The organism is Granulicella sp. L60, assembly GCF_009765825.1.
Taxonomy (GTDB): Bacteria; Acidobacteriota; Terriglobia; order Terriglobales; family Acidobacteriaceae; genus Edaphobacter.
This window is the reverse complement of the sequence record NZ_LMUR01000022.1, coordinates 590,320-692,301: the sequence shown is the minus strand read 5'-3', so window position 1 is coordinate 692,301 and position 101,982 is coordinate 590,320. Positions and strand designations below refer to the sequence as shown.

Sequence of the window (101,982 nt, the reverse complement as noted above, 5' to 3'; positions counted from 1 at the left end):
CCCCCCCCCCCCCCCCCCCCCCCCCCCCCCCCCCCCCCCCCCCCCCCCGCCCCCCCCCCCCCCCCCCCCCAAATTTTAACCCCCCCCCAGTCCCTACCCTCTTCCCGCCACTCATCGCATCGCCTCATCCCCAGCCAGAATCTCCGCCAGATGCACCGTCTTCACACCCGTCTTCTGCCGATGCAACCCACCCTGAATATGCATCAGACAGCTGTTGTCGCAAGCCGTACAAGCCTCCGCCTTCGTACTCAGAATCGCCGCCATCTTCTCCTCCAGCATCGCACCCGACACACCGGCATTCTTCACCGCAAACGTCCCACCAAACCCACAGCACTGCTCCAACCCCTGCAACTCCACAAGCTCGATCCCCCGCACCGCCCTCAGCAACCGCATCGGCCCATCACCCAGCTCCAGATTCCTCAACCCATGGCAACTCGCGTGGTACGTCACCCGATGCGGATAGTACGCCCCCACATCCTCCAGCCCCAGCCGCTTCGTCAAAAACTCCGAAAACTCAAACACCCGCGGCAACAACTCCTCCACCTCGCGCTGAAGCCCCTCATCCTTCATCGCCACCGCCATCTTCGGATAGTGATCCCGCATCATCGCCACGCACGACGACGACGGCACCACCACCGCCTCCGCCCCCTTGAACTGCCCGACAAACCGCTCCAGCAGAGGCATCGCCTCCGCCTGATACCCAGTGTTGTAGTGCATCTGTCCACAGCAAGTCTGACCCGCCGGAAACTCCACCGTATGCCCCAGCCGCTCCAGCACCCGCACCACCGCCTTACCCGTCTCCGGAAACAGCGTGTCGTTATAGCACGTGATAAACAACGAGACTCGCAAGACAACCTCCACAGCGGCAACGATGAAAATTCAACAAACTATCAACCATAAAACAGCGCGAACGATAAGAGCACTTATAAAAAACCACTCTCATCCCTCAAACGCCACACCAGATTACCTCGTTTCTCAACCCCATAGCCCAACCCGCAAGACCCCTCACCAAGAAACCCAGCATAGTCCCACCAGAGATCGTCTCCACTTCACCTCACCAAATCCCTCCGTCCTCCTCCAATACAATGGATAAGACCATGCCAACCGACGCCCGCACCGCCCTCCTCAATCTCATCGCCACCCACTCCTTCAAGCTCGGCGACTTCACCCTCGCCAGCGGTCAGAAGTCCGACTACTACATCGACTGCCGCATCACAACCCTCCACGCCGAAGGCGGCCGTCTCTCCGGCATCGTTCTCTACGATCTCATTCGCGATCACATCCCCAACGCAGACAAGATCGAAGCCGTAGGCGGCCTCACCATGGGCGCCGACCCGCTCGTCTCGAACACCGCCTCCGCTAGCGCCTGGGCCTTGGCCGACTACAACGAGATCGCCGAACTCTCCACCACCCTCGAGCTCGAACCCGACGAAGACCCCGGCCCCGCTCCCACCCTCATCCACGGCTTCCTCGTCCGCAAGGCCGAAAAGGCCCACGGCACCGGCCGCCGCATCGAAGGCTTCCTCAAACCCGGAGCCCGCGTCGTCATCGTCGACGATGTCTGCACCACCGGCGGCAGCACGATCACCGCCATCGAGGCCACCCGCGAAGCCGGCATGACCGTCGCCGCCGTCCTCTGCCTCGTCGATCGCGAACAAGGCGGCCGCCCCAACATCGAAGCCGCGATCCCCGGCGTCCCATTCCTCTCCGTCTTCACCGCCGACGACGTCCGCGAGGCCCACATCGCACTGCAAAAAAGAACATAAGCCCGAGAGCGCCGGCCCGTTTCGGGCACAAGCCTGCGAATCGTTCAATCGCCACTCTGAACCCTAATCTTCCGACCGTCGCAGCCGATGAACCGCTCATGTTCTGCGACGGAAAGATCTGCCCCCACTGCTTCACAGCTTCCCTTCACCGCTCGCACCGTCGCGGACGAGACTGGATCCTCAGCCTCTTCCAGTTCCGTCCCTTGCGCTGCAGCCATTGTTCTCAACGTTTCTACGCTCTGCGCAGCGCAATCGAGGAGCATAGATGGGCCTGAATCGTCTAAACTGGAGTAGACATGATTCCTACCCTAGAATGGCTCCCCACCGGCGTTAACTTCCTCGATCAGACCAAACTCCCCCTCGAGGAGACGTACGTTCTCGCGACCGATTACAAACAGGTCGCCACCGTCATCCGCGACATGATCGTTCGTGGCGCTCCCGCCATCGGCGTCTCCGGAGCCATGGGCGTAGCCATCGGCATCGACCGCAGCACGGCAACCAGCCTCGCCGCCCTCACCGCCGAAGTCGCCATCATCTCCCAGACTCTCGCCGAGACCCGTCCTACCGCCGTCAATCTCTTCTGGGGCATCAACGAGATCCGCAGCCTCTACAACCAGCTCGCCGCCAAAAACACCCCAATCCCCGAGATCAAAGCAACCGTCGTCGCTAGGGCACGCCAGATGTACGACGAAGACATCGCCGCCTGCAAGCAGATGGGAGCCCACGGCGCATCCCTCCTCCCGCTCGAAGGCACCGTTCTCACCCACTGCAACGCCGGCGCCCTCGCCACCTGCGGCTACGGCACCGCCCTCGGCGTCATCCGCGCTGCCATCGAACGCGGCCACAAGATCGACGTCTTCGCCGACGAGACCCGTCCCTTCCTCCAGGGCGCACGCCTCACCGCCTGGGAACTCATGAAGGACAACATCCCCACCACCGTCCTCTGCGACAACATGGCCGCCACCCTCATGAAGCAGGGCCGCATCCAGGCTGTCATCGTCGGGGCCGACCGCATCGCCGCCAACGGCGATACCGCCAACAAGATCGGTACATATGGCGTCTCCATCCTCGCCAAAGAGCACGGCATCCCCTTCTTCGTCGCTGCGCCCTGGTCCACCCTCGATCTCGCGACCTCCCACGGCGATCTCATTCCCATCGAGCAGCGAGCCGCCAGAGAGGTCACCCACTCCAACGGCAAGCAGATGACTCCCCACGGCGTCTCCATCGAAAATCCGGCCTTCGACGTCACCCCAGCCAAATACATCACCGCGATTATCACCGAACGTGGTGTCCTCACCGCACCCTTCGAGCAATCCATCCGGAAGATGGCGAAACAGGACAGTCGCGAACTGGAACTCGCAACCTCTTGATCCGCAGCATCCGCTCCAAAAAGTAATGAGGTTGCGATCCCCTCGCAACCTCATTACTTTTGATCGCTGTCATCGAATATCAAGCCCCACCCTATCGACCGCAACTGACAGCGAGCCACTCACGCGCATATCCTTGAAGTGTAGATAGTAGCCAGTGTGAAATCATCCCTCCTCAATCCGCGTAAGCGCTCCCTGTTACGCGGCAGTCTCCTCGTTCTCCTCAGCCTCGCAATCGCTCTCCTGCTCTCGGACTTTCCCCACAATCGCGCCAATCCCTTCCTCATTCTGCCCGCCATCGCCGCCATCTTCGGCACCGCAGACACCGTCCGTTGCATGCAGCGCCGCTGGAGCTTCTACCACGGTGGCGTCCTGCTCTGCATCTACATGGACCTCATGGCGCTCTGCATGATCCTCTTCTTCCTCCTCTACCCCTACACCCACTGGATCACCTCGTCCCAGTAGCCCGCACTCAACCCTTTTCATCTCATCAAGCATCCGCACCACAATCTAAAATCCTCTGCGATATACTCGCCCCATCGGAACGAGCAGCGACGCAACGGTTCCTGCAAGATCGACCCTCTAGGAGACTGACCCATGTTCAAAGGATTCCGCGACTTTATTCTGCGTGGCAACGTAATCGATCTTGCCGTCGCCGTCATCATCGGAGCCGCATTCACAGCCATCGTCACCTCGCTCACCGAGAAGATCATCAACCCGCTCCTCGGAGCCATCATCGGCAAACCGAACTTCGGCTACCTCGTCGGCCACGTCAATGGCGGCGAGATCCGCTACGGTGACTTCTTGACCGCGATCATTAACTTCCTGCTTATCGCCGGGGTCGTCTACTTCTTCCTTGTCATCCCTACCCAGTACCTTCTGAAAAAATTCCATCCCGCCGTCGCAACGCCCCCAGCTACCAAGCCCTGCCCCCAGTGCTTGGGAGACATCCCCCTCGCCGCCACACGCTGCAAGTTCTGCACCCAGCCCGTAAGCGCCTAACCCTTATCCGAAAAATAATCCCCACATAAACGGCTCACAGTCTCATCGTGAGCCGTTTGTGTGATCACGTCTTCAAACCAGTCTTCTGATCAGCCACCCACCGCCGAGATCTTCCCGCACGCGTCAAAGAACATCCACTAAACCCCTTCACGCGCAATTCCGGGTTATCCTGTCTCTTCTACACAAAAATGCACGGGAGTCGCCTTGTCACCACACCGCAGCCCCATCGCCTCTGTCCTGCTCTCCGCCCTCCTCACCTCCAGCCTCCTCGCACAGTCTCCCACCCCAGCGGTCTTCGGCTATCGTGACTTCACCCAGCAGGCCAAGTGGGACACCGCCTTCATGGCCATCCCCGACGCCAAACTAGCCGGCCAACATCTCAAAACCCTCACCTCCGCTCCCCACTGGGCCAGCTCGCCAGAGGACTATACCACCGCCGTCTACGTCGCAGACAAGTTCAAAGCCGCCGGCCTTGAGACCCAGATCGTCCCCTATAAAGTCCTCCTGAACAAGCCCGTCAAAATCGTCATCGAAGCCTTCGATGCCAGCGGCAAACGCCTCATGTCCGGCCCAACGCCTGAACACGTCGATCCCAAAAAGTTCGGCGGTGATCCCTTCCAGGACGACCCGCGCATCCTCCCCGCCTTCAACGGCTCTTCTCCCTCCGGCGACGTCACCGCCGAGGCCGTCTACGCCAACTACGGCACCCTCGCCGACTTTCAGCAGCTAGCCAAGCTCGGCGTCAGCGTCAAAGGCAAGATCGTCATCGTCCGCTACGGCGAAAACTTCCGCGGCGTCAAAGCCTACATCGCCCAGCAATACGGAGCCGTCGGCATCCTCATCTACTCCGACCCCGCCGACGACGGCTACTTCCGCGGCGACGTCTACCCCGAAGGTCCATATCGTCCCGAAAGCGCCGTCCAGCGCGGCTCCATCCAGTTCCTTCCGATCTATCCCGGCGACCCTACCACCCCCGGCATCGCCTCCACGCCCGATCTCCCCGACTCGCGCCGCATCCCGCTCGACAAACTCCAGAATAATCAGGCCACCATCCCCTCCAATCCCCTCTCCTATAAAGACGCCGCACCGATCCTCGAAGCTCTCGGTGGAGCCGAATCTCCTCGCGACTGGCAGGGAGCGCTTCCCTTCACCTACCATCTCGGCGCAGGCCAGGGAACCGGAACCAAGAGCAAAATCACCGTCCACATGCATCTTGAGCAGGACATCGCTCTCCGCACCATCTGGGACGTCATCGGCACCATCGAAGGAACCAGCCCGAGTGAGAAGGACGACTGGGTCGTCGCCGGCAACCATCGCGACGCCTGGGTCTACGGCGCCGTCGATCCCAACAGCGGCACCGCCGCCATGCTCGAAGCCGTTCACGGCCTCGGTGACCTCCGCAAACAAGGTTGGAAGCCGAAACGCCGCATCGTCATCGCCTCTTGGGACGCCGAAGAAGAAGGCCTCATCGGCTCAACCGAGTGGGCCGAGCAGAACGCCAGTCACCTCGCGCACGCCGTCGCCTACCTCAACACCGACGTAGGTGTCTCCGGCCCCAGCTTCAACGCCTCCGCTGTCCCCTCCCTCAAGCAGTTTGTACGCGAGGTCACGAAGGAGGTCTCCAGCCCCAAGGGGGGCACCGTCTACGACCAGTGGAAGACCGACCAGCAGACCTCCGCCAGCACCCGGCATCGCCAGCATCCGTCCGAGTCAGATGCTGACGTCCGCATTGGCACCCTTGGCTCAGGCTCCGACTACACCCCATTCATCCAGCACCTCGGCGTTCCCTCCACCGACATCGGCTCCGATGGCCCCTACGGCGTCTACCACTCCGCCTTCGACGACTACGCCTGGTTCACCAAGTTCGCCGATCCCACCTTCGTCTACGAGCAGCAGCAGGCCCGCGTCTTCGGCCTCGAAGTGCTCCACATGGCCGACGCCGATGTCCTCCCCTACGACTACCAGCTCTACGCCAAAGAGATCCTCGGCTATCTCAACGCCGCGCAGAAGCGCACCACCACCGAGGGTCTCAACGTCGACTTCGCCCCCGCCCTCGCCGCCGCCCAGCGCCTCGTCTCCGCTGGCACCGCCATCCGCACCATCCAGGCCACCCCGCCCTCAGACCCTACCGCCCTGAACCACGCCCTTCGCCTCGCCGAGGGAGCCCTCCTCAACCCAGCCGGTCTTCCCCGCCGCTCCTGGTACAAACACACCATCTACGCGCCAGGCGAGTTCACCGGCTATGCCGCCGTTGTCATCCCCGGCGTCAACGAGGCCATCGACGTCCCCGACACCACCCGCGCCCAGACCCAGCTAGCCGCCCTCACCGAAGCCCTCAACCGCTCCTCCGCCATTCTGGAAGCGGCCGCCAAATAACCCGGAATACCCACTCACCCCACTCATCCGCGCCTCAGTCTCCGTAGTCCCTATTTCCTATATTCCTTTTTTGGGACATACAACTTTCGGTCTATCCGGCTGTCCCGAAGTGGGATGTTTCCTATAAGTCACCCATTGGATTATTACCTTCAGACGGCCAGAGCCGTCCTTAAGGAGACCTCCCAATGGTTCACGATCTTGTATTAGCCTTGGCTTTTCTCGCAATGATCATTACCCCTGCACTCCTTGCCATGCGTTCAGATAAAGAGGAACGAGACCAACTCTAGCTCACCATGTTGGCGTTCTGCAGAGAACTTCATCTTCGGCCAAATCCCACCGCACCTGCATGATCCTGTGGAAATCGAACCCTGGCGATAGCACTGCCCAGTTCGATTGGTTAATCGAACCTGGCTCAAAACACTCTGTCGAGCCCCCAACGCTCTACTTCGCATATGGCAAGCGCAGTCCAAATCAGTCCAGCAAAACAATCCTGTCCTGAAAGAAATGGGCCGCATCCCACCAAAGGATGCGGCCCATTTCTTTCAGAATTTAAGACCTATCCCCGCAAGGCCATCTGCTCAGTGACAATCTGCGTTAGATCTTGCTTGTGCAGACCATGCTCCTTCGCATTGAACTCATCGACCTTGCTCGACCAGTTCATGCTGCAGAACTTCGGCCCGCACATGCTGCAGAACGCCGCTTCCTTGTAGTAGTCATCCGGCAGCGTCTCATCGTGCATCCCTCGCGCCGTCTCCGGATCGAGCGACAACGCAAACTGCTTATCCCAGTCGAACGTGTACCGCGCATGCGAGATCGCATCGTCTCTGTCTCTTGCGCCGGGACGATGACGAGCCACATCCGCCGCATGAGCCGCAATCTTGTAAGCGATAATCCCGTCCTTCACATCCTTCTCATTCGGCAGCCCAAGGTGCTCCTTCGGAGTCACATAGCAAAGCATCGCCGCACCATGCCAACCAATCATCGCCGCGCCAATCGCACTCGTAATGTGGTCGTAACCCGGAGCGATATCGGTCACCAGCGGCCCAAGCACGTAGAACGGAGCCCCATCGCACAGCTCAACCTCTTTATCCACCTGCAGCTTGATCTGGTCCATCGGAATATGCCCCGGACCCTCGATCATCACCTGCACATCGCTCTTCCAGGCCTGCCGCGTCAACTCACCCAGCGTCTTCAGCTCTGCAAACTGAGCCTCATCGCTCGCGTCCGCCAGGCATCCCGGCCGCAGCCCATCGCCCAACGAGTAGCTCACGTCATACTTCGCCATGATCTTCGTAATCCGGTCGAAGTTCTCATACAAAAAGTTCTGCTTATGATTCGAAGTCATCCACTGCGCCAGAATTGCACCACCGCGACTCACAATGCCCGTGATCCGCTTCGCCACCAGCGGCACATACTCGATCAGCACGCCCGCATGAATCGTAAAGTAATCGACACCCTGCTGCGCCTGCTCCTCAATCACCTCAAGGTAAAGATCGATATTCAGATCCTCCACCCGCTTCACCCGCGAGAGCGCCTCATAAAGCGGCACTGTACCAATCGGCACCGGACTATGCCGCAGAATCTTCTCCCGAATCATCGGAATGTCGCCGCCGGTCGAAAGATCCATCACGGTATCTGCGCCAAAGTGGACCGCCGTATGCAGCTTCCGTAGCTCCTCATCCACATTCGACACCAGCGCCGAGTTCCCGATATTCGCATTGATCTTGCACAGCGACTCCACCCCAATCGCCATCGGCTCCAGCTCCGGGTGGTTGGTGTTCGCGGGAATAATCATCGTTCCCTTCGCCACCTCGCTACGCACCAGCTCCGCCGAGATCTTCTCGCGCTGCGCCACAAAGGCCATCTCTTCCGTAACCATGCCCTTACGTGCAAAGTGCATCTGCGACATATTCGTATCGCCCGTACGCTCCGCCTCGGCCTTGCGTTTTACGATCCACTCCGCCCGACCCGTCGGCACCCTGTAGTCGTTGCCGTGCGTATGCGTCCCATTGCCGTTCGAAGCTGCGCCGTTTCCGTTTTCGGTCATCTGATCCCCGCCTTTGCCACCATGCTATCTGGTAAGTAAGTATACGATGCCACAGCCGCTCATCTCGACGCAGGCAACATCACGCCAACACTCTGTCACGCGGTGGCAAGATCCCTATATTTCGCTCCTCTACCCACTGCCTATTCCCCGGCGAGAAAGAAAACTCAGCTTCGCTCGTCCAGCGAAACTTTTCTCCGTCGTTGCATCGGAATAATGATGAAGACGCTCACCAACAGCGGAACAAATGCAGAAATCAAAGCCGCGCCGGGCAATGGCTTAGCGGCAAACCAGATATAGAGTCCCTCTGAAACGCCTACGGTCAGAAGGATTGCAGCAAATCGCAAAAAGAATGACATACTCTTCCTCCCGTGACAACCTCTCACATTCCCTTCAAAATCGACCCCACAATGCCCCCGACCACGCCACCTTCAACCGCCTGTTCCCCGCGCTCCTTCGGCAGATACTCCTGGATCTGATGCGCCAGCCTCGAGATAGGTAGCGTCTGCAGCCACACCCGCCCCGGCCCCGTAAGCGCAGCCAGAAAAACACCATCGCCCCCAAACACCAGGTTCTTAATCCCCGGCACCCTTTGTATCTGAAATGCGACCGAAGATTGAAACGCCCCCACATGCCCTGGGTGCACCCGCAGCGTCTCCCCCGCCGCAAGATCCTTGATCACCACCTCGCCCGAAAGCTCAAGCCACGCAATCCCCTGCCCGCTGATCTTCTGCAACAGAAATCCGTCGCCGCCAAAGATCCCCGCGCCCAGCGATTGTTGAAAGCCGACGCCAAGTTCGATATTCGCCGTAGCGCAGAGAAATCCATGCCGATGTACAAGATATTCATGCCCCGGCCCAACCTCGACCGGCACAATATGCCCAGGCACCCGCGTCGCAAACGCCACCTCGCCCGGCGCTCCCACGGCCCGGTACTCCGTCATAAACAGCGAACCACCACCCGCCACACGCTTGATCGCGCCGAAGAACCCACCACCGCCAGCGTGCTGCGTATGCGTCGTCATCTGCACAGAAGCCGACATCCACGACAACTCCCCAGCCTCCGAAATAACGGCATCGTCAGGTCCAAGCGCGAACTCAAGTACAGGCATCGTCGTGCCGAGAATGCGATTCTGCATAATCAAAACTCCCTCAAACTACAAATAGCCAACAAACAATCGACCTGGAAAGTATATTCGCCGCGCTATCGCTCTTCCCCCAAACGATCAACACCTACTCTCCCGGCGCCGCCAAGCCCAACCCGAAAGAGCACCTCAAAAATCCGTATCGCAGCCTTCGCACTAGCCCTCACATCGCCCGAGACCTTGCTCGTCCCCCCGATCCGCCTGCGATAATCAACCGCGATCTCCTGCACCCGCAGCCCATGCTTAATCGCCTTGATCTGCATCTCAAGATTCCAACCATAGGTCAGCTCGCTCATCCGCAACTCTTCAAACGAAGCTCTACGAATCGCACGAAACGGCCCCATATCCGTATACCGAACCTTCTTCCGCGCCCCCACCTGAAAGATATTCAAAAGAGCACTCACCATATGCCCAGCAAACACCTGTGAACCAAGCATGGACCCAGCCTCACGTCGCCCTCGAAGCCGCGATCCAATCAAAAAGTCCGCCGCCCCACTCGCAATCGGACCAACCAACCGCGGCAGATCGGCGATCACATCCGAACCATCGCCATCCATATAAACAAGAATGTCAGACCCCACCACGGCAGCCTGCGAGCCCGCAAGACATGCCGCCCCATAGCCACGCCGCGAAGAGATCACCCTTGCCCCAGCGGCCGCAGCAATCGCACCCGTCCCATCCGTACTGCCGTTATCGACGACGATGCACTCCGCAATCAGATCCCAAGGCATCTCCGAGACCACATGTCCAATAGACTCCGCCTCATTCAACGCCGGAATAATGATCGAGATCGTCGGAGACATACCTATCCTTCACTACATAAATCTGCGAGAAGCCGCACCACACACCTCGCGCTAGCGAAGTCCGACATACACATCGATCTGCGAGTTCTCCGGATCGGCAGCACGCTGATCGTACACCTCATAGTCGGTAAGATAGGCACGCGTACCCCCCAACTCCTCAGGAGACATCGACCAGATACGTCTCCAAACCTCCGGCACAACTTCAGTCACCAGCCCCCTCTTCGACGTGACCACCTTGTACCGGCCCGCTAAAACATGTTTCACCGCAAGGTTCGGGGTCAGCCTCAACGACGATGCGACTGGAAGCCCAAGCAGATAGCCGTAGTGACCCGTATGGTCGCTCTCGTAGTCGCTATACACAGCAATAAGATCGACCCCACGCTTATCCGGAATCTTCGCTGCCAGATTCTGACTCAGAAAGTCATTCCAGATCTTTGCGATCCTGCTGTTCTCCGTACTTTCAATGGAGTTCTGCGTGCGAGTCGCCATGCCGACAACATCGAAGCCCGTATGGTGCTGGATATGCATCGATTCTTTCTACGGGAACCCGCAGCTTTAAGCAACATATCCAAAAGCAAAAAGCCGTCGCTACAAACTCCAGCGAAGCCCGCAGTTCGTACACGCCGCCGGCGGAGCGCTCGTCAACAGACCCTCTCGAAACTGTTGATACTCCGCGCCGTTCCATATCTCACGAAGCGAACTCTGCGTCGCGTCACCAAGCGTAAAAGCCCTATATCCCTTCATGCTGAATGGCGCAATGCAGCACGGCAGCACCCGCCCATTCGCGGTGATATACATCAGCGACCACGGACGCCTGCATAGCGACCACGGGCTATCCGAACGCTGCATCTTGATCGACTCGCCCGGATCGACCGCACCCGAGGCCGAGAACATCACACCAAGCTCCTGCGCCACCGCCTCGGCCTCGCGAATCAACCCCTCCTCGCGCTCCGTCGTATGCTCAAACAACGCCGACTCAGCCCGTGCAAGCGAGTGTTCACTCATCGGATCGTCGAAGAACACCAGCCGCTGCAGATAGACCTCCGTAACCCCGATCGAATGCGCCAGCCGCACAAACCCGGGCAGCTGGTCCACCGTCTCCCGTAGCCCCGTAAGCCACAGGCTGACGCGAGGCTTCGGCGCGTTCAACTCCCGCTGCATCCGCGTAAAGTTCTTCACATTCGCCACAATCTTGTCGAAGAAGTCCTTCCCGCGCACCATCTGAAACACCTCAGACTCGGCTGCATCCAGCGACACCCGCAACTCATCCAGCCCAGCTTCAATCAGCGCCCGTCCATTCGCCTCCGTCAGCAACGTTCCATTCGTATTGAAGAGCACATAGATATTCCGCTCCTTCAAATACCTCACGCGCTCCGCAATATCCTTCACCAACATCGGTTCGCCGATACCGTGCAGCACCACCCGCGCCACATTCGGATACTGCCCTACGAGCGAAGTAAACAGATCCCACGACATATCCGCCTCAGGCTCCAACTCCTCATAGGTCCGCGGACACGTCGTACACAATAAATTACAGCGGTTCGTCGTCTCCAGATAAAGACACACCGGCTCCTGCTCCGCGACAGACCCAAGCTGTGTCTCAGGCTTCTCGAAGTAGCGACGCATGCGGTTCTTCTCTTCCTCAGCCTGCTGCGCCGCAGGACTCAGCTTGTCCGCACTCTCAAGAAGATCGTCTGGAGGAAGAATAGGAAGAAGTGTGCTCATAAAGTCTCGCTCGCTGTTACAGGTTGGACGAATAAAGTGCGATGAAGAGGCCAGCGATCAAACATCAGCTGGAGAAGGAACGCCATCAAAACCAAGCCATAAAGAATCTCATTGGCAAGAAACATCTTCGGCCCCGGTTCAGCCAGCGCCGTCGTATACAGATAAAAAAATCCCGTCAGATAAGCCAGAATCGGAAGATTCGGCATTAGTACAAAGAACGGCACCAGCCATACGATGTACCACGCATAGTGTGGCGAAAACAGAAACATCAGCGCCGCAGCCAGCGCGAACGCCGGCCGCAAAAACGCAGCATCGCTAACATCTGCGCCATCGCCCTGTCGACAGACACTACTCCAGCACCACCACATCAGAGCTGCAAACACAGCCCCGCAGAAAGCAAAGTAAGCCGCCGTCGAAAGATCATGTAAGCCCGAAACCCGCTGTGCCAGCTCAAGCAGAAAATACCTTGCCCCGGTCGCCATGCCCTCTTCTTTCACATAGCCGCCGAGAAAACCAAACACCAGCATCCCCACGCTCGAATAAGCCGCATAACCAACAGCGATCACCGCAGCCATCGTCACAGGCATCTTCCAATCCCCGCGACGATAGAGCGCCGGAAACAGCACCAGCGGATAAAGCTTCAACAGAATCGCAATCCCAAGAAACAGCCCCGTCAGAACCCCTTGCCTGCGATACCGCGCAAGCAGCGCAAGCGTGATAAACGCCATGGCAGCAGAGTCAAGATGGCCAGACCCTGCAATCTCCCAGATCAGAATCGGACACCACGCATACAGCAGCGTCTGCTCTCGACGAACGCCCACAGAACGCAGCAGCGTCACCAGCCCATACATCGTGACGCCTTCAAAAAGGACCATCACCGTCTTCATGAAAGTGACCGTAGGCGAGATCCATGTAACCAAATAAAACAGTGCCTGCGCCGCTGGCGGGTAGATCGTATGCGCATAGTCTCGCCGATTAATATGGTCGAACACCGCCTGATGCGGCGCACGCAGAAAGGCCAGCACAGGGTCGCCAGGCACATAGCGATACGGGCTGACATGCGCATGCTGCACCACGCCATCCCACACATAGCGGTAGATATCGCTCGAAAGAAACGGCGCCGGAAACAGTGCGATCAGACGACACGCCACCGCGACGACAAGAATAATCGGAAACGTAAATCGGTTCACCGGCTGCGTCAGAACAAGAAACACCGCGCCAAGATAAAGAATCACCGACCAGCCCGACACTCCCGAAAATCCAATGGTGAACTGGTGATACTCGCTGATCAACTGACGAGTCAGAAAAAACAACCCCATCCCAATCAATACCAGCGCAACATTGGTCTGCCACGCCCGCGCAACCGACCAGTGCGAACGGCCCAGCCCCGCAGCCATCGCACTCCGTGAAACCCTTACCGGATTTGCCGTGGAGCTCATCTGCTCTCGCCCCCTCGTCCACCCAAAGCCTCGAGAAATCCCCGCGTGTGCCCCGCCGAATACCCCCGCACAGACGCAAACGCCGGCGGCGTATCCCTCAGCAGCTCCGCAGTCAGCACATCGAGCGTAGCCCCATCGTCCACGTCATACCAAAGCGGCAGTTCCACCACCTCGATCCCCGCCGCACTCGCAGCCGCCATCGTCTCCGCATACACGCTCGTCGTGCTCCACGTGATATCAGCAAACAACTCGCGGTGCGCCCTCTTCACACCGATCAGATAGTACCCGCCATCATCCGAAGGCCCAATCACCACCCGATCCTCAGGTCGCCGCAACTCCTCCACCGCCTGCTCGAAAGCCGCGGCCGGTACCGTAGGCGAATCCGAATCGATCAAACAGACGCTTCCATACCCGCACGCCAAAAGATCCTCCACCGTTCCCAGCAGTCGCTCTCCAAACCCGTCGCCACGCTGCGGAACCAGCACAAAACCCGCAGGCAGCAGATTGTCGAACAGCGCCTCATCCCCAACCGGCGTATAAGAGATCACACCCGCCGCAGCCGCTCCGTCACCGCCACACACCGCAGCAAGATTCTCCGTCGTGTCCCGCAGAAAACAGATATTAATCGCAGCCGCCTCTTCAAGACTCAGCGGAGGAGCAAGCCGAGTCTTCACCCTCCCCGGACGCGGCGCCTTCGCCATCACCGCCAGCGCACACTGGCCAGCTCGCATCGCAACCGAAACGGCAGGATCAAGCACGGGATACGACATTGCAGAAGAAGACATCGAATTACACCTCACTCCACTCAGCGATCTCCAGCTGAGGCGACGATTCGCCCGCCACCCCACTCAGCGCCCCGACTGGCTTCTCGCACACCCCATACTGATACCAGCCATCGTATTGCAGCTCCGCAATCCCCCACGGCTGCGAGCGAATCAATGCCGCAAAATCGGTCGCCGTCATTACATCCGCCTGCCGTGGCTCCCTGTACTTCCCCGCCGGACTGCTCGTCAGTTTGGACAACAGCCACATGCAGCTCAGCGGTATCCGCGTCCGAAACCCCGAAGTAGGCTCGGCGATAAAACATCGTCCACCCGGCTTCAGCACGCGATAGATCTCGCTCAACACAGCCTCGCGGTTCGGCACAATCAAAAACAGCCGCGACACCACCACCGCATCGATGGAGTTAGAAGCATCCACCAGCGCATGCGCATCGCCCTGTTCGAACCTGCAGTTCTGCAGGCTGCGGCTAGCCGCCCTCGACTGCGCCCTCGCAATCAAACGCCGTGACAGGTCCACCCCCGTCGTATGAATCTGCGGATACTCCTGCGACAGCCGGCACGCATAGAACCCCGGCCCACACCCAAGCTCAAGAAGATGGGTCCCAGCCACCGGGCCGCCCACCGGAAACAATGCCTGCACAATCTCCTGCGTGTGGTCGCGAAACAGATACTCGCGGCAGAGCGCATAGAACCACGGACAACTTTCGAACAGACTGTCAGGCGGATGCGCCGGGGCGCGTACAAGAGTTGTTCCAGATACTTTACAGTCGCTAGGTTGCATTCGTGGCCTTATCGAGGTTGAAACGTTCGGTTCTGTCGACGTAATCCTACGCTTGCCGGAATGAAAAGATGATAGACGTTCCTCATCCGCTCGTCGAAAAACATTTCGCTTCAGCCGTTTGATGCGGATTAGTCCAGAAGGTTACGCACCGGCCGCGCAAGCAGATTCCATCCCACGCACCATGGGACCAACCCTCAACGTGGAAAAAAGAAACGCCGCCCGAACCAAACCCGAGCGGCGCCACAAAGAGGAACAATCCCACACATCCACACGGACGAACCAACGACTACGCCACATCGCTCCAGTCAAGAATCACCTTGCCCGAGTTCCCCGTACGCATCGCCTCAAACCCGTCCTCATAGTCCCGCCAGTTCATCCTGTGCGTAATTACCCCGGAGATATCCAGCCCACTCTCCAGCATCACCGTCATCTTGTACCAGGTCTCGTACATCTCGCGCCCATAGATCCCCCGAATCGTCAGTTGATTGAACACCACCTGGTTCCAGTTGATCGAGATGTCCTCCGACGGAATGCCCAGCATCGCAATCTTCGCGCCATGGCTCATATTGCTCAGCATCTCGCGAAAGGCGTTCGGGTTGCCGGACATCTCCAACCCCACGTCGAACCCCTCCTGCATATGCAACTGCGTCTGAATCTCCTTCAGCGGAGTAGCCCGCGGATCGACCGCCAGCGTCACCCCCACCTTCTCCGCCAGCTTCCGCCTGTACTCATTCGGGTCCGAGATCACCACGTGCCGCGCACCCGCATGCCGAGCCACCGCCGCAGCCATAATCCCAATCGGCCCCGCGCCCGTCACCAGCACATCCTCACCCAGCACCGGAAACGCCAGCGCTGTATGCACCGCATTGCCCAGCGGATCGAAGATCGCCGCAATCTCACGCGGCACGCCTGCGCTGTGGATCCAGATATTCGACATCGGCAGCACAATATATTCCGCGAACGCGCCGTTCCGGTTCACCCCTACCCCCAGCGTATGCGCGCACAGATGCCGACGCCCCGCCAGGCAGTTCCGGCAGCGTCCGCACACCACATGCCCCTCCCCGCTCACCAGTTGGCCGATCGGTATGTCGGTCACGTTCGAACCCACCGCAACCACCTCGCCCACAAACTCATGCCCGATCGTCAAACCCTTCTTGATCGTCGATCGCGCCCACGCGTCCCACTCGTAGATGTGCAGATCCGTCCCGCAGATGCCGGTCGCCAGCACGCGAATCTTGACGTCGTTGATGCCCATCTCCGGTTCGGGAACATCCTCCAGCCATAGACCGCGCTCTTCGCGGCTCTTTACTAAAGCTTTCACTTGAGAGTTACCTTTCCTGTCGCTAACTAGAAGCCACATCGCACCCTAAAATCAATCGAGGGCGCACAAATCCATCTTAGTCGGTCACCCTATCACTGCCTATCGCAGTCCGCCCGACACCCGCAATCCCGTCGCCCGCTTCCTTTCGCGGCCATAAGCACCCTTCACCCACGAACACCGAAACGAACTACGCCTCACCTCACCGAAGAACCAAGCGCCGAACCTGATCACAGCGAAACCTCCCTTGACGCCCAGACAAATCATTGACAAAGCCGCGTCCGTGCCATAGAAAGGGTGCTGGGTAAACGATTTCTCAAACCTCGGACATACTCCCGAACAGCCGAAATCAGACAAAAAGCATCACCCCGAAGGAGCAAAGCGTGGCAATCGTAGCAGGAGTCGACTTCGGAACACTCAGCGTTCGCGTAACCCTCCTCGACAGCGAGCGTGGACGCCTCGGCACCTCCTCCGCTGAATACCCCCTCGCGCGCCGCCGCGAAGACCCCGACTACGCCACCCAGTCCCATCAGGACCAGATGAACGCGCTCGCCCAGGCCACCCGCAATGTCCTCGAGCAAGCCCACGTCAACGGCCAGGACATCGCCGCCATCGCACTCGACACCACCGGCTCCAGCGTCATCCCCGTCGACGCCAATCTCCAGCCACTCGACGATTACTACCTCTGGTGCGATCATCGCGCCCACGAAGAGGCCCGCCAGATCACCGAACTCGCCCTCGCCGAGAACCTCGAAGCCATCCACTGGTGCGGCGACGTTTACTCGCACGAGTGGGGCTTCGCCAAACTCCTGCACTGGCTCCGTCACAACCCCGACAAGCGCCAGAGATTCGCCACCGCCCTCGAACACTGCGACATGGTCGCCGCCACCCTCGCAGGCATCACCGACCCCGCCAAGGTCAAACGCAGCATCTGCGCCATGGGCCACAAGTGGATGTGGAACCCCAAGTGGGACGGTCTTCCCCCACAATCCTTCCTCTCCAAGGTCGATCCCCTCTTCGACGGCATCCGCGAAAAACTCAACGGCGAATACCTCACCTCCAACGCCATCGCCGGAACCCTCTCGGAAAAGTGGGCCGCCGAGATGGGCCTCAAACCCGGTATCCCCATCCCCGTCGGAGCCTTCGACGCCCACTGGGACGCCATCGGCGCAGGCTGCCGCGAGGGCGACGTCGTCAACGTCGTCGGCACCTCCACCTGCATCATCGCCATGGCAAAAAAAACCGAGCTCGTCCCCGGTGTCTGCGGCGTCGTCCCCGGCAGCGTTCACCCCGGCTACACCGGCATCGAAGCCGGCCTCTCCGCCACCGGAGACATCTTCGAAGCCATCGCCCGCCGCGCCGGAACTAAAGTCCGCGACCTCGCCCAGGGCCTCGATCAATACCGCGCCGGACAAACCGGCCTCCTCCGCCTCAGCTGGGACAACGGCGACCGCACCGTCCTCGTCAACCCCGAACTCGGCGGCGTCACCTTCGGCTGGAACCTCCTCCACACCGCCCAGGACGAGCTCTTCGCCGCCATCGAAGGCACCGCCTTCCACACCCGCATCATCCTCGAACGCATGGCCGAACACGGCGTCCCCGTAGCCCGCGTCATCAACGCCGGAGGCATCCCGCAAAACAACGCCGTCCTCAACCAGATCTACGCCGACGTCCTCAACAAACCCGTCCTCGTCCCCGACGGCGCCCCCACCAGCCTCGGCTCCGGCATCTTCGCCCTCCTCGCCGCCGGAGCCTTCCACACCATCGAAGAAGCCCAGCAAGCCATCTGCCTCCCCTATCGCACCTACACCCCGCAGCCGCACGCCGTCGCCGTCTACAACGAGCTCTACCCCCTCTACCGCAGCGCCTACTTCGCTCTCGGTCAACCAACAGCCGCATCCGCATCCCTCGGTACCATCCTTCCCGAGCTGCGAAGAATCGCCGCCGCAGCCCGTATCCAGAAAACCAGTAGCAAGGAGGCCGAAAATACCATCACCGCACCGGATCATCTGATCCAATAAGCTAAGCTGTATCCGCACCTCTGGAAGACGAGAAGACAAAACCACTCATGGCCGAGAAGAAACCTAAAACGACGAGGGCCGCACGCAAGACCTCGGAACGCATGGACATCCGCACCATCGCCACCGCGGCCAATGTATCCATCGCCACCGTCTCGCGCACCATCAACCGCGTCCCCACCGTCAACCCCAAGATCGCCAAGCGCGTGTGGGAGGTCATCGACCGCCTCGACTACTTCCCCAACACCCAGGCCCGCGCCCTCGTCTCCGGACGCAGCCGTATCTTCGGCCTCATCGTCTCCGAGATCACCAACCCCTTCTTCCCCGAGCTCATCCAGGGCTTCGAAGACATCGCCGTCGAGCACGGCTACGAGATCCTCGTCAGCTCCACCAACTACGATCCCCAGCGCATGACCCACTGCATCCGCCGCATGCTCGAGCGCAAAGTCGAAGGCGTCGCCATCATGACCTTCGGCATCGAAGAGCCCCTCCTCGAGCAGCTCGCCAGCCGCAACGTCCCCCTCGTCTTCATCGACGTAGGCCCCGAGCGCCCCGGCATCAGCATCCTCAAAGTCGACTATCAGCACGGCATCCGCCAGGGCGTGCAGCACCTCGCCGCCCTCGGCCACCGCCGCATCTCCTTCATCAGCGGCCCCAAGCGCCTCCACTCCGCCCAATCCCGCGCCGCCGCCTTCTCCGCAGCCCTGCAGGAGTGCGGCATCGCCGTCGACGCCTCCACCATCATCGAAGGCGACCACACCATGGAGGGCGGCATCGCCGCAACCGAAAAGCTCCTCGCCGCCAAAAACCGTCCCACCGCCGTCATGTGCTCCAACGACATGACCGCCATCGGCGTCCTCCACAAGCTCTACCGCGCCGGCCTCCGCGTCCCCGATGATCTCTCCGTCATCGGCTTCGACGACATCCACATCGCCCAGGTCACCATCCCGCCCCTCACCACCATCCAGATGTCCCGCTTCGACATCGCCCGCGCCGCCGTCACCGCCCTCCGCAACCACGTAGCCCACTCCAGCGACTCCCACCCGCAGCGCGAGTACAACATCGAGACCAGCCTCATCGTCAGAGAGTCCACCGGCTTCCCCCACGGCGCCATGACCGACCTGCGCAAGACCAGGCCCAAACCCGCCATCAAGCGCTGACCCACCCACCTCCGCAACCTTCTATTCACTCCCACGCTATAAGATGGTTGAGTCGCGAATCTTCCAGATATCACCACGCGCCCGCATCTCAATTTATCCGACGAGACCTATGCTCTATCCCACCGATGACCTTCGCATCACCTGGACCAAAGTCGTCCTCCCGCCCGTAGTCCTCGAAGACGAGCTCCCCCTCACCGAAGCCTCCTCCGCCACCGTCTTCAAGGCGCGCAACGAGATCATCGACATCCTCAACGGCCGCGACCACCGCCTCATCGTCATAGTCGGCCCCTGCTCCATCCACGACACCGAAGCCGCCCGCGCCTACGCCGAGCTCCTCAAATCCGCCATCGCCGAGCACTCCCGCGAGCTCTGCCTCATCATGCGCGTCTACTTCGAAAAGCCCCGCACCACCCTCGGCTGGAAGGGCCTCATCAACGATCCCTACCTCGACGAGTCCTTCAAGATTAACGACGGCCTCCGCAAAGCCCGCCACCTCCTCCTCGACCTCGCCGACATGGGCGTCCCCGCCGGCACCGAGTTCCTCGACATGATCTCCCCCCAGTACGTCGCCAACCTCGTCTCCTGGGGGGCCATCGGCGCCCGCACCACCGAGAGCCAGGTCCACCGCGAACTCGTCTCCGGCCTCTCCTGCCCCGTCGGCTTCAAAAACGGCACCTCCGGGAACGTCCAGATCGCCATCGAGGCCATCCTCTCCGCCAACCAGCCCCACAACTTCCTCGGCCACACCAAGCACGGCCAGACCGCCATCTTCGTCACCAAGGGAAATCCCGACTGCCACATCATCCTCCGCGGCGGACGCAACACCACCAACTACGACGCCGCAGCCGTCGAAGACACCTGCAACCAGATGATCAAAGCCGGCATCCGCCCTCAGGTCATGATCGACTGCAGCCACGCCAACAGCCACAAGGATCACACCCAGCAATCAGCCGTATGCCGCAACGTCGCCGCTCAGGTCGCAGGCGGCGACAAGCGCATCATCGGCGTCATGCTCGAGAGCAACCTCGTCGCCGGAGCCCAGAAACTCATCCCCGGCCAACCCCTCACCTACGGCCAATCCATCACCGACGCCTGCATCGACTGGCCCGAGACCAAAATCGCCCTCGCCCACCTCGCCGCCGCCGTCCGCACCGCCCGCAGCACCTAATACCGCCGAAACTTTATCGTTCTTTGGGACCGCCAAAATCACCGAATCGGACTGCTGCTGGGAAGCACGCGAATAATAGCCATCATTCCGCTATCTTCATGCCCCAGAATATGACAGTGATATACAAAGTCGCCGATGTCGGGCCCGCGGAAGTCCATCCTTAGTTTCACGCTGGGATATGGTCCGCTCCCCTTCCAGTAGGGAACGTTGATCATGTCGCGATACTGCCCTTCCACCGTCTTGCCATCACGCTCGAGCACCAGAAAATGAATCTGGTGAATGTGGAACTCGTGGTTTTCAAGAGCCCGGTTTTCAATAGTCCAGTCTTCTACGGATCCCTGCGTGGTAACGATCGCAGGCGGATTATCGGGATCGAACAGCGTCGGCTTCGCTCCATCCACGGTGATGTAAAAGTTAGTTGGGCTGTTAGGGTCCGTCGGATCCGAAAGCACCTCAGAGAAGTAGAGCTTCCTCTGCGTAACAGGCTTAGCCTTCGCCAATCCCTCAAAACGCATGTGCAGAGGCGGTGGTGCCGAGACGTTCGCAACGGTAAGCGATGGATTAGCCGCGCCTTCATTGACCTTTAGCGTCGCCAGTGGACGTTGCGGATCATTATCTCCGTCCGGACCTGTGTCTACATTCAAGGTCAGCAACATAGCGCTTTTCACACTCTTCGGCGGCGCTCTAAGGATGAACTCCACTCGAGCCGCTGGAGCGAGAAGAAAGTGTTTTTTGGATAACGTCCTTCCCTCGAACTCCCCATCCTTCGACCCGGTCGGAACACCGTCAATCGCGACTACCTGCAGATCTTGCGCTACCCCGTCATACTGAACCTGCAAGTCGAGGATCGTGTCTGCCGCGGCGTTTACGACACGCCAGAACTGCTTCTGCAAAGGCCTGACTGGAATCACCACAGGCTTGTACTCCGGATAAGCCACCGGGCTATAGTTGAGCGAAAGATCCCATGCCGGCACATCGTCCCCATTAGGAGCTCCGGGGACCAGGTTGTCCCGAATAATCAGCGTCCGCTCAGACAGCCCCGCTACGTCGTGATTAATATTTTCAACTCCTTCCACGACGATGGCACCTGAGGCGCCTCCTTGAACCGCTGCCTCAGAGATTCCGTGAATATGCGGATGGTACCAGTAGAGTCCTGGCGGCTCATCAAGGGGAAAATGCACGTCGTATTGAAAGGTCTCACCTGCATTGATGAGCGTCTTAATCACTTCATCCTGATGGCAGGTCGGCGGCGTATTCGTCCCGTGATAGTGAAGATTCGTGGACGTGTCGGTCATGACCATCCCACCGCAGTTCGGAGACGCTTCATGAGACTGCCCTGAGATGCTGAACTCCGGCAGAGCACCCATGCCCGGCATCGCATGCTTCTGGAAAGACGGTGTCGTAGAAGATGGCAGCGCGTTCGTCAGCTTCACCATCAGTTCGTCGCCAGGGTAAACATGCAGCGTAGGCGACTGGCTTCCATCTTCACTCATGTAACAGTACAAAGTATTTCCATACTGATCGACGCGAGTCTCATAAGTGAAGCTCACCTGCAGAACTCCATGACTGCTAAAAAGGTCTTTGGGCTCAACCAAAATACTGCCTGCTTCATAACGAGGACACGGAGTGCGATCCGGGGACTTGAACGCGGCGGCATAACCCTCCCTCGTCGAAAAAGCAGATACGAAACACACTAACGCTAAAGCCACGAATAGGATCTTTCGCTTCATGGTCGTCCTCCTGAGCGATTAATTTTGGCCGGAAGGGTGCCCTGCGATCAGCGATCGTTATCAGCGGACACTTGAATAAGTTCATGTTCGGTTGAATCCTGGCCGCGAAGAGGAGTGAGCCGGCAGGCTCTCATGCAGAGGAGGGTCTGCCGGCGCATAAAACATCTCAAAGGAGCTGATCTATAAAGCGAGCCGACGTCTCACCGCCTCACAGAAACCCGCCAGACCTGTTCCAAGCAAAACAAACGTGCTCGGTTCAGGTACGGCAGAGGGAGGACCGACCACCACCTGAGAAGGTACAAGCGCTTCTTCCAGGGAGAAGTACGTGTTCCCTCCGCCAGCAGCAAGCGGCGTAACGAAATCGACCGTCCCCATCGAGAAGGTAGGGTCAATGTTTGTGAAGAAACTGTCAGGACCGCCGTAGCCACTGGTATCGCTTGCATTACCAGGAGCTCCAAAAGTATTGATGCCATCGCCGTCGAAACCGAAGATGTCAGTGTTTGAACTAAGGTTAATCATGCTTAAAGCGCTGCTAGAGTTGTTGATGATTCCAATGAGCGTGTCATCAGAGCCATCGTAGGTTCCACCGCCAAGCGAAAAGCTCGGTCCGGCCGCTACCGAAGTTCCGCTATTCGTAACGGTGATGACCAGATCGCATCCGGCGGTTGCATAGCCAAATGCAGGGCATAGAGGTGCTGCATGAAGGGCGCAGGGGACTAAAAGCCCAAGCGCAGCAGCAGCTGCGATGTGCAATATCTTCATCTTGATTCTCCTGTTTGCAATTTTTAAGCGGGGCCTGCGTGCTTCGACAATGGGCCTACGAGCATCGAGACAAATGGATAGGGGCCGAAAGGAGCTTACGTGGCGAAAAGGAAGGATTCGTCGAGCTTAATTTCTCGCTACCCACGTAGCCATGCAAATCAATTGCCAAACAGTTTCGCTCAAAATAAAAGAGATAATGCACAGCAATTCTGCGAACATGCAGAACATTGCGTTTCTCTATAGCGACCCTTCGCGTTTATGGGAAGCATATTACTTAAACTCGCACACCGAGGAGACTCCGTTTAAGTAGCTAAAGCTCAGCGTGAAGCAGAAGATGACTGCGTTCGAAGGCGAGGGAGTCAATAGTCGAAGGAGTAATTCGATCGCCGCTTTTATCGATCTGTCGCGTCGACCGATCCAGCTGAGTTGCACGGCGGAGATGCGCGGCGTCCAGCGTCGACAAGCAGTGGAGAGCTTGTAGAAAGGAAGAATCCGCATCTTGCTCTCCGGACGAGCGAAGCGACGTCGACCTCCTCAGCCGCAACCCCATAATCCTGCTAGCATTAAGCCTTGGCTTTTATGACGAATCCCTCCATCACCACCGATACCCCCATCCGCGTCCGCATCGCCCCCTCCCCCACCGGCGACCCCCACGTCGGCACCGCCTATATCGGCCTCATCAACTTCCTCTACGCCCGCCAGCGCGACGGCAAGTTCGTCCTCCGCATCGAAGACACCGACCGCACCCGCTTCGTCGCCACCAGCGAGCAGGAGATCTTCAACTCCCTCCGCTGGCTCGGCCTCACCTGGGACGAAGGCCCAGACGTCGGCGGCCCCTACGGCCCCTATCGCCAGTCCGAGCGCACCGACATCTACCGCCAGCACGTCCAGCTCCTGCTCGACAACGGCACCGCCTACCGCGCCTTCGAAAATCCCGAAGAGCTCGAAGACCTCCGCAAGCGCCAGCTCGCCGCCAAGCTCCCCCCGCGCTACGACGGAGCCCACCGCGAACTGTCACAGGCACAAATAGACACCTATCTCGCCGAAGGCCGTCCCTTCGTCATTCGCCTCAAAGTCCCCGCCGGCCAAACCACCTTCCGCGACGAGCTCCGCGACGACATCACCTTCGACCACAACAACGTCGACGACCAGGTCCTCATGAAGTCCGACGGCTTCCCCACCTACCACCTCGCCAACGTCGTCGACGACCACCTCATGCGCATCACCGACGTCATCCGCGCCGAAGAATGGATCTCCTCCACCCCCAAACACGTCCTCCTCTACAACGCCTTCGGCTGGGCTCTCCCCCGCTTCTGGCACATGCCCCTCCTGCGCAACCTCGACAAGTCCAAAATCTCGAAACGCAAAAATCCCGTCTCCCTCATCTACTACCGCCAGGCCGGCTTCCTCCCCGAAGCCATGATCAACTTCCTCGGCCTCATGGGCGGCGGCATGCCCGCACCAAACACCAGCGCACCCACAGACGACGCGGCGAAGCCAGCGTCCAGCGCCCCAACAAAATCCAGCGAGACCGACATCTTCTCCCTCGCCGACATGGTCGCTCGCTTCCAGGTAGAAAACATCCGTCTCGGCGGCCCCGTCTTCGACCTCACCAAACTCAAGTGGCTCAACGGCGAGTACATCCGCGCCCTCACCCCCGAAGCCTTCTACAAATCCCTCCGCGACACCATCCTCTCCGACGCCTACCTCCAGCAGATCGCCCCCCTCGTCCAGACCCGCATCGAGACCCTCGGCGAGTTCGGCAACCTCACCCACTTCCTCTTCGCCGACGACATCATGCCCCCCGCCGACGTCTTCATCCCCAAAAAGCGCACCCTCGAAGACACCCTCGCCTTCGCCGCCGAACAGCTCGCCGTCCTCGAAGCCACCGACTGGACCCACGACGCCCTCGAGCCCGCCCTCAAGCAACTCGGCGAAGCCCATCAGTGGTCCGTCAAAGAAAACTTCATGCTCCTCCGCGCCATCCTCACCGGCAGCACCATGTCCCCGCCGCTGCTCGAAAGCATGGTCGTCTTCGGCAAATCCCGCACCCTCGACCGCGTCCGCCGCTTCCTCGACACCCAGAAGAAGCTGTCTCAGGCAAGAAAGCCGTAATTGCCACATCAGCCAATAAATCGCCTGCCCCGACTATCTCTCTCAACGAGAACTCCCAACGTAGCGGCTGAAACCATACGCCAATATTGGCGTCAAACAGCCAAGACGAATCTCGTCCCCAAATTACGCTGGAAGAAAGACCTTTACCTTGTCGTCGATTGCAACCTCCTCCCCCTCTGAGACGTATCTGCCCGTCGGCACCAATGAAGAACTCGCTGGACCTCCACACATCGTCTCCCCCATCAGGCGCACTGAACGCATCTCCAGCATCGACACCCTGCGGGGATTCGCCCTGCTCGGCATCCTCGTCCTCAACATGGACAGCTTCGGCGGCCCAGAGTTCTTTCACGACATCCCCATCGGTCTGCCGAAACCGGCGTTCACCGGCCCTCACGCGCACCTCAACCTCATCGTCCTGTTCATCAAATGGATCTTCTTTGAGGGAAAGATGCGCTTCCTCTTCTCCATGCTCTTCGGTGCAGGTGTCGTGCTCTTGACCGAACGCGCGGAGCGACGCGGAGCCGCCGATCAATCGGCAGATATCTTCCTTCGCCGTAACATGTGGCTCGTTGTCTTCGGCCTGATTCACGGCACCTTCATCTGGTCCGGAGACATCCTCATGCAGTACGGCTTGACCGCGATCCTCTGCCTCTATCCCTGCCGTAGGCTCAGGCCCAAAACTCTTTTTACTGTCGGCACCTTTCTTTTACTCGTTGTCTCAACCTATGGCCTCCTGCAATACACAGGCACGACAGCAAGCATCCTTCTGAGCAGAAAACACGCCGACGTAATCGCCAGCCAAAAGGCCGGAAATCCTCTTACTCCAGAACAGAAGAAGATCGAACAGCAGTGGGCCGAGGATGTGAAAGAACATGAAGTAACGCAGCAAGGCATCGACCAGAAAATGGCAGACGCCCGAACCGGCTACATCGATCACCTGCTCGACAGAGGCGTCAACTTCGAGAAGGGCTTCGCCTCGCGGCCTCCGACTCACTCCTTTGGAGAAAGCGCGGGCATCATGCTCATCGGCATGGGCCTCTACAAAACCGGCTTCTTTGCCGCGGAGCTCTCGTTCGGCACCTATCTCTGGACAGCACTGCTCGGCTTCCTGATCTCAACCCCCCTCTACGTCATCGGACTCCTGAGGTCGTATCAAAGCGGGTTTGACTTCGCGACAGTAGAAAAATGGCTCTACCTCCCCTACAGGCTGGCAGAGTGGGCTGGAGGTCTAGCCATCGCGGCGGCCCTCCTGGCCATCATCAAAAGCGGCATCCTCCGGAAACTGCTGCGCCCCGTCGCGGCTGTAGGTCAGACAGCCTTCAGCAACTACATCCTCACCTCTCTCATCTGCCAGTTCGTCTTTTTCTGGGGTCCGTGGAAGCTCTACGGCAGAATGGAGTACTACCAGACCGCCTATGTCATCTTCGGCGTCTGGGCCGTCAACCTCATCCTCAGCCCACTCTGGCTACAGGCCTTCGAGTTCGGTCCCCTCGAATGGCTCTGGCGCTCCGCCACCTACTGGAAGCTTCAGCCGATGTGGAAAAGAATAGCCCCCAGATAAACGGCAGGCAGCCCTAAGTTCTCTATACGCGATTCGAATCGCAATAGAACTCCGTCGGGGCAGCTCTTTGCTGCTCTAAAAACTACTCCCCAACCATCCGGAATAAGTCTCCGAGACAGGTGTTTCGTCACTAATGAAAATTTTGATCGCTTCTACCTCTGTTCCAGGCCACCTGAACCCCCTGCTTGCCATTGCCAATATTCTGATGAAACACAACCATGAAGTCGTCATGCAGACAGCACCCAGTCTCAGGCCGATGGTGGAAGCTGCCGGAGTAACATTTATCCCGACTCTTTCCGTAGGTGGTGGTGATATCGGCCAGTTCCTCGCCGAGTTTCCTGAAAGGCAGCAGCAGACGCCTGGACTCGAGATGTTTTGCTTCGACATGAAATATTTCTTTGCGAGACATATCCCCGCACAGGCCGCGGGACTAGAGCTGGCCCTGCGCGACTTTCCTGCGGATATCATCCTCGCCGACTCGTTCTTCTTCGGAACCTTGCCCATGCTTCTGGATGCACCTGAGAAGCGCCCTTCGATCGTCCATCTTGGCATCACCGTACTCAACCTCGGCAGCGGAAGGAACGTCCCTCCGAGACCCGGAGCTTCGCTGGAAGAGCAACATGCAGAGCACGAGAAGCGAGAACTTCTTCTTCTGAAACCTGTTCAAGCGGCCTTTAACGCCATCCTCACAGATATGGGCTGCGGCCCGCTGCCCTGTTCTGCCACAGAGGTCATGTCGAACCTGCCCGATCTTTATCTCCATCCCGGAGTTCAAAGCTTCGAGTATCCAGAGGAGTCACCCTCCTCCTCGCCGGTACGATACATCGGCCCTCTGCCTCTGCCCCCAGGGCAGGCTTCGCTTCCGGACTGGTGGCATGAACTCGACCAGACCAAGCGCCTCGTACTTGTCACCCAGGGAACTGTCGCCAACCATGACCTTGGACAACTCGTAGGCCCCGCGTTGACCGGTCTGGCTAATGAAAAAGACCTGATCGTTCTCATCACGACAGGAGGCAAGCCGACCGAGTCCATCCCCGTCGAAATCCCGGCAAATGCTCGCGTGGCAAACTTCCTTCCCTATGAGCTGATCATGCCGAAGGTCGATCTGCTCATCACCAACGGAGGCTACGGCACCGTCAACATGGCACTCGCGCATGGCATCCCCATCATCTCCGCCGGACTCACGGAAGATAAGGAAGAGGTATCGGCGCATGTCCAGTGGGCCGGCGTCGGAATCGACCTCCGCACCAATCAGGCCACACCGGAGACAGTGCATGCAGCCGCGAGAAAGATTCTCGACACTCCCGGCTATCGAAATCAGGCGAAGAAGCTCGCACAGGAGTTCGCCAGCCACGACACAGAGAAGGAGCTGCTCACCAAAATCGAAGCCTGTCTGGAGCTCCGTTCCTCGCTGCTTCTTGCGAGATGAATAGGCTCCAATATACCGGGTGCCCCATCTCCGCGACGGCAGTGTAGTCGCGAAGGTGGGCATTCGCGTTCGGCGCGAACCGCCTTTCCTGCCCGGCTATATTCAGTGAGGAATGGCCGAAACATCCTCACCCTTCCGCACACTCGCGTGTCGTGGAGATATCTCGGGAGGTGGGCACTCCGCCCCATCCAGTCTGCTCACTCCTAAGACTCTCCACACACCCTGAACTACGACAAACCACTGCAGGTTTCTTGTGACGTAAGCATGTCGTCCACATCAGCAAAGCGCTTCTGTACTCCAGGGAAGGTCAACGGTTCCCAGCGCCTCACGGTCTCTCCGCGAGCGTTACTCACTTCGATAATCAGATTCCCACCATGTTGCTTCATCACCTCGCGCCACGCGACAAGTTCCGCTAAATCCTCCTGCTCGGACGCTGTTGCATACAAACTCACAAATGGAGTCTGAGCGAGCGCGTCGTACACCGTTGCAGCCTGCCCAAACCCAAGCGGACGCCCCCCGCGAAAATAGGTAGCCGCTGCGGCCGATGAGGCCAGCTGTGGCACCATGCTGTGTGGGCTCGTCCAGATCCCCTGAATCACTCGGCTATGAGGAGCCGACGTGATACTGCAACTTCTGTCTACGACATGCGTGGACTCATGCAGCAGCACGTACGTTAGAGCATCCGTGCCTATCCCCTTGACTGCGACTGTGAGTCCGGAACCATCAGCCGTAAACACCCTGCGCTCTTTCGTCGTCAAAAAGGTAGAGAGCGACTCGTCCAAAAGGCTGGCGCGAAGCGTGATGTCATAAAGCCCCGTCTTTGCAGACTCTGAAGTAAGCCCCGTGCCTTCACCTGGAACTCCGTCGACGAATGCAAGGGTGTGCAGCTTTTTCTCGAGCACATGCCTCGTCAAGTCTGGAAGCGAAGCCAACACAGCCTCCATCTTCGCTCGCTCCGAAGCAGTCAGGGTATGTGGCCTGATCTCTTCCATCCCCGCTTTTTTGAAATCATCGAGAGCCACGTCCGATGGCGGTCCGACACGGGCCATCAACTCCTGAACTCCTGCTGCTTCGCTCTGCGGAGAATCCCGCTGCGCAGCATACGCGAGCGGTACCAGTGCGATGCCCAGTGTTGCCGACATAACCCGCAAACGCATCCATCGGCGTCGCTTCAGACCCGTGGGTACATCCTTGACCTTCGAAATCTTCAGTGGTGTGACGAGCATCTGTTAATCCTTATCTTTGAACACAAGTTGCCCTCGTAATCAGGGTGTATCGACATATTGTGCGTGGCTAGGCGGTTGATTGTTATGAGAAGTGGCATCCTGAGCGGAGGCTCTTGCAGTTTATCGCGAGAGGCCAGTCGAAGGACCTGTGTTTGTCTCGCGCAGCCTATCCTCGACACCTCCACGACACAGCAAAAGCCAATGGGTCGGTACACTCTTGGATGAACTTGCATGGAGAAGATCATGACGACAGCAGATCACCTCAAGCACCTCGAAGAACGACTCGTCGCCCCATCCGTCCGCCGCGACCCCACACAAGTAGCCCCACTCCTCGCAGACGACTTCAGAGAGTTCGGCAGCTCCGGCCGCGTCTTCGACAAAGCTACCATCCTGGAAGACCTCCAGAACGAGCTCACCCGCCCCGCCTCTCTCCTAAGCGACTTCGCAAGCCGCGAGATCTCCCCCACCACTGTCCTCCTGACCTACAAAGCCACCCGCCGAAGCTCCTCCGGCGAGACCATCGGCCAATCCTGGCGCAGCTCCCTCTGGGTCTGCCTCGACGGCGCCTGGCAGATCATCTTCCACCAGGGCACCCCCATCCCGCAGGAAGCGCTCCCTCCCAAAAAATAAATCAAAAAAAACTGTCGTACTTTCCCGCCCCCGAAAGGCGACCGCGAAGCCACCACGTTCACCACACCAACCACCACAATCTCACCAGCGAAAAACCACGCCCAGCACCACGCATATCCCAAAACACCCTAAAAAACGCCCACAAAACAACAAAAATGCCCCGGCCACCACCGGAGCATTTTTTCTACAAAACTACCGCTCAACTCGCCTTGAACATCTGCTTGATCCCCCGCAGCGCCTGCCGTGTCCGCTCCTCGTTTTCAATCAGCGAAAACCGCACATGCCCATCCCCATGCTCGCCAAACCCAATCCCCGGCGACACCGCCACCTTCGCCTCCAGCAGCAGCTTCTTCGAAAACTCAACCGACCCTAACCCCTTATACTGCTCAGGGATACGAGCCCAAGCAAACATCGTCGCCTTCGGCAGATCCACCGCCCAACCCAGCTTGTTCAGCCCCGGAACCAGTACATCCCTCCGGCACTTATACGTCTCCACAATCTCCGCCACACACTCCTGCGGCCCCTCCAGCGCAGCGATCGAAGCCACCTGAATCGGCGTAAACGTCCCATAATCAAAGTAACTTTTGATCCGCCCCAGCGCCGAAACCAGCTGCTTGTTACCCACCATGAAACCCACCCGCCATCCCGGCATGTTGTAGCTCTTCGACAGCGTAAAGAACTCCACCGCAACCTCTTTAGCACCAGCAACTTCCAGGATGCTCGGAGCCCGATACCCATCGAACACCAGATCCGCATACGCGAGATCGTGGATGATAAAGATCCCCAGCTCCCTGCACAATGCAACGATCCGCTCAAAAAAAGAAAGCTCCACGCACTGCGCCGTAGGATTCGAAGGGAAGTTCAGAATCAACAACTTAGGCCGAGGCTCCATACGCGGCAACTGATACTCCAGCTGCTCCAGCAACGAGTCCGCCGTTCCATCTTGCATCGGAATGCTCTGCACCTTCGACCCAGCGATCACAGGCCCAAAGATATGAATAGGATAGCTCGGATTCGGCACCGCAACCGTATCCTCGTCATCCAGAACCGCCAGGCAAAGATGCGCAATCCCTTCCTTCGATCCGATGGTGACAATCGCCTCCGTCTCTGGGTCCAGATCCACGTTATATCTCGTTTTATACCAGTTACATATCGACCGCCGCAGACGCGGAATCCCACGCGACAAAGAGTACCGATGCGTAGCCGTCTTCTGCGCCGCCTCAATCAATTTATCGACGATATGCTTCGGCGTAGCGCCATCAGGATTCCCCATCCCGAAGTCGATAATGTCCTCGCCCCGCTTCCGTGCCGCGGCCTTCAGCTCGCTGGTGATGTTGAATACATACGCCGGCAACCGTGTCAGCCTTCGAAACTCTTCCATCGCGTCTGCGTGCTCCTGTCCGTTTCTGTTGTATCCATGATGCCACTACACGCGCTGCCAGCACCCGCAGACGTACCGAAGCTACCAACAGAAATCCTCAGAAAAGACAGGAAAGAGACCTACTTCGCCGTAAAGATCACCTGCACCGGCAGACTCTTTGGCGGATAGCACGCCGCATGATCGCAGGCCTGATACCTCAGCGAACCCTCGATCGTATGCGCCCCGGCAGTCGCCACTACCGGCACCTTCACCGTAAACGCCCCCGAGTAAACATCCAGCTTCTCCGTCGGATCGAAGCTGAAGCTGTACGACGTCCCCGCCGGATACTCCACCGCATCCGCCTTCACTCCCGGAGCCTGTTGCAGCGCGATCTGCGTAGGAATCAGCAACTCCGACTTGGGCGTGTGCGAGTTCACATGAAACCCATCTACCACGCGGAAGTGCAGCTCCAACACACTCCGCTTCCCTGCCGCCACGCTCTGTTCCTCAGACGCATACAGCACATACGACTTCGGCTTCACAGCCGGCGCATCCAGGCTTCCCACTTGCTGAGCCAGCATCACCGGTGCAGCCAGTAACAGCCCCGCAAACGCAATCCCCAGCCGCATCACTGTCCACCCACAGCCGTAGCTGGCGCACCCGAAGCGATCATCTTCTTGATATGCGCTTCAATCTCGTCCTTGCTCCCCAAACCCGCCGTCTCTTCCACGATTACGCCACTCTTGTCGACGTAGAACGACATCGGCAGATAATCCAACCCGCCATACGCCGTCTGCACCTTTCCATCGGTCAGCAGGATAGGATAGGTAACGCCCGTCTTCTGCGCCACCTTGGCAATCGCATCTTTGCCTGCGTCAACATCATCGGCCAACCCAAGAATCTCTAGCCCCTGAGCCGCATACTGCTTATGAAACTCCTCGAACCACGGCATCTCCACCTTGCACGGTCCACACCAGGTCGCCCAGAAGTTCACCAGAACCGGCCGTCCCTTGTAGTCGCTCAGCGAGACCTTCTTGCCATCCAGCGTCATCAGGCTGAATCCCGGAGCCACCTTCCCCCGCATCGTCGGAGCTTCGCTCTCAGGCGCACCCGAGTCCGCTTTCCCCGTATGATCGCCCTTGTCCGGCACCAAAACCACATGGTTCTCCTGAGCCTGCTGCATCGCCGCACGGCGCGCTCTGAGGTTGTGCCATCCCGCCCAAAGCAGCAGAGCGATCCCCACCACCATCACTCCAAAAACCAATCCACTCCGTCTCACGTAGGAACATCCTTCCCGCACATTCGCGATACATCAATTCTATAGAAATTAGACTCAAATCCGTTTCAAACGATACAACAACCGCATCCGGCGCTCTTACTCAACCAATCCATGAAGATCCGCAGCTCTGCGATACCCCTATCGAAGCCCTCCTCTGCTAGCATCGACATGGTTCGGCCAACATGTCCAACGAAGCCATAAGTCCTTCAGATCTCCTAAGCCCGTCCGAGTTTGTTCGCATCGAAGCTGCCGCCCTCACCGAGCTGGCTCTGCGTCTCGACGGCGTCATGGCCGCTCCGTTCACCCAGGCGATCGATCTGCTCCTCCAGTCCGCCACCAACCAGCGCCGCATCATCGTCACCGGTATCGGCAAGAGCGGCATCATTGCCCGCAAGATCGCCGCCACCCTCCGCTCTACCGGTACACCGGCCCACTTCCTTCACGCAGCCGAGGCCGTCCACGGTGACCTCGGCATGATCGCATCTGGCGACATCGTTCTCGCCCTCTCCTACAGCGGCGAAACCGAGGAACTTCTCCGTCTTTTACCCACGCTCAAACGCCTCGGCTCTTCGCTGATCACGATCAGCGGCTGCAGCACATCCTCTCTCGCCCAGGCCAGCGAGATCTTCCTCGATGCCAGCGTCTCCGTCGAAGCCTGCTCGCTCAATCTCGCTCCCACCGCCTCCACCACCGTCATGCTCGCCCTCGGCGATGCCCTCGCCCTCGAACTAAGCCGCCGCCGCGGCTGGCGCGCCGAAGACTTCGCCGATCTCCACCCCGGCGGCCGCATCGGCAAACGCCTCTCGCGGGTCCGTGAACTCATGCACACCGGAGACGCCCTCCCGCAGGTCGTAGCCTCCACACCTATGCCGCAGGTCATCTACGAGATGTCCCGCAAAAAGCTAGGCATGACCACCGTCCTCGAAGACGGCCTCCTCGCAGGCATGATCTCCGACGGAGACCTTCGCCGCCTGCTCGAACGTGACGGTCCCCTCGCTCTCGAGCACACCGCAGCCGACATCATGAACAGAACTCCGCTTACCATCAGCGGCAGCGCCCTGGCATCCTCCGCAATCGCCCTGATGGAAGAGAAAAAAATCACCTCACTCATCGTCACCGCAGGCACCGGACATGTGGAGGGCGTAGTCCATCTTCACGACCTCTGGACCCTCGAACTCACCTAAGCGCGACGAGCCTCGGCCACATCCGCTCCGCTACCACCACGTCTCCGCCTGAACTCCAAAGCTGATTCCATCGGTTCGATTCTGGTACGGAACGCCACCCACCAGACCGCGAAATCCGTTCGTCCAGTTCGCATACGTGAAGAAGGTACGCAGCACCGGCCGGCTGAAAAACTTCCGACCTGCTCCAATCTGCGGAGCAATGGTGAACTTGCGCAGCCATCCGTCAACCCGTCCATCCACCGTCGTGTTGAATCCATCCGTGTAGTCAACTCCGCCTTCGAATGCCAGCGAAATATATCTCGTAAAGAAGATCTCCGGCCTCGCCCCAAACGAGACCCAATCATTATGTCCGTGCAGCCCATCACCATCCCTGGTCCGCTGATAGATAAAGATCGGCATAATCGCGAACCTGTCATTCGGTTGAACCAGCAGGTGGTTCGTCACCTGTAGCCTCTCCGAGCTCTTCTGGTAGGTCGTCGGAATATCGACAGACGTGCTGAAGTTGCTCGCCGCTCCCGTTCCATACTGGACGACAATCGCGTTATATCCTCCATGCCACTCCAGATTCTGGTAACGCACCCCGCCCGCATAGCCGCTCGTCGTAGGAATAACCTGACCCGCGGTTGTCGTTCCGCCCTTCTCCGTTGCGTAGTCGAACCACGCACCAAGCCACCCCACATGGGCCTTCATGTCGTAGAGACGCACGTCAAGATTGTTCTTCGCAAAGTTGCCGTTCTGGGTGACGAAGTCCGGACGTGCTCCACTCAGATAGGCCACGGCCATCTTGCCGAAGTGAACATTCAGATCCTCGATTCCAGCCCCGTAACCGCTCGTATCCAGCGGATAGAAGTCATCGATCTCGATATGTTGACGCCGGTAGTATCGCTCCCCCGCCCAGAACTTCGCGGTCGGTTGAATGGCAAACAAATCCCCTGCCCTCACGAAGGCCTCGCGCAACCGAAATTGATCGTTCCCAATACCGTTCGGAAAGTTTGCGTATGTATCCGAGTTCGTCGTATTGGCTTCGATCATCACCTCGGTCTTGAACCAGGCCTTACCGGGATCTTTACCAGGATTGAGCCAGTTATTGACGAAGATAAATTCGCCATAGGTCTCGGCTTCGTTGCCCAGCCTGTACTTTGCGCCAGCCCCCGGAGCCTGAAACGCCACCATCTGACCGCCGATACTATTCGTACCTGCACCCGAGCGAAAGTAGCCATGAAACTCGAAGCTGTCTACCTGCTGGGTCAGTTTTGCAATCTTCACCTCCGCTTCATTAATGAGGTCGTACGTGGGCTCGGAGGCCAGATCTCCCTGATAATGTTGGCCGACCTGTTCAGACTGACCGAGAAAGACCTGCTTAGCCACCTGAGCCGCAAGAGCTCCCGTCGATACCGTCGTCGATGTCGCAGGAGCGCTCTGTGATGTTGTGACAGGAGGAGGAGTTGACGTGGCCGCAGGCGCTGCCGCAGCTCCGGACATAGTGGGTGCGGAAGGTGCGCTTGGCGAAGATGTCACCGCCGTCGTCGCTCCCTGTGAATTCCCTGCATTCTTTTGCATTGCCTGGTTCTGTTTATCGATCTTCTCTTCCAGATCGGCGATGCGCTTCTGAAACTCCAGTGTGGTCTGTTCGTACTGCTTCTTCAGCTCCTGCAACTGCTGACGGACATCCTCATCCGCATTCTGAGCCCTTGCAGGCAGCGTGCCCACGAAAAGTAGCACGATCATCCAGACCAACAGCCATACAAGTCGATAGGTCGGCCACATAGCTACTCGCATCGCACACCTCTACGTTAGGTTCTGAGCTGTCTCGCTCAAACACCTTCATTCAGGGCCCTGAAGTCGGCGAAACTACTGCGCGTGTCCATCCTACTGTCTCCCCGTAGAGAGCCGTTCTAATTTTCCGGTAACTCTCTTCCCACGGAACCAGCAAGTAACGTACCCGCGTATATACCGACACAGGGCCTTTTTCCATCAAAGCTTCCCAATAGCTTCTCAACATCTGGACTCTTCATCCGATCCGCAATTCGTTCACGGGAAGCTAGAATAGACCTACAGGAACAAGCCCTCGCTCAGAAGAGCCGGAAGGTCACACAGAACACATGCATCGTTGGTCTCAACTCTTTATCCCTACTCTCCGTGAAGCGCCTGCAGACGCCGAAGTCGCCAGCCACAAGCTCCTCCTCCGCGCCGGTTACGTCCGCCAGCTTGGGGCGGGCATCTACAGCTATCTCTTCCTCGGCAACCGCTCCGTCAACAAGATCATCGCCATCGTGCGTGAAGAGATGGATAAGATCGGCCAGGAGTTCTTCCTCCCTGCTCTCAATCCCAAGGACATCTGGGAAGAGAGCGGTCGCTGGTCCGGCATGGGAGACAACATGTTCCGCCTCAAGGACCGCAAGGGCGCCGAACTATGCCTCGCCATGACCCACGAGGAGATCGTCACCGATATCGCCCGCAAAGAGCTCCGCAGCTACAAGCAGCTCCCCCAGATCTGGTACCAGATCCAGACCAAGTTCCGCGACGAGCCCCGCCCCAAGGCCGGCCTCCTGCGTGTCCGCCAGTTCATCATGAAGGACGCCTACTCCTTCGACATCGACGAAGCCGGCCTCGACGTCTCCTACAACAAGCACGACCGGGCCTACCGGGCCATCTTCACCCGCTGTGGCCTCAACTTCGTAGCCGTCGAAGCCGACTCCGGCGCCATGGGCGGCTCTGCCTCGCAGGAGTTCATGGTCTACACCGAAGCCGGCGAAGACCTCATCGCCAGCAGCACATCGGGCTACGCCGCCAACCTCGAAAAAGCCACCTCGCAGCTCGCAGTGATCGAAGCTCTCGCACCCACCGGCGACGGACTGCCCGAACTTGTCCACACCCCCGGCCAGCGCACCATCGACGAGGTAGGCGCCTTCCTCAGCGTCGCGCCCGTCCACCAGATCAAGACGATGGCCTACATGGCCGAGCTCCCCGCATCCGATCACGCCAAACTCGGCAAGCTGCGCCCTATCGTCGTCTTCCTGCGCGGCGATCACTCCCTCAACGAAGCCAAACTCCTGATCATCGCCGGCGGCGAACTCCGCCCCATGACACCCGAGGAACTCGAAGCTACTTTCAAAGCTCCCGCTGGCTACCTTGGCCCCATCGGCGTCGAAGCCGCGCCGCACCCAAAGAAACCCGGCACCCTTGTCATCCTCGACAAGGCTCTCGAAGGCCGCACAAACCTCATCGCCGGAGCCAACAAAGAGGAGTACCACCTCCGCAACGTCATCCCCATGCGCGACTTCAAGCCCACTCTCGTCGCCGACGTTCGCAACATCATCGAAGGCGAACTCGACCCCATCGGCGGCCAGCCCCTGCGCCTCGGCAAAGCCGTCGAAATCGGCCACATCTTCAAACTCGGCTGCAAGTACACGCAGTCCATGGGCTCATCCGTACTCAACCGCGACGGCAAAGAAGTCACCCCCGTCATGGGCTGCTACGGCATCGGCATCGAGCGCATTCTCACCGCCGCCATCGAGTCCTCCGCCGCAGCCAACGAGGGCAGCAGCTACGCCCTCCACCCAGCCATCGCGCCCTTCCAGGTGGTCGTCACCATTACCAACGTCGGAGACGCAGCCCTCTCCGCAGCCGGAGAAAAGATCGCTGCCGAGCTCGAAGCTGCAGGCGCGGACGTCCTCCTAGACGACCGCGATGAACGTGCCGGAGTCAAGTTCAAAGACGCCGATCTCGTCGGTATCCCCTATCGAATCAACATCGGTCGCGGAGTCGCCGAGGGCAAGGTAGAATTTGTCGACCGCCTGCAGAGCATCACGGAAGAAGTCTCCATCCAAGACATCACGTCCAGGGTAACCTCCCAAATCACCTCGACGCTGCGCAACCCGCTTCCTGCAACCGCTCTCTAAACGTCAAAGAAAGACAAACATTGGCAGTCAAACTCAAATATGGCGACACCGCGCGTAACGCTCTGAAGTCTTCGAGCTTTCATTCCAAACTTCTGCGCGTCGCACTCATCGCGGCACTTGCCGTCCTGGTCATCGGCGCTTCTGTCTTCGGCTACTTCTACTATCACTACCAGCAGGTCGTCGACGACCGCCTCGCCGCCGGCCCCATCTTCGCCAGCGTCTCGCAGATCTATGCGGCACCGCGCGAGGTCCGCGACGGCCAGAAGCTCTCCGCCTCCGCCATCGCTACCGACCTCCGCCACGCTGGCTACAACGCCAATCCACAGCTCGGTACCTTCCAGCTCAACGGCGACAACATCTTCATCAAGCCCGGCGCCGAGAGCTTCCACACCACCGACGGCGCAACCATCAACACCGAGGGGGGGGTCGTCCAAAGCATCACCGCAGAAAACGGCGTCGCGCTCAGCGCCTACGAGCTCGAGCCCCAGCTCATCACCGCCCTCTCCGAAGACAAGAACCGCACCAAGCGCCGCCTCGTCAGCTACAACGAGATCCCCCCGCACCTCGTCCAGGCCGTCATCGCCATCGAAGACCGCAGCTTCTTCGAGCACGGCGGCATCAACTATCTCCGCACCGCCAAGTGCGGCTTCGAAGACATCGTCTCGCACCACATGAGCTGCGGCGGCTCCACCCTCACCCAGCAACTGGCCCGCGGCTTCTTCCTCTCTCCGGAGAAAAAGATCACGCGCAAGCTCCGCGAGATCATGATCACCTTCCAGCTCGAAGCCCGCTTCAACAAGAAGCAGATCTTCGAGATGTATGCCAACCAGATCAACCTCGGCCAGCGCGGCAGCTACGCCATCAACGGCTTTGGCGAGGCCGCCCAGACCTTCTTCGGCAAGAATCTCTCCCAGCTCGACACCGCCGAGTGCGCCCTCCTCGCCGGCACCATTCAATCCCCCAGCCGCCTCAACCCCTACCGGCACCCCGAGCGTTCCATGGAACGTCGCAACCTCGTCCTAGACTCTATGGTCGAGACCGGCGCTCTCACCGAGAGCGAAGCGAACCGCGCCAAAGCCGAACCCCTTCGCCTCGCACCACCCAATATCGACGGCAGCGAAGCTCCCTACTTCGTCGATCTCGTCCACGATCAGCTCGTCAAACGCATCGGCGATCAGGACCTCTCTCACCAAAGCCTCCGCATCTATACCTCGCTCGACCCCGACCTTCAGCGCGCCGCCTCCGAAGCCGTCGAGGTCGGCATGCGCAACGTGGACGAGATCGTCCGCAAGCAACACAAAACCCCCAAGGGCGAAGAGCCCGGCCCCATCACCTATCCGCAGGTCGCCCTCGTCGCCATCAATCCGCACACCGGACAGATCCTCGCTCTCGTCGGCGGCCGCAACTACGGCGTATCGCAGCTCAACCACGCCGTCTCCGAGCGACCGACCGGCTCCATCTTCAAACCCTTCGTCTACGCGGCGGCCTATAACACCAGCCTCAATAACATGTCGCTCGGCGACAGCGGCGTCTTTACCGCGCTCACCCAACTCGAAGACGAGCCCACCACCTTCACTTACGACAACGGTCGCCAGACCTACACTCCCAACAACTTCAAAGGTGACTTCCGCGGCGAAGTCACCGCAGCCTACGCACTGGCCCACTCGCTCAACAACGCCACCATCGAGCTCGGCCAAAAGGTCGGCTTTGACAACGTCGCCGCCCTCGCCCGCGCCTCCGGCATCACCAACGCCCGCGGCACACCGTCGGTCTCCCTCGGCTCCTACAACGCCACGCCGATCGATATGGCTGGCGCCTATACCGTCTTCGCAAACAACGGCGTCCACCTCACTCCCTGGATGCTGGCCTCCGTTCGCAACCCCAACGGCGATATCGTCTCCGACTTCTCCCCCGAGGCGAAGCAGGTGATGGATCCCCGCGCCGCGTACCTCACCCAGTCTCTACTCGAAGGAGCGATGACCTACGGCACCGCAGCAGCCGTCCGCCAACATGGCTTCGTAGGTCCTGGCGCTGGCAAGACCGGCACCAGCCACGACGCATGGTTTGCCGGATACACCTCCAACCTCATCTGCATCATCTGGGTCGGCAACGACGACTACACCGACGTCAAGATCGAAGGCGCACACGCCGCCGCTCCGATATGGGCTGAGTTCATGAAGCGCGCCATCCAACTCCCCCAGTACTCCGACGTGAAATCGTTCACCCCGCCACAAGGCGTCACCGTCGCCCGCATCGACAAACCCAGCAGCCTGCTCGCCGACCCAACCTGCCCCAGCAACAGCTTCTATGTCGCCTTCCTCGACGGCACCGCTCCTGTCAACACCTGCAGCCAGATGGGCGAAAATCCGCAGAACTTCATCCAGAAGATCTTCGGCATCGGAGGCAGCAAGCCATCCGCCCCGGACACCAACCCATCCGTGCCCACTCCAGCCGCACCCATCGTTAGAACCGTGCCCAACACTCCCCCCGACGGCAACGCTCCCGACGCAACACAACCCGCCCAGCCAAAGAAGAAAAACTTCCTGCAGAAGATCTTCGGCGGAGGCAAAGACAAACAGCCTCAACCCGCGCCCCCACCTCAATAATTCGCTCTACCGCTAGCACCCAATCTTCCCGCGCCGCGTGACTACTGTCTTCCCTACCGGAGCAGCCGTCTCACCCATCCCAACCCACGGCTGACACTCCGGGCACCAATACGTCGACCGCGCCTGCACTCCCTGCTTCCTCATCATCACCAGCGTCCCACACCGTCTACACTCCTGCCCCTGCCGCCCATACACCCAAAGCCTCTCCTCCCGGTTCGACGAGTGTGTCGTTCGGCGGTTCCCCGAGTAAGTCACAATCCCGTCCCCCGCTCCATCCACCACATTCGCCTTCATGTATCGCTGCGATACCTCCACCATCACCTCCATCTCGCGCGGCGTAATCGTCCTCATCGCGCGAAATGGATTCACTCCAGCGGCAAATGCAACCTCGCTCTTATAAACATTCCCTAGCCCCGCCAGCACCCGCTGATTCAACAACACCACCGCAATCTCCGCCTCAGGATTCTCTCTCCCATAAGCAGCCAGCCGCTCCACCCCGCGCCCAATAGTAAACTCCTCCGAAAGAATATCCGGCCCCAGCTTAGGCACCTGATCACTCCGCTCCAGCGACCGCACCGTGTGGAACTCCGCCACCGGAATATTGAACCCCACCGCCTCCCAATCGGCCGTGCGAATCACCACGCGCATCCTCTCGCGACCCATCCACCATTTCTCTCCCGTGCGGTACAGATGCCAGCTTCCGCTCATCAACATATGCGTGACCAGAATCAAATCGCCCGAGAAAAAAATCAAACACCACTTGCCCCGCGACTCCACCTTCTCCACCACACGACCCACCAGCGGAGAATCATCATTAACCCGAGCCAACTTAGCCAGCCCCGTCTCAAACCCGGTTACTACCTTCCCACCCAAAGCCTTCTGCAGCGCCCGCGCAGCCCGATAGATGGTGTCCCCTTCAGGCATTCACCCTCACCTCGCCACGCCCACCCGGCAGCGGCGGCAACCCGCGCCTCACGTTGAATCCCATCGCCCCCGCCGCAAACCCCGCATCCAACAAGAACCGCGCCATCCAATGCTCCGCCACCGCAACACCATTTACAGAAGCGATCAACATCCCACCCCGACCACTCGCATCCTCATCCTCATGCACCCGCGACACCAGAAACTCCGCCACACTCCGTGCCACCTGCGACATCTGCGGCTCCTCCTCCGGCAAAAATACCTGCAGATTCGGATTCCCTCTCCGCAGATAGCCCACCACCGCCCCATCGCAAAGAATCACCCTCGCCCCCACACTCCTTGTCAGCGACGACCCTGCATCCGGAGCCGCCGGCCAACGCAACAACGCGCCGTATGGATTCGCCGGGTCGGTAGCCGCCAGCTGCAGCATCTCCCCATTGTCTCCCTGCTGCGGCACGCGCAGAGTGCGCAACAAATCCACTGCCGCAGGCATCGCAAACTGCGTCGCCCCAAGATCCGCCGCAAAGTATCCACGCCGAACCTTCCCACTCTCCTCCAGAGCCTTCATCACGTCATAGATCGCCGAAAACCCGCCCGGCAGGTTCTCCGCATGCGCCGTCTCGCGAAACACCAATCCATACCGCGTCAACAACTGCTGCGCCATCGCGTGACTCCACTCCGTAGGCGATCGGTCCGTCATAAACGCCGCCGCATTTAGCGCCCATCGTCCCTGCGCCGTCGGCGGAGTCGTCCGCCGCGAACGAAAGCCTCCAGCCTGCTGATGCACCCTCCGCGCCGGCTTCCGCGACCCACTAGCCGCAGGCCTCTCGCAATACGCTCGCAGCGCAGCCATGCCATCGTTAGTCAGCATCCCCTTCCAAACCAGATTCCATAACGCCTCTAGCGTCTCCCCCGGATAGCCGCCACCTATACCGTCATGAAGGTCCTGAAAAAACGAAGCTCCGCGTCCCTTCAGATACTCAACGATCTCCGCTTCTTTGCTAACCTCAGCCACCGACGCGACGATGATCTTTCCAGCCTCATCCCGCAACGCCCGCTCGACCGGTTGTGCAGGAGCGATCGGCCAAAGCGCCGTCAGCTTCTCCGCAAGATACAGCCCAATCCTGCCATCCCTCTCGCCAATCGGGTCGAACCCAACCCAAACCACCTCACCCGCAGCAATCAACGTATCCAAGTCGGATGCCTTATACCCCACCAGCCGCGCAGGCAAGATCTCCCTCTCCAAGATGGAAGCCGGCAGCGGCGCGCCCTGTAGATTCTCGATCACATCCAGCAGCGCATCCAACCCCCGCCTCGGCTGCACCACTCCCTGCCAACGCGTAAACAGCCTCGCCAGCGTCCTCTGCTCCACCGGCTCAACCTCCTTGCACAGCCGTGCCAACGACCGCCGCCGGATCGACCGCAGCACCTCGTTATCGCACCACTCCCGGTGAATACCTCCCGGCCGAAACCCTCCCTCAACGATCCTTCCAGCCTGCACAAGCCGCTGCAACACCGACTCCACGCCATCTACCGGCAGGCCAAACCGCACCGCAGCCTCATGTATCGTAAACGGCCCATGCGTCCGCGCATACCGCCGCAGCAGATCGACCGCCGCATCCGGCACCTCCTGCAAAAAAACGGAAGGAAGTCCCGGCGGCAACGGCACGCCCAGCGCATCCCGGTATCGCGCCGAATCTTCCACCGCAATCACCCGTCTCTCACCCGCGATCTGAATCTCCAACACCCGCCGCGCCCGCATCAGCTTCACCACTGAATCTGCAACCTCGTCCGTTACACATCGCAGACGCAACTCTCCCCAAGTCAAATCACCGATCCGCAGCAACACATCATGCACCCCATCCATGTTTCGCGCACGGTACGTCTCCGCCAGGCACTGCAACTGCTCCTCCGTCTCTTCAATCGCATGGACGTCCAGCAGCTCCCGAAGATCCGCATCCCCCATCAACTCCCGCAGTTGATCCTGATCGATCGAAAGCGCCTGCGCCCGCCTCTCCGCCAACGGCGCATCACCGTCATAGATGTAGTTCGCCACATAGCTGAACAGCAACGCCGAGGCAAACGGCGAAGGCGTCCGCGAATCCACCGTATGCACCCGCAACGACCGGCTCCCAATCCCCCGCAGCGTCTCCATCAGAGCGGGCATATCAAACACATCCCGCAAACACTCGCGGTACGCCTCCAGTAAAATCGGAAAGCTCGCATATCTACTGGCCACACTCAAAAGGTCATACGCCCGCTTCCTCTGCTGCCACAACGGCGTCCGCCCATCCGCCCGCCGTCTCGGCAGCAACAAAGCCCTGGCCGCACTCTCACGAAACTTTGCCGCAAATAAAGCAGTCGATCCCAACTGTCGCAGTACCAGCTCCGCAGCCTCTTCCGCCTCCATCAAAATCGGCTCGACAGCAGGAGCCTCCTCGGTCTCAGGAAAGCGCAGCACAAAGCCATCCTCCGACCACATCGTCTCCACCTCCTGCCCACTCACAGCACGCAACTTCGCCGTCACCGCCATCGCCCACGGCGCATGCACTCTGCTACCAAACGGCGTCAGCACACACACGCGCCAGTCGCCCAGCTCATCCCTCACCCGCTCAATCACAATATTTCGGTCATCGGGAACCACAACAGTAGCGAGCTCCTGATCGGCCAGATACCGCAGCACATTCTCCGCCGCACCCGGCTGCAAATCGTGCTCCGTCGTCAGTCTCGCCACCGCAACGTTTCGCGGCGCGTCCCGCAACTCCCGAACCAGCGTGCCAATCCTCCGTCCAAACTCCAGCGGCCTTCCCGCCTGGTCCCCATGCCAGAACGGCATCTTCCCCGCCTCGCCCGGAGCCGGCGTCACCAACACGCGATCATGCGTAATCTCATCGATCCGCCACGCCGACGCCCCCAGAATAAACGTGTCGCCAGTCCTGCTCTCGAACACCATCTCCTCATCCAGCTCACCCACCCGCACCGGCTTGCTTCTCTGCCCTGCAAGAAAAACTCCATACGTCCCGCGATCCGGAATCGTCCCTCCATTCAGAATCGCAATTCGCTTCACCCCCGCTCTCGGAGTAATCCAGTTCCTCGTCCTGTCCCACGTAATCCGCGGCCGCAACTCCGCAAACTCGTCCGACGGATACCGCCCCGCAAGCATATCCAGCACACCATCGAACGCACTCTGGCTCAACCCCGCAAACGGCGCCGCACTCCGAACCAGTGCAAACAGAGCGGCGTAACTAATCCCCGGGCTTTCCTCTTCTTCCGACGTATGTTTCGTTCGCCGCTCAGCATCCGCAACGTTCAACGGTGGATGCGCAATCACCGCGACCATCTGCTGCGCCAGCACATCCAGCGGATTCCTCAAAAACCGCGTTGACTCCACATGTCCTTCATGCATCGCCCGCGTCACCGCTGCACATGCAATCAGATCAGCCCGATACTTCGGAAAGATAATTCCATGCGAAGGCGCACCCACCTGGTGCCCCGCCCTTCCAATGCGCTGCATTCCACTCGCCACGCTTGGAGGAGCCTCAATCTGAATTACCAGGTCGATCGCCCCCATATCGATCCCAAGCTCCAACGACGAAGTCGCCACCAGCGCCTTGATCTTCCCAGCCTTCAACAACTCCTCAATCTCAGTCCTCTGCGTAGCCGCCAACGAGCCATGGTGCGCCCGTGCAATCTGCTCTCCTGCAAGCTCGTTCAAAGCCCCCGCAAGCCGCTCTGCCACCCGCCGCGCATTCACAAAGATCAGCGTCGACGTCCGCCCCTGGATGATCTCCAGCAACCGCGGATGAATCGACTGCCAGATGGACGTTCGCTTAGGCCCCTGCGAAGCTGGCCCACTCGGCTGCTCCTGAATCTCCCCCAGTCGCGCCATATCCTCAACCGGAACCTCCACCGTAAGCTCCAGCAACTTCCTAGCTCCGGCATTCACCACCGTTACCGGCCGAAACCGCGGCGCACCTACCCCACTCTCAACCGCGCTTCCCTCGCGCCCTGCAACCTCCATCAGCACGCTATTCGTCTCCGCCTCGACCTCCAACTGCTGACTCACATTTGTATCGATATCACCTACATACTCCGAAGCCTCTGCACCACCCAGAAACCGCGCCACCTCTTCCAGCGGTCTCTGCGTCGCAGAGAGCCCGATTCGCTGCAACTTTCTCCCCGTCAGTGCCTCTAGCCGCTCCAGCGACAGCGCCATATGTGCCCCGCGCTTACTCGGTACAAGGGCGTGAATCTCATCCACGATCACCGTCTCCACCGACCGCAGCGCCTCGCCCGCCTCTGACGTCAGCAACAAGTAAAGACTCTCCGGCGTCGTAATCAAGATGTTCCCAGGATGCCTCTTGAACCGCGCCCGCTCCTTCGGCGACGTATCCCCCGTGCGTACGCTGATCTCAGGCATCCGCACCTCGATGCCCTCCCGCTTCGCCATATTCGCAATGCCTACCAACGGCGAACGCAGGTTACGCTCCACGTCCGCAGCCAACGCCTTCAGCGGCGAAAGATACACCACCCGGCATCCACGCCCCTGCTCAGGTGCAGTCCGCATCATCAGCTTATCGAGACACCACAGAAACGCCGTCAGCGTCTTGCCCGTTCCAGTCGGCGCAAGAATCAGCGTCGACTCTCCACGCGCAATCGCCGGCCACCCCTCCACCTGCGGAGCAGTCGGACCATCGAACACCGCCCGAAACCACTTCGCCGTAATCGGATGAAACAGCGCCAACGCCGCATTGCCCGCAGCCGCAAGATCCTGTGGGGGCTCGACCAAGCCAGCACCCTCAGCACTCATTTTTTTCTTCGAACTGGAAGCACTTCGCCGCATCATCTCTCTATACTCTCAGCAGCCGGATGCATAGACAGCCCGCACATAGCCGCATAAGTATAGGATGCAAGCCGGTCCTTCCATGTCCGGCTTCCTATCTCACGAAAAAGATCACGATCCGTTCACCGGCCGGTAAAAATAGCAGTTCGCCGCAAACTCCACTTCAAACAGATCGGTAGAGTCCTCCGCTTGCTCCGCATTCCCCAACACAAGATACCCACTCGGACTCATCTTCCGATGAACATCGCCGAAGAGATGAGTCCGATCGTTCTGCGAGAAATACAACAACACATTTCTCAGCATCACAAGGTCGAACACCGCCAACCGTGGCAGCGGCGCACAAAGATTCGCATACTGAAACTCACACATCGATCGAACTTTATCGCTCACCTCCCACTCCTCCCCATCGCGCACAAAGTACTTCAGCAACATCCGCGCTGGCAACCCGCGATTAACCTCTAGCCGCCTGTATCTCCCCCTCTGCGCGTACTCCAACACCTGTCGAGAGATATCGGTTCCGATGATCTTCACATCCCAGTGCGCGATATCAGGAAAATGCTCCACGATTAGCATTGCAATGCTGTAAGCCTCCTGCCCGGTCGAACTCGCCGCGCTCCATATCCGCAGCCGCCGCTCCTTCATCCGCTGCTCGATCAGCCTCGGCAGAATCACCGCGCGCAGCATATCGTACGGCTTCACGTCGCGAAAGAAGCTCGTCTCATTAATCGTCATGGCCTCCGCCACCGCGCGATGAAGATGCGCCGGCCGCCCCGCCTTCAACATGCCCACAAAACTCTCGAGGTTCGATGCTCCCGAGATACGCGCAATCGGCGTCAACCTCGTATCGAACAGAGCGTTGCGCGACGGATCAATCTGGTTCGAAGACTGCTCCAGCACAAGCTCTCGCAGATAGGCGTAGTCTGAATCAGAGCAGGCCATGCTGCACCTCCCTTCGCGCCGTCTCTACCGCAGGATGCCGGCTCCCTGTCTCATGCTTCGTCACCCACTCCCCACTCACTCTCTGGCGCAGCGCCCCTGCGATCGCCGACAGCGGCAGCGTCGCGTCCGCAATCCCAGCCTCCGACACCCGCCCCGGCATGCCCCACACCGCGGAACTCGCCTCATCCTGGGCCAGCACCACCCCTCCGCCTTCATGTACGGCCCGTGCCCCATCCAGCCCGTCCGATCCCATGCCAGTCATCATTAGCGCCAACGCCCCCGCACCGTACATCCGTGCTGCAGAGTAGAAAAGGTAGTCCACCGAAGGCCTGCAGTGGTTGAGAGGCTCCTGCTGATGCAGCCGCACCCTGCCCCCGCGCATCCCCGTGACTCCCCCTTCCTCACCAGCCATCTTCCGTCGCGGCGCCACCTCCATATGCGCGTCGCCCGGAGCCAACCATATCGTTCCCGGACGGATCATCGCGTCGTCGTAAGCCTGCTCCACACGCAGCGCACAGCACCGATCCAGCCGTTCCGCCAGCGCCCCGGTAAACAACTTCGGCATGTGCTGCACAATCAACACTGGCACAGGAAAATCCGCCGGCAAGCTTGGGAGCAGCTGCTCCAGCGCAGCCGGCCCCCCTGTAGATAGGCCGATCACAATCACCTCTATCGGTGAAAGAGGCTTTGTCGTCGATGTTACCTTCAACCCCGCTGTCGGGATCCCGATCGACGAGCCAGCCCTCACCTCTCCCTTTCGAACAGTGTCCTTCGCCAGTGCAGCAATTCGTGGCAACAACTGACGTGAAAGGGATTGCATCGCCGAGGCAAAATCCCGCTGCTCCGCCGGCTTGGTCACATAGTCCGAAGCTCCCCTCGCCAGTGCCTCAAGCGTGGAACGCGCACCATACTCGGTATACGAGCTGCACATAATCACCGGCAGCTTCGAGTGATCCGCCCGCAGCCGGTCCAGCACATCCAGGCCATTCAGCTTCGGCATCTCAAGATCCAGAACCAACACATCCGGCTGAAGCTGCTTCACCGACTCCAGGCACTCCATCCCATCCCGTGCCATGCCGCACAGCTCCATGCGCGGAAGCTCACTCAGCCGATCCTGCGCATGAGTGCCAAACAGCTTCGCCATAATCCCCCGCATCACCGCCGAATCGTCCGCAGCCAGGACGCGGATGGGCCGTTCCTGCTTCATCTCCATGCTGAAGTTCCTTTATATGTCTGTTCTCAAGCAGCGATAAATCCAAGCAGAAGCATCTTCTCGCGAAGGCTCTCCGGAGTAAACGGCTTCATCAGAAACTCGTCCGCGCCATTATCCAGCGCCGTAGCAATGAACGAGTGATCCGCCTCGGTCGTCACCATCATCACCTTCATCTCAGGACCGAGCCTCGCCGCGCGCAGCGCCTTCACACACTCCAACCCATTCATCACCGGCATATTCACATCCAGCAGCATCAGGTCGAAGTCCTGCTCAGCGGCCAACACACTCAGCGCATCGCTACCGTCCACAGCCTCTTTGCACACAACTCCCATCCGGTGCAGCAGATGTCGCAGATACTCACGGATAAAACTGGAATCATCGACGATCAGGGCTCGCATCCGTACCTCCATTCATACTCGGTCGAAACAACCCAGTCTCCGACAGCCGCGACGGACACAGCTTCATCGGATCCAGGCGAATCATCAGACCGGTCTCCATCTTGTAAGCACCGTCAAACAACCATCTGCCGCGAGCCTCCAGCGTGCACGGATTCGCTTCGAGCTTTCTGCGGCTCACCGTCACCACTCCACCGACTGCATCTACCACTAGCCCAAAACGTTCTCCCGCGCCATCATCCTCCATCACCAGCACACAACAACGTCCCGCATGCTCCTCCATCCCCAGCAGCGCACGCAGGTTCACCGTGGTCAACACCTCACCCCGATACGGCACCACGCCTGCGATAAACGCGGGCGACATCGGCACCCGTTGAAGCTCACGCTCCCCCAACACCTCACGGATCTTGTTCGTATCGATACCAAAACTCTCGCTACCCGCATACAGCGAACAAAGAGACACAGCATCGTCTTCATCCTGTATCTCGTCCGCCCTGTCCCACTCCCCTAGTCTCACGCAACCTCCTGCCATGCCGCTGCACCCGTCCCAACACTCATGCCCGACTCGCGATGAACCATTGTGACCCTGTCCTTGACCATCGCCAGCTCCATCCCTTCGGCGGCATCCGCATCCAGCAGCGTGCCATCGGATACATCGAGCACCTTCCGCACCACCATGCCCACCCGCTGCACTCCACCCGCCACTCGGCCGCCGCAGATCAGCACCGTCACCAACACCTCTTCGCCTGCCCGCTGTTCCAACTCCAGCTCCGCCAGCACACCGCCGTCATCCTTCAGCGGCAACAGCTCACCGCGATACTGCAACAGAGGACGTCCCCCCGCATACTCGATCTGGCTCAGCGGCACGCTCTCAATCCGCTCCACCACATTCAGCGGTAGCGCCGTCCGTCCGCGAGCACCGTCTGCGAAGATCAGGAACGAGGCCTCCGCCCTCCCTGCGCCCTTCGTCTTGCTAGACTCGCTCGCCTCCGCGTCTCCACTCTCTTCCTCGACCGGTTTCACCCCGGCACGCGCCGCCGTCGCCCCAATATCCAGAATCAAAGCCAGAGTCCCATTACCCAGCACCGTCGCTCCGGAGAACAGCCCGATCTCACGCAGCACGGGCGACAGCGGCTTCACCACAATCTCCTCCGGCGACATCAGATCGTCCACCACCAGCCCATACCTGCAGCCCTCCGCTTCCAGCACCGCCAGGTAATGTCCCTTCGACGTCTCAGGAGATTCCGTCTCAAGCCCAAGCAACCTGTCTAGCCACACCATCGGCAGCAATCGCTCCCGCAGTCGAAACAGCTCCGAAGACCCAATCCGCTGTACCACCTGCGCGAACTCCCGCTGCGGTATATCCACCAGCTCCACCAGCGCACTCTGCGGCAGCGCGAAGCTGTGTCCTCCGCTGCGCACCACAAGCGACGGGACAATCGCCAGCGTCAGTGGCACCCGCAGGCGTAGCGTTGTACCCAGTCCTTTGCGTGACTCCAGCTCGACGCTCCCGCCCACCTTCTCGACATTCGCCCGCACCACATCCATGCCGACGCCACGGCCCGAAACCGTCGTCACCGCCGCCGCAGTAGAAAATCCCGGCAGAAAGATCAGCTGCAGCACCTCGCGTTCGGACATCTCCGCGGCCTGCTCCGCCGTTACCAGGTTGCGTTCGATCGCCTTCTGCAACACCCGCTCCGTCGGAATCCCGGCGCCGTCATCAGCCACCTCGATCACCACCGAGCCGCTCTCATGGAACGCCCGCAGCCGAAGACAACCCTCCGCCGCCTTCCCCGCCAGAACCCGATCCGCCGGCGATTCAATCCCATGATCGACCGCATTCCTCACCGCATGCGTCAGCGGATCTTTGATCGCCTCCAGCAGACTCTTATCCAGTCCCGTCTCCTGCCCGCTGAACTCAACCCGCACCTCGCGCCCACACGTCCGCGAGAGATCCCGAACCATCCGAGGAAACTTCCCAAACAGATTCCCAACCGGCTGCATCCTCGCCTGCATCACGGTCTCGCGAAGGTCCGCCGTCACACTATCCAGCCGCCGCGCCAACTCAGGAAAGTTCGCCGCCTCCATCCCGCTCTGCAACATCTGGTTTCTCGTCAGCACCAGCTCGCCCACCAGGTTCATCATGCGGTTCAACACATCGACGTCTATACGCAGCGTCTTATCGCCGCCACCACCGCTTGTCTTCTCCAGCACTGGCCCAGCCGCGCCTGCAACCGGCATCGTGGCCACCGGAGCCTCAGACGTTCGAGTGCCCTCGACGAGCGCAATCTCCAGCCCAGACTCCCGCTCCTCGACATGTTCAGCAGGCATCTGCCCATTCAACTCAGCCAGCTCTGCGATCAACTCCCCATCCTCGTCGCCCGCCCGCGTTCCCTCGCCACCCGTCTCTTCGATCAGCACCAGAATCGCGCGCAGCCCATCCATCAGCCGCAACAGCCCGCTGATCAGGTCCGACGTCACCGTCAGTCTCCCATCGCGCAGCGAGCCCAGCAGATGTTCTCCCGAGTGCGCCAGCTTCTCCAGCCGGTCGAAGCCAAGAAATCCCGTCGTCCCCTTGATCGTATGCACCGCGCGAAAGATCTCGCCCAGCAACTCCGCGTCATCAGGCCGCGTCTCCAGTTCGGTCAGGCACCGTTCCATCCGGTCCAGACCCTCCTGGCTCTCTGCGATAAATTCTTTAGTCAGGTCGTCCACATCTCCTATATCGGGCGCAGAGCTATAACCATTAGCGCACCGCCACTTGCTATCCTCCCCTCACACCCGATAGCCTCACCACATCATGTCGTCTTCTCCCAGCCTCACCGCCGCACAGATCGCCGAGCTAGAGCATCACGCCACCGCCACCGCTCACCACGCCTACGCGCCCTACAGCCACTTCCGCGTCGGCGCCGCGCTCCTTCTCACCAGCGGAGGGATCGTCACCGGCTGCAACGTCGAAAACGCCTCCTACCGCCTCACCGTCTGCGCCGAGCAGTCCGCCATCGCCTCCGCCGTCGCCCTCCACGGCCCCGGCATCCGCATCCGCGCCATCACCGTCGTCAACCTCAACGCCACCGCCAGCCAGCCCTGCGGAGCCTGCCGCCAGACCATCCACGAGTTCAGCACCCCCGACACCATCGTCTTCTTCCCCGGCGCAGACGGCACAGCCCAAACCACCATCGCCGACCTGCTCCCCCACGCCTTCCTGCTCAACAACTCATAACCAAATGACAACCCGATCATGACCACCATCCACCCCATCGACATCATCCTGCACAAGCGCGACGGACTCGCCCTCACCGACGCCGAGATCCACGCCCTCATCCGCGCCATCGTCGATCGCACCACAGAAAAGCAACTCATCACCGACGCCCAGATCGCCAGCTTCCTCATGGCCGTCTTCCAACGCGGCCTCAACCCGCAGGAGCTCGCCACCCTCACCTCTGCCATGCGCACCTCCGGCGACACCTTCGACGCCGCACCCCTCCACACGTTTACCATCGACAAGCACTCCACCGGCGGAGTAGGCGACAAGACCTCTCTCCTCATCGCCCCCATACTCGCCGCCGCCGGCCTTGCCTCGCCCACCCCCGCAGGCATCCCCGGCATCTGCGTTCCCATGATCAGCGGCCGTTCCTTAGGCCACACCGGTGGCACCCTCGACAAGCTCGAGACCATCCCCGGCTTCAACACCCAGCTCAACCTCACCCAACTAGCCGACGTATTAAAAAAATGCGGCGCAGCCCTCATCGGCCAGACCCCGCGCATCGTCCCCGCCGACCGCATCCTCTACGGGCTCCGCGACCACACCGGCACCGTCGAGTCCCCCTTCCTCATCACCGCCAGCATCATGAGCAAGAAACTCGCCGAAGACCTCAACGCCCTCGTCCTCGACGTCAAGGTCGGCAGCGGCGCCTTCATGCCCACCTACGAAAAGTCCAGACTCCTCGCCGAACTCATGGTTCAGACCGGCGAGGCCTCCGGCACGCGCACCGTCGCCCTCCTCACCAGCATGGACGAACCCCTCGGCCGCTTCTCCGGCAACTGGGTCGAAGTCTGGGAGTGCATCGACATCATGCGCGCCACGCACAAAGAAACACGCCATCCAATGTCGCGCGACATCATTCAACTCTCCAACATCCTCGCCGGCTGGATGCTCCACCTCGCCGGTCGCGCCGACACCCCCGAGGCCGGAGCCAGCCTCTCCGACGAGATCCTTCTCTCCGGCGAAGCCTACAAGGCCTGGCTCAGAATCGTCACAGCACAAGGCGGCGACACCGCCATCTTCATGGATCCCGCCGCCCACCACAAGTCCACCGCCACTCGCACCATCACCGCCCCGCACTCCGGCTACCTCGCCTCCATGGACTGCAAACAAGTCGGCTGGGCCGTCCAACGCCTCGGCGCAGGCCGCACCAAACCCGGCGATCCCGTCAGCGCCCACGCCGGTATCGAGATGCACGCCAAGCTAGGCGACCGCCTCGAAGCCAATCAGCCCCTCATCACCCTCTTCGCCGAAGACCCATCCCTCCTCGACGAACCCGAGGATATGCTCCGGAAGACGTTACAAATCTCCGCCACCCCACCCCAGCTCCAACCCCTCATCCACGAAGTAGTCAAAAAGCCGAACTAGAGCCTCTTCGCTTCCGCTCTAGAGCCACTAATCGCCTATTTGAGAATGACGACCTTCAGATTGAGAAGGTCGTCATTCTGATTTAGAGGGTCGTCATTCTGACCCTGAGCGTGTCGAAGGGGAAGAACCCCTGTATTGCGCCTTTGCACTTGCTGTTGCTCTACACCAACTGCGAAACTGCTCTAATCACGGCCAGAGCAGCGCCTCTCAAAGAGAGACCCTCAACCACGCGAAGTACCTACCCGCGTCCCAGCCTGCCGCAACACCTCAGCCGCAGACTCCGGCGTAATATCCCTCTGCGGCCCGCCCAGCAGCTCGAACCCAACCATGAACTTACGAATGGTCGCCGAACGCAGCAGCGGTGGATAGAAGTGAACATGAAACTGCCACTCCGGATGCTCCTCTCCATCGCACGGCGCCGGATGCAGTCCCATCGAATAAGGAAACGGCGTATCGAACACCTCATCGTACGTAGCCGTCACAGTCCTTAAGATCGCCGCAAAGTCCGACCGCTCCGCCTCCGTCAGATCCTGCAGCTGCGCTACACGGCGACGCGGCAGAATCATCACCTCAAACGGCCACACCGCCCAGTACGGCACCACCGCCACAAAGCTCGCATTCGCCGCAACCACGCGCTCACCCGCAGCCTCTTCCAACCCGAGATACGCGCACAGCAGCACCTCGTTCTTCTCCGCGAAGTAGGCCCTCTGCCCCGCGAGCTCGGCCACCAGTTCATTCGGCACCGACCTGCTCGCCCATATCTGCCCATGCGGATGCGGATTGCTCGCACCCATCATCGCCCCGCGATTTTCAAACACCTGCACATACCCAATGTCATCCCGCGCACCAAGCTCCCGATACTGCTCGGCCCACACATCCACCACGGCGCGAATCTCCTCCACCGACATCTTCGCCAGCGTAAGATCGTGCCGCGGTGAAAAGCAGATCACCCGGCACAGTCCGCTCTCGCCCTCTGCCACCAGCAGCCCCTTGCCGCCCTCATCGCTCGAAAACCGCGGAGCATCCGCCTTCAACGCCGCATAGTCGTTCTCAAAGACATACGTGCTCGTGTATTTATCCGTCCGAGCCCCTCCAGCCCGCATATTCCCTGGGCACAGATAGCAGTCCGGATCATAGGTCAGCGCAGCCGGAGCCGCAGGCTTCTCCATCTGTCCCTGCCACGGCCTCTGCGTGCGGTTCGGCGACACCAACACCCACTCCCGCTTCAACGGATTGAACCTGCGATGAGGATTGGTCTGCGCCAAAGGATTCATCGTCCCACCTCCTGTGCCGCCATCGCCAACGCACCATCCCCCGGCGCACACACGAAACACTCCGCCGCGATTGCAGTCTTCTCCGCGTACTCGCCCCGGAGCGCCTCCACAAACGGCTCCGCATCCGCCGCGCGAACCACGTTCACCGTGCAGCCGCCAAACCCGCCCCCGGTAATCCGCGCCCCGTAGCACCCCTCCTGCCGCATCGCAATCTCCACCAACACATCGACCTCCTCGCAGCTCGCCGCAAAGTCGTCACGCATACTCGCATGTGCCTCCACCATCAACCTTCCAAACCGCTCGACATCACCACGCAACAGAGCCTCCTTCGCCATCACAACCCGCCCATTCTCGGTAATAATATGTCGGCACCGCGCAAAACTCGCCGCAGACATCTCATCTCTGCATGCCTCCAGGTCCGCGACCGTAGCATCCCGCAGCAGTTCAATCCCAAGCCGTTTCCGGAGCACCGCCTGTCCTGCCTCCACCTCGTCGCGCCGGTCGCCATACTCTCCCGTCGCCACCGCATGCTTCACCATCGAGTTGCAGATCACCACCCGCACCTGCGCCGGCAGCGGCAGCAACTCATACTCCAGCGACCGGCAATCCAGCAGCATCGCCCTCTCCGCCACAGCGCCCACGACGACGAACTGATCCATAATCCCGCTCTTCGCGCCGACATACTCGTTCTCTGCCCGACGGCACAGCGTCGCAATCTTCTCCATCGGCAACGAAGCACCCGCATGCGCCAGCAGCGCCATCGCCGTAGCCACCTCCACCGACGCCGACGAGCTCAGCCCCGCACCCAGCGGCACATCTCCCACCAGCGTCATATTGAAGCCGCCAACCTCGATGCCCTCCTCACGAAGACACCAAAGCACGCCCGCAGGGTAGTCGCTCCAACGTCCCTCCGGAGACCGCCCCATCGAAGCGATCTCGAACGAAGCCTCTTCGCCAAAGTTCTCCGAATAGAAAACCGCGCGGCCATCCGATCGCCCGCTCACCACCGCCTCCGTCCGAAACCCGATCGCCATCGGCATCACCAGCCCACCCGTATAGTCGGTGTGCTCTCCAATCAAATTCACCCGTGCCGGAGCGCCAAACACTCGCCCTGCCTCTCGAAAACGCTGCTCATGCGCCCGCAGCGCCGTCTCTCTCTCTACCTTCATGCACCACCCGGAAGTTGAAATCACACTCAGAACCTATCCTACAATCCTCACCACCCCACCCGCATGATAGAGAAGAAAAGAAGGCTTCGCTCCGAAGCAACCATCGCTACTCCTCCCGCAGCACCTCCAGCGGCTTCTGCCCCAGGATGCGATGACTCGCCGCCCACCCCGTCACCACCGTCAGCGCCGCCGTACCCAGCAGGGCTCCCAGCGTCCACATCCATTGAAAGTGATACGCCACCGTCAGCCGATTCAGCAGCACCTTCGCAATCACATTCGCAAACGCGATTCCCACAAAACCCGCAACCAAGCCCAGCACCGCAAACTCAATCGAAAAAACCGTGGCAATCCGCGCCCGCGTAGCTCCCAGCGTCTTCAGCACCACCACCTCGCGAATCCTCCGATACCGCGTACCCGCAATCGAACTCGCCAGAATCACAATCCCCGCAAAGATCGAGAACGCAGCCAGGAACTGAATCACGTACGTGATCTGAATCACCACTGCCCTCACCGTCTCCAGCGCCTGCGCCACATTGATCACCGTCACCGTCGGATACGCCTTATACAACGCGCGCTGCAGATCTCCCACATGCGCCGGGTCCGCATGCACCCCTCCATACCAGACCACCGGCAGACCAGCCAGCGCCGTCGGCGGCAACACAAACTCTGCCCGCGAATAAGCGTGCTGTCCATCCGACTTCGTCAGCGCCACCACCGTCGCCACCATCTGTTTATCCTGCGCTGCAAATGTAATATGCGACCCCACCTTCACCCCCAGCCGTTCAGCCTGCCGCTCATCCAACGCCACCACCACGCCGCGTTCGCCAGCTCCCCACCAACTCCCCTCCATCGTCTTCGTTCCCGGCGGCACATCGTCCGACCACGTCAGATTGATCGACCGCAGCATTCGCTTGGGAAAGTTCTTCAGCTTCGCCTGATCCGCAGGCACCCCATCGATGTTGATAATCCGTGAAGACACCACCGGCAACAGCTCCGGAGCAGCCGTAACGCTGTGCTCCCCCTTCAACAGCGCTCGCACGCCATCCACCTCGTTGTTCGCAATGTCGATCAGAAAAACATTCGGCAGATTCGGCGCAGCTGAGATATGCAACTCCGTCACCACAGCCTGCTGCACCAGGTACACAGTCATAATCTGCATCACCCCCATCCCCAGCGCCGCCAGCAGCGCAGCCGAAGGATTTCCCGGACGATACAGATTCGCCAGCCCATGCCGAAGCGAAGAGGGCAGATGCGGTCTTGTCTTCGAAAGAAAATACTTCAGCCCTGCAAGCACAGCCGCCGAAGCACCCAGCAACACTCCAAGCACCGCCACCAGCCCCAGCGAAAACACCCTCCCCACCACAGCCGAATCGCTCAGCGTAGTCGCAATCGCAGCCAGCCCCAGCAGAATCAGCACCGCGGCCCCGATCTGCGCCAGGTTCTTCGTAATCTTTCGCCGAATCGCCGTCACAAACGGATCGTCGTTATCCTCTACCGCCCGCCGCAAGATCAAAATCGGACGTACCCCTCGAATATCCAGCAGCGGAGGCAGCGTAAACAGAAGCGTCGTAAGAATCCCCGCGACCAGCCCCGTCACCACCGTCACCATCTGAATATGAAAGTCCGTGTCCACGTTGATCAGCTTCGCCAACAGATAAGGAAACGCCAGCTGCACCCCCACGCCCAGAGCCACCCCGAGCAGTCCCCCCACCAGCCCCAGCAGTAGCGTCTGCAGCAGATAGATCTTCATGATCTGCCCCGACCGCGCACCCAGCGACTTCATGATCGCAATCGTATCCAGCCTCTGTTGCAGGTGCGCTCGCATTGCCATCGCCACGCCAATCGCTCCCAACACCAGTGCCACCAAGCTCATCAGCGACAGCAGACTCGTCGCCCGATCCAGCCCCTGCGTCAACGCCGGATTCGTCTCGCGATAGTCAATAATTTGTGCCTCTGGCAGGAGCTTTTCCAACCGCGCCTTCAAATCCGCGACCGCCGCATCCGAGATCAGCGCTCCACTCCGCGGCCTGGGCACCTTGAACAAGTACCGCTGCCCCGCATGACTCCCCGGCGCCAAGAGCCCACTCGCCTCCAGCCCCTCCCGCGTAATCAGCACCCGCGGCCCCGCCGCAAAGTTGCCCGAAAGCCGGTCCGGCTCGTTCACCACCACCGAAGCGATCCGAAACAGCTTCGTGCCGATCTTCAACTCATCCCCAACCTTCAGATTCAGCCGCACCAGCAGATCGTCCGCCACCACCACGGTATCCGGCATTAGCACCGCGCTCAGTCTCCCACCCTGCGCAAGCTCCACCTCCCCGTAGAACGGATACATCGACGGGTCCACCGCCTTCATCGACACCAGCAGCGGATCCAGCGTCTTCGCCGCCGAAGCCATCGACAGCAGCTCCGTCACCGGCGTAATCTCAACGCCGCTCGCCGCAATCTCATCCAATCCCTTTTGCTCTTCAGGCGTCGGCTGCGAAAACATCCGCGCCGAAAGATCCGCAGCCATAATGCTCCGAGCCCGATTCAACAGCGAAGCTCGAAACGAAGAAGAGAACCCGCGAACCCCCGTCAGCGCAGCCACCCCAATCGCTACCGACAGAATGACAAAGAAAAACTTTCCCCGCGACGAATGCATCTCGCGCGCAGCAATCTTGGCGGCTGACCGGTACGACAGCGCCCCCATCAGCCTTCACTCAGCGCAGCTTCACGCGGAGCCTCTGCCGGACTCGCATTCATCTCATCCCCCACCACCAACCCATCCCGCAGCACAATCCGTCGGTTCGCATACGTCGCCAGCACCGGATCATGCGTCACCAGCACCAGCGTCGTCCCCTCCGTACGATTCAGATTCAGCAGCAGCTCCAGCACATGCGCCCCATTGGTCGTATCTAGATTTCCCGTAGGCTCATCCGCCAGCACAATCGGGGGCCGCAGAATAAAAGCCCGCGCCAGCGCCACCCTCTGCTGCTCTCCACCCGAAAGCTGCACCGGATAATGATCCATCCGATCCCCCAGCCCCACGCTCACCAGCAACTCCCGCGCCCGGCCCAGCCCGTCCTCCTTCGCATCCGCATTCAACTCATGCGGCAGCAAAACATTCTCGAGCGCCGTCAGAGTAGGAATTAGCTGATACGACTGAAACACAAACCCAATCGTCTTCCCGCGAACCTGCGCCAGCTTATCCTCCGGCAGATAACTGATCGCCGTTCCATTCAAAAAAACATTCCCCTCACTCGGCGTATCCAGTCCCGCCAGCAGCCCCAGCAGCGTAGACTTGCCGCTTCCGCTCGAACCCATAATCGCCGCAAACTGTCCCTGCGGAATCGTGAAGTCCAGCCCCTTCAAAATATCCACGGTCCGCGCTCCATTGCGGATCGACTTGCGAAGGCCCTCAACTCGGATCATTGCACTCGATATCGTCAACTGCGGGGGTTCTCCTTCTGCGGCAGCAATGCAATTTGATACTTTGTAGGAATGCGCAGGACTCCATCTTCCATAGCTATTCTAGCGGTCGTCGCGCTCTCCCTCACCGCCTGCCGCACCGACAGCACGGCAAAGCAGGCTGAGCAGTTAGACTCCAGCAAGACCCTTCCCGGTGCAGAATCTCCCGTCGCACCGCCAAATGTAGCCCCGGCCAACGACAAACGCCCCCTCATCGTCTGCTTCGGCGACAGCCTCACCGCTGGCTTCGGCACCGATCCCGGCGAGACCTACCCCGACTATCTCCAGCAAGATCTCGACGCCGGCGGATACCACTATCGCGTCGTAAATGAAGGCATCAGCGGCAACACCACCAAAGACGGCGTCGACCGCCTCGACACCATCCTCGCCCTCAAGCCCGCCGTCGTCGTCGTCGAGTTCGGCGGCAACGACGGCCTCCGCGGCCTCCGCATCCAGGACTCCCGCGCCAACCTCGACAAGATCGTCTCCACCCTCAAGTCCAGCGGAACCCGCGTCGTACTCGCCGGCATCTCCCTCCCGCCCGACTACGGCCCCGACTACATCCAGCAGTTCAACGCCACCTACGCCCTGCTCGCGAAAAAATACAACGTCCCCCTCCTGCCCTTCCTCCTGAAAGACGTCTTCGGCGTAGACGGCATGATGCAGCGCGACCGCACCCACGCCACCGCCCAGGGAAACAAGATCGTCGCTAACAACGTCCTGCCTTTCATCACTCCTCTTCTAAAAAAGAACTGAGCCACCAGCCATACACCCGTTGCTAAGAGCAAATCCCTAACCCAGCACGACAATAGGCTGCATCAGCGTCCCCGCAACCCGCCGCGCAATCGCCAACAAATCCGTCGGACTCGTAAACACCTTGATCAACGGCGCATCCGAAAAATCCGGCAGATTCACCTGCATCCCATTCCGCAGCCGCCCCGCCAACTGATCGTCCACCGTCACCGCCGGCATCTCCGGCAACAACAGCCGCGGATGCGGCAACAACGCCTCCAGCTCACCAACAGAAGCCTGCTTCAACTGATCCACAGTAATCGCCTGCCCCAGCGTAAAAGCCCCCGCCCTCACCCGCCGAAGACTCGAAAGATGCGCTCCACACCCAGCCATCTCTCCCAACTCATGCGCGACCGAACGAACATACCCGCCAGCCGAAACCTCCATGGTGAACGCCGCCGTATCACCCTCCAGCCCCGTTAACTCGAAGTGATGAATCGTAATCCGCGCTGGCTTCACCGCAACCTCCACCCCGGCCCGTGCCAGCTTGTGTGCAGCCACCCCATTGATCTTCTTCGCCGAAAAGATCGGCGGCATCTGGTCCATCTCTCCACGAAACCTGCAGCTCATCGCACGCAACTCATCGAAAGATCGCGTCAAAGGCATCGCAGCAGACGACGCCACTCCCTCGGCATCAAAACTATCTGTCGCGAATCCAAAGCGAATATGCCCGCTGTACTCTTTCGCAGCCTGCCCAAAAAACTGCGCCAGCCGCGTGTACTTCCCCAGCAGCAGCGGCAACACCCCCGTAGCCATGGGGTCCAGAGTGCCGAGGTGTCCTATCGACTTCTCGCCGGTAGCGCGCCGAACGATCGAAACGACATCATGCGAGGTGACGCCACAGGGTTTATCAAGTACAAGAAGACCATTCATGCAACTTCTAGTCTACCCGCTGCAAGCTAGACGCCGCTTCCCTGCCGCCGCACCAGCGAAAGAAACTCGTTCCGCGTCTGCAGCTGCGTCTTGAACACACCAAGCATCGCCGAAGTCACCGTATGCGAGTGCTGCTTCTCCACCCCACGCATCATCATGCAAAGATGCTGCGCCTCCAGAATCACGGCCACGCCCTGCGGATGAATCGCCTCCGTAATCGCATCGCCGATCTGTCGCGTCAGACGCTCCTGCACCTGCAGCCTCCGCGCAAACACATCCACCAGCCGCGGAATCTTGCTCAACCCAATCACTTTTCCATTCGGCACATACGCAATGTGCGCCTTGCCGAAAAAGGGCAGCAGATGATGCTCGCACTGCGAAAAAAACTCGATATCCTTCACGATGACCATCTCATCGTAATCGACGTCGAACAGCGCATTGTGCAGCACCTCCGTTACGTCCATCGTGTAGCCGCGCGTCAGAAACGCCATGGACTTCTCCATGCGCTCCGGCGTGCGTAGCAGGCCGTCCCGCTCAGGGTCCTCGCCGATACGCACCAGCAGTTCGCGATATAGGTCCTGCGTAGAAGTACTCTCAAGCAAAGATGGTTCAACAGCAGCCGACGTACGTGGCATAGAAGGTGCCTTTCTTAGATCGTCCCCGGTGCAGGAACAGCGTCACCGGCATAGTCGTCGCCGGCATAGTCAAACGAGTTGTTGCTCGTCTCTTCAACATGAACCCGCTCCAGATGAGCAGCGGTAAATCCCTGGAAGATCCGAAAGATCTCGATACTCAGATTCTCCGTCGTCGAGACCATGTCTTCAAAGCAATCCAGCGTATTCAAATTCGTATGATCAAACCGGCCCAGTAGATTTGTTTGTGCAAAGCCATCCAGCTCACCAAGATCGCACACCATTCCCGTCACCGGATCAACCTGCCCACTCACCGTAACCTGAACCGTGTAGTTATGCCCGTGTCCGTGTGGATGATTACACTTGCCGAACACGGCTGCATTCGTCGCCGCATCGTAAGCCTCCGTATGCAGACGATGCGATGCGCTGAAGTGGTACCTGCGTGAAAGGTAAACCTTCATGGCTCACCATAATAGTCCGCAAACAGGTCAGGCATCTCGTAGACCCTCACCCGGTGCAGCTTCGCATGAGGAATCTTGTTATCCAGCCGCCGCCAGATCGCGGTAGCGATATTCTCAGTCGTAGGAATCATCGTCGCAAACTCAGGCACCTCAAGATTCAAGTGCCGATGATCGTAGACGCTGACCACCTCCTGCTCCAGAATCTCTTTCAACTCCTTCAGATCCACCACAAACCCCGACACCGGATCCACCGTTCCCGCCACCGTCACCTCCAGCGTGTAATTGTGACCGTGGCCGTTGCGATTCGAGCACTTGCCGAAGACCCGCAGGTTCTCCTCCGGCGACCAGGCATCGTTCCAATAGAAGTGCGCAGAAGAAAATTCGGCCTTGCGTGTAAGAAAAATCATGTATATCCCAATCTAGTTAGACGCACAGAAAACGAGGTGGATGCAACGTGTGGACTTCTAACTGACCTTATAACTTCGTCCCTTCCAACTCACACTCTTTTTGATGCGATGATGCACAGCACTGCGAATCAATAGATAAACAAACAGCGGAACCCCGAGAATCGAAATCCCCACATCGAACGCCGGAAAGTTCGACCGCGCCACGCGTGAATAGAACCGCCACAGCGTTCGCACCCACAGCAGCAGGATGACGCTCCTCTGCCACGGCAAAAGCCAATAAACCCCACCCGCAATCAATGGCAGCCCAAAGAACAGCAGCACATCCAGAATCCGCCACAGCGCCAGCATCACCGGCTTCGGAAACAGCAGCGCAAGATTCTTCGTCCATCCCTCGATCATCTCCGGCGTCGTCCGATACATCTGCGTCGAAAGCGCCTCCGGAGCGTACCGAAATCGAATTACCCGCGGCCCGCGCTTAATAGCATGCGCCAGCGCCACATCCTCCAGAACATTTGTCCCCACCGCGCGATGCCCGCCCACCGAAAAATACGCATCCCGCTCCACCATCAAGAACTGCCCATTCGCCGCCGCCAGCCTGCTCACAGGGTCATTCACCTGCTTCGGCGGATACACCGACGCCAGCTCCGAAAACACCAGCGGCATCACCGCATGCTGCCAGAAACCCTTCACAATCTGCCTCGGCGAGTAAGAAAGCAGCACCGCCTTATGCCTCTCCGCCTCCCGCAACGACCGCGAGATATCGTTCGTCTCATGCACCGTATCCGCATCGGTAAAAAGCAAATGCCGCCCCCGAGCCACCTGCGCCGCCGCCCAGCAGGCGTTATTCTTGCCCGTAAATCCTCCATTCGCCGTCACATCCAGCGTCGGAGCATCCATCACCACCACCCCATCCTGCCCACCCGCAGCCTCAACCGCGATCTCCCGCGTCCTATCGGTCGAATCGTCATCGACGACGATCACCTCCCACTGCTGTCCCAGCGCAAAGCCCGGCTCCGACTGCCGCAGCAGCGAAGCCATGCAAGCACCCAGCGAGCGCTCCTCGTTGCGTGCAGGAATAATGACCGAAAGTTCAAGCTCAGGCACTTCTATCGAATTAGCGTTCTCATCAAAGGTCACGACTTCGTATTATAGGAAGTGGAGCCTACTGTGCGTAAAGTCTGTGTAACTCTGTTCGTGGGATTACTGCTGATCACCGGCTGCGACCGAGGAAGCCATCCCGGCAACATCGACAAGCCCGCCCCCCAGTTCGTCCTCAGCGACGGCACCCAGACCGTCGACCTTAGCAAGCTCCGTGGCCGCGTCGTCGTCCTCAACCTCTGGGCCACCTGGTGCGCACCCTGCATCGAAGAGCTCCCCAGCCTCCTCGCCCTCCAGCGCCAGCAGCCCAACCTCGCCATCATCGCCGTCTCCTGGGACGAGGACCCCGACGTTTACCATCGCTTCCTCATCGAGCACCACGTCGATCTCCTCACCGTCCGCGACCAGAACCACAAGGTCGACTCCCTCTACGGCACCGTCCAGATCCCCGAGACCTACATCATCGACCGCCAGGGCGTCCTCCGCCGCAAGTTCGTCAACGCCCAGGACTGGACCAGCCCCGAGATCGCCAACTACCTCGCCAGAATGTAGCCCGCCCTACCGCTCCGGCCGAAAGAACTCGCGAATATCGATCGCCCGCATCCCTGCCCGCCGCGCAGCCTCCAGCCCCTCATTCGAGTCCTCAAACACGATGCATCCCTCCGGCTCGACCTTCATCCGCCGCGCCGCCTCCAGAAACACATCCGGCTCCGGCTTCCCGTGCCTCACATCCTCCGCAGCCACCACCCAGTCGAACAAGCCAAGCAGCTTCGTCGCTCTCAGACTCGCCTCCACGTTCAACCGCCGCCCATTCGACGCCACCGCCATCGGGACCCTGCCATGCCACGCACGCGCAACCTCTGCGATCACCGTCACCTCCTCCAGCCGATCCAACCCCTCCTGAAACGCCGCTGTATACCGCTGGTTCAAGCTCTCCCGCGGAAGGCGAGCCACCCCCACATGTGCCTCATACTCACCCCACATTGCATCCGGAGTCAGTCCGCCCCGCGGGTAATACCACTCCGGCGTCATCGTCAGCTCAAGCGCCGCCAACCCCACCTGCAACGCCCGCAGATGCGCCGGCGCCGTATCCACCAGCGTCCCGTCACAGTCAAAGATCAGCGCCGAGAAAGTCCCCTCCGCCAAAGCCAGCGCCGACACCTCCGGCAAACGCAATGCCCCTATTCTTTCCGACGACTCTGATAATCCCATCCCCCCATTCTAAGGAAACCATCGCCTACCCCTGCACCCGCACCGCTGATATCATCAACCCATGACCCAGCTAGACGTTCTCTACCGCTACGGCGTCCCTCCCACCGAGTCAGCGACCCTCGCCATGGCCAGGGTGCGCGAGGTCTACGGCGTACGCCTCATAGAGTTCAACGAGGCCAAGAAGACCGTCCGCGTTGAGTTCGACGCCAGCCGCCTCACAGAGCCGGTCATCCACCAGCTCCTGCGCCGCGCCGGCCTCGACATCGTCGAGACTGTGCCCCTCTCCGCACCCGCGCCTCCTCCACCTCCACCACCAGCCGCGGCATCCGCCTAGTTGCAGAAACGCAAAGGATTCGCTATTTTTAGCAAGCGACATCTTCACGTCATCCCGCGCCCGTAGCTCAGCTGGATAGAGCATTTGGCTTCGAACCAAAGGGTCGGAGGTTCGAATCCTTCCGGGCGCACCAATCTTATCAAGAGCTTGCAGAGGCATAAACATACTTGAAACACCATAGCTATTTTGCTCTGATCGTATTTACGGCCCATCCTATCGACCGGACAATTTGGAATAAAACATATGGAGTAATAGAAGCTTCCCAAGCATCGCCATCGTCTTTTATCGAATTCTGAGTAAGATTCAGCAGCAGCAGGCCCGCGACCACTCCGCCCATCAAAAATAGCCACTCTCTAGCAATGAGCTTTTTATTCATGCCAGCCATGACGCTAAGGGGCAAGGGAGAATATAAACCCGAGGCGATGCTGTTGATGAATAAGCCGTTGCAGGGGATAGCTATTCTGGGGATCTACCGTGATCTGACCCACGACAATCAATGGTTCTGCGAAGGCAGATGCATGCTGGAACTGTATCAGTGAGACCACGCTAACCTGGTCCCAGACGGCGAGCAATCTACTAGAGGGATGTTCACGGCGACTGCACCTGATTGTCAGAGCTGGCGCAGATCAGCCATCGATTAATCCTCCAGGTAGGAACGCTCCCGCCAACTCACAGCGCTGCCCATGAGTTTTCGACCCAGCGCATACCACTGCATTGCCAGCATCATCAAAATTCCCAATGGGTGCAGCAGCGCACTTCGCCAATCCTGCTTGAACCTCCAGCTTGCCAGAGTTCGAGGTAGCCAAGCTCCGGCAATCGCAATCAGAACATATACGACGGTCGCAGCTGAAGCTTTACTCTCTAGACATAGCCATCCAGCCAGCACGAACGGCAGCACCTGGCCCATCAGCAGCAGTAGGCTGATAGGCACAATCCGCGCTGGATCTGCCATGCCCTCTGTCGCATTCTTCGCCAGTCCCTGCCACACCTGCCCCGCACTCTGATACATCCTGCAGGTTGCTAATGAGGTCAAGTCGGCAAGATCTGTCCGAAATCCATGTCGGCGGAATAGCTTAGGCAATAGAAGTCCGTCGTGCATCGTCGCACTGATCTCACGATGCCCCCCACACGCAAAATAATCTTCGCGTCGCACGAGCATAAATTGACCACAGCCCGCTGCGAACGATGGGTCAGTCGTACGCCTCATTCTTTCAACCGGCAAAAAGCCAAGCAAGACGAAGTGGATAAGTGGCAGCATGAGCCATTCTAGCCACGTCTTCGTCTCTTGCCGGGGAAACCCGCTCACCAACCCCTGCCCGCCATGCTGCAGCATCGCCGCCATCCTCGCCAGACACTCGGACTCCAGTCTCACATCTGCATCGACAAAACAGAGCAAGTCGTACTGCGCCACACCAGCAAGCATCCAACATGCATGCTGCTTCCCATTCCACTTCGCCGGCAACGCAGGGGCATGCCGCAATTTAATCCTTCTGTCCGCCTCCGCCATCTGCTGGACAAGCTCAGCCGTTCGATCTGTCGAGCCGTCGTCCATCACGATCACCTCGAATACCACACCCTTGCTTCTAAGCGCACTCTCCACAGCTGCTTGGATCCCAGACTCTTCATTCCGAGCCGGGATGAGAACTGAAACGGAAGGCACCGGGTCTCCCACAGCCTTGGGCGGAGGCAGATATCGACGCCAATTCACGCAGAACAAGACCGCTGGCGCAAGCGAACACAACATGGTCGCGATAACAAACGCTTCAAACATTCTCGCGCCGCACCTTGTGCGTATCAAGATTCTCTTTGCGATTTACTTTACGATCGATGCTTACTACATCTTCCGCATGATAGGCACGTCGCGCAGAAAGCCCTCTGAGCTTTTCCCACCATCCATAACATCCGCCAGTACCTACCCTCGCTTGAGTTAGGGTGTCGAACCGGCTCGCATCGCGTCCCATCCCCATCGCAGCTAGCTCATCCATCGCAAGTTCCAGCGACTCCAACGTACGTCGGTGCACCATATCTGCACTCTGTCCCGCCTCCACCTTCACCGGCTTCCCAAACAAAAGCAGACACTCTGGCAGCCGCTCATCCCAGAAGGTATATTCAATTGCCAAAGGAATCATCGTGCACCGCCCGGTGCTATTCGCTACTCTTGTCGCCAAGGTGGCTAGACCGTGCTTGAACTCTAGCGGCCTCGATCTCGTATCGACAAAACGTCCCTGGGGAGTAATCCAAAGCACACCACCTACCCCGAGAATTGCCTCGCTGGTCTTCAAGAACTCCATAGCTCCCAATGTGGAGTTCATCTTGACACCAAACATCCCCACACGTTTCAAGATCCCATATCGCTCTAATGCCGCTGCATCCATAGGTGCATAGTGCTGGCGTCTCGTCATCAGTCTTTCGGCAAGATAGATAGACACCATAGGGTCCCACCACGAACCGTGATTTGCATAGACAATCACGGGGCCAGTATTTGGTACGCCCAGCTCAGCAAACCTCTCTGCCCCGCTCGCCCGCACTCCATGAAAGTGCCGCCGAAGACAGCCCCGCACTATCCTTCGAAAAAATCGGAGAGTTATCGTCGAAATAACTGGAACGCGCATAGAATTCCTCATCCAGAACGAATCAACCCTGCGCATCGTGATCCAAAGCATCTGCCGCAATCCATCCCGACATAATTACCATCGGCATTCCGGGCCCTGGATGTGCCGCTCCACCTGCAAGGTACATTCCAGCCAGTTCCCTGCTGCGATTCGCCGGCTTGAATGCACCATGGAACACACCATGGCTCGATATTCCATAGATCGCTCCATTCAAAACCCGATAACGTTCATGAATATCCTGCGGCGTCAGTGCATCTTCAAACACAATGCGCTCTTCAATATCTTCAAGTCCAGCCGTTCGCTTCAACTTATCCAGAATCACCTGTCGATACTCGGGTAACATCTTCTTCCAGTCATGATGTTCACGCAGATAGGGAGTATGTACCAACACATATAGCGACTCGCCACCCTCTGGAGCGCTCGTCGGATCTGTGGCTGCAGTAGCTGCCAGATAGCACGTCGGATCCGGCGCGGGCTCACCCCGTTCATAGATCGAGTGAAACTCCTCCTGCGGATCACGCGAGAACACGAAGTCATGATGCGCCAGATGCTCATAGCGCCTGTTCAGACCCAGATAAAGCACAACGCCTGAGCACGCAGGCTCATAACTACGTTTATGTTCAAACTCCCGCGCCGCATCTCCGCCCAGCAGCTCCCGATGAGTCCTCACCGCATCTTCGTTCGATACCACCGCATCGAAGCGATGCGTCTCACCACGCGTTGTCAGCAGACCTGTAACACTACCGCCGGTCCGTCCACCATGTCGGGGAGCGTCGGTCAGAATCTGAGACACATCCGTCTCAGTATGGAATACCACGCCCAGTTCTACAGCCAGCTTCACCAGACCCTCCGGCACTGTGCGCGTTCCTCCCAGCGGATACCAGATCCCCTCTTCCATCTGCATGTGTCCGATCGCACAAAGAATCGCCGGTGATGCATCAGGCGAACTCCCCACATACTGCACAAAATGGTCCAGCATCTGCGCCACATTTGCATCAGGGATGTACTCACGAATCGTCCCCGCCACCGTCTTGCCCAGCCGCATCCGCATTACATCTTTTAGGACCTTGATGTCGAACGCCCCAGCCACATTCATCGTGTCCTTCATCGATCCAATCGACCTCCAAAAGAAGAACCGTTCACTGATGGAATGCAACTGCTCCGATGTCTCTAGAAACTTCAAATAGCCCGCGCCCATCCGAGGCCATATCGACTCCAACTGCGCCGCCATCTTCTCTGCATCATCGCGTAGATCCAATCGCGTTCCATCCTCGAAGAAACACCTCCACTGTGGATCGAGTCGTATCATCGGAACATAGTCTTCCATGCGTCGATCAGCCTCTTCGAAGATCTTTCGCAACACGGAAGGCTGAATCAGGATCGTCGGGCCCATATCGAACCGGAAACCTTTCGTCCGCAACTGTGCAGCCTTCCCACCCAGCCAAGAGTTCTTCTCGAACACCTCCACCCTATGTCCGCGCGCGGCCAGCGTACAAGCTGCAGCCAACCCGGCCAGTCCACTTCCGATCACACCAACCTTCATGCCGCACCTTTCTGTCATTACTTAGGTCCAAGCCGTCTTGCACTTCGTATCGCCTGTCTCACTCCGCTCCACCGCTGGCCTGGTTCCTGCGAGTACATCGCATGGATGATCCCGTCAAACAGCTCCGCATGTACCTTGCCGGTCGCCTCATAAGTACGAAGAGACTTATTACGCTGCACAGAAACTACCTTCGCAGCAGTCATTTCCAGAAGACCCTCCCTGCCACGTGTCACTCCAAATCCACTCTCTCTGCGGCCACCAAACGGAACACGTGGATCTGCCGTCCCGACGATGACATCGTTGATAAGAACCGTACCTACGTGAAGCATCTCCGCAACACGCCGAGCCTCGCGCTCCTCTCCAAACACCGAAGCCGTCAGTCCAAACGGACAAATCTCTTGTGCCGCCAGCAACTCCATCTCGCTCCCAATGTCGATCATGGAGAGCACGGGGGCAAATATGTCCGACCTCGCAAGCCGCATCTCGGGTCTTGCCTCAGTCACCAAAATGGGCCTCTGCTCTATATCAACCGCGCCAACTACCGCAGCGCCTTGTAGCTTAGCCTCATGCAAAAACTCATACAGAATCAATCGCGTATCGTCTGCAACTCTCGTGCTCTCAACCTCACCGAACGCTGCAACTAATCCACCCACAAGCGACCTCTTCCGATCCTCAGATGCGTTCACCAGCAGCACCCTTCTCGGAGCCATGCACGTAGCCGATCCGTTGAGACGCATACCGAACGCCAGTGCCTTCACCACGCGCCCAGTATCTGCCGATGGCAACACAATAACCGCATCGCACCCGGAGGCCTCCACCACACATGGGATCAGTCTTGCCGAACACTCCCGCAATACCGTCCTGGCATTTTCAGCCGAGCCAGTGAACACAACCTTATCCACGGAAGAACGCAACGCCTGCTCGCCCGCCTCAACCGAATCCTCCGTGACCATCAGCAACTCACGCGGTAGTCCTGCGCCATAAAGAGCTTCCGCAAATAGCATCGCCACCGCTACGCCGCCCTTTCCGGGCTTCCACACGACAGCATTACCCGCGGCTATAGCCTGCAGCGCCTGCACGCCAGGAAGAAACAACGGGTAGTTCGAAGGCCCCAGCACGAGTACGACCCCGTGAGGTACACGCCGCACCTCGCTATCTAGTCCCGCCAGCCATACCGGAAGTCCCCGTCTACCCAGATGTCGAGCACGCAAGATCTTTTCTGCATTACATTCCAGGAACCGGCATGCAGCTAGCAACGGAAGCCCCTCAGCTACCCTCGTATCCGCCGGTGTTCTCGTCAACTCCCAGGGTATTGCTTCGGAAAATGCGCGAGCCATCTGAGACATCGCAAATCTCGCACGCCTCAATACGTCGAGGCGCTTTCGAATAGGCACTCCATCCCACACACGCTGCGCCTTACGAAGTGAGGACAGGTCGAACACATCCACCGCAGCTTTATCTGCGTCATCCATCATCTCGCGAGCCGCATCCGCACCCATCACATTCATTAGCATCACTAAGACGCCACTCCGACTAATTCATCGTCAGAGACTCCCATCGACGCCGACTCCCACTGCGGCTCAATCTTCAAATCCTGTAGCAGCAACCGCGATGTGATTCGGGCTGACTCAAAGATCACAGGCAATCCGCTGCCTGGGTGAGTCCCTCCCCCCACAAGATACATCTGCCCTATGTCTTCGAAACGATTGTGCGGGCGCAGGTGAAGCATCTGCTTAAGCGAGTGTGCCATGCTAAACGTCGCACCCTTGTATAGATTGAACTCGCTGCTCCAGCCCGATGGAGTCATAATCTTCTCCGTCCGTATTCGCCGCTCCACATCCGTGATGCCGATCTTCTCCAACTGCTCGAGAGCAAGTCTTCGGAATCGAGGCGTCTCTTTTTCCCAGTTCACGGTACTGCCCTCTTCCCGCCCAATCTCATGGGTAACGGGAAATAGCACATAAAGGGTGCTCTTTCCTCTTGGTGCAAGCGTCGAATCGGTCACGCTAGCGTTCTGGACGTAGAAAGATGGATTGTCCGATAGCCGATGCAGTGTTTCAATATCTTTTAGGTTCTGTCGATAGTTCTCGGCTAAATAGATTGTGTGATGCGACACATCGTCATAGCGTCCGTCGATGCCCAAGTACATCATGAAGGTCGAGCAGGAATAGTCCTTCTTGGCCAGCGTCTTATCCTTCCATCGCTTTCGCAGATGATTCGGCACCATCTTTTGCATCGCGCCCGCAAAGTCTGCGTTGATCACCACTGCATCTGCAGGCAGGCTGCGATGCACCGTCTTCACACCAATCGCCTCGCCGTTCTCGACCAGCACCCGCTCTACCGGCTCATTCAGCAGTATCTCAACGCCCATCTCTCGAGCGATCCTCGCCATGGCCCGCGTTATGGCTCCACATCCGCCAGTCGGATGGAACACTCCATGCTCATACTCAAGAAACGAAAGAATAGAAAATAGACTCGGGCACTGAAATGGACTCATCCCGAGATACTTCGACTGAAAGCTGAAGCCAAGTCGAATCCGCTCGTCTTTAAAGTGCCGCTGTAGATCCTGGTCCAAAGATCTCCATGGAGCCAGTAGTGGCAATAACTTCATCATCTTCGGCGTCGCTAGATCCTTCCAGCTCTCGAAGGGAGATTGCAGAACTGGCATGAAACTCGTGAGCTTCTTTCGATTCTGCTCCATGAACGCTTTCAGACGGGTTGCGTCAGCCGGTGAAATCGTGGCTACCGCCTTCATCATTCGATCGGCATCCGGCGTCGCCAGAAGCTCTCCGCCTGCACCGAAGACCAGCCTGTACTGCGGATCTAGCCGAGTCATCGGCACTTCAACATCCAGATCGTAGCCGATAGTCTTGAATATCTCTCTTAATACGGTTGGATATAAAAAGAACGTTGGACCTACGTCGAATTTGAACCCATCGCGTTCGATCGTAGATGTTCTACCGCCAACCTGATCGCGTTTTTCCACGATAGTAACGTGCACTCCGGACTTAGCCAGCAGTAACGCAGCCGCCAACCCTCCCGGTCCTGCCCCGACAATGACGACGCGCGAAGAACTTAACTTCGTAAGATTACTATGCATAGAGTTATAAGCATCAACACAGCTTTACTCAGTAGATGCTCATGACTATTGATTGTTTTGGCGCTCTCCCTTTGTATTTCGTCTTGTGAATATTTGCCCTCATTAACTCCGCACCATCTAAAGCAAAATGAGAACAGCTCCTCCTCTTCGCATTTGGGGGATTTGGACTTGGGATTTTCAGCTCGCAGTGTATAGCGTGGCACGGCCTCAGACGCAGCCGATCAGCCACAAAAGACCCCCAGCTAGAAGCACACCTCGTCGCCGGCGCATCCACCAAGTCGCCGAATGAACAATCAGAAGTATTCCCAGCCACACCACCTGACGCACCGTCCCGCCGATCATGTTCGTCAGGCCTGAAAAAACCAGCCATATGATCGCCTCTCGATCCACCTAAGAAATCACCCGGAGTTGAGCGACCTCCAAAGGAAAGACCCTCAGTAAGATTGGATCGCAGTCGGAGAGCTTGAACTCAAGCCAAAGATTCGTCACACTGCAAACACGACGTCCGGCAATTATGTGGAGATTCTGTGGGAACTCTCTTGATAGAAGCTGATACGACCAGACATCTATAAGCAACGAGAAACCAGCACAAACACCGCTATCTATTACCTCTTGATATCTCCTGATGTAGTGGGATTGTTTAGCCCCCTACGGCTTCGAACCAAAGGGTCGGAGGTTCGAATCCTTCCGGGCGCACCAATCTTGAATCAGCTCTCCTAATGCGGAAAGGCCGCCTCGAAAGAGGTGGCCTTTCCGCATTAGGAGAGCTCTTACCTACGCCAGAAACTTGCGGCGAGCCGCACCCGCCACTCCCAGAACTCCCGTTCCGAAGAGTGCAAGCGACGAAGGTTCAGGCACCGGCGAAGCATTCGGAGCAACGCTCGCGCTGAACGTCCCCGACGACTCGGACAGCTCATTGTTGTAGTAGAAAGCATAGACGCCGCTGGTCTGCAGATCGAAGCGGTACGGGCTGTTGCCTATCTGTTCCGCGAACGTAATGTCGTAGATGGATCCGTTCAGAAACTCCACCAGCGCGCTCGTATCGCCCGCCAGGGTGAACGTCTGGTGATCGATGGTGAAGCTCAGGCCCTCGAGTCCAGTCGTCGCCGTGTACACGGAAAGACCGGTAGCGCTCGGCGCAGCATCCAGCGTCAAAACGCCGACACCACCATACGCAGAACCCGGATTCGGAGTCAGGGTCACATCGTACGTGATGGTGTCCGCATGAAGAGCACGAGGAGCCAACGCAAGCAGGACAACAGCAGCGAACAGGAGACCAAGGCAGGGGTTGAGTAGTACAGTCTTACGGAAGATAGATGTGGAACGCATATTTGTTGCTCCTCTAGGGTTCTGCAAGAAGAGAAAGCAATCAAAGCGCCAAACCGGAAATCGCAATCATCTGTGATTTGGCGCCAACCTCAGGAGCCATACGCCGCGAAGACCCTCCGGCTGGGCAAAATATTGCCCTCCATAGGCAAACTTTTGCTACATATCGCCCCTCGTAATGAAATCGCAGTCACTCACCCTTGAAAGTATGGAAAGGAAGCCCCCCGAAACTGCCAGTCCACCCGACATCCTGTAACCCGCCACTCACATCCAACTCACTATGCCATGACTCCGTGCCATAACGACCCAAACGAGGACGTGAGCCGCATAGAAACAGCCATCGCATCGGAGTCATCATGCACACCGTCGTTCTCACATGTACAACCTGTGGCAAGTCAGAGACAGTCCCCAGAGAACCGGACCAGATAAGAGACCGCAAGTGCAGACTCTGCAACCAGCCTCTCGTCGAAAAACGCCCCCCCGGAACGACCCAGGCCTCAGAGTACCCGGAGAAATAGCTCTAGGGTTATCGCCATATTCCAGCCCTGGTTTGTTCTGTCCTTCTGTTTGTGTCCCTTTGTTTGTCCTCCCGCAGGGATCTGCTTCTGTCTCTGCCTGTTCTTCCTCAAGCCAGATACTCCAACCTTTGCAGGTGACGCTGTCGATACACAGCCTAGCCCGCAGCCCAGTTTGAAGCCATTGGATAAAAAGTATCGGAGCATCCAGAACCGCACGCTCCCACTGATCTCATCACGCCACTGTCGAAGACCCGCCCCCACCCCTCAGAGTATTGACACCGCTGATAAAATATAAAGAGAAGAAGGAACCGAAGCCCGGCCCGCGCCGGGCTTCCGACGTTAGGCCAAAAGACGCGCAAGTCCAACGCTAAACCGTCTGCTTCGAAGACTTTGCACCATATAGGCAGGGGTGGGGGGAAGCAGTACATGCAGAGCAGAATCAAGGGTCCGCAGCATCGAAAAACCAGCACGCCCACACGCCTCATCCTCCTGACCGCACTCTTTTTCGCCACCCGCGCCCACGCCCAGTGGGACATCGAAGACACCCACACCACCGCCAACCTTCGCGGCGTCTACAACGCCGGCGGCGGAGCCGTCTGGGCCAGCGGCACCAACGGCACCGTCCTCCGCAGCGAAGACGGCGGCTACCTCTGGCAGACCTGCTCCATCCCCCCCGACGCAGAAAAACTCGACTTCCGCGGCATCCGAGGCTTCGACGAAAACACCGCCATCGTCATGTCCTCCGGCCCCGGCGACCAGTCCCGCCTCTACAAAACCACCGACGGCTGCCAAAGCTGGCACCTCCTCTTCACCAACCCCGACAAAGAAGGCTTTTGGGACGCAATTCAATTCGCCGACAAACTTCATGGTTTTCTATTAGGCGACCCTGTCCATGTAGCCGGTTCAGAGAAAAAGCGTCTGGTATTCAAGCAAACATTGGATGGAGGCAAAACCTGGATTTCATGGGAACAGAAGATCAAGGAACTTGCCTTCGGCGATGATGTATCTGCCTTTGCAGCAAGTAATTCATCGCTGATTGCGCAAGATCCATTCAACGCTGTCTTGGCTACCGGAGGCAAGAGTGGGTCTACCCTCATCTTCCCAAGTAATGATGGAATCGTCCCCTGTCACTGCGCACAGGTACCCTCGCAACAGAATCTGAACATGTGGTGGGCAAAAGAATCGCCATTTCCGCAGACGGAAACGGGTGGCATCTTTTCCATCGCCGAAAATGAGCACTGGATCATGGCGGTTGGAGGCGACTATAAGCAACCTGAATCGGCAGTAAAAACTGCCGCCCACAAAGACCGCGCATTGGGAGCGTTGCAACCCGCCCAAACCCCACCCCACGGCTACCGCTCCTCCGTAGCCTACGACCCCACCCAAAAACTCTGGATCACCGTAGGCCCCAACGGCACCGACATCTCCACCGACGACGGCAAGAACTGGCACCCCCTGAAGCCTTCCAACTACGACCCGGCCGACGCCGACAAAAACTGGAACGCCCTCTCGCTCCCCTTCGTCGTAGGCCCGCACGGACGCATCGGCCGCCTCCGCACCATCGCTAACCCACCAAAATAAATCACGAAGATCGAACTCCCTACTGTTGTGGCTGCGGACTCGTGGTCGGAGAAGTAGGCGAAGAAGACCCCGACGAACCAGACCCAAACCCCGAACTCGGAGAACTCGACCCAAATCCAGAGCTGGAGCCGGACGAACTCGATCCAAACCCACTTGAAGACCCGAATCCCGAACTGCTCCCACTCGTCCCCGAAGAGCCGAACGAGCTCATCCCCGACGCCGACCCCAGACTCGACCCACTCCCCGAAGAGGCCCCGCCGCCCATCGCCGCCGCCTGCGCCTTCAACTGTTCAATCCGAGGATCGTAGAGAAACTCCCACGTTGCATAGGTCTTCTGCTCATTCACCACGATGATCGAGTCGCCCTCCTTCGGAATGCCCACCCCAACAAACGGCGCCGAAGTCCCCGTGAAGCTCGTCGCCGACTGACTGGCAATCCCCGACGAAGAGCCCGTCCCCGAACTATCGGTCCCAGTCCCACCAGTAGTTCCAGTCGAACCAGTACCAGACGAAGTCCCGCCAATTCCTCCCGTACCCGACGACGAAGAGCCATACGAACTCGAACCAAACGAACTAGAGCCACTCGAAGACGATCCAAACGATGACGACCCAAAGGAACCGGAGCCGGACGAAGAGCCGAACGAACTACTCCCCGCAGAAGACGATCCGAACGAGCTAGACCCCGAAGAACCCCCAAACGCCGAGCCGGAGCTGTTACCCGCCGCTCCCGCGCCCGCAGGCCCCTGCGAAGCCATCCCCGCAGCCGAACCCAGCCCCGGAGCCATTCCAGTCAGCGGCTGCCCAAAGAACCCCTTCACCGTCGTCTTCGCCTCGCCCACGTGGATCAGTCTCCAGTCCGACTTCCCCGTCATCGGGTCCACATACCGCTGTCGCAGATACCGTATATTGTTGGTCTTCTCCAACGCTTCCATCGTCGCCGGATACGTCCCACTCTTCCTGTAGTACAGCTGGATCGCCCGCACATACTGGTTCGCCCGGTGTACCGCCTCCACCTCACGCTCCCGCTTCAACTCATCCGCAACCTTCGGCGCAGCGATACTCAACACCAGCAGAATAAGAAAGACCGCGACCACCAGCCCCACCAGCATGAACCCGTCTTCACCCTGCCCCGTCCCGCCACATCCACCGCGCAGACCAGGAGCCACCCGAGCACACAAATCTCTGTGCCGTTCTCCTCTCCGTGCTGAGCGGCCCATCCTCATCCAACCCACCTCAACGCGCCAGCAGCGGAAGCGTCTGCCGGTTATTGTTCGCCATATCCTCCACCACAATGGAGTTGGCCGAGATCGTCACCACCTTATACTTCCGCTGCACGATATCGCCATCCGACGCCAGAAACACATCGTCCCCATGCAGCAGAAACGCCCTCCGCGTCCCATTCGCAGCCGTCGCCGTACCAAAAAACTTCAGATCGATCGGCGGTGGTGGCGGCGGCCCGGGAGGCAGAGGTGGAGGCCCCGCCGGAGCCGCCGCCCCCTTCGTCCTCACCGAAGCAATCGGCTTCGGCAGCTCCACCGGCACCGAACTCGCCGAAAAGATATTCCGCCCGCTGCCCGAGTACACCAGCGACTCCGTCACCAGCATCGCCTCCATACGCAACGTCGGATCGAGCTGCGCCGAGGTCGTCCCCAGATTCTTCGCCGCCGTCCCCACAGGCACTAAGCCACCCGCCTTCAGCGCAGGCGCTGCACCCGCAGATGTCGGCGCCGTCACAATCACAGGCGCAGGCGACGGAGCAACCGGACTGTCATCCCGCAGCTGGTAGTACAAGATCCCGCCTGCCAGCAGCGCAAACCCAGCCATGATCGCGCCCTTCTTCTGTTGATCCGGAGTCAGCCTGATCATCGCCGCCCCCCAGTCCCAGCCGCCGTCCCCGCTGTTGTACCAGATTGAGTCCCAGCCGCTGCCGCACTATCCGGACCATCTGCCGAAGCCGCATCCGCCGAACCCGCCACTACACTCTTATCCGAGCTCTCAATCCCCACCGGCGACCGCAGGAACGTCGTCAACCCCAGCCGCAGACCCACCGTCCCGCTCTGCTGCCCCGTCAAACTCACCGCGCGTATCAGAAAAAATACCTTGTCCCGCTCCAGCGAGTTGATAAACAGCATCAGCGGCCGATAGTCGCCACTCAAACTCGCATCCATCCGAGACTCGATCAGCTCGCCCGCCGTCCCCGTCATCACCGGAGCATACGCATACTGCACCCGCGTCAGCTTCACGCCCTGCTTCTTCGTCAACGCTCCCAGCTCACCCGCCACCTCGGAGTTCGCATACGGCAGCCGCTGCTTATAAAACTTATCCGCGTCCTTGGTCGCCTGCGCCAGCTTCTCGTCCAACCCCTCCAGCGGCCGTCTCGCAATCTCCGCCGTCTTCATCGCAACCGTCTGGTCCGCGATCGCCGCCGCATTCTCTCCACTCGCCGCGTGCCACGCAAACGCCATGTGCGCCAGCAGGTACAAATTCACCAGCCCAAGCACCGCCACGCCCGCGATATGCAGATTCAGCAGCGTCGCCAGCCTCCGCGTCTTCTCCACCCACTGATGCGTCGCCAAAGAACGCAACGACCGTGCAGAGCGCTTCTCTGTAATCACCGTCATCGCACGCCACCCTTCGCAGCCGCGGGTGCATTCGAGCGAGTAGCCGGTGCAGCCGAGCCAGCCTGCACTCCATGCGCTCCAGAACTCCGCACACTCTTCGGCGTCTTCTTCACCGGCGCCTTCCGATCCGGCGCAACGCTCGAATCCTTCTCCCGTCCCTCCAGCTTCGCCGTCTTCACAGGCGCTGGCGGCAGCGGGTTATACCCACTCAAAATCTCGAACTGCACCGCTCCCGGAGCGATCACCTGCGCCACCGCGGCATTGCGTCCCGTCTCCTGCGCCTGCGCCTGCTCCGACGCCAGCCGCGGCGACAGGAACCTCTGCGACGTCTCCAGATTCCTCACCAGCTGCACCGCCCGCTCTCTATCCCCGCTCACGCGCAGCCGGATGTTCACATCGCCTTCCTTCGTAATCACCGGCTCGATGCTCGTCAGCTGCACCCCCACCGGCAGCACCTTTTCGAGATCCATCATCACCGCCGTCCAGCTAAAGCTCTTCCGCGCAAACACTGCGTTCAAAAACTGCGAGCGCTCCAGCACCGCCATATTCTGCGGCTGCCGCATCCTCGCCTCGTTCGCCATCCGCTCCTGCTGAAACCGCAGCGTCTTCGCCTTCAGCGCATCCATCTCCGCCCGCGCCACCGCCGCCTTCGCGTTCAGCGAGTGCAGCGCAAACCCAAACGCCACAGCCAGCAGCGCCAGCACCCCCATCGCCAGCCGCAGCCGCGCAAACAGAGGACGAAGCTCTACAAACGGCCTGGTCGCGAGATTGACAGAGATCTTCATCAGTTCCTCAACGCCCCCCGCACACCAGCCAGCCATCCACGCGGTACGCTCGCCGTCACCGCTCCGGCCTCCATCATGCTGGCATCCACTATCTCGCGCACCACCAGCCCCTCCAGCCCGCTCTCATCCATCAGCCCGGCCAGCGCCTCCGCACCCAGCGTTCCCGCCACCAGCAACTCCTCCGGAGCGTGTTGCAACGAGTCCTCGAAGTAAGCCGCAGCCACACTCACTCCCTGCGCCACCTCCCGAGCCGTCGCGCTCACCTCGGCGTCCCGCAGCAGCGCCGTCTCTAACACCGACGTCTGCATCGCAGCCGCTGCATCGAACCTATCCCATCCACCCGGCCCCAGCGGCTCCTGCTGTGCCCACTCCTGCGCCGTGCTCTCACGGTCCACCAGCGGAATGGCAGCCGCAATCGCCACCGGCACATCTGCCGCCGAACTCATATCAACAGACCGGTGCAGCATCAGCGTCCCACCCTGCACAATCGCCGTCGTCACCGCGCCCATCCCTGCGTTTACCACCAGCGACGGCGCCTCTACCTCAGCCAGCCCCGCCAGCGCAGCCAACGTACTCGGCAGCACCGCTCCCGGCAGATACCCCGCCGCCATCACCACGCCCTCATACTCTTCCAGCACAGCCCGCGGCATCGCCACCGCCAGCAGCTTCACCAAACCCTTCTCATTCGACATCACCTGATAGCTCACCACCGCGTCGTCCGCATCGAACGGCAGCAGCTTCTTCAACCGGAATCGCACCACCGGCAGCGCCTCCGCCACCTTCGCAGGCAACTGATCGAAGTCGACAAACAGCACGCGCGCCGCAGAGTCCGGCACCACCAGAGTCGCATCCCGCAGCCGTCCGCCCGTCCGCTCTCCCCGTTCCAGGCCACGTCCGGAGACAGCATCCAGTACCTTCCGCACCGCCGCCGTCACCGCCGCCTTATCAACGATATTGCCGCCCTTCAGCCCCGGCGCAACCGCACCCTCCGCCAGGTCTGCCCGAGCCACAGACGTCAGCAGCGCAGACGCGTCCTCAGCCCGCGCCGCCACCACACCCTCCGGTCGAATCTCCACTGCAAGCCGAGGCCGCGTCCCTAATGTCTTCGGTAAAAAATCCATGCCGTCCTAGACTACCTTGCTCACTACCTTGCCTGAAAACAAACTCCCAATCCCCACATCCAGTGCAACGCCCTCTTACCGGCCCGCCTCGATGAACGTAACCTTGTTGATCTCCTTCAACGTCGTAATTCCGTCTCTCACCCGCTCCAGCGCCGAGTCCCTCAAAAACGCCATTCCCTTCTGCTTTGCCTTCTTCCGAATCTCGCTTCCCGGCTTCTTCGCCAGCAGCATCTCGCGAATCTCGTCATCCAGCTCCAACAGCTCATGAATCGCCGACCGTCCACGAAACCCGGTCCCATTGCACTCGATACAGCCCGGTCCCTCGCGAAAGTTGAAGCCCCGCCACTCCTGCAGATCCAGCCCGCTCGCCTGCAACTCGGCGTCGCTGTAGTGCACATCCTTCACGCAAAATTCACACACCTGCCGCACCAGCCGCTGCGCCAAAATGCAGTTCAGCGCCGAGACGAAGTTATAAGGCTCAACTCCCATATTCAAAAACCGCCCCAGCACATCCACCACGTTATTCGCGTGTACTGTAGTAAACACAAGATGCCCCGTCAGCGCGGAGTTGATCGCAATCTGCGCCGTCTCCGCATCTCGGATCTCTCCAACCAGAATCTTGTCCGGGTCATGCCGCAGGATCGACCGCAACCCTCGCGCAAACGTCAAACCCTTCTTCTCGTTCACCGGAATCTGCGTAATCCCGCGAATCTGATACTCCACCGGGTCTTCGATCGTGATGATCTTGTCTTCCTCGGACTTGATCTCGTTCAACGCCGCATACAGCGTCGTCGTCTTACCCGAACCCGTAGGCCCGGTCACCAACACCATCCCGTACGGCTCTTTGATGTACCGCCGAAACCGCTCCAGATCCTTCGCCGCAAAACCCACCACATCCAGCGACAGCGACTTGAACTTCTCCGACATCGACTCTTTATCGAGCACGCGCAACACAGCGTTCTCGCCATGCACCGTCGGCATAATCGACACGCGAAAGTCGATCAGCCTACCCTTGTACCGAACCCGAAACCGTCCATCCTGCGGCACGCGCCGCTCCGCGATATCCAGCTCCGACATAACCTTGATACGAGAAAGAATCGTCTGGTGATGCTCCCGCGCAATCGGAGCCATCGCCTGCTGCAGCACACCGTCGATCCGGTACTTCACCAGCAGCGAATCGTCGAACGTCTCCAGGTGAATATCGCTCGCTCTACGCTCCAGCGCCGTAAAGATCGTCGTATCCACCAGCCGGATAATCGGCGAGATATCGTCCTCGCCCGTAAGCCGCTCAATCGAGATATTCGAGTCCTGGTTGTCATCCCCAGTCAACACGTCGAACGCAAGCCCTTCGCTCGCCTCATCCAACACGCGCTGGCTCTGCTCCGTCTTCTTCAACAGCTCCGTGATCTGGCTCAGCGTCGCCACCCGCGTCGCCAGCCGCTGCCCCAGCAGCCCCGAGATCTCGTCCAGCACCATCAGCTTCGAAGGATCGGACACCGCAATCGCCAGCCGCCCCTCCATCTGCTCCAGCGGCACAAAGTTGTACCGGAACATCATGTCCACCGGCACGCTCTTGAACAGCTCATGCGAGATCTTGAAGTTCTTCAGGTCTACGAAGTCAGCATGGTAGCGCCGGGCCAGAAGCTGCGCCCGCTCCACCTCGCCCATCCCCGCCTCATTGATCGGTATCGCCAACGGTGCTATTGCCATATGCGTAAGACTCCTCTTCCCTGCAACTGTTACTCACACCTTCGCGTCATTTAACCTGCGCGTCAAAGCCGCCCCGCCTACGACCACACACCAGCCTCGGTCAAGATAAACGGCAAAACTCAATCCCATCACTCACTCGCATCGGGAACATCTCTTATTATTCAGCACAATCGGCTCCTATGGTATCCTCCCGGCATAAGCTCAAGCCCCTCAACACGCTCCCCCCGCGAGCACACTAGGAAACCCATCAGGAGCACACCATGAGCACCGCACCCGCCACCCTCTCCGCACTCGCCCCCAAAGCCGTCAACTGGTCCATCGCCCTCAGCATCCTGCTCATCGTAGCCGGCCTCTTCGCCGTTCTCATTCCCTCGCTCTCCGGCATCGCCATCACCCTCTTCTTCGGCTGGGCCATGATCTTCAGCGGCATCACCCACCTCGTCTTCGCCTTCAAGACCCACACCACCGGCGGCCGCATCTGGGAGCTTCTCATCGGCGCCGTCTACCTCTTCACCGGCGTCTACCTCATCCTCCACCCGCTCGACGCGCTCCTGGCCCTCACCCTCATCCTCGCCTGCTACCTCTTCTTCGAGGCCATCGTCGAATTCATCCAGTTCTTCCAGCTCCGCCCCCGTCACGGCGCAGGCTGGCTCGTCGTCGACGGCGTCATCACCCTCATCCTCGCCATCATGATCTGGCGCTCCTGGCCCGCCAGCTCCGTCTGGGTCATCGGCACGCTCGTCGGCTTCAGCATGATCTTCAGCGGTTTCTCCCGCCTCATGCTCTCACTCGCCGCCAAACGCGTCCTCAACCGCATCGCCTAGCAGCCTAATACTCTGTCTCCCGGACCTGCTTGTAGACGTGCCCATCAAACTGGTACCAGTCACGAATACCCGTGTCTGCGCTCATATTGTGTCGCGTCACAAAGTCATAGCGGCCATTGTGACGCGTGCTCTCCAAGGTGAGCTCCCACCCATTTGCCGACAACAAAAGATCGCCCGTCTTTGGATCAAACACCCAGACCGGGCAGTTCCCCGTCGCACCGCATACCAGTACACCGTCTTTCCCGCTGCCCCAAATACGTATCCCCTGTTTTCCATTCGGACCTAGTTTGATCATCTTCAGCGGGAAAGCGTCCAGCACGGATCGTTCCAGACCGCCGCCGTCACTAAACTCTTCCTTCAACTCCCGATAGATACGTTCCTTTATCGGCGCAGCGAGATGCGAGGTCACCAAGGTGTCAGACCCCTCCGTCTCTGCCTGACCGAATCCTGCAAACGGAACGACGATCATCGAACCGAAACAACCTACGATCAAGATCCGCTTAACTCTGCCCCTGAGAGACACAGTCTCCTCCAGCTTGAAATCTAAGGCTGATCCGCATTCAGCGAAGCAATCAAAGAATCCGCCTGCGCCATCGACCCATCCAGACTCACCATCAACACATCCACATCCGTCGACATCTTCGCCGAGGTCCCCTTCAGCGACCCAATCGCCCGCGCATTCAGATTGTGCTTCAGAAACGTCACCTGGTCCCGAAACGCCGTAATCACCGGTGTCATGCGAGCCTCCGTCTGCCGCATCGACTTCACATACGAAGCCTCACTCAACCGGGACTGCCGCAACATCACCGCCGACTGCGCCTTCAGCTTCTTGTTCTCCATCCCGTCGATCTCCTTCTGCCACTCCTTGAAGAGATCGTTCGACACCTGATCGATCGAGTCGATCCGGTTATGCAGCTTCTGCGCACTGTCCGCAGCCTTTTCGTACTCTCCATTCAGCTTCTTGTAGTTCTTCTCGAGCGACCCACCCTGAAACCCCGTCAGCTCCTGGAACGACTCCATCGTCGTCTTGATCTGCTCCTTCGCCTGCAGCTGATCCTTCTTCGAGTCCTTCACCCGCGACACCAGAATGTCCCGTTTCTCGCGCCCAAACGTCTTCATCGCCTTGTAGTACGAGCTCGTACACCCACCCAGCAGCACCGCCACCAGCCCCAGCGCCGCCATCCGCCCCAGCGAATATCGTCGAATCCCAATTCCAGAGACCACAGGCACACACCTCCGTCGCTGGACGAATTGTAACCGCCGTTACTGCCCGCTGCCCGTTCCCGCGCTCAAACTGAAGATCGGCAGATACAACGCAATCAAAATCGTCGTCACCACCAGCCCCATCATGATCAGAATCGCCGGCTCAATCAGACTCATCGCCGCCGTCAGGTTCGTCTGCACATCCTCTTCAAAGAACTCCGCCACCGAGTTCAACATCTGCGGCAGCGCACCCGTCGACTCGCCCACCTCGATCATCTCGATCGCCAACTCCGGAAACACCTTCGTCGCCTGCAAACTCACCGACAGCCCCTTACCCTCGCGCACCGTCTCCACCGACCGATGCACCGCCAACGCAATCTGCCGCGAATCGATCGACTTCGCCGCCGTCTCCAGCGACGGCACCAGCGGCAGCCCGCCCGTCAGCAGCGTAGACAGCGTCCTTGAAAACAGCCCCACCTGGTACTTCAGCCACACCGGCCCAAACACCGGCAGCGAGATCCGAATCTTATCGATCAGATTCGCCCCCGCATCCGTCTTCGACCACCGATAGATCAAAAATCCAACCGCCCCCACCACCGCAGCCGCATACACTCCATAGCTCTGCGCCTGTTTTCCAAGATTCAGCAGAAACACCGTCAACCCCGGCAGCTTCGTCCCCAGCTGGTCATACAACTGCGCAAACCTCGGCACCACAAACGTGATCAAAAAGATGAACAGCCCAATCACCATGATGACCAGCAGCGCCGGATAGATCAGACTCGCCTTCAACTTCTTCCGAAACGTAAGCGACACCCTCTGAAAGTCCAGAAACCGCTGCAACACCTCTTCCAGATTTCCCGACCGCTCCCCCGCCAGCAGCGTCGTCGTATACACAATCGGAAACCCGCCCTGCGCCTCGAACGCCTCCGAGATCGACTCACCCGTCTTCACCCGCGTCGTCACATCCTCCAACTGCGCCCGAAAGTTCGGCAGCTTCTGCCGCCGCGCCAGCAGCTCCAGCGACCCCAGAATCGGCAGCCCCGCCTTGATCAGCGTCAAAAACTGCTGGTTGAAGATCAGGAACGTCTCCAGCTTCACCTTCTTCTTCGAACCCGACCCCAGCACGCTCCGCGCCTTCACCGAATAGACGTAGTAGCCCGCCTGCGTAAACCGGGCCCGCAGCTCCTCCGCGGTAGCAGCCGCATGACTCTGCTCCTGCACCCTCCCCCGCTCATCCGCCAGCTTCACCACAAACTCAGTCATAAACCCTACGGCACCCGTCCCAGCTAAGACTCACCTGTCCATCTTAGACGTTCCCGAAGATTGTTTCTGAGGCGGGACGAACAAGAAAATCCTCGACATCAATCGGGGATTTTTCTCGCCTCCAAGCACCATCAAGCCGCAAGCCCACCCAGTATCAACTCCAGCGCCTCACCCGCATCCTGCACCGCCGTTCGATTCCCCTCCAACCGGCTGATCATCAGCGCCCCCTCCAGCGCCGCAATCATCGTGTTCGCAACCCGTCGCGGCACCACCCCCACCCGAATCTCCCCACGCGCAATCCCCTCCTCCACAATGCTTGCAAGCCGCGCCTTCCAATCCTCCATCGCCGCACAAACCAGGCCGCGCAGCACCGGATTCCCATCATCCGCATCAATCGCCGTATTCATCAGCGGACATCCCCCCGGAAGCACACCCGGCGTCTCCACAAAGCGCCTCACCGTATAAATCAGCTTCCCCACCGCGCCCGGGATCGCATCCTGCCCCTGCCGCCGCTCCTTCACCACCCGCCCCCAGGCATACTGAAACGCCTCCGCCGCCAGCTCTTCCTTACTGGCAAAGTGCCGATACACCCCACCCTTCTCCAGCCCCGTCGCCTCCAGCACGTCCTGCATCGAGCACCCAGCGAATCCCCGCTGATTGAAGATCGGCGCAGCCTCTTCGATAATCCGTTGCCGCGTCAGCTCACCCTTGTTCATATCCCCTCCAGCCACCCTCCGAAATCCTACCAGCAAGAAAATCCAACCAAATCCGCACCGAAGTGCCCTTCTCAGGAATCAGATGCTTAAAGAGACCATCCAGTCTCTTTTGTACGAGCCCTGTCATCCGGCTCTGGAGGAGATTCGCTAACCATGGCCACCGCCACCCTCAGCAACCCGGTCCAGGCTATCCCGCCCGCCAAAGCCTCCGCGCCCTTGCGCCCGTTAATCAACCCCTGGGTGATCGCCCTCACCGTCACCCTCGCCACCTTCATGGAGCTGCTCGACACCTCCATCGCCAACGTCTCCCTCCCCTACATCGCCGGCGGTCTCGGCCGCTCCTACGACGAAGTCACCTGGATCCTCACCACCTATCTCGTCGCCAACGCCGTCGTCCTTCCCATGTCCGCCTGGCTCTCCCGCGTCTTCGGACGCAAGACCTACTACATGGCCTGCGTCACCCTCTTCACCATCACCTCCTTCTTCTGCGGCATCGCCCCGACCCTCGGCATCATGCTCCTCTCCCGAGTCCTTCAAGGCATCGGCGGAGGCGGCCTCGCCCCGGTAGAGCAAGCCATCCTCGTAGACGCCTTCCCTCCCGCCAAACGCGCCTCTGCCTTCGCCCTCTACACCGTCGCCATCGTCACCGCCCCCGCCATCGGCCCCGTCCTCGGCGGCTGGATCACCGACAACTACAACTGGCGCTGGGTCTTCTTCATCAACATCCCCGTCGGCCTCCTCTCCCTCTTCCTCACCAACCGCTTCGTCCACGACCCACCCGCCTACGCCGAAGAGCGCAAGACCGTCCGTGTCAACGGCAAGCTCCGCGTCGACGGCATCGGCATCGCCCTCGTCGGCCTCGGCTCCGCGGCCCTCGAAGTCCTCCTCGACCGCGGCCAGATCGACGACTGGTTCGGCTCCCACTTCATCATCGGGTGCTTCGTCGTCGGCATCGGCTGCCTCACCGCCGCCGTCTTCTGGGAGCTCCACGTCCCCGACCCCATCATCGACTTCCGCCTCCTCAAAGTCCGCAACTTCGCCATCGCCAACTTCTTCTACTTCATCTTCGGCTTCGGCCTCTTCGCTTCAACGACCATGATCCCGCAGCTCCTCCAGTCCCTCTACGGCTACCGCGCCATCGACGCAGGCCTCGTCCTCGGGCCCGGCGCACTCGTCATCACCTTCTTAGCCCCCGTAGGCGCGCAGCTCGTCCAGCGCGGCATCGTCAAGCCCCGCATCCTGCTCTTCGGAGCTGTCATGATCGTCGGGATGTCCTTCCTCCACTACGCCCACTTCAACCTCGACACCGACTACAAGCACTACGCCCTCGCCCGCGCCCTCCAGGGTCTCGGCTACGGATTCTTCTTCGTCCCGCTCTCCGTCATTGCCTACTCGCAGCTCAGCCCCGCGCAGAACAACAAGGCCTCGTCCCTCACCAACTTCTTCCGCAACTGGGGCGGTAGCTTCGGCATCGCCTTCATCACCACCGTCTCCGACCGCCGCCAAAGTTTCCACCAGGAGCGCGTCGGTTCCAACATCGCAGCTTCAAATGGAGCCCTCCAGCAGAACATCCGCCAGACCTCCGCCTACCTGCAATCCCACGGCTTCTCCCCTGCCGACGCCGTCACCGCCGCCTACGGTCGCGTCTACAACGAGCTCCACGCCCAGACCCAGCTCCTCGCCTTCATGGACTGCTTCCACATCATCGGCGTCATCACCCTCGTCGCCGCCCCCATCGTCCTGCTCACCAAGAGCTTCAAACCAGCCGGCGGCCCCTCCGCCAATCACTAGCGCCAACCACTAGCAAGATAGGCGCCAAGGGCGCGTCTGCCTCGATGGCAGATCGCGCCGTGCGCGCAGCACGCCTTTATCACTCCTCACCCCAGCCACAACCGACAATCAAACCCAACGCTCTAAACGCTCTCGCGAATGACCACCCACAAGCCGACGTCAGGGGATCTATCCGTGCAGCGCAGAAAAGATCGGCGCGTGTGTTCCCTCAACCACCCATATCGAAGTGTTACGAAACTCGCTTTATGAGAATTTCGAATGGCGTGATCGCACAGCTTTCAACGGCCATCTAAATTTGATCTCCGCGTGAACCTAAAGATGCAAGGCGAATCCCGACGGCAGAGCTGCCTCAAGATCGATCTGTTCTCCGGTGATGGGGTGCTGGAACCTTAGAAATTGAGCGTGCAGAAGATATCCTCCATCGCCCGGCAGGCCGGGGAGATCTTCGAGAGGCTGGCCGCTCAAGCCATACAGAGGATCGCCTACCAGCGGATGGCCGATAGATGCCAGATGGATTCTGATCTGATGAGGGCGGCCTGAATATAGGCTTACCTCAAATGTAGTGGTGCTTGTCGTGCGTGAGACCACCTTCGCCAATGACTTCGACGGCTTGCCACTTGGGCTGGCTGCCCACACCGAACCGATCAGCGGGTGCGGGACGAGGCCGATAGGCGTGAGAATTTCGTAGGCGTCCTGCTGTGCAACGCCTTGAGCCAGCGCCCGGTAGACCTTTTGAACTCTGAGTGTGTTCCAGTCTGCAGTTAGCTTCGAGGCCGCCTGCGGTGTCTTGGCGAAGAGGACGATGCCGCTAGTGGCTCGGCCCAACCGGTGGACAGGGTTTGCGTTGGGGCTTTGCTTTTTCACCAGGCGCAGCAGAGTGTTTTCCATGAAGCCGCCACCGGGCAAGGTCGGCAGCCCACTGGGTTTGTTGACGGCCAACAGATGGGCGTCATCAAACAAAACCTCGAAGTGCTGAGGAGAGTCTGGTTCGATCCACGGGGGACGGTTCCAGACAAGCGTTTGGCCTGAAGTGAGCGATTCGCTTCCGTTGGCGATGACGCCGTTGACGGTGACTTCGCCGTTGTCCAGATTTTGTTGCCAGGCTTGTAGGGTTGAGTGCGGGTAAAGGCTTGCCAGGTGCGAGAGCAGGGTTCGTCCATGATCTTTGCTGCTGATGATGGAGGTATAGGCATAGCCCCGGTTGAGCATGTGGCTTGAGTGTAAGCTATCGCATCTGCCAAGAGCTTCAAAGCACCAGCCAAAGTTTCCGTAAGCCACTAAGCTTCGCAGGCCGCGCACCGGAGAAGCTCTCTCCGATACGCGGGCCACGCGGCCCAACCAATCGTCAGCCTGCCTTAGCGAACGAAACCTTCGGAAAATCAATCTCCACCTGCGCCGCCTTGTTGAAGTAGTTCGTCAACACGTTCAGCGCAACGTGAGCGATAATCTCCGCCACCTCACCATCGTTGAAACCAGCCGCGCGAACCGCAGCCAGATCCTCATCGCTTATCTCTCCACGAGTCTCCAGGACACGACGCGTAAACGTGAGCGCAGCGGTAATGCGCGCATCTTGTCCATGTCCATTGCGAGCCTCGCCAATCTGCTCCGGCGTCAGCCCAACCATCTTCCCGATAGCCGAATGAGCCGAGAGGCAATAATCGCAATGATTCTCCTGCGCCGTCACCAGGGCAAGCTCCTCCCGCGTCTTGGCGTCCAGCAGACCGTGGCTCAGCGCACCACTCAACCCCAGATACCCCTCCAGCACAGCAGGCGAGTTTGCCATCACCTTCGTCATGTTTGGAATAATTCCGAGCTTGCCGTGGACAGCGGTAAGCAGATCCTTTGCCTTACCGGTTGCAACATTTGGATCGATAGCGGAAAGACGCGACATAAAATTTCTCCTCGTTGATTCGATTGAGCTGCAAGCCTCAACTTCTGACTCATCCCGTTTGATACCGAACGATCGGTAAAGTTTCAGAGATTCTTTGCTTATTGACACTGTCCCTCGAAAATGAAGCGAACGAACGATCGGGATACTCTAAAGAAGCGGGAACGAAGAAAGTCGAAGCGAAGGGAGATCCAACATGGCGCACTCGACCATCAGCGACGAGCAGCTCCTCATCCGTTCTGCCGGAGTGTTTCGTACGTACGGCTTCGAAGGAACCAGCCTCGCACGCCTCTCAGAGGCGACCGGACTCGAGAAGGCGAGCCTGTACCACCGCTTCCCCGGAGGAAAGGAGCAGATTGCACTTGCGGTAGCCCAGGGAACGCACGCATGGCTGCGGCAGAACGTCTTCGAGCCCCTCAAAGAGCCGGGAGATCCCCGCAAAAAACTTCGCACCGCCATCGAGCAGCTGCGAGCTTGTTACGACGACGGCACCCTTCCCTGCGCCTTCGAGGTGCTCTCCCTCGCTGGCGGCAGCCCCGAACTCGCCGGCGCCCTCAAAGACGCACTTCAGGCCTGGATCAAAGCCTTCACCGACATCGCAAAAGAGAGCGGTCTGCCCAGCGCCGAGGCCCGCAAGAGAGCCGAACAAGCCATCATCCAGATCGAAGGATCCCTCATCGTCGGCCGCGTCCTCGGCGACACCAAAGCCTTTCGCAAATCTCTCGACGAGCTACCCGCCCTCTTGTCCTAAACCTTTCGCTTGTCATCCCCACAAGGGATCTGCGGTTGTAGGTGCCTGTCCTTTTTGTTTGTACTTTTGTTTGTTCCCGTAGGGATCAGCGGTTGTTCTTGTCCTTGCCGTTGCCTGTCCCTTGTCTGTCGTCCCGCAGGGATCTGCTTCTGCCTTTGCCTGTCTTCAGCAAACCGGATAGCCCAATCTTTGAAGCGGCACAACTTCAATCACACCCGTAATCCATAAACAGAGTGCCTAATACCTCGCCTTCGACCTCGAAACCACCCTCGCAGCAACCCCCTAAAAATAAACCTGAAACCGTGGCGTATCTTTCGGCCTACAAAAGACGCCTGCCAAAAGACCATCACCACCACACGAATCACCACAACTCACCACCCAAAAACCACCGCGTAGCAAGGTCTTTTCCCAAAACACCCTCAAAAAACACCCGTTAAACGCAAAAAAGTCCCCGGCACCAGCCAGGGACTTTTTCTGCAATTTAAAACTAAACGCTGAAGCTCGAACCGCAACCGCAGGTCGACTTCACCGCGGCATTCTCGAACTTGAACCCGGCAGCCTCAAGCGTCTCCACATAGTCCACCGTGCAGTTGCTCAGATACATTGCCGAGGTAGCGTCCACAAACACCTTTAGATCCTCGAACTTATAAACCTTGTCCATCATGCCGCTCTGGTTCTCGAACGACATCGAGTACTGGAATCCAGAACATCCACCACCCACAACACCAATCCGAAGACCCGCAGGTACCGGGCTCTGTGTCGCCATAATCTCCCGAACCTTAACAATCGCGGCAGGGGTCAGAGTCACAGGCGTGGTCGAAGCGGGTGTCCCAACAACAACTTCGGGGGTAACGGTTGCAGTAGCCATCGGCAGATCTCCTTGTCTTCTTCAGACATCTTTAAGTGTATGCGCCAGCCACCGTCGCGGCAAGCCCTGACTTATAGATGCAATTCACACCCATCCGATTCAGCAATTCAACCCCTGCTATCATCGCCCATATAACGAAAGAAGAAAGCATGAAGATCCTGCAGTTTATCGCCAACGCCTTCATCAACACCATGGGCATCACCAAGCCCTCCCCACAGGCCGAAAGACGCGCATCCTGGTTCATCGTCATCATGCTCTGCGCCGTCGTCTCCACTGTCGCCGTCATCGCCGCCATCGCCATCCACTGGGCCTCACGCCACTAACGAGCCGCGCTGCTGTCGAGCCTTATCCCTCCCGGAAATAGCTGTCTCGTGCTCCTTGACAGAGAGTATGATGGCGGCGGACGACCTGCGGTTCTCTGAGCAAACACATCCGTTTCATCAGAGGGCGCAGCCTTCCGATTTCATCAGCCCTGTCACAGGGTGGAGGAAACCCCTATGAGCGTTCTACCCATTCTCTTGATCATCTGGGCGGCAATTGCGGCCTGCTTCCTCGCGCTCCTCGCCTACAAGGGCCAGTTGACCCGCTACGAAGAAGATCAGCTCTTCCTCAGCGAAGCCCCGACCCACGAGCAGCAAGTCCAGACCGAGATCGTCCGCAAGGTCAATCAAATTCAACCGTTCGTCCGCGTCCTCGGCGTGGCCGCGGCAGCCATGACCGCCGGCATCGTCGGCATCTTCACCTACGACGCCTGGCAGCACCTCACCAAGTAAGAAGACAGAGAGACGTCGACACCGTCCACGCTCTCCGGCTTCAGGACTAATCTGTCGCAAGTACAAAGAGCCAGAAGCTTCTCAGCCTCTGGCTCTTTCTCATTGATCCATTAAGCGTTATACGTCACAACAAAGAGATCTCGCCTCACAACAAGTCCAGCTCGCGTGAAATGATTCGCAAAATTACTTCCCTCTCACCGCAATCACTTCAATCTCAACCAGAGCCCATGGAGCAGCCAGCGCAGCAACCTGAAACGCGCTGCGAGCCGGCTTATTTGGCTGATCCGTCGTCCCGAAGAACTGTGTATACGCTCCCTGCAGCCCGGCAAAGTCCAGCTTGTTTCCCATCGCCGGATCCCCTGCCAGAAACACCGTCATCTTCACCACGTCTTTCATATCCAGCCCCTGCTCCTTCAGCAAAGCCTGAATCTTATTCAACGCGCTCAACGACTGTGTCTTCGTGTCGCCATACACAGCGGCCGTTCCCTTCGCCGCATCCGCAGCCGTCACCGGAGAGGCCAGTTGTCCGCTCAAATAAAGCGTATCTCCCGCCCACACGCCGTTCGCAATCGGAGACTTCTCGTTCGGCTGCAGATGCTTCACCACAACCTGCGCCTGCATCCCACACGCGGCAGACACCAGAACCGCCGCCATCACTATCTTCTTCATCGTCATCCATCTCTCCCTGTCTGCTTGCAAAAAATCGTTAGCTCATCACCGCACCATCTGCGGCACCGGACATCTTCGCCATCCTCACTTTCTCGCTGATCATACCCACCGCTCGCCGCGCACTCAGCGCCGCACCCTCCTGCCACCCCACCACATGGCTTGCCGTATCGCCCGCGAAGTAGAGAGGCCCATCCGCCTGGATAATCACATCGTATCCACTCGGCCCTCCACCGTAGCTGCCGATCCACGAGCCTTCATTCCACTTCACCCGTCGCCATCCGCAGAACACAGGGTTCTTAAGCTCCTTGCCATGTCCTGGGTGAATCTTCTCCATCGACGCTCGCGAAGCATCGAACTTCTCCTGCATCGTCAGTTTGTAAAACGGCTTATCCACCTCGTCGTCGTAACCCGATACCACAATCCCCGTTGGGTGCATCAGCCGCGACGACGGATACCATATCGGACTCGGCCCCTCCATCAGGTACGACAGTCCGCCATAGATGTTGTAGTCCTGCTCCCAGAACCGCCTGCTCTCCCACGCGATCTTATAGCCGCCGCCCATCTTGCTCTCCTCCACTACCTTCTTGAACGATGGCGAAAGATCATTTGGAATCTTCTTCAACATCGAGAACGGTAGAGCGATGATGCAGTACGAAGCTTCCACCTGCCTGCTCGAACCGTCCTGCGTATAAGAGACGCGAACGCCCTTCGCCGTCTTGCGAATCTCCGTCACCGGCGAGCTGTACTGCACAATCGGCCCCAGCGACTTTGCAAACGCATACGGGATCCGGTCCATACCTCCCACAGGCTGCATCATCGTCGCCTGCCAATCCCAGTCCTCTTCGACAAACAGATCCTCCCAGAAGTCTTCATCCAGCAAAACCCGCATATCCAGCGGCGCCTCCGGAACAGCCATCTGTCCGCCCGCACCCGGAGCCGTCTTTAAACCCGCCCTGTCCGACCCTACATACTTCCCCTGCGCATCCAGCGGACCATAGATCTTCAGAAACGCCGTCATCCGCTCGCGATCTTCCTTGCTCACGTCGGCATCCAGCGCACCCTGCGCCACGCACTTCGACAGCAACTCCGACACATGCCCGCGCGTGTCGTTGATCGCCTTCCTCTGCGGTACCGGCATTCCACCATTCGCCTTATCGTTCTGCAGCAGCGTGGAACGCGAAGTATTGATCTCCACCTCCAGCGGCACACCAAGTTCGCGACAGTATCCCAACATCGTCCAATGCGTACTCGGCAGCCGCGCCGGCCCAAGATTTTGATAGTTGCCATCTTCCCAGCTGATCTTCTGCTTCGTCCCATCCACGAACTCCACCACCGTGCCGTCACGCCCCGTCCAGTTGCGCCCACCCGGACGCTCCCGTGCCTCGAGCACCGTCACCTCATATCCAAGCTTCTTCAGCTCGTACGCTGAAACCAGTCCGCCGATGCCTCCGCCCAGCACCACGACCTTCACACCCGTGCCCGACCCAGCCATCGCCTGAATCGGCTCCGCCAGCGCACCCTTCATCGGCATCAGTCCCAAGGACTGCATCGTCGCAAATGCAGCGCCATACCCACCGGCCTGCCCAACACGCATCAGAAAATCCCGCCGCGAAATTCCCATCCAACTCCTCCGACCGACTCCAGTGAAATTGCACTTCGTTCAACACGGCGTCTTTAACAGCCAAGCAATCGGACAACCGAAAAGAGGAAGCCCAACTACCGGAAGATAGAGCCACCGGAAATAAAGAAGAATCGCAACTCAGATAACGCGGCAACCGCGCACCCAAACGCCACAGATAGATTTGAGAATGATGTCGTTACTCTACCGCAAAAAAGTGTTTGAGGCTCAGCTTTATTTCGCATCCCTCACGCCCATCCGGCGACTCGAATATCATGGCAACAGCAACCTACTTCGCAGGAGATACGCGTCATGGCCAACGATCAGGAAAAAGAAGCCGCCGCACTCGCCAGTCTTAGCTTCATCCGCGACGGCAACATCGTAGGCCTGGGCACAGGCTCCACCGCCGCCTACGCCGTTCGTCTCCTCGGCGAACGCGTCAAGGCTGGCCTCGCCATCCGTGGCATCCCAACCTCATCGCAGACCCGCGATCTCGCCTCAAGCCTCGGTATTCCCCTCACCACCTTCGAAGAGGTCCAGCACATCGACGTGACCATCGACGGAGCCGACGAGTTCGATCCTCAACTCTGCCTCATCAAAGGCGGAGGAGGCGCACTGCTGCGCGAAAAGATCGTCGCCTCCGCCTCCAGCCAGCTCGTCATCGTCACCGACTCCAGCAAACAGGTCGCCGTCCTCGGCAAGTTCCCCGTACCCATCGAGGTCATCACCTTCGCGCAACCCCTCGTCAAAAAAGAGATGGAAGCCCTCGGCGCAACCGTCAGCGTACGCCAGCTGCCCACCGGCGGTCCCTTCATCACTGACGAAGGCCATCACATCCTGGACTGCCACTTCGGCCAGATCCCCGATCCTGCATCGCTCGCACGCAAGCTCAGCGACACCCCCGGCATCGTCGAGCACGGCCTCTTCATCAACATGGCAAGCGTCGTCATCCTCGCCCACGACGGCAAGATCACACAGCTGCACCGCCCTTAAATGACCATGTCCTGCCGGACGAGCCGCCTGCTCAGCGGGAGGTCACTTCGTGACGCGTATACCGGTCACGCAATCATCATCAGGAAAGGTCCTCCCGCTGGTCGGAATCATCATCGTGCCGACCAACGGGAGGACCACCCGAAGGGGTATACAAGTCACGAAGTGACCTCCCGCCGAGCAGGCGGCCCATCCGGCAGGACAAAATCATCCCAAAACCCGAAATCTGCGAAAATAGAAGACAGCGTGCCCACCGAGCCCAACAACACGATCGCAGTCGCCATGTCCGGAGGAGTCGACTCCTCCGCCGTCGCCGCACTCCTGCGCTCCCAGGGCCACGAACTCGTCGGCCTCACCCTCCAGCTTTGGAACCAGCGCCGCCTCGCCGGACACGAAGGCATGCCCGAAGCCGTCCAGGGCCGCTGCTGCTCCATCGACGACGTCTACGACGCGCGCCACGTAGCCGAGCAGCTCGACATCCCCTACTACGTCGTCAACCAGCAGGACCGCTTCGAAGCCGACGTAGTCAAGCCCTTCGTCGCCGAGTACCTCGCCGGCCGCACCCCCATCCCCTGTACCCTCTGCAACAACCACCTCAAGTTCGACCAGCTCCTCACCACCGCCCGCCAGATCGGCGCCGACCGCATAGCCACTGGACACTACGCCCGCAATCACTTCGACGAAACCCGTCAGCGCTGGATCCTCGCCCGCCCCGAAGACAAGTCCAAAGACCAGACCTACTTCCTCTTCGGCCTCACGCAGGATCAGCTAAGCCGCACCCTCTTTCCACTCGGCGAGATGCAGAAGCCCGCCGTCCGCATCATGGCCGCCGAAGCCGGTCTCGCCGTCGCGCAAAAGTCCGACTCCCAGGAGATCTGCTTCATCCCCGGCGGCGACTACAACACCTTCCTCAAGGCCTACCTCGACGAGCAGGGCGAAGACCTCCCCGACACCTCAGGCGAGCTTGTCACCACCACCGGCGAGGTCCTCGGCCACCACGAAGGCATCCAGAGCTTCACCGTAGGCCAGCGCAAAGGACTCGGCCTCACCTCCGTCAATCCGCTCTACGTCCTCGCCATCCATCCCGACTCCCACAAAGTCACCGTAGGCTCCGACGAAGATCTCCTCTCCCGCGATCTCCGCGCCAACCGCCTGAACTGGATCTCCATCCCCACGCTCACCGACCCCATCCGCGTCAGCATCAAGGTCCGCCATCGCCACACCCCGGCCATGGCCACGCTCTCCCGCGTCGACGACCAAACCGTCCGCGCCCTCTTCGACGAGCCCCAACGTGCAATCACCCCCGGCCAGTCCGCCGTCTTCTATCAGGAAGACGAGGTGGTCGGAGGTGGTTGGATTATCTAACCCGTACTTACTATAAAAACTGTTCGAAAAATTACCAGCCCTGATCTACATCCCTGCGCGCACTCGTACGCTCGGAGCCAAAGCCCTTCGCCCGTCCAACCAGCACATCCAGCCCTGCCTTCAGCCCATTGAGCAGACCCGACACCTCGCGCACCGGAATCTTGATGCCACGCTGAATCGCCTCCGAGATCTCCGCAGTCGTATTCAAAGCCGAAGTCACGATGCCATCTACCCGAGCTACCTGCGCCCGCGTCTTCGCGTTCACATCAGCAGCGGTCACGTCGAACTCCTGAGCCTTCGCCCGCACCACATGGCTAGTCTCCACAAAGTTCTCCGTAATCACCTTGATCTTCGGGCTCATGTCGCGAATCATCTCATGCGCATCGTGGAAGATAGGCATCGCCTTCGCGCGAACTTCTTCCGCGATCTCCAGCCCACGCTTCCTCGCCTTCGCCGCGCCAATCGCCATCACGATCAGGGCAATCGCCTGACCCGTCATCGCAACCGCGACCATCCCCACGAAGAACATCAGCAGCTTCGAGTTACCGGACGAAAGCGAGTCCGGGTCCTGCATCCAAATTCCTACGATCCGTATCGCTTCCATATCGTCTCTTCTCTCCCAGAAATCTTCCAGAAAAACTCTGAGCAACAATCATAAGGCCCGGCCAACCCGAAGAGGCTGACCGGGCCATTGCTGCGAAATCAATCGTTATGTGTGCGACTCGCCCGTCGAGCTAGCGTACGCATCCTTACCCGCGTCGATGGCAGCGGAAACTTTATCATGCTGCTCCTGCACCAATCCCTTGCCCTTCTCGACATACTGGGACCACTGCGTCCGTCCGCGCTCATAGTACTCCTTGCCGCGGTCCACATACTCGTTTACCTGCTGCTTACCCTGCGCTGTCAAGTCTGCGGCCCGGTCCTGTGCCTGTTGCGCCAGCACCGCCGCCCGATCCTTCGCATCCAGAGCACTCGCTACCAGATCCTCGCGTGTCTCTTTACCGGCCTTGGGCGCATACAGAACCCCTACCAGCGCGCCTACACCAAGTCCCGCAAGAAACCATCCCAATCCACTTACGCCGCTATCGTTGTCATTATCGGACATGCTCATTCTCCTGTTCAGGCATCAAATGCGGAATCTGCTTCCTCCGCTGTTATATCTCAAATTCGAACACTTCAGTGGCGCCAGACGAAAGCTTGAAACCTCGCTCCGGCACCCAGCTTCATATTCCGCCCTACCGCACACAAATACTCTTCTGGAGAAGATGCCCGCGTATCAAATTAGGTTGCGCCAACCCCAACTCATTCCCATCAACCTCCCAATCCGCCCACATTCAACTCTGTTGTCGCCCATCCGTAGATCTTCCCACCTATCTCCTCCATCCAACTCGCCGTCCACACTTATCTGTCACCTTCCATCCTCCGCTGCGTCATATTCAATGACAGAACTTAGCCTCAAAGCCCCATAGTCAGTTCCCTATGAATCAATAACTCGTGGCGCGCGAGCACCTCCACTCTGAACCTTCCCTCAACGCAACATCAGATTTATTACTCTAGTCATTTAGAGTGTTCGCAGTACGAGATCGTTCCAGGCACGAAAGGAACCACCATGCACGACAAAAAATCTCCCTCCGCGCCCCGCGTCATCATGGCCGCCGCCATCTTCTCGCTCGTCCTCGGCTTCGCTGGATGCAAGACCGCCCCGCCGACCGACGACGCCAGCCTCACCGCCGCCCTGCAAAGCCGCATCGCCTCCGACGGCGCCCTCAGCGCCGAGTCAATCCAGTCCTCCGTTCAAACTCGCATCGCCACCCTCAACGGCACCGTAAGCAACGAAGCCGCCCGTTCCCTCGCCGCAGCCGACGCCTCCCAGGTCCCCGGCATCAAGACTGTCGTCAACAACCTCACCGTCCAACCGCCCACGCCAGCCGCAACCGCCGCCGTTATCCCGCCCCCACCTCCGCCACCAATCCCCGTCACACCCAAAAAGACGCCAGTCGCCAAACCCAAGCCCGCCCCGGTAGTCCGTAAGCAGCCGACTCCACCACCTCCGCCCGCCGAAGTAGCAGCAGCAGCTCCACTGCCGCCCCCGCAGGAACTCCCGCCGCCGCCACCTCCACCGCCACCACCTCCACCACCCCCGGCCTTCCACAACATCACCCTCACTCCGGACACCGTCCTTCCCGTCCGCATCACCCAGACCCTCGACAGCGCCACCACCCAGCAGGGTGACACCTTCACCGGCGTCCTTGCCACCGACGTCCTGGTCGACGGTCTCGTCGCCGTCCGTCAGGGAACGCCCGTCTCCGGCCGCGTCTCCGCCGTGCAGGAGGCCGCCCACTACAAAGGCAGCTCGCTCCTCACCGTAGAGCTCACCACCCTCAATCGCCACGGCGAAAAGATGGCCATCACCACCGAGCCCTACAGCGTTCAGGGCAAGGGCCGCGGAGCCAACACCGCCGAGAAGGTAGGCGGAGGCGCAGCCGTCGGAGCCATCCTCGGAGGCATCTTCGGCGGAGGCAAAGGCGCAGCCATCGGAGCCGCAGCCGGAGGCGGTGCAGGCGCAGGCGTCAACACGATCACCCGCGGTCAGCAGGTCCAGATCCCAGCCGAAACCCTCGTACGCTTCCACCTCACCAACACTCTGTCTTTCAAAGTTCCAGTCAAGGACAACGACACCACCACCACCAATCCCGACCTTCAACCTAGGCCGGCAAATCTTCCGCAGCAGTAAGCGCGTTCTTTGCATCAAAGCTATTAACAGCGTCTCCAGCGTTGAACCGGAAGGTTTATCTTTGGAGTTTTTAGACGCGAACGGCGCCCGCTTCAGGCTGGTGTAAACTCGACGCAGCAGAGCCCGCTCAGACGTGGCACATGCTGCCCCTACCGAAAATCTCCAAATGAGGTACTCCGCTTTGACGAAGGCATCGGTCGATAACGCGTCCCGCCCAGCAGGATTCCTCACCTTTACCCTGCACGCGCATCTTCCCTACGTGGTCAACCACGGCACCTGGCCCCATGGCATGGAGTGGCTCCACGAAGCAGCCGCCGAAACCTATCTTCCGCTCCTCCGCGTCCTCAAAAATCTTGAGCGCGACAACATCCGCTTCAACTGCAATCTCAATCTCTCCCCCATCCTCCTCGAGCAGCTCTCGCACCCTGTCTTCATCGCCGAGTTCCCCAACTACGTCACCCGCAAGATCGTAGCCGCACGCGAAGACGAGGCCTTCTTCATCCAGTCCGGCGAAACTCATCTTGCCGAGACCGCCCGCTTCTGGCATCGCTTCTTCTCCCAGGCCCTCGAAGACTTCAATCACTTCAACGGCAGCATCATCGCCGGCTTCCGCCACTTCAACGACATCGGCCTCATCGACATCATCACCTGCGGTGCGACCCACGGCTACATGCCTCTGCTCGGCACCGACGAGAGCGTCCGCGCCCAGATCCGCACCGCCGTCTCCACCCACATCCGCCACATCGGCAAACACCCCAAGGGCATCTGGGCACCTGAGTGCGGCTACCGTCCCGCCGGCTTCTGGAACTACCCTGTCTCCAACGCCGACGGCACTCCCACGCCCCCCGGCTTCAACCGCATCGGCGTCGAGCAGGCCCTCTCCGAATCCGACATCGACTTCTTCTTCGTCGATACTCACCTCGTCGAAGAAGGCCATCGCGTTCCCTCGCCGTACGAACTCCTCAAAGGAGCCGTCCCCACAGACGAGCAGACCGAGCGCATGACCCACGCCAACTACCGCTCGCTCTACCAGCCCTACTACGTCGATGGTCCTTACCACGGTCCCGACGGCGCGTCCGACAAGCGCTTCGCCACCACCATCTTCCCCCGCGACCCCCGCACCGGCGTTCAGGTCTGGTCCGGCGACACCGGGTATCCAGGCGACGGCGTCTATCTCGACTTCCACAAGAAGCGCTGGCCCGGCGGTCATCGCTACTGGCGCGTTACCGGCCCCAAGGTCGACATGGGCGACAAGCAGCCCTACTACCCGCTCGAAGCCATCGAGCGCACCAAGTCTCACGCCGCCCACTTCGTCCATCTCGTCTACGAGGCCCTCAAGTCCGGCTTCAACGACAATATCCCGCCGATCCTATGCTCCCCCTTCGACGCCGAGCTCTTCGGCCACTGGTGGTTCGAAGGCCCCTACTGGCTCGAAGCCATCGCCCGCAATCTGCACGACTACAACACCGGCATCCAGCTCATCAGCTGCTCTGAATACCTCGAAAAATATCCTCGTGCTGGCTTCATCGCCATGCACGAAGGCTCTTGGGGAGCTGAGGGCAACAACCAGGTCTGGATGAATCCCGAGACCTCCTGGACCTACACCCACATCTATCCCGCCGAGCTGTACACCCGCGAGGTCTGCACCGCCGGCCACTGGCGCAACTCCGCCCAGGGCCTTCGCATCATGCAGCAGCTCTGCCGCGAACTCCTGCTCCTCGAATCCTCCGACTGGCAGTTCCTCATCACCACCGGAGCCGCCCGCGACTACGCAGAGATCCGCTTCCTCACCCACAACGACCAGTTCAACGAGATCAAGGCCATCTGGCAGAGCTTCGACGCCACCGGCAGCATCCACCTCGAAGAAGAGGGCCGCCTCGCCGAGATCGAACGCCGTGACGGCGTCTTTCCCGACATCGACCCCGGCCTATGGGTAGCCGGAGCCCACCAAACCCGCATCGAATCCCAAACCGAGTCCGCCGTCACCGCCTAACCCATCTGTCGTCCCGCCATCGCGGTTGTTGTAATTCGTTATTTACCGTTGCTTGTCCCATTGTTGTCATCCCCGCAGGGGATCTGCGGTTGTCTTTGCTGTTGCGATTGTCGTTGCTTTTGCCTGCCCTTTTGTTTGTCATTCCGTAGGGATCTGCTGCTGCCTTTGCAGTTGTTGCTGCCTCTGCCTATCCTTCTCTAGCAATCACGTCAACGCATGTCCACCAACAACCAACCCAACCCAAACCGCCGCCACTTCCTCCTCGGCACCCTCGCCGCAGGAGCCGCCGCCACCCTCCCC

At 59.4% G+C, this 101,982-nt stretch carries 91 protein-coding genes and 1 tRNA gene; 33 read left to right on the top strand and 59 right to left on the bottom strand.

The features are described from left to right. Window positions 1-111 precede the first annotated feature (111 nt). A complete protein-coding gene (locus GSQ82_RS23875; RefSeq protein ID WP_158794753.1) occupies window positions 112-849 on the bottom strand; it encodes a (Fe-S)-binding protein in 738 nt (245 codons plus the stop codon). Between the two features lie 248 nt (window positions 850-1,097). Here GSQ82_RS23875 and pyrE point away from each other — a divergent pair, with 248 nt between their 5' ends. The 5 genes from pyrE to GSQ82_RS23845 all read left to right on the top strand — a co-directional run bounded on the left by pyrE (window position 1,098) and on the right by GSQ82_RS23845 (window position 6,511). Beyond that, window positions 1,098-1,766 carry an orotate phosphoribosyltransferase gene (gene pyrE, locus GSQ82_RS23870; RefSeq protein WP_158794752.1) on the top strand — a complete coding sequence of 223 codons (669 nt, stop codon included), beginning with the start codon at window positions 1,098-1,100 and terminating at the stop codon, window positions 1,764-1,766. A 296-nt stretch (window positions 1,767-2,062) separates the two neighbouring features. Beyond that, the gene (gene mtnA, locus GSQ82_RS23860) at window positions 2,063-3,136 is read left to right on the top strand and encodes an S-methyl-5-thioribose-1-phosphate isomerase (protein ID WP_158794750.1); all 1,074 of its coding nucleotides are present in this window, start codon (window positions 2,063-2,065) and stop codon (window positions 3,134-3,136) included. A gap of 156 nt (window positions 3,137-3,292) precedes the next feature. Then, a complete protein-coding gene (locus tag GSQ82_RS23855; protein ID WP_158794749.1) occupies window positions 3,293-3,598 on the top strand; it encodes a permease in 306 nt (101 codons plus the stop codon). Between the two features lie 132 nt (window positions 3,599-3,730). Then, complete coding sequence (mscL, locus tag GSQ82_RS23850; protein ID WP_158794748.1) at window positions 3,731-4,135, top strand: large conductance mechanosensitive channel protein MscL; 405 nt, start codon at window positions 3,731-3,733, stop codon at window positions 4,133-4,135. Window positions 4,136-4,339: 204 nt separating this feature from the next. Next, window positions 4,340-6,511 carry a M28 family metallopeptidase gene (locus tag GSQ82_RS23845; RefSeq protein ID WP_254061885.1) on the top strand — a complete coding sequence of 724 codons (2,172 nt, stop codon included), beginning with the start codon at window positions 4,340-4,342 and terminating at the stop codon, window positions 6,509-6,511. Between the two features lie 556 nt (window positions 6,512-7,067). Here GSQ82_RS23845 and thiC read toward each other — a convergent pair. The 10 genes from thiC to tdh all read right to left on the bottom strand — a co-directional run bounded on the left by thiC (window position 7,068) and on the right by tdh (window position 16,550). Then, on the bottom strand, window positions 7,068-8,558 hold the full coding sequence (gene thiC, locus GSQ82_RS23840; protein ID WP_158794747.1) for a phosphomethylpyrimidine synthase ThiC: 1,491 nt from the start codon (window positions 8,556-8,558) through the stop codon (window positions 7,068-7,070). 164 nt (window positions 8,559-8,722) lie between these two features. Continuing rightward, on the bottom strand, window positions 8,723-8,914 hold the full coding sequence (locus tag GSQ82_RS23835) for a hypothetical protein (RefSeq protein ID WP_158794746.1): 192 nt from the start codon (window positions 8,912-8,914) through the stop codon (window positions 8,723-8,725). A 23-nt stretch (window positions 8,915-8,937) separates the two neighbouring features. Then, entirely contained in the window at window positions 8,938-9,693 is a 756-nt protein-coding gene (locus tag GSQ82_RS23830) for a TIGR00266 family protein (RefSeq protein ID WP_158794745.1), read from the bottom strand. A gap of 65 nt (window positions 9,694-9,758) precedes the next feature. Then, on the bottom strand, window positions 9,759-10,502 hold the full coding sequence (locus tag GSQ82_RS23825; RefSeq protein WP_158794744.1) for a glycosyltransferase family 2 protein: 744 nt from the start codon (window positions 10,500-10,502) through the stop codon (window positions 9,759-9,761). Between the two features lie 51 nt (window positions 10,503-10,553). Beyond that, on the bottom strand, window positions 10,554-11,030 hold the full coding sequence (locus tag GSQ82_RS23820; RefSeq protein WP_158794743.1) for a GyrI-like domain-containing protein: 477 nt from the start codon (window positions 11,028-11,030) through the stop codon (window positions 10,554-10,556). Between the two features lie 60 nt (window positions 11,031-11,090). Beyond that, a complete protein-coding gene (locus GSQ82_RS23815) occupies window positions 11,091-12,227 on the bottom strand; it encodes a radical SAM protein (protein ID WP_158794742.1) in 1,137 nt (378 codons plus the stop codon). After that, the gene (locus GSQ82_RS23810) at window positions 12,224-13,666 is read right to left on the bottom strand and encodes a glycosyltransferase family 87 protein (RefSeq protein ID WP_158794741.1); all 1,443 of its coding nucleotides are present in this window, start codon (window positions 13,664-13,666) and stop codon (window positions 12,224-12,226) included. The genes GSQ82_RS23815 and GSQ82_RS23810 overlap by 4 nt, the downstream gene beginning before the upstream one ends. After that, window positions 13,663-14,451 (bottom strand): TIGR04282 family arsenosugar biosynthesis glycosyltransferase, encoded by a 789-nt coding sequence (locus GSQ82_RS23805; RefSeq protein WP_254061884.1) that lies wholly within the window; start codon window positions 14,449-14,451, stop codon window positions 13,663-13,665. The genes GSQ82_RS23810 and GSQ82_RS23805 overlap by 4 nt, the downstream gene beginning before the upstream one ends. Before the next feature lie 4 nt (window positions 14,452-14,455). Beyond that, window positions 14,456-15,229, bottom strand: a complete 774-nt coding sequence (locus GSQ82_RS23800; protein WP_158794740.1) for a class I SAM-dependent methyltransferase — start codon at window positions 15,227-15,229, stop codon at window positions 14,456-14,458. 286 nt (window positions 15,230-15,515) lie between these two features. Then, window positions 15,516-16,550 (bottom strand): L-threonine 3-dehydrogenase, encoded by a 1,035-nt coding sequence (gene tdh, locus GSQ82_RS23795; RefSeq protein ID WP_158794739.1) that lies wholly within the window; start codon window positions 16,548-16,550, stop codon window positions 15,516-15,518. A gap of 380 nt (window positions 16,551-16,930) precedes the next feature. Here tdh and GSQ82_RS23790 point away from each other — a divergent pair, with 380 nt between their 5' ends. The 3 genes from GSQ82_RS23790 to GSQ82_RS23780 all read left to right on the top strand — a co-directional run bounded on the left by GSQ82_RS23790 (window position 16,931) and on the right by GSQ82_RS23780 (window position 20,893). Beyond that, the gene (locus GSQ82_RS23790) at window positions 16,931-18,568 is read left to right on the top strand and encodes a ribulokinase (protein ID WP_158794738.1); all 1,638 of its coding nucleotides are present in this window, start codon (window positions 16,931-16,933) and stop codon (window positions 18,566-18,568) included. A gap of 47 nt (window positions 18,569-18,615) precedes the next feature. Then, window positions 18,616-19,725 (top strand): LacI family DNA-binding transcriptional regulator, encoded by a 1,110-nt coding sequence (locus GSQ82_RS23785; RefSeq protein ID WP_254061883.1) that lies wholly within the window; start codon window positions 18,616-18,618, stop codon window positions 19,723-19,725. 109 nt (window positions 19,726-19,834) lie between these two features. Further along, a complete protein-coding gene (locus GSQ82_RS23780; RefSeq protein WP_158794737.1) occupies window positions 19,835-20,893 on the top strand; it encodes a 3-deoxy-7-phosphoheptulonate synthase in 1,059 nt (352 codons plus the stop codon). A gap of 38 nt (window positions 20,894-20,931) precedes the next feature. On the opposite strand, the gene GSQ82_RS23775 is transcribed toward GSQ82_RS23780, so the two are convergent. After that, window positions 20,932-22,443 (bottom strand): multicopper oxidase family protein, encoded by a 1,512-nt coding sequence (locus GSQ82_RS23775; protein WP_158794736.1) that lies wholly within the window; start codon window positions 22,441-22,443, stop codon window positions 20,932-20,934. 360 nt (window positions 22,444-22,803) lie between these two features. Then, window positions 22,804-23,385: a PEP-CTERM sorting domain-containing protein gene (locus GSQ82_RS23770; protein WP_158794735.1), complete on the bottom strand. Its 582-nt coding sequence runs from the start codon at window positions 23,383-23,385 to the stop codon at window positions 22,804-22,806. Window positions 23,386-23,964: 579 nt separating this feature from the next. Between GSQ82_RS23770 and gltX the strand changes: the two genes are divergently transcribed. The 3 genes from gltX to GSQ82_RS23755 all read left to right on the top strand — a co-directional run bounded on the left by gltX (window position 23,965) and on the right by GSQ82_RS23755 (window position 28,490). After that, window positions 23,965-25,500, top strand: a complete 1,536-nt coding sequence (gene gltX, locus GSQ82_RS23765) for a glutamate--tRNA ligase (protein ID WP_158794734.1) — start codon at window positions 23,965-23,967, stop codon at window positions 25,498-25,500. Window positions 25,501-25,648: 148 nt separating this feature from the next. Continuing rightward, window positions 25,649-27,061: a DUF418 domain-containing protein gene (locus GSQ82_RS23760; RefSeq protein WP_158794733.1), complete on the top strand. Its 1,413-nt coding sequence runs from the start codon at window positions 25,649-25,651 to the stop codon at window positions 27,059-27,061. A gap of 133 nt (window positions 27,062-27,194) precedes the next feature. Then, window positions 27,195-28,490 (top strand): glycosyltransferase, encoded by a 1,296-nt coding sequence (locus tag GSQ82_RS23755; RefSeq protein WP_158794732.1) that lies wholly within the window; start codon window positions 27,195-27,197, stop codon window positions 28,488-28,490. Between the two features lie 227 nt (window positions 28,491-28,717). On the opposite strand, the gene GSQ82_RS23750 is transcribed toward GSQ82_RS23755, so the two are convergent. Next, complete coding sequence (locus GSQ82_RS23750) at window positions 28,718-29,632, bottom strand: hypothetical protein (protein WP_158794731.1); 915 nt, start codon at window positions 29,630-29,632, stop codon at window positions 28,718-28,720. Window positions 29,633-29,959: 327 nt separating this feature from the next. On the opposite strand from GSQ82_RS23750, the gene GSQ82_RS23745 reads away from it, so the two are divergent. Continuing rightward, window positions 29,960-30,346, top strand: a complete 387-nt coding sequence (locus GSQ82_RS23745; protein ID WP_158794730.1) for a DUF4440 domain-containing protein — start codon at window positions 29,960-29,962, stop codon at window positions 30,344-30,346. Window positions 30,347-30,545: 199 nt separating this feature from the next. Here the strand turns inward: GSQ82_RS23745 and alaC are convergent, their stop codons facing one another. The 3 genes from alaC to GSQ82_RS23730 all read right to left on the bottom strand — a co-directional run bounded on the left by alaC (window position 30,546) and on the right by GSQ82_RS23730 (window position 32,985). After that, window positions 30,546-31,727 (bottom strand): alanine transaminase, encoded by a 1,182-nt coding sequence (alaC, locus tag GSQ82_RS23740; RefSeq protein ID WP_158794729.1) that lies wholly within the window; start codon window positions 31,725-31,727, stop codon window positions 30,546-30,548. 119 nt (window positions 31,728-31,846) lie between these two features. Next, complete coding sequence (locus tag GSQ82_RS23735) at window positions 31,847-32,335, bottom strand: protein-disulfide reductase DsbD domain-containing protein (protein WP_158794728.1); 489 nt, start codon at window positions 32,333-32,335, stop codon at window positions 31,847-31,849. Further along, on the bottom strand, window positions 32,335-32,985 hold the full coding sequence (locus GSQ82_RS23730; protein WP_254061882.1) for a TlpA disulfide reductase family protein: 651 nt from the start codon (window positions 32,983-32,985) through the stop codon (window positions 32,335-32,337). Before GSQ82_RS23730 ends, GSQ82_RS23735 begins: the two co-directional genes overlap by 1 nt. Window positions 32,986-33,167: 182 nt before the next feature. On the opposite strand from GSQ82_RS23730, the gene GSQ82_RS23725 reads away from it, so the two are divergent. Next, entirely contained in the window at window positions 33,168-34,169 is a 1,002-nt protein-coding gene (locus tag GSQ82_RS23725; protein WP_158794727.1) for an SIS domain-containing protein, read from the top strand. Window positions 34,170-34,199: 30 nt separating this feature from the next. On the opposite strand, the gene GSQ82_RS23720 is transcribed toward GSQ82_RS23725, so the two are convergent. Continuing rightward, a complete protein-coding gene (locus GSQ82_RS23720; RefSeq protein ID WP_158794726.1) occupies window positions 34,200-35,948 on the bottom strand; it encodes a maltoporin in 1,749 nt (582 codons plus the stop codon). A gap of 323 nt (window positions 35,949-36,271) precedes the next feature. Between GSQ82_RS23720 and GSQ82_RS23715 the strand changes: the two genes are divergently transcribed. Together GSQ82_RS23715 and GSQ82_RS23710 are read left to right on the top strand one after the other, a co-directional pair. Further along, window positions 36,272-38,071, top strand: a complete 1,800-nt coding sequence (locus GSQ82_RS23715) for a proline--tRNA ligase (protein WP_158794725.1) — start codon at window positions 36,272-36,274, stop codon at window positions 38,069-38,071. 20 nt (window positions 38,072-38,091) lie between these two features. Beyond that, complete coding sequence (locus tag GSQ82_RS23710; RefSeq protein ID WP_158794724.1) at window positions 38,092-40,677, top strand: transglycosylase domain-containing protein; 2,586 nt, start codon at window positions 38,092-38,094, stop codon at window positions 40,675-40,677. Window positions 40,678-40,689: 12 nt separating this feature from the next. On the opposite strand, the gene GSQ82_RS23705 is transcribed toward GSQ82_RS23710, so the two are convergent. The 7 genes from GSQ82_RS23705 to GSQ82_RS23675 all read right to left on the bottom strand — a co-directional run bounded on the left by GSQ82_RS23705 (window position 40,690) and on the right by GSQ82_RS23675 (window position 51,703). Next, window positions 40,690-41,601 (bottom strand): Fpg/Nei family DNA glycosylase, encoded by a 912-nt coding sequence (locus tag GSQ82_RS23705; protein ID WP_158794723.1) that lies wholly within the window; start codon window positions 41,599-41,601, stop codon window positions 40,690-40,692. Beyond that, the gene (locus tag GSQ82_RS23700) at window positions 41,594-46,408 is read right to left on the bottom strand and encodes a DEAD/DEAH box helicase (protein WP_254061881.1); all 4,815 of its coding nucleotides are present in this window, start codon (window positions 46,406-46,408) and stop codon (window positions 41,594-41,596) included. The genes GSQ82_RS23705 and GSQ82_RS23700 overlap by 8 nt, the downstream gene beginning before the upstream one ends. 144 nt (window positions 46,409-46,552) lie before the next feature. Then, on the bottom strand, window positions 46,553-47,380 hold the full coding sequence (locus GSQ82_RS23695) for a protein-glutamate O-methyltransferase CheR (protein WP_158794722.1): 828 nt from the start codon (window positions 47,378-47,380) through the stop codon (window positions 46,553-46,555). After that, on the bottom strand, window positions 47,367-48,587 hold the full coding sequence (locus GSQ82_RS23690; protein ID WP_158794721.1) for a chemotaxis response regulator protein-glutamate methylesterase: 1,221 nt from the start codon (window positions 48,585-48,587) through the stop codon (window positions 47,367-47,369). The genes GSQ82_RS23695 and GSQ82_RS23690 overlap by 14 nt, the downstream gene beginning before the upstream one ends. A 32-nt stretch (window positions 48,588-48,619) precedes the next feature. Continuing rightward, a complete protein-coding gene (locus GSQ82_RS23685; RefSeq protein ID WP_158794720.1) occupies window positions 48,620-48,991 on the bottom strand; it encodes a response regulator in 372 nt (123 codons plus the stop codon). Continuing rightward, window positions 48,969-49,505 (bottom strand): chemotaxis protein CheW, encoded by a 537-nt coding sequence (locus GSQ82_RS23680; protein ID WP_254061880.1) that lies wholly within the window; start codon window positions 49,503-49,505, stop codon window positions 48,969-48,971. The genes GSQ82_RS23685 and GSQ82_RS23680 overlap by 23 nt, the downstream gene beginning before the upstream one ends. Continuing rightward, window positions 49,502-51,703, bottom strand: a complete 2,202-nt coding sequence (locus GSQ82_RS23675; RefSeq protein ID WP_158794718.1) for a chemotaxis protein CheA — start codon at window positions 51,701-51,703, stop codon at window positions 49,502-49,504. Before GSQ82_RS23675 ends, GSQ82_RS23680 begins: the two co-directional genes overlap by 4 nt. Window positions 51,704-51,788: 85 nt before the next feature. On the opposite strand from GSQ82_RS23675, the gene GSQ82_RS23670 reads away from it, so the two are divergent. Both GSQ82_RS23670 and GSQ82_RS23665 read left to right on the top strand, forming a co-directional pair. Continuing rightward, complete coding sequence (locus GSQ82_RS23670) at window positions 51,789-52,211, top strand: cytidine deaminase (RefSeq protein WP_158794717.1); 423 nt, start codon at window positions 51,789-51,791, stop codon at window positions 52,209-52,211. A gap of 18 nt (window positions 52,212-52,229) precedes the next feature. Then, a complete protein-coding gene (locus tag GSQ82_RS23665; protein WP_158794716.1) occupies window positions 52,230-53,621 on the top strand; it encodes a thymidine phosphorylase in 1,392 nt (463 codons plus the stop codon). A gap of 221 nt (window positions 53,622-53,842) precedes the next feature. Here GSQ82_RS23665 and GSQ82_RS23660 read toward each other — a convergent pair whose 3' ends face one another. From GSQ82_RS23660 to GSQ82_RS23645, 4 genes are all read right to left on the bottom strand, one after another. Continuing rightward, window positions 53,843-54,895, bottom strand: a complete 1,053-nt coding sequence (locus GSQ82_RS23660) for a UDP-glucose--hexose-1-phosphate uridylyltransferase (RefSeq protein WP_158794715.1) — start codon at window positions 54,893-54,895, stop codon at window positions 53,843-53,845. Then, window positions 54,892-56,064, bottom strand: coding sequence for a galactokinase (galK, locus tag GSQ82_RS23655; protein ID WP_158794714.1), 1,173 nt, complete (start codon window positions 56,062-56,064; stop codon window positions 54,892-54,894). The genes GSQ82_RS23660 and galK overlap by 4 nt, the downstream gene beginning before the upstream one ends. 106 nt (window positions 56,065-56,170) lie before the next feature. Next, on the bottom strand, window positions 56,171-58,753 hold the full coding sequence (locus tag GSQ82_RS23650) for an ABC transporter permease (RefSeq protein WP_158794713.1): 2,583 nt from the start codon (window positions 58,751-58,753) through the stop codon (window positions 56,171-56,173). After that, window positions 58,753-59,487 (bottom strand): ABC transporter ATP-binding protein, encoded by a 735-nt coding sequence (locus GSQ82_RS23645; protein WP_371417269.1) that lies wholly within the window; start codon window positions 59,485-59,487, stop codon window positions 58,753-58,755. The genes GSQ82_RS23650 and GSQ82_RS23645 overlap by 1 nt, the downstream gene beginning before the upstream one ends. Window positions 59,488-59,544: 57 nt before the next feature. Between GSQ82_RS23645 and GSQ82_RS23640 the strand changes: the two genes are divergently transcribed. Next, complete coding sequence (locus GSQ82_RS23640; RefSeq protein WP_158794711.1) at window positions 59,545-60,267, top strand: arylesterase; 723 nt, start codon at window positions 59,545-59,547, stop codon at window positions 60,265-60,267. Between the two features lie 36 nt (window positions 60,268-60,303). On the opposite strand, the gene truB is transcribed toward GSQ82_RS23640, so the two are convergent. From truB to GSQ82_RS23615, 5 genes are read right to left on the bottom strand one after another with little or no spacing between them, the layout of a single operon-like run. After that, window positions 60,304-61,176, bottom strand: a complete 873-nt coding sequence (gene truB, locus GSQ82_RS23635) for a tRNA pseudouridine(55) synthase TruB (protein ID WP_158794710.1) — start codon at window positions 61,174-61,176, stop codon at window positions 60,304-60,306. Window positions 61,177-61,202: 26 nt separating this feature from the next. Beyond that, window positions 61,203-61,811, bottom strand: a complete 609-nt coding sequence (gene folE / locus GSQ82_RS23630; protein ID WP_158794709.1) for a GTP cyclohydrolase I FolE — start codon at window positions 61,809-61,811, stop codon at window positions 61,203-61,205. A 14-nt stretch (window positions 61,812-61,825) separates the two neighbouring features. Continuing rightward, window positions 61,826-62,269, bottom strand: a complete 444-nt coding sequence (locus GSQ82_RS23625) for a 6-carboxytetrahydropterin synthase (protein ID WP_158794708.1) — start codon at window positions 62,267-62,269, stop codon at window positions 61,826-61,828. Continuing rightward, entirely contained in the window at window positions 62,266-62,676 is a 411-nt protein-coding gene (locus tag GSQ82_RS23620) for a 6-carboxytetrahydropterin synthase (RefSeq protein ID WP_158794707.1), read from the bottom strand. The genes GSQ82_RS23625 and GSQ82_RS23620 overlap by 4 nt, the downstream gene beginning before the upstream one ends. A 57-nt stretch (window positions 62,677-62,733) precedes the next feature. Beyond that, window positions 62,734-63,813, bottom strand: a complete 1,080-nt coding sequence (locus GSQ82_RS23615; protein WP_158794706.1) for a glycosyltransferase family 2 protein — start codon at window positions 63,811-63,813, stop codon at window positions 62,734-62,736. Between the two features lie 30 nt (window positions 63,814-63,843). On the opposite strand from GSQ82_RS23615, the gene GSQ82_RS23610 reads away from it, so the two are divergent. After that, entirely contained in the window at window positions 63,844-64,326 is a 483-nt protein-coding gene (locus GSQ82_RS23610; RefSeq protein ID WP_158794705.1) for a TlpA disulfide reductase family protein, read from the top strand. Window positions 64,327-64,332: 6 nt separating this feature from the next. Here the strand turns inward: GSQ82_RS23610 and GSQ82_RS23605 are convergent, their stop codons facing one another. Further along, window positions 64,333-64,950: an HAD family phosphatase gene (locus GSQ82_RS23605; RefSeq protein ID WP_158794704.1), complete on the bottom strand. Its 618-nt coding sequence runs from the start codon at window positions 64,948-64,950 to the stop codon at window positions 64,333-64,335. Between the two features lie 97 nt (window positions 64,951-65,047). Here GSQ82_RS23605 and GSQ82_RS23600 point away from each other — a divergent pair, with 97 nt between their 5' ends. Beyond that, window positions 65,048-65,320 carry a hypothetical protein gene (locus GSQ82_RS23600; protein ID WP_158794703.1) on the top strand — a complete coding sequence of 91 codons (273 nt, stop codon included), beginning with the start codon at window positions 65,048-65,050 and terminating at the stop codon, window positions 65,318-65,320. Window positions 65,321-65,376: 56 nt separating this feature from the next. Beyond that, window positions 65,377-65,453, top strand: a tRNA-Arg gene (locus tag GSQ82_RS23595). A 48-nt stretch (window positions 65,454-65,501) separates the two neighbouring features. On the opposite strand, the gene GSQ82_RS23590 is transcribed toward GSQ82_RS23595, so the two are convergent. Next, a complete protein-coding gene (locus GSQ82_RS23590; RefSeq protein ID WP_158794702.1) occupies window positions 65,502-65,696 on the bottom strand; it encodes a hypothetical protein in 195 nt (64 codons plus the stop codon). On the opposite strand from GSQ82_RS23590, the gene GSQ82_RS23585 reads away from it, so the two are divergent. Then, a complete protein-coding gene (locus tag GSQ82_RS23585; protein WP_158794701.1) occupies window positions 65,695-65,859 on the top strand; it encodes a hypothetical protein in 165 nt (54 codons plus the stop codon). The two genes, GSQ82_RS23590 and GSQ82_RS23585, sit on opposite strands and share 2 nt — an antisense overlap. A gap of 98 nt (window positions 65,860-65,957) precedes the next feature. On the opposite strand, the gene GSQ82_RS23580 is transcribed toward GSQ82_RS23585, so the two are convergent. The 6 genes from GSQ82_RS23580 to GSQ82_RS23555 form a co-directional block, all read right to left on the bottom strand. After that, window positions 65,958-66,980: a glycosyltransferase family 2 protein gene (locus tag GSQ82_RS23580; RefSeq protein ID WP_254061879.1), complete on the bottom strand. Its 1,023-nt coding sequence runs from the start codon at window positions 66,978-66,980 to the stop codon at window positions 65,958-65,960. Between the two features lie 103 nt (window positions 66,981-67,083). After that, window positions 67,084-67,932, bottom strand: coding sequence for a lysophospholipid acyltransferase family protein (locus GSQ82_RS23575; RefSeq protein ID WP_256370114.1), 849 nt, complete (start codon window positions 67,930-67,932; stop codon window positions 67,084-67,086). A gap of 22 nt (window positions 67,933-67,954) precedes the next feature. Beyond that, window positions 67,955-69,475 (bottom strand): NAD(P)/FAD-dependent oxidoreductase, encoded by a 1,521-nt coding sequence (locus GSQ82_RS23570; protein WP_158794698.1) that lies wholly within the window; start codon window positions 69,473-69,475, stop codon window positions 67,955-67,957. A gap of 17 nt (window positions 69,476-69,492) precedes the next feature. Beyond that, the gene (locus GSQ82_RS23565) at window positions 69,493-70,989 is read right to left on the bottom strand and encodes an aldehyde dehydrogenase family protein (protein ID WP_254061919.1); all 1,497 of its coding nucleotides are present in this window, start codon (window positions 70,987-70,989) and stop codon (window positions 69,493-69,495) included. 2 nt (window positions 70,990-70,991) lie between these two features. Further along, window positions 70,992-72,575: a phytoene desaturase family protein gene (gene crtI / locus GSQ82_RS23560; RefSeq protein ID WP_158794696.1), complete on the bottom strand. Its 1,584-nt coding sequence runs from the start codon at window positions 72,573-72,575 to the stop codon at window positions 70,992-70,994. 774 nt (window positions 72,576-73,349) lie between these two features. Then, on the bottom strand, window positions 73,350-73,904 hold the full coding sequence (locus GSQ82_RS23555; protein WP_158794695.1) for a PEP-CTERM sorting domain-containing protein: 555 nt from the start codon (window positions 73,902-73,904) through the stop codon (window positions 73,350-73,352). Window positions 73,905-74,845: 941 nt separating this feature from the next. Between GSQ82_RS23555 and GSQ82_RS23550 the strand changes: the two genes are divergently transcribed. Next, on the top strand, window positions 74,846-76,000 hold the full coding sequence (locus tag GSQ82_RS23550; protein ID WP_158794694.1) for a hypothetical protein: 1,155 nt from the start codon (window positions 74,846-74,848) through the stop codon (window positions 75,998-76,000). 19 nt (window positions 76,001-76,019) lie between these two features. On the opposite strand, the gene GSQ82_RS23545 is transcribed toward GSQ82_RS23550, so the two are convergent. From GSQ82_RS23545 to GSQ82_RS23520, 6 genes are all read right to left on the bottom strand, one after another. Further along, window positions 76,020-77,177 carry a type II secretion system protein gene (locus tag GSQ82_RS23545; protein ID WP_254061877.1) on the bottom strand — a complete coding sequence of 386 codons (1,158 nt, stop codon included), beginning with the start codon at window positions 77,175-77,177 and terminating at the stop codon, window positions 76,020-76,022. A 55-nt stretch (window positions 77,178-77,232) separates the two neighbouring features. Next, window positions 77,233-77,865, bottom strand: coding sequence for a hypothetical protein (locus tag GSQ82_RS23540; RefSeq protein ID WP_158794693.1), 633 nt, complete (start codon window positions 77,863-77,865; stop codon window positions 77,233-77,235). Further along, window positions 77,862-78,620: a hypothetical protein gene (locus tag GSQ82_RS23535; RefSeq protein WP_216847166.1), complete on the bottom strand. Its 759-nt coding sequence runs from the start codon at window positions 78,618-78,620 to the stop codon at window positions 77,862-77,864. Before GSQ82_RS23535 ends, GSQ82_RS23540 begins: the two co-directional genes overlap by 4 nt. Further along, window positions 78,617-79,405: a PilN domain-containing protein gene (locus GSQ82_RS23530; protein ID WP_158794692.1), complete on the bottom strand. Its 789-nt coding sequence runs from the start codon at window positions 79,403-79,405 to the stop codon at window positions 78,617-78,619. The genes GSQ82_RS23535 and GSQ82_RS23530 overlap by 4 nt, the downstream gene beginning before the upstream one ends. After that, on the bottom strand, window positions 79,405-80,526 hold the full coding sequence (locus GSQ82_RS23525) for a hypothetical protein (RefSeq protein ID WP_158794691.1): 1,122 nt from the start codon (window positions 80,524-80,526) through the stop codon (window positions 79,405-79,407). Before GSQ82_RS23525 ends, GSQ82_RS23530 begins: the two co-directional genes overlap by 1 nt. 75 nt (window positions 80,527-80,601) lie before the next feature. Continuing rightward, entirely contained in the window at window positions 80,602-82,236 is a 1,635-nt protein-coding gene (locus GSQ82_RS23520; protein ID WP_158794690.1) for a GspE/PulE family protein, read from the bottom strand. Between the two features lie 260 nt (window positions 82,237-82,496). Here GSQ82_RS23520 and GSQ82_RS23515 point away from each other — a divergent pair, with 260 nt between their 5' ends. Next, window positions 82,497-83,060, top strand: coding sequence for an HdeD family acid-resistance protein (locus tag GSQ82_RS23515; RefSeq protein ID WP_158794689.1), 564 nt, complete (start codon window positions 82,497-82,499; stop codon window positions 83,058-83,060). Window positions 83,061-83,064: 4 nt separating this feature from the next. Here GSQ82_RS23515 and GSQ82_RS23510 read toward each other — a convergent pair whose 3' ends face one another. The 4 genes from GSQ82_RS23510 to GSQ82_RS23495 all read right to left on the bottom strand — a co-directional run bounded on the left by GSQ82_RS23510 (window position 83,065) and on the right by GSQ82_RS23495 (window position 86,242). After that, entirely contained in the window at window positions 83,065-83,553 is a 489-nt protein-coding gene (locus GSQ82_RS23510) for a hypothetical protein (RefSeq protein ID WP_158794688.1), read from the bottom strand. Window positions 83,554-83,603: 50 nt separating this feature from the next. Continuing rightward, window positions 83,604-84,290, bottom strand: coding sequence for a DUF2959 family protein (locus tag GSQ82_RS23505; protein WP_216847165.1), 687 nt, complete (start codon window positions 84,288-84,290; stop codon window positions 83,604-83,606). Window positions 84,291-84,323: 33 nt separating this feature from the next. Continuing rightward, complete coding sequence (locus GSQ82_RS23500) at window positions 84,324-85,526, bottom strand: type II secretion system F family protein (RefSeq protein ID WP_158794686.1); 1,203 nt, start codon at window positions 85,524-85,526, stop codon at window positions 84,324-84,326. A gap of 131 nt (window positions 85,527-85,657) precedes the next feature. After that, on the bottom strand, window positions 85,658-86,242 hold the full coding sequence (locus GSQ82_RS23495) for a TetR/AcrR family transcriptional regulator (protein WP_158794685.1): 585 nt from the start codon (window positions 86,240-86,242) through the stop codon (window positions 85,658-85,660). 153 nt (window positions 86,243-86,395) lie between these two features. Here GSQ82_RS23495 and GSQ82_RS23490 point away from each other — a divergent pair, with 153 nt between their 5' ends. Further along, window positions 86,396-88,033, top strand: coding sequence for a DHA2 family efflux MFS transporter permease subunit (locus GSQ82_RS23490; RefSeq protein ID WP_158794684.1), 1,638 nt, complete (start codon window positions 86,396-86,398; stop codon window positions 88,031-88,033). A 312-nt stretch (window positions 88,034-88,345) separates the two neighbouring features. Here the strand turns inward: GSQ82_RS23490 and GSQ82_RS23485 are convergent, their stop codons facing one another. Both GSQ82_RS23485 and GSQ82_RS23480 read right to left on the bottom strand, forming a co-directional pair. After that, on the bottom strand, window positions 88,346-89,242 hold the full coding sequence (locus tag GSQ82_RS23485; RefSeq protein WP_158794683.1) for an RluA family pseudouridine synthase: 897 nt from the start codon (window positions 89,240-89,242) through the stop codon (window positions 88,346-88,348). 136 nt (window positions 89,243-89,378) lie between these two features. Continuing rightward, window positions 89,379-89,924 (bottom strand): carboxymuconolactone decarboxylase family protein, encoded by a 546-nt coding sequence (locus GSQ82_RS23480; RefSeq protein ID WP_158794682.1) that lies wholly within the window; start codon window positions 89,922-89,924, stop codon window positions 89,379-89,381. A gap of 193 nt (window positions 89,925-90,117) precedes the next feature. On the opposite strand from GSQ82_RS23480, the gene GSQ82_RS23475 reads away from it, so the two are divergent. Then, window positions 90,118-90,672 carry a TetR/AcrR family transcriptional regulator gene (locus tag GSQ82_RS23475; protein WP_158794681.1) on the top strand — a complete coding sequence of 185 codons (555 nt, stop codon included), beginning with the start codon at window positions 90,118-90,120 and terminating at the stop codon, window positions 90,670-90,672. 487 nt (window positions 90,673-91,159) lie between these two features. Here the strand turns inward: GSQ82_RS23475 and GSQ82_RS23470 are convergent, their stop codons facing one another. Further along, entirely contained in the window at window positions 91,160-91,540 is a 381-nt protein-coding gene (locus GSQ82_RS23470; protein ID WP_158794680.1) for an iron-sulfur cluster assembly accessory protein, read from the bottom strand. 149 nt (window positions 91,541-91,689) lie between these two features. Between GSQ82_RS23470 and GSQ82_RS23465 the strand changes: the two genes are divergently transcribed. Beyond that, on the top strand, window positions 91,690-91,863 hold the full coding sequence (locus GSQ82_RS23465; protein WP_158794679.1) for a hypothetical protein: 174 nt from the start codon (window positions 91,690-91,692) through the stop codon (window positions 91,861-91,863). Between the two features lie 174 nt (window positions 91,864-92,037). Continuing rightward, window positions 92,038-92,313: a hypothetical protein gene (locus GSQ82_RS23460; RefSeq protein WP_158794678.1), complete on the top strand. Its 276-nt coding sequence runs from the start codon at window positions 92,038-92,040 to the stop codon at window positions 92,311-92,313. 183 nt (window positions 92,314-92,496) lie between these two features. Here GSQ82_RS23460 and GSQ82_RS23455 read toward each other — a convergent pair whose 3' ends face one another. Together GSQ82_RS23455 and GSQ82_RS23450 are read right to left on the bottom strand one after the other, a co-directional pair. Continuing rightward, window positions 92,497-92,982: a RidA family protein gene (locus GSQ82_RS23455; RefSeq protein ID WP_254061876.1), complete on the bottom strand. Its 486-nt coding sequence runs from the start codon at window positions 92,980-92,982 to the stop codon at window positions 92,497-92,499. A gap of 37 nt (window positions 92,983-93,019) precedes the next feature. Continuing rightward, window positions 93,020-94,603 carry an FAD-dependent oxidoreductase gene (locus GSQ82_RS23450; RefSeq protein ID WP_158794676.1) on the bottom strand — a complete coding sequence of 528 codons (1,584 nt, stop codon included), beginning with the start codon at window positions 94,601-94,603 and terminating at the stop codon, window positions 93,020-93,022. A gap of 309 nt (window positions 94,604-94,912) precedes the next feature. Between GSQ82_RS23450 and rpiA the strand changes: the two genes are divergently transcribed. Then, window positions 94,913-95,593 (top strand): ribose-5-phosphate isomerase RpiA, encoded by a 681-nt coding sequence (rpiA, locus tag GSQ82_RS23445; protein WP_158794675.1) that lies wholly within the window; start codon window positions 94,913-94,915, stop codon window positions 95,591-95,593. A gap of 243 nt (window positions 95,594-95,836) precedes the next feature. Further along, window positions 95,837-96,955 (top strand): tRNA 2-thiouridine(34) synthase MnmA, encoded by a 1,119-nt coding sequence (mnmA, locus tag GSQ82_RS23440; protein WP_256370113.1) that lies wholly within the window; start codon window positions 95,837-95,839, stop codon window positions 96,953-96,955. Window positions 96,956-96,986: 31 nt separating this feature from the next. On the opposite strand, the gene GSQ82_RS23435 is transcribed toward mnmA, so the two are convergent. Together GSQ82_RS23435 and GSQ82_RS23430 are read right to left on the bottom strand one after the other, a co-directional pair. Then, entirely contained in the window at window positions 96,987-97,559 is a 573-nt protein-coding gene (locus GSQ82_RS23435) for a hypothetical protein (protein WP_158794674.1), read from the bottom strand. Window positions 97,560-97,664: 105 nt separating this feature from the next. Further along, a complete protein-coding gene (locus GSQ82_RS23430; RefSeq protein WP_158794673.1) occupies window positions 97,665-98,060 on the bottom strand; it encodes a YtxH domain-containing protein in 396 nt (131 codons plus the stop codon). Window positions 98,061-98,564: 504 nt separating this feature from the next. Between GSQ82_RS23430 and GSQ82_RS25420 the strand changes: the two genes are divergently transcribed. From GSQ82_RS25420 to GSQ82_RS25850, 3 genes are all read left to right on the top strand, one after another. After that, window positions 98,565-99,689: a BON domain-containing protein gene (locus GSQ82_RS25420; protein WP_158794672.1), complete on the top strand. Its 1,125-nt coding sequence runs from the start codon at window positions 98,565-98,567 to the stop codon at window positions 99,687-99,689. 181 nt (window positions 99,690-99,870) lie between these two features. Beyond that, entirely contained in the window at window positions 99,871-101,682 is a 1,812-nt protein-coding gene (locus GSQ82_RS23420; protein WP_254061874.1) for a 1,4-alpha-glucan branching protein domain-containing protein, read from the top strand. Window positions 101,683-101,898: 216 nt separating this feature from the next. Further along, the coding region (locus GSQ82_RS25850; protein ID WP_158794901.1) for a twin-arginine translocation signal domain-containing protein at window positions 101,899-101,982 on the top strand (84 nt) is incomplete at its 3' end.

Excerpts from the sequence above, each read along its gene's own strand:
- GSQ82_RS23820 (WP_158794743.1), bottom strand. The coding sequence starts at position 11,030 with ATGCATATCCAGCACCATACGGGCTTCGATGTTGTCGGCATGGCGACT.
- GSQ82_RS23480 (WP_158794682.1), bottom strand. The coding sequence starts at position 89,924 with ATGTCGCGTCTTTCCGCTATCGATCCAAATGTTGCAACCGGTAAGGCA.
- galK (WP_158794714.1), bottom strand. The coding sequence starts at position 56,064 with ATGAAGGTAGAGAGAGAGACGGCGCTGCGGGCGCATGAGCAGCGTTTT.
- GSQ82_RS23725 (WP_158794727.1), top strand. The coding sequence starts at position 33,168 with ATGTCCAACGAAGCCATAAGTCCTTCAGATCTCCTAAGCCCGTCCGAG.
- GSQ82_RS23735 (WP_158794728.1), bottom strand. The coding sequence starts at position 32,335 with ATGCGGCTGGGGATTGCGTTTGCGGGGCTGTTACTGGCTGCACCGGTG.
- GSQ82_RS23530 (WP_158794692.1), bottom strand. The coding sequence starts at position 79,405 with ATGAAGATCTCTGTCAATCTCGCGACCAGGCCGTTTGTAGAGCTTCGT.
- GSQ82_RS23625 (WP_158794708.1), bottom strand. The coding sequence starts at position 62,269 with ATGAAGGTTTACCTTTCACGCAGGTACCACTTCAGCGCATCGCATCGT.
- thiC (WP_158794747.1), bottom strand. The coding sequence starts at position 8,558 with ATGACCGAAAACGGAAACGGCGCAGCTTCGAACGGCAATGGGACGCAT.
- GSQ82_RS23770 (WP_158794735.1), bottom strand. The coding sequence starts at position 23,385 with ATGAAGATATTGCACATCGCAGCTGCTGCTGCGCTTGGGCTTTTAGTC.
- GSQ82_RS23750 (WP_158794731.1), bottom strand. The coding sequence starts at position 29,632 with ATGTCGGCAACACTGGGCATCGCACTGGTACCGCTCGCGTATGCTGCG.
- gltX (WP_158794734.1), top strand. The coding sequence starts at position 23,965 with ATGACGAATCCCTCCATCACCACCGATACCCCCATCCGCGTCCGCATC.
- GSQ82_RS23650 (WP_158794713.1), bottom strand. The coding sequence starts at position 58,753 with ATGGGGGCGCTGTCGTACCGGTCAGCCGCCAAGATTGCTGCGCGCGAG.
- GSQ82_RS23835 (WP_158794746.1), bottom strand. The coding sequence starts at position 8,914 with ATGTCATTCTTTTTGCGATTTGCTGCAATCCTTCTGACCGTAGGCGTT.
- GSQ82_RS23670 (WP_158794717.1), top strand. The coding sequence starts at position 51,789 with ATGTCGTCTTCTCCCAGCCTCACCGCCGCACAGATCGCCGAGCTAGAG.
- GSQ82_RS23700 (WP_254061881.1), bottom strand. The coding sequence starts at position 46,408 with ATGAGTGCTGAGGGTGCTGGCTTGGTCGAGCCCCCACAGGATCTTGCG.
- GSQ82_RS23535 (WP_216847166.1), bottom strand. The coding sequence starts at position 78,620 with ATGACGGTGATTACAGAGAAGCGCTCTGCACGGTCGTTGCGTTCTTTG.
- GSQ82_RS23585 (WP_158794701.1), top strand. The coding sequence starts at position 65,695 with ATGCCAGCCATGACGCTAAGGGGCAAGGGAGAATATAAACCCGAGGCG.
- GSQ82_RS23690 (WP_158794721.1), bottom strand. The coding sequence starts at position 48,587 with ATGAAGCAGGAACGGCCCATCCGCGTCCTGGCTGCGGACGATTCGGCG.
- GSQ82_RS23720 (WP_158794726.1), bottom strand. The coding sequence starts at position 35,948 with ATGCGAGTAGCTATGTGGCCGACCTATCGACTTGTATGGCTGTTGGTC.
- GSQ82_RS25420 (WP_158794672.1), top strand. The coding sequence starts at position 98,565 with ATGCACGACAAAAAATCTCCCTCCGCGCCCCGCGTCATCATGGCCGCC.
- GSQ82_RS23435 (WP_158794674.1), bottom strand. The coding sequence starts at position 97,559 with ATGGAAGCGATACGGATCGTAGGAATTTGGATGCAGGACCCGGACTCG.
- GSQ82_RS23660 (WP_158794715.1), bottom strand. The coding sequence starts at position 54,895 with ATGAATCCTTTGGCGCAGACCAATCCTCATCGCAGGTTCAATCCGTTG.
- GSQ82_RS23785 (WP_254061883.1), top strand. The coding sequence starts at position 18,616 with ATGGCCGAGAAGAAACCTAAAACGACGAGGGCCGCACGCAAGACCTCG.
- GSQ82_RS23600 (WP_158794703.1), top strand. The coding sequence starts at position 65,048 with ATGACCCAGCTAGACGTTCTCTACCGCTACGGCGTCCCTCCCACCGAG.
- GSQ82_RS23495 (WP_158794685.1), bottom strand. The coding sequence starts at position 86,242 with ATGAACAAGGGTGAGCTGACGCGGCAACGGATTATCGAAGAGGCTGCG.
- GSQ82_RS23520 (WP_158794690.1), bottom strand. The coding sequence starts at position 82,236 with ATGGCAATAGCACCGTTGGCGATACCGATCAATGAGGCGGGGATGGGC.
- GSQ82_RS23695 (WP_158794722.1), bottom strand. The coding sequence starts at position 47,380 with ATGGCCTGCTCTGATTCAGACTACGCCTATCTGCGAGAGCTTGTGCTG.
- GSQ82_RS23465 (WP_158794679.1), top strand. The coding sequence starts at position 91,690 with ATGAAGATCCTGCAGTTTATCGCCAACGCCTTCATCAACACCATGGGC.
- GSQ82_RS23705 (WP_158794723.1), bottom strand. The coding sequence starts at position 41,601 with ATGCCTGAAGGGGACACCATCTATCGGGCTGCGCGGGCGCTGCAGAAG.
- crtI (WP_158794696.1), bottom strand. The coding sequence starts at position 72,575 with ATGCATAGTAATCTTACGAAGTTAAGTTCTTCGCGCGTCGTCATTGTC.
- GSQ82_RS23515 (WP_158794689.1), top strand. The coding sequence starts at position 82,497 with ATGAGCACCGCACCCGCCACCCTCTCCGCACTCGCCCCCAAAGCCGTC.
- GSQ82_RS23805 (WP_254061884.1), bottom strand. The coding sequence starts at position 14,451 with ATGTCTTCTTCTGCAATGTCGTATCCCGTGCTTGATCCTGCCGTTTCG.
- GSQ82_RS23460 (WP_158794678.1), top strand. The coding sequence starts at position 92,038 with ATGAGCGTTCTACCCATTCTCTTGATCATCTGGGCGGCAATTGCGGCC.
- GSQ82_RS23685 (WP_158794720.1), bottom strand. The coding sequence starts at position 48,991 with ATGCGAGCCCTGATCGTCGATGATTCCAGTTTTATCCGTGAGTATCTG.
- truB (WP_158794710.1), bottom strand. The coding sequence starts at position 61,176 with ATGAATGGTCTTCTTGTACTTGATAAACCCTGTGGCGTCACCTCGCAT.
- GSQ82_RS23570 (WP_158794698.1), bottom strand. The coding sequence starts at position 69,475 with ATGAAGGTTGGTGTGATCGGAAGTGGACTGGCCGGGTTGGCTGCAGCT.
- GSQ82_RS23470 (WP_158794680.1), bottom strand. The coding sequence starts at position 91,540 with ATGGCTACTGCAACCGTTACCCCCGAAGTTGTTGTTGGGACACCCGCT.
- GSQ82_RS23640 (WP_158794711.1), top strand. The coding sequence starts at position 59,545 with ATGCGCAGGACTCCATCTTCCATAGCTATTCTAGCGGTCGTCGCGCTC.
- folE (WP_158794709.1), bottom strand. The coding sequence starts at position 61,811 with ATGCCACGTACGTCGGCTGCTGTTGAACCATCTTTGCTTGAGAGTACT.
- GSQ82_RS23450 (WP_158794676.1), bottom strand. The coding sequence starts at position 94,603 with ATGGGAATTTCGCGGCGGGATTTTCTGATGCGTGTTGGGCAGGCCGGT.
- pyrE (WP_158794752.1), top strand. The coding sequence starts at position 1,098 with ATGCCAACCGACGCCCGCACCGCCCTCCTCAATCTCATCGCCACCCAC.
- GSQ82_RS23815 (WP_158794742.1), bottom strand. The coding sequence starts at position 12,227 with ATGAGCACACTTCTTCCTATTCTTCCTCCAGACGATCTTCTTGAGAGT.
- mscL (WP_158794748.1), top strand. The coding sequence starts at position 3,731 with ATGTTCAAAGGATTCCGCGACTTTATTCTGCGTGGCAACGTAATCGAT.
- GSQ82_RS23575 (WP_256370114.1), bottom strand. The coding sequence starts at position 67,932 with ATGCGCGTTCCAGTTATTTCGACGATAACTCTCCGATTTTTTCGAAGG.
- GSQ82_RS23500 (WP_158794686.1), bottom strand. The coding sequence starts at position 85,526 with ATGACTGAGTTTGTGGTGAAGCTGGCGGATGAGCGGGGGAGGGTGCAG.
- GSQ82_RS23475 (WP_158794681.1), top strand. The coding sequence starts at position 90,118 with ATGGCGCACTCGACCATCAGCGACGAGCAGCTCCTCATCCGTTCTGCC.
- GSQ82_RS23430 (WP_158794673.1), bottom strand. The coding sequence starts at position 98,060 with ATGTCCGATAATGACAACGATAGCGGCGTAAGTGGATTGGGATGGTTT.
- GSQ82_RS23825 (WP_158794744.1), bottom strand. The coding sequence starts at position 10,502 with ATGTCTCCGACGATCTCGATCATTATTCCGGCGTTGAATGAGGCGGAG.
- GSQ82_RS23780 (WP_158794737.1), top strand. The coding sequence starts at position 19,835 with ATGCTCTATCCCACCGATGACCTTCGCATCACCTGGACCAAAGTCGTC.
- GSQ82_RS23455 (WP_254061876.1), bottom strand. The coding sequence starts at position 92,982 with ATGAAGAAGATAGTGATGGCGGCGGTTCTGGTGTCTGCCGCGTGTGGG.
- GSQ82_RS23540 (WP_158794693.1), bottom strand. The coding sequence starts at position 77,865 with ATGATCAGGCTGACTCCGGATCAACAGAAGAAGGGCGCGATCATGGCT.
- GSQ82_RS23830 (WP_158794745.1), bottom strand. The coding sequence starts at position 9,693 with ATGCAGAATCGCATTCTCGGCACGACGATGCCTGTACTTGAGTTCGCG.
- mtnA (WP_158794750.1), top strand. The coding sequence starts at position 2,063 with ATGATTCCTACCCTAGAATGGCTCCCCACCGGCGTTAACTTCCTCGAT.
- GSQ82_RS23800 (WP_158794740.1), bottom strand. The coding sequence starts at position 15,229 with ATGCAACCTAGCGACTGTAAAGTATCTGGAACAACTCTTGTACGCGCC.
- GSQ82_RS23665 (WP_158794716.1), top strand. The coding sequence starts at position 52,230 with ATGACCACCATCCACCCCATCGACATCATCCTGCACAAGCGCGACGGA.
- GSQ82_RS23565 (WP_254061919.1), bottom strand. The coding sequence starts at position 70,989 with ATGCTAATGAATGTGATGGGTGCGGATGCGGCTCGCGAGATGATGGAT.
- rpiA (WP_158794675.1), top strand. The coding sequence starts at position 94,913 with ATGGCCAACGATCAGGAAAAAGAAGCCGCCGCACTCGCCAGTCTTAGC.
- GSQ82_RS23620 (WP_158794707.1), bottom strand. The coding sequence starts at position 62,676 with ATGATTTTTCTTACACGCAAGGCCGAATTTTCTTCTGCGCACTTCTAT.
- GSQ82_RS23590 (WP_158794702.1), bottom strand. The coding sequence starts at position 65,696 with ATGAATAAAAAGCTCATTGCTAGAGAGTGGCTATTTTTGATGGGCGGA.
- GSQ82_RS23745 (WP_158794730.1), top strand. The coding sequence starts at position 29,960 with ATGACGACAGCAGATCACCTCAAGCACCTCGAAGAACGACTCGTCGCC.
- GSQ82_RS23550 (WP_158794694.1), top strand. The coding sequence starts at position 74,846 with ATGCAGAGCAGAATCAAGGGTCCGCAGCATCGAAAAACCAGCACGCCC.
- GSQ82_RS23810 (WP_158794741.1), bottom strand. The coding sequence starts at position 13,666 with ATGAGCTCCACGGCAAATCCGGTAAGGGTTTCACGGAGTGCGATGGCT.
- GSQ82_RS23485 (WP_158794683.1), bottom strand. The coding sequence starts at position 89,242 with ATGCTCAACCGGGGCTATGCCTATACCTCCATCATCAGCAGCAAAGAT.
- GSQ82_RS23555 (WP_158794695.1), bottom strand. The coding sequence starts at position 73,904 with ATGCGTTCCACATCTATCTTCCGTAAGACTGTACTACTCAACCCCTGC.
- alaC (WP_158794729.1), bottom strand. The coding sequence starts at position 31,727 with ATGGAAGAGTTTCGAAGGCTGACACGGTTGCCGGCGTATGTATTCAAC.
- GSQ82_RS23755 (WP_158794732.1), top strand. The coding sequence starts at position 27,195 with ATGAAAATTTTGATCGCTTCTACCTCTGTTCCAGGCCACCTGAACCCC.
- GSQ82_RS23525 (WP_158794691.1), bottom strand. The coding sequence starts at position 80,526 with ATGGATTTTTTACCGAAGACATTAGGGACGCGGCCTCGGCTTGCAGTG.
- GSQ82_RS23490 (WP_158794684.1), top strand. The coding sequence starts at position 86,396 with ATGGCCACCGCCACCCTCAGCAACCCGGTCCAGGCTATCCCGCCCGCC.
- GSQ82_RS23715 (WP_158794725.1), top strand. The coding sequence starts at position 36,272 with ATGCATCGTTGGTCTCAACTCTTTATCCCTACTCTCCGTGAAGCGCCT.